Source organism: Haloferax elongans ATCC BAA-1513, assembly GCF_000336755.1.
Lineage (GTDB): Archaea > Halobacteriota > Halobacteria > Halobacteriales > Haloferacaceae > Haloferax > Haloferax elongans.
The window spans coordinates 166192-279066 of the sequence record NZ_AOLK01000011.1 but is presented as its reverse complement, the minus strand read 5'-3'; the positions used below and the strand labels follow the sequence as shown (position 1 = coordinate 279066).

General features: G+C 62.3%; 115 protein-coding genes, 2 tRNA genes and 1 pseudogene (2 of these 118 cut by a window edge). 57 read left to right on the top strand and 61 right to left on the bottom strand.

Annotated elements, in window-relative coordinates; genetic code table 11:
* Positions 1–1547, bottom strand: the 5' portion of a protein-coding gene (locus C453_RS03720) for a bacterio-opsin activator domain-containing protein (RefSeq protein ID WP_008322780.1). 439 nt of this gene lie to the left of the window's left edge; 1547 of the gene's 1986 nt are visible here — the first part of the coding sequence; its start codon is at positions 1545–1547; the stop codon falls past the left edge of the window.
* 17 nt (positions 1548–1564) lie between these two features.
* On the opposite strand from C453_RS03720, the gene C453_RS20795 reads away from it, so the two are divergent.
* Positions 1565–1687: a hypothetical protein gene (locus tag C453_RS20795; protein WP_275039765.1), complete on the top strand. Its 123-nt coding sequence runs from the start codon at positions 1565–1567 to the stop codon at positions 1685–1687.
* Here C453_RS20795 and C453_RS03715 read toward each other — a convergent pair.
* The 8 genes from C453_RS03715 to ahaH form a co-directional block, all read right to left on the bottom strand.
* Positions 1684–3087, bottom strand: a complete 1404-nt coding sequence (locus tag C453_RS03715; protein WP_008322779.1) for an ATP synthase subunit B — start codon at positions 3085–3087, stop codon at positions 1684–1686. The genes C453_RS20795 and C453_RS03715 overlap by 4 nt on opposite strands.
* Before the next feature lie 4 nt (positions 3088–3091).
* Positions 3092–4852, bottom strand: a complete 1761-nt coding sequence (locus C453_RS03710) for an ATP synthase subunit A (RefSeq protein ID WP_008322778.1) — start codon at positions 4850–4852, stop codon at positions 3092–3094.
* Between the two features lie 5 nt (positions 4853–4857).
* Entirely contained in the window at positions 4858–5178 is a 321-nt protein-coding gene (locus C453_RS03705; protein ID WP_007544470.1) for a V-type ATP synthase subunit F, read from the bottom strand.
* A complete protein-coding gene (locus tag C453_RS03700) occupies positions 5175–6221 on the bottom strand; it encodes a V-type ATP synthase subunit C (protein ID WP_008322776.1) in 1047 nt (348 codons plus the stop codon). The genes C453_RS03705 and C453_RS03700 overlap by 4 nt, the downstream gene beginning before the upstream one ends.
* Positions 6218–6802, bottom strand: a complete 585-nt coding sequence (locus C453_RS03695; RefSeq protein WP_008322775.1) for a V-type ATP synthase subunit E — start codon at positions 6800–6802, stop codon at positions 6218–6220. The genes C453_RS03700 and C453_RS03695 overlap by 4 nt, the downstream gene beginning before the upstream one ends.
* 20 nt (positions 6803–6822) lie before the next feature.
* Positions 6823–7080, bottom strand: coding sequence for a F0F1 ATP synthase subunit C (locus tag C453_RS03690; protein WP_007544464.1), 258 nt, complete (start codon positions 7078–7080; stop codon positions 6823–6825).
* 175 nt (positions 7081–7255) lie between these two features.
* Positions 7256–9466: a V-type ATP synthase subunit I gene (locus tag C453_RS03685; protein ID WP_008322774.1), complete on the bottom strand. Its 2211-nt coding sequence runs from the start codon at positions 9464–9466 to the stop codon at positions 7256–7258.
* Positions 9453–9785 carry an ATP synthase archaeal subunit H gene (ahaH, locus tag C453_RS03680; protein WP_007544461.1) on the bottom strand — a complete coding sequence of 111 codons (333 nt, stop codon included), beginning with the start codon at positions 9783–9785 and terminating at the stop codon, positions 9453–9455. Before ahaH ends, C453_RS03685 begins: the two co-directional genes overlap by 14 nt.
* 156 nt (positions 9786–9941) lie before the next feature.
* Between ahaH and C453_RS03675 the strand changes: the two genes are divergently transcribed.
* Positions 9942–10565 carry a methyltransferase domain-containing protein gene (locus C453_RS03675; protein ID WP_008322773.1) on the top strand — a complete coding sequence of 208 codons (624 nt, stop codon included), beginning with the start codon at positions 9942–9944 and terminating at the stop codon, positions 10563–10565.
* A gap of 56 nt (positions 10566–10621) precedes the next feature.
* Here C453_RS03675 and C453_RS03670 read toward each other — a convergent pair whose 3' ends face one another.
* Both C453_RS03670 and C453_RS03665 read right to left on the bottom strand, forming a co-directional pair.
* Entirely contained in the window at positions 10622–11104 is a 483-nt protein-coding gene (locus C453_RS03670) for a type IV pilin (protein ID WP_008322772.1), read from the bottom strand.
* A gap of 94 nt (positions 11105–11198) precedes the next feature.
* On the bottom strand, positions 11199–12527 hold the full coding sequence (locus tag C453_RS03665; RefSeq protein ID WP_008322771.1) for a DUF7094 domain-containing protein: 1329 nt from the start codon (positions 12525–12527) through the stop codon (positions 11199–11201).
* A 120-nt stretch (positions 12528–12647) separates the two neighbouring features.
* Between C453_RS03665 and C453_RS03660 the strand changes: the two genes are divergently transcribed.
* The 5 genes from C453_RS03660 (at position 12648) to C453_RS03640 (ending at position 16908) form a co-directional block, all read left to right on the top strand.
* A complete protein-coding gene (locus C453_RS03660; protein WP_008322770.1) occupies positions 12648–13790 on the top strand; it encodes a helix-turn-helix transcriptional regulator in 1143 nt (380 codons plus the stop codon).
* Between the two features lie 70 nt (positions 13791–13860).
* Entirely contained in the window at positions 13861–14649 is a 789-nt protein-coding gene (locus C453_RS03655) for an electron transfer flavoprotein subunit beta/FixA family protein (protein ID WP_008322769.1), read from the top strand.
* The gene (locus tag C453_RS03650; RefSeq protein ID WP_008322768.1) at positions 14646–15599 is read left to right on the top strand and encodes an electron transfer flavoprotein subunit alpha/FixB family protein; all 954 of its coding nucleotides are present in this window, start codon (positions 14646–14648) and stop codon (positions 15597–15599) included. The genes C453_RS03655 and C453_RS03650 overlap by 4 nt, the downstream gene beginning before the upstream one ends.
* 130 nt (positions 15600–15729) lie before the next feature.
* Positions 15730–15909 (top strand): DUF4177 domain-containing protein, encoded by a 180-nt coding sequence (locus C453_RS03645; protein WP_008322767.1) that lies wholly within the window; start codon positions 15730–15732, stop codon positions 15907–15909.
* A 156-nt stretch (positions 15910–16065) separates the two neighbouring features.
* On the top strand, positions 16066–16908 hold the full coding sequence (locus C453_RS03640) for a polyprenyl synthetase family protein (RefSeq protein WP_008322766.1): 843 nt from the start codon (positions 16066–16068) through the stop codon (positions 16906–16908).
* A gap of 61 nt (positions 16909–16969) precedes the next feature.
* Here C453_RS03640 and C453_RS03635 read toward each other — a convergent pair whose 3' ends face one another.
* Positions 16970–18112, bottom strand: a complete 1143-nt coding sequence (locus C453_RS03635) for a DUF373 family protein (RefSeq protein ID WP_008322765.1) — start codon at positions 18110–18112, stop codon at positions 16970–16972.
* 62 nt (positions 18113–18174) lie between these two features.
* On the bottom strand, positions 18175–20061 hold the full coding sequence (locus C453_RS03630; RefSeq protein WP_008322764.1) for a S9 family peptidase: 1887 nt from the start codon (positions 20059–20061) through the stop codon (positions 18175–18177).
* A 151-nt stretch (positions 20062–20212) separates the two neighbouring features.
* Between C453_RS03630 and C453_RS03625 the strand changes: the two genes are divergently transcribed.
* Entirely contained in the window at positions 20213–21208 is a 996-nt protein-coding gene (locus tag C453_RS03625) for a radical SAM protein (RefSeq protein ID WP_008322763.1), read from the top strand.
* A gap of 47 nt (positions 21209–21255) precedes the next feature.
* On the opposite strand, the gene C453_RS03620 is transcribed toward C453_RS03625, so the two are convergent.
* On the bottom strand, positions 21256–21918 hold the full coding sequence (locus C453_RS03620) for a hypothetical protein (RefSeq protein ID WP_008322762.1): 663 nt from the start codon (positions 21916–21918) through the stop codon (positions 21256–21258).
* Positions 21919–22040: 122 nt separating this feature from the next.
* Between C453_RS03620 and C453_RS03615 the strand changes: the two genes are divergently transcribed.
* The 3 genes from C453_RS03615 to C453_RS03605 all read left to right on the top strand — a co-directional run bounded on the left by C453_RS03615 (position 22041) and on the right by C453_RS03605 (position 23962).
* Positions 22041–22529 (top strand): TRAM domain-containing protein, encoded by a 489-nt coding sequence (locus C453_RS03615; protein WP_008322761.1) that lies wholly within the window; start codon positions 22041–22043, stop codon positions 22527–22529.
* A gap of 74 nt (positions 22530–22603) precedes the next feature.
* Positions 22604–23095: a Tfx family DNA-binding protein gene (locus C453_RS03610; protein WP_008322760.1), complete on the top strand. Its 492-nt coding sequence runs from the start codon at positions 22604–22606 to the stop codon at positions 23093–23095.
* 81 nt (positions 23096–23176) lie between these two features.
* The gene (locus C453_RS03605) at positions 23177–23962 is read left to right on the top strand and encodes an SDR family oxidoreductase (protein ID WP_008322759.1); all 786 of its coding nucleotides are present in this window, start codon (positions 23177–23179) and stop codon (positions 23960–23962) included.
* Here the strand turns inward: C453_RS03605 and C453_RS03600 are convergent.
* The 3 genes from C453_RS03600 to C453_RS03590 all read right to left on the bottom strand — a co-directional run bounded on the left by C453_RS03600 (position 23959) and on the right by C453_RS03590 (position 25749).
* Positions 23959–24363, bottom strand: coding sequence for an SHOCT domain-containing protein (locus C453_RS03600; RefSeq protein WP_008322758.1), 405 nt, complete (start codon positions 24361–24363; stop codon positions 23959–23961). The two genes, C453_RS03605 and C453_RS03600, sit on opposite strands and share 4 nt — an antisense overlap.
* A 66-nt stretch (positions 24364–24429) precedes the next feature.
* A complete protein-coding gene (locus C453_RS03595) occupies positions 24430–25434 on the bottom strand; it encodes a mannose-1-phosphate guanylyltransferase (RefSeq protein WP_008322757.1) in 1005 nt (334 codons plus the stop codon).
* Positions 25435–25464: 30 nt separating this feature from the next.
* Positions 25465–25749: a DUF7091 family protein gene (locus C453_RS03590; RefSeq protein WP_008322756.1), complete on the bottom strand. Its 285-nt coding sequence runs from the start codon at positions 25747–25749 to the stop codon at positions 25465–25467.
* 194 nt (positions 25750–25943) lie between these two features.
* Between C453_RS03590 and C453_RS03585 the strand changes: the two genes are divergently transcribed.
* The 3 genes from C453_RS03585 to C453_RS03575 all read left to right on the top strand — a co-directional run bounded on the left by C453_RS03585 (position 25944) and on the right by C453_RS03575 (position 27988).
* Positions 25944–26879 carry a hypothetical protein gene (locus tag C453_RS03585; RefSeq protein ID WP_007544433.1) on the top strand — a complete coding sequence of 312 codons (936 nt, stop codon included), beginning with the start codon at positions 25944–25946 and terminating at the stop codon, positions 26877–26879.
* Positions 26880–27467 carry an RPA family protein gene (locus C453_RS03580; RefSeq protein WP_008322755.1) on the top strand — a complete coding sequence of 196 codons (588 nt, stop codon included), beginning with the start codon at positions 26880–26882 and terminating at the stop codon, positions 27465–27467.
* Between the two features lie 98 nt (positions 27468–27565).
* Positions 27566–27988 (top strand): ribbon-helix-helix protein, CopG family, encoded by a 423-nt coding sequence (locus C453_RS03575; RefSeq protein ID WP_008322754.1) that lies wholly within the window; start codon positions 27566–27568, stop codon positions 27986–27988.
* 23 nt (positions 27989–28011) lie between these two features.
* On the opposite strand, the gene C453_RS03570 is transcribed toward C453_RS03575, so the two are convergent.
* Positions 28012–28473 (bottom strand): DUF5814 domain-containing protein, encoded by a 462-nt coding sequence (locus C453_RS03570; RefSeq protein WP_008322753.1) that lies wholly within the window; start codon positions 28471–28473, stop codon positions 28012–28014.
* A gap of 125 nt (positions 28474–28598) precedes the next feature.
* On the opposite strand from C453_RS03570, the gene C453_RS03565 reads away from it, so the two are divergent.
* From C453_RS03565 to C453_RS03555, 3 genes are all read left to right on the top strand, one after another.
* Positions 28599–28671, top strand: a tRNA-His gene (locus C453_RS03565).
* 278 nt (positions 28672–28949) lie between these two features.
* The gene (locus tag C453_RS03560) at positions 28950–29663 is read left to right on the top strand and encodes a helix-turn-helix domain-containing protein (protein WP_008322752.1); all 714 of its coding nucleotides are present in this window, start codon (positions 28950–28952) and stop codon (positions 29661–29663) included.
* Between the two features lie 84 nt (positions 29664–29747).
* Positions 29748–30494: an aspartate/glutamate racemase family protein gene (locus tag C453_RS03555; RefSeq protein ID WP_008322751.1), complete on the top strand. Its 747-nt coding sequence runs from the start codon at positions 29748–29750 to the stop codon at positions 30492–30494.
* A 63-nt stretch (positions 30495–30557) separates the two neighbouring features.
* On the opposite strand, the gene C453_RS19470 is transcribed toward C453_RS03555, so the two are convergent.
* On the bottom strand, positions 30558–30722 hold the full coding sequence (locus C453_RS19470; protein WP_008322745.1) for a DUF1059 domain-containing protein: 165 nt from the start codon (positions 30720–30722) through the stop codon (positions 30558–30560).
* A gap of 144 nt (positions 30723–30866) precedes the next feature.
* Between C453_RS19470 and C453_RS03550 the strand changes: the two genes are divergently transcribed.
* Positions 30867–31628 carry a competence/damage-inducible protein A gene (locus C453_RS03550; RefSeq protein WP_008322740.1) on the top strand — a complete coding sequence of 254 codons (762 nt, stop codon included), beginning with the start codon at positions 30867–30869 and terminating at the stop codon, positions 31626–31628.
* 37 nt (positions 31629–31665) lie between these two features.
* Here the strand turns inward: C453_RS03550 and C453_RS03545 are convergent, their stop codons facing one another.
* Entirely contained in the window at positions 31666–32838 is a 1173-nt protein-coding gene (locus C453_RS03545; RefSeq protein ID WP_049907492.1) for a M50 family metallopeptidase, read from the bottom strand.
* Positions 32839–32924: 86 nt separating this feature from the next.
* Here C453_RS03545 and C453_RS03540 point away from each other — a divergent pair, with 86 nt between their 5' ends.
* From C453_RS03540 to C453_RS03490, 10 genes are all read left to right on the top strand, one after another.
* The gene (locus C453_RS03540) at positions 32925–33305 is read left to right on the top strand and encodes a cupin domain-containing protein (protein WP_008322737.1); all 381 of its coding nucleotides are present in this window, start codon (positions 32925–32927) and stop codon (positions 33303–33305) included.
* 230 nt (positions 33306–33535) lie between these two features.
* The gene (locus C453_RS03535; RefSeq protein WP_049907491.1) at positions 33536–34588 is read left to right on the top strand and encodes a hypothetical protein; all 1053 of its coding nucleotides are present in this window, start codon (positions 33536–33538) and stop codon (positions 34586–34588) included.
* Positions 34589–34645: 57 nt separating this feature from the next.
* Entirely contained in the window at positions 34646–36700 is a 2055-nt protein-coding gene (locus C453_RS03530; RefSeq protein WP_008322735.1) for a DEAD/DEAH box helicase, read from the top strand.
* Positions 36701–36778: 78 nt separating this feature from the next.
* A complete protein-coding gene (locus C453_RS03525) occupies positions 36779–38635 on the top strand; it encodes an SLC13 family permease (RefSeq protein WP_049907490.1) in 1857 nt (618 codons plus the stop codon).
* 50 nt (positions 38636–38685) lie between these two features.
* A tRNA-Pro gene (locus C453_RS03520) sits at positions 38686–38758 on the top strand.
* 429 nt (positions 38759–39187) lie between these two features.
* On the top strand, positions 39188–39697 hold the full coding sequence (locus C453_RS03515) for a hypothetical protein (protein ID WP_152418006.1): 510 nt from the start codon (positions 39188–39190) through the stop codon (positions 39695–39697).
* Positions 39697–40392 carry a hypothetical protein gene (locus C453_RS03510; RefSeq protein WP_008322732.1) on the top strand — a complete coding sequence of 232 codons (696 nt, stop codon included), beginning with the start codon at positions 39697–39699 and terminating at the stop codon, positions 40390–40392. Before C453_RS03515 ends, C453_RS03510 begins: the two co-directional genes overlap by 1 nt.
* Before the next feature lie 633 nt (positions 40393–41025).
* Positions 41026–41217, top strand: a complete 192-nt coding sequence (locus C453_RS03500; protein ID WP_008322731.1) for a hypothetical protein — start codon at positions 41026–41028, stop codon at positions 41215–41217.
* Positions 41218–41243: 26 nt separating this feature from the next.
* A complete protein-coding gene (locus C453_RS03495; protein ID WP_008322730.1) occupies positions 41244–41810 on the top strand; it encodes a MaoC family dehydratase in 567 nt (188 codons plus the stop codon).
* 1 nt (position 41811) lies between these two features.
* On the top strand, positions 41812–43290 hold the full coding sequence (locus C453_RS03490; RefSeq protein WP_008322729.1) for an acetyl-CoA hydrolase/transferase C-terminal domain-containing protein: 1479 nt from the start codon (positions 41812–41814) through the stop codon (positions 43288–43290).
* Positions 43291–43334: 44 nt separating this feature from the next.
* Here C453_RS03490 and C453_RS03485 read toward each other — a convergent pair whose 3' ends face one another.
* Together C453_RS03485 and C453_RS03480 are read right to left on the bottom strand one after the other, a co-directional pair.
* A complete protein-coding gene (locus tag C453_RS03485; protein WP_049907487.1) occupies positions 43335–44222 on the bottom strand; it encodes a class I SAM-dependent methyltransferase in 888 nt (295 codons plus the stop codon).
* A 41-nt stretch (positions 44223–44263) separates the two neighbouring features.
* Positions 44264–45916, bottom strand: coding sequence for a spermidine synthase (locus tag C453_RS03480; protein ID WP_008322727.1), 1653 nt, complete (start codon positions 45914–45916; stop codon positions 44264–44266).
* 54 nt (positions 45917–45970) lie between these two features.
* Between C453_RS03480 and C453_RS03475 the strand changes: the two genes are divergently transcribed.
* On the top strand, positions 45971–46633 hold the full coding sequence (locus C453_RS03475) for a CRISPR-associated protein Cas4 (RefSeq protein ID WP_008322726.1): 663 nt from the start codon (positions 45971–45973) through the stop codon (positions 46631–46633).
* A gap of 40 nt (positions 46634–46673) precedes the next feature.
* Here C453_RS03475 and C453_RS03470 read toward each other — a convergent pair whose 3' ends face one another.
* The 3 genes from C453_RS03470 to C453_RS03460 all read right to left on the bottom strand — a co-directional run bounded on the left by C453_RS03470 (position 46674) and on the right by C453_RS03460 (position 48136).
* On the bottom strand, positions 46674–47282 hold the full coding sequence (locus tag C453_RS03470) for an L-threonylcarbamoyladenylate synthase (RefSeq protein WP_008322724.1): 609 nt from the start codon (positions 47280–47282) through the stop codon (positions 46674–46676).
* An 84-nt stretch (positions 47283–47366) separates the two neighbouring features.
* Positions 47367–47873, bottom strand: coding sequence for a redoxin domain-containing protein (locus C453_RS03465; RefSeq protein WP_008322723.1), 507 nt, complete (start codon positions 47871–47873; stop codon positions 47367–47369).
* The gene (locus tag C453_RS03460; protein WP_008322722.1) at positions 47873–48136 is read right to left on the bottom strand and encodes a glutathione S-transferase N-terminal domain-containing protein; all 264 of its coding nucleotides are present in this window, start codon (positions 48134–48136) and stop codon (positions 47873–47875) included. Before C453_RS03460 ends, C453_RS03465 begins: the two co-directional genes overlap by 1 nt.
* Before the next feature lie 158 nt (positions 48137–48294).
* Between C453_RS03460 and C453_RS03455 the strand changes: the two genes are divergently transcribed.
* Complete coding sequence (locus C453_RS03455) at positions 48295–49689, top strand: hemolysin family protein (RefSeq protein ID WP_008322721.1); 1395 nt, start codon at positions 48295–48297, stop codon at positions 49687–49689.
* A 19-nt stretch (positions 49690–49708) separates the two neighbouring features.
* On the opposite strand, the gene C453_RS03450 is transcribed toward C453_RS03455, so the two are convergent.
* Genes C453_RS03450 through C453_RS03440 form a run of 3 tightly spaced genes read right to left on the bottom strand, consistent with a single transcriptional unit; the run spans position 49709 to position 51393 of the window.
* The gene (locus C453_RS03450; protein ID WP_008322720.1) at positions 49709–49984 is read right to left on the bottom strand and encodes a hypothetical protein; all 276 of its coding nucleotides are present in this window, start codon (positions 49982–49984) and stop codon (positions 49709–49711) included.
* Positions 49981–51183: an inorganic phosphate transporter gene (locus C453_RS03445; protein ID WP_008322719.1), complete on the bottom strand. Its 1203-nt coding sequence runs from the start codon at positions 51181–51183 to the stop codon at positions 49981–49983. Before C453_RS03445 ends, C453_RS03450 begins: the two co-directional genes overlap by 4 nt.
* 42 nt (positions 51184–51225) lie before the next feature.
* Entirely contained in the window at positions 51226–51393 is a 168-nt protein-coding gene (locus tag C453_RS03440; protein ID WP_193788049.1) for a DUF7859 family protein, read from the bottom strand.
* Between the two features lie 96 nt (positions 51394–51489).
* Between C453_RS03440 and C453_RS03435 the strand changes: the two genes are divergently transcribed.
* The gene (locus C453_RS03435; RefSeq protein ID WP_049907524.1) at positions 51490–52473 is read left to right on the top strand and encodes an ArsR/SmtB family transcription factor; all 984 of its coding nucleotides are present in this window, start codon (positions 51490–51492) and stop codon (positions 52471–52473) included.
* A 251-nt stretch (positions 52474–52724) separates the two neighbouring features.
* Here C453_RS03435 and C453_RS03430 read toward each other — a convergent pair whose 3' ends face one another.
* The gene (locus tag C453_RS03430) at positions 52725–53243 is read right to left on the bottom strand and encodes a metallophosphoesterase (RefSeq protein WP_008322717.1); all 519 of its coding nucleotides are present in this window, start codon (positions 53241–53243) and stop codon (positions 52725–52727) included.
* Positions 53244–53347: 104 nt separating this feature from the next.
* Here C453_RS03430 and C453_RS03425 point away from each other — a divergent pair, with 104 nt between their 5' ends.
* Complete coding sequence (locus C453_RS03425) at positions 53348–54292, top strand: cation diffusion facilitator family transporter (RefSeq protein WP_008322716.1); 945 nt, start codon at positions 53348–53350, stop codon at positions 54290–54292.
* Positions 54293–54508: a hypothetical protein gene (locus C453_RS03420; protein ID WP_008322715.1), complete on the top strand. Its 216-nt coding sequence runs from the start codon at positions 54293–54295 to the stop codon at positions 54506–54508.
* A 12-nt stretch (positions 54509–54520) separates the two neighbouring features.
* Here the strand turns inward: C453_RS03420 and C453_RS03415 are convergent, their stop codons facing one another.
* Positions 54521–55546, bottom strand: coding sequence for a threonine aldolase family protein (locus tag C453_RS03415; RefSeq protein ID WP_008322714.1), 1026 nt, complete (start codon positions 55544–55546; stop codon positions 54521–54523).
* 117 nt (positions 55547–55663) lie between these two features.
* Between C453_RS03415 and C453_RS03410 the strand changes: the two genes are divergently transcribed.
* Entirely contained in the window at positions 55664–56749 is a 1086-nt protein-coding gene (locus C453_RS03410) for an aminopeptidase (RefSeq protein WP_008322713.1), read from the top strand.
* 309 nt (positions 56750–57058) lie between these two features.
* On the opposite strand, the pseudogene lrp reads toward C453_RS03410, so the two are convergent.
* Positions 57059–57526: pseudogene (gene lrp, locus C453_RS03405) on the bottom strand (HTH-type transcriptional regulator Lrp); the annotation flags it as partial.
* Positions 57527–57643: 117 nt separating this feature from the next.
* Here lrp and glnA point away from each other — a divergent pair.
* Entirely contained in the window at positions 57644–59014 is a 1371-nt protein-coding gene (glnA, locus tag C453_RS03400) for a type I glutamate--ammonia ligase (RefSeq protein ID WP_008322712.1), read from the top strand.
* Between the two features lie 139 nt (positions 59015–59153).
* Positions 59154–59828: a class I SAM-dependent methyltransferase gene (locus tag C453_RS03395; protein ID WP_008322711.1), complete on the top strand. Its 675-nt coding sequence runs from the start codon at positions 59154–59156 to the stop codon at positions 59826–59828.
* A 17-nt stretch (positions 59829–59845) separates the two neighbouring features.
* Here C453_RS03395 and C453_RS03390 read toward each other — a convergent pair whose 3' ends face one another.
* The 3 genes from C453_RS03390 to C453_RS03380 form a co-directional block, all read right to left on the bottom strand.
* Positions 59846–60790, bottom strand: coding sequence for a phosphatase PAP2 family protein (locus C453_RS03390; RefSeq protein WP_008322710.1), 945 nt, complete (start codon positions 60788–60790; stop codon positions 59846–59848).
* 3 nt (positions 60791–60793) lie between these two features.
* The gene (locus tag C453_RS03385) at positions 60794–62125 is read right to left on the bottom strand and encodes a YihY/virulence factor BrkB family protein (protein WP_008322709.1); all 1332 of its coding nucleotides are present in this window, start codon (positions 62123–62125) and stop codon (positions 60794–60796) included.
* 80 nt (positions 62126–62205) lie between these two features.
* Positions 62206–63336: a tRNA (guanine(26)-N(2))-dimethyltransferase gene (locus C453_RS03380; RefSeq protein WP_008322708.1), complete on the bottom strand. Its 1131-nt coding sequence runs from the start codon at positions 63334–63336 to the stop codon at positions 62206–62208.
* Positions 63337–63471: 135 nt separating this feature from the next.
* Here C453_RS03380 and C453_RS03375 point away from each other — a divergent pair, with 135 nt between their 5' ends.
* The 8 genes from C453_RS03375 (at position 63472) to C453_RS03345 (ending at position 68179) form a co-directional block, all read left to right on the top strand.
* Entirely contained in the window at positions 63472–63816 is a 345-nt protein-coding gene (locus C453_RS03375; protein ID WP_007544361.1) for an SWIM zinc finger family protein, read from the top strand.
* A gap of 90 nt (positions 63817–63906) precedes the next feature.
* On the top strand, positions 63907–64728 hold the full coding sequence (locus tag C453_RS03370) for an HVO_0234 family beta-propeller protein (RefSeq protein ID WP_008322706.1): 822 nt from the start codon (positions 63907–63909) through the stop codon (positions 64726–64728).
* 53 nt (positions 64729–64781) lie between these two features.
* Positions 64782–65633, top strand: coding sequence for a ribose-phosphate diphosphokinase (locus C453_RS03365; protein ID WP_008322705.1), 852 nt, complete (start codon positions 64782–64784; stop codon positions 65631–65633).
* A 54-nt stretch (positions 65634–65687) separates the two neighbouring features.
* Positions 65688–65921: a DUF7860 family protein gene (locus C453_RS03360; RefSeq protein WP_008322704.1), complete on the top strand. Its 234-nt coding sequence runs from the start codon at positions 65688–65690 to the stop codon at positions 65919–65921.
* A gap of 24 nt (positions 65922–65945) precedes the next feature.
* A complete protein-coding gene (locus C453_RS03355; RefSeq protein ID WP_008322703.1) occupies positions 65946–66569 on the top strand; it encodes a uracil-DNA glycosylase in 624 nt (207 codons plus the stop codon).
* A gap of 50 nt (positions 66570–66619) precedes the next feature.
* Complete coding sequence (locus tag C453_RS20135) at positions 66620–66793, top strand: hypothetical protein (protein ID WP_160163384.1); 174 nt, start codon at positions 66620–66622, stop codon at positions 66791–66793.
* A 127-nt stretch (positions 66794–66920) separates the two neighbouring features.
* The gene (locus C453_RS03350) at positions 66921–67337 is read left to right on the top strand and encodes an HIT family protein (protein ID WP_008322702.1); all 417 of its coding nucleotides are present in this window, start codon (positions 66921–66923) and stop codon (positions 67335–67337) included.
* 98 nt (positions 67338–67435) lie between these two features.
* Positions 67436–68179 carry a P-loop NTPase family protein gene (locus C453_RS03345; protein WP_008322701.1) on the top strand — a complete coding sequence of 248 codons (744 nt, stop codon included), beginning with the start codon at positions 67436–67438 and terminating at the stop codon, positions 68177–68179.
* Between the two features lie 44 nt (positions 68180–68223).
* Here the strand turns inward: C453_RS03345 and C453_RS03340 are convergent, their stop codons facing one another.
* Together C453_RS03340 and C453_RS03335 are read right to left on the bottom strand one after the other, a co-directional pair.
* Positions 68224–68679 carry a MaoC family dehydratase gene (locus C453_RS03340; protein ID WP_008322700.1) on the bottom strand — a complete coding sequence of 152 codons (456 nt, stop codon included), beginning with the start codon at positions 68677–68679 and terminating at the stop codon, positions 68224–68226.
* Between the two features lie 111 nt (positions 68680–68790).
* On the bottom strand, positions 68791–69312 hold the full coding sequence (locus C453_RS03335) for a DUF7858 family protein (RefSeq protein WP_007544345.1): 522 nt from the start codon (positions 69310–69312) through the stop codon (positions 68791–68793).
* A 162-nt stretch (positions 69313–69474) separates the two neighbouring features.
* Between C453_RS03335 and C453_RS03330 the strand changes: the two genes are divergently transcribed.
* On the top strand, positions 69475–70341 hold the full coding sequence (locus tag C453_RS03330; RefSeq protein ID WP_008322699.1) for a transcription initiation factor IIB: 867 nt from the start codon (positions 69475–69477) through the stop codon (positions 70339–70341).
* Positions 70342–70408: 67 nt separating this feature from the next.
* Here the strand turns inward: C453_RS03330 and C453_RS03325 are convergent, their stop codons facing one another.
* The 6 genes from C453_RS03325 to C453_RS03300 all read right to left on the bottom strand — a co-directional run bounded on the left by C453_RS03325 (position 70409) and on the right by C453_RS03300 (position 74506).
* Positions 70409–71071 carry a P-loop NTPase gene (locus C453_RS03325; protein WP_008322698.1) on the bottom strand — a complete coding sequence of 221 codons (663 nt, stop codon included), beginning with the start codon at positions 71069–71071 and terminating at the stop codon, positions 70409–70411.
* Complete coding sequence (locus tag C453_RS03320) at positions 71068–72072, bottom strand: DUF7857 domain-containing protein (protein WP_008322697.1); 1005 nt, start codon at positions 72070–72072, stop codon at positions 71068–71070. Before C453_RS03320 ends, C453_RS03325 begins: the two co-directional genes overlap by 4 nt.
* 99 nt (positions 72073–72171) lie before the next feature.
* A complete protein-coding gene (locus C453_RS03315; protein WP_008322696.1) occupies positions 72172–73023 on the bottom strand; it encodes a DUF7856 family protein in 852 nt (283 codons plus the stop codon).
* A complete protein-coding gene (locus C453_RS03310; protein WP_008322695.1) occupies positions 73020–73358 on the bottom strand; it encodes a DUF7855 family protein in 339 nt (112 codons plus the stop codon). The genes C453_RS03315 and C453_RS03310 overlap by 4 nt, the downstream gene beginning before the upstream one ends.
* Positions 73359–73430: 72 nt before the next feature.
* Entirely contained in the window at positions 73431–73733 is a 303-nt protein-coding gene (locus tag C453_RS03305; protein WP_008322694.1) for a DUF7854 family protein, read from the bottom strand.
* A gap of 62 nt (positions 73734–73795) precedes the next feature.
* A complete protein-coding gene (locus C453_RS03300; protein ID WP_152418005.1) occupies positions 73796–74506 on the bottom strand; it encodes a DUF7344 domain-containing protein in 711 nt (236 codons plus the stop codon).
* Between the two features lie 297 nt (positions 74507–74803).
* Between C453_RS03300 and C453_RS03295 the strand changes: the two genes are divergently transcribed.
* Complete coding sequence (locus C453_RS03295) at positions 74804–77983, top strand: PAS domain S-box protein (RefSeq protein ID WP_008322691.1); 3180 nt, start codon at positions 74804–74806, stop codon at positions 77981–77983.
* 50 nt (positions 77984–78033) lie between these two features.
* Here the strand turns inward: C453_RS03295 and C453_RS03290 are convergent, their stop codons facing one another.
* Together C453_RS03290 and C453_RS03285 are read right to left on the bottom strand one after the other, a co-directional pair.
* Entirely contained in the window at positions 78034–82110 is a 4077-nt protein-coding gene (locus tag C453_RS03290; RefSeq protein ID WP_008322690.1) for an LAGLIDADG family homing endonuclease, read from the bottom strand.
* A gap of 74 nt (positions 82111–82184) precedes the next feature.
* The gene (locus C453_RS03285) at positions 82185–82790 is read right to left on the bottom strand and encodes a hypothetical protein (protein WP_008322689.1); all 606 of its coding nucleotides are present in this window, start codon (positions 82788–82790) and stop codon (positions 82185–82187) included.
* Between the two features lie 143 nt (positions 82791–82933).
* Here C453_RS03285 and C453_RS03280 point away from each other — a divergent pair, with 143 nt between their 5' ends.
* From C453_RS03280 to C453_RS03270, 3 genes are read left to right on the top strand one after another with little or no spacing between them, the layout of a single operon-like run.
* The gene (locus C453_RS03280) at positions 82934–83512 is read left to right on the top strand and encodes a biotin transporter BioY (RefSeq protein ID WP_008322688.1); all 579 of its coding nucleotides are present in this window, start codon (positions 82934–82936) and stop codon (positions 83510–83512) included.
* A 3-nt stretch (positions 83513–83515) separates the two neighbouring features.
* Positions 83516–84217: an energy-coupling factor ABC transporter ATP-binding protein gene (locus C453_RS03275; protein WP_008322687.1), complete on the top strand. Its 702-nt coding sequence runs from the start codon at positions 83516–83518 to the stop codon at positions 84215–84217.
* The gene (locus C453_RS03270; protein WP_008322686.1) at positions 84211–84915 is read left to right on the top strand and encodes an energy-coupling factor transporter transmembrane component T family protein; all 705 of its coding nucleotides are present in this window, start codon (positions 84211–84213) and stop codon (positions 84913–84915) included. The genes C453_RS03275 and C453_RS03270 overlap by 7 nt, the downstream gene beginning before the upstream one ends.
* A gap of 17 nt (positions 84916–84932) precedes the next feature.
* Here C453_RS03270 and C453_RS03265 read toward each other — a convergent pair whose 3' ends face one another.
* Both C453_RS03265 and C453_RS03260 read right to left on the bottom strand, forming a co-directional pair.
* On the bottom strand, positions 84933–89684 hold the full coding sequence (locus tag C453_RS03265) for a S8 family serine peptidase (RefSeq protein WP_008322685.1): 4752 nt from the start codon (positions 89682–89684) through the stop codon (positions 84933–84935).
* On the bottom strand, positions 89681–90172 hold the full coding sequence (locus tag C453_RS03260) for a hypothetical protein (RefSeq protein ID WP_049907486.1): 492 nt from the start codon (positions 90170–90172) through the stop codon (positions 89681–89683). The genes C453_RS03265 and C453_RS03260 overlap by 4 nt, the downstream gene beginning before the upstream one ends.
* Positions 90173–90295: 123 nt before the next feature.
* On the opposite strand from C453_RS03260, the gene C453_RS03255 reads away from it, so the two are divergent.
* Positions 90296–92410 (top strand): (Fe-S)-binding protein, encoded by a 2115-nt coding sequence (locus C453_RS03255; RefSeq protein ID WP_049907485.1) that lies wholly within the window; start codon positions 90296–90298, stop codon positions 92408–92410.
* Between the two features lie 18 nt (positions 92411–92428).
* On the opposite strand, the gene C453_RS03250 is transcribed toward C453_RS03255, so the two are convergent.
* The gene (locus C453_RS03250; protein WP_008322682.1) at positions 92429–92965 is read right to left on the bottom strand and encodes a GNAT family N-acetyltransferase; all 537 of its coding nucleotides are present in this window, start codon (positions 92963–92965) and stop codon (positions 92429–92431) included.
* A 64-nt stretch (positions 92966–93029) separates the two neighbouring features.
* Positions 93030–93482, bottom strand: a complete 453-nt coding sequence (locus C453_RS03245) for a ferritin-like domain-containing protein (RefSeq protein WP_008322681.1) — start codon at positions 93480–93482, stop codon at positions 93030–93032.
* 161 nt (positions 93483–93643) lie between these two features.
* Here C453_RS03245 and C453_RS03240 point away from each other — a divergent pair, with 161 nt between their 5' ends.
* A complete protein-coding gene (locus tag C453_RS03240; protein WP_241430660.1) occupies positions 93644–94384 on the top strand; it encodes an archaellin/type IV pilin N-terminal domain-containing protein in 741 nt (246 codons plus the stop codon).
* A gap of 9 nt (positions 94385–94393) precedes the next feature.
* Here C453_RS03240 and C453_RS03235 read toward each other — a convergent pair whose 3' ends face one another.
* From C453_RS03235 to C453_RS03210, 6 genes are all read right to left on the bottom strand, one after another.
* A complete protein-coding gene (locus C453_RS03235) occupies positions 94394–94768 on the bottom strand; it encodes a VOC family protein (RefSeq protein ID WP_008322679.1) in 375 nt (124 codons plus the stop codon).
* A gap of 93 nt (positions 94769–94861) precedes the next feature.
* Positions 94862–95233, bottom strand: a complete 372-nt coding sequence (locus C453_RS03230; RefSeq protein ID WP_008322678.1) for a 4Fe-4S dicluster domain-containing protein — start codon at positions 95231–95233, stop codon at positions 94862–94864.
* A gap of 124 nt (positions 95234–95357) precedes the next feature.
* Positions 95358–96407, bottom strand: a complete 1050-nt coding sequence (locus C453_RS03225; protein WP_008322677.1) for a DUF7827 domain-containing protein — start codon at positions 96405–96407, stop codon at positions 95358–95360.
* Positions 96408–96576: 169 nt separating this feature from the next.
* The gene (locus tag C453_RS03220; RefSeq protein WP_008322676.1) at positions 96577–97665 is read right to left on the bottom strand and encodes a DUF7827 domain-containing protein; all 1089 of its coding nucleotides are present in this window, start codon (positions 97663–97665) and stop codon (positions 96577–96579) included.
* A gap of 153 nt (positions 97666–97818) precedes the next feature.
* Positions 97819–98109 (bottom strand): DUF7853 family protein, encoded by a 291-nt coding sequence (locus C453_RS03215; RefSeq protein WP_008322675.1) that lies wholly within the window; start codon positions 98107–98109, stop codon positions 97819–97821.
* 104 nt (positions 98110–98213) lie between these two features.
* Entirely contained in the window at positions 98214–99377 is a 1164-nt protein-coding gene (locus tag C453_RS03210; RefSeq protein WP_008322674.1) for an acyl-CoA dehydrogenase family protein, read from the bottom strand.
* 109 nt (positions 99378–99486) lie between these two features.
* Between C453_RS03210 and C453_RS03205 the strand changes: the two genes are divergently transcribed.
* A complete protein-coding gene (locus C453_RS03205; protein WP_008322673.1) occupies positions 99487–99849 on the top strand; it encodes an SHOCT domain-containing protein in 363 nt (120 codons plus the stop codon).
* Between the two features lie 39 nt (positions 99850–99888).
* Here the strand turns inward: C453_RS03205 and C453_RS03200 are convergent, their stop codons facing one another.
* The 5 genes from C453_RS03200 to alaS form a co-directional block, all read right to left on the bottom strand.
* The gene (locus tag C453_RS03200) at positions 99889–100593 is read right to left on the bottom strand and encodes a type 1 glutamine amidotransferase (RefSeq protein WP_008322672.1); all 705 of its coding nucleotides are present in this window, start codon (positions 100591–100593) and stop codon (positions 99889–99891) included.
* Positions 100594–100684: 91 nt separating this feature from the next.
* On the bottom strand, positions 100685–102043 hold the full coding sequence (locus C453_RS03195; protein WP_008322671.1) for an APC family permease: 1359 nt from the start codon (positions 102041–102043) through the stop codon (positions 100685–100687).
* 177 nt (positions 102044–102220) lie between these two features.
* On the bottom strand, positions 102221–102994 hold the full coding sequence (locus C453_RS03190; protein ID WP_008322670.1) for an alpha/beta fold hydrolase: 774 nt from the start codon (positions 102992–102994) through the stop codon (positions 102221–102223).
* A gap of 65 nt (positions 102995–103059) precedes the next feature.
* Positions 103060–103617 (bottom strand): DUF7504 family protein, encoded by a 558-nt coding sequence (locus C453_RS03185; protein ID WP_008322669.1) that lies wholly within the window; start codon positions 103615–103617, stop codon positions 103060–103062.
* 167 nt (positions 103618–103784) lie between these two features.
* A complete protein-coding gene (gene alaS, locus C453_RS03180; RefSeq protein ID WP_008322668.1) occupies positions 103785–106553 on the bottom strand; it encodes an alanine--tRNA ligase in 2769 nt (922 codons plus the stop codon).
* A 288-nt stretch (positions 106554–106841) separates the two neighbouring features.
* Here alaS and C453_RS03175 point away from each other — a divergent pair, with 288 nt between their 5' ends.
* A complete protein-coding gene (locus tag C453_RS03175) occupies positions 106842–109166 on the top strand; it encodes a sensor histidine kinase (protein ID WP_008322667.1) in 2325 nt (774 codons plus the stop codon).
* A 21-nt stretch (positions 109167–109187) separates the two neighbouring features.
* Here C453_RS03175 and C453_RS03170 read toward each other — a convergent pair whose 3' ends face one another.
* On the bottom strand, positions 109188–110171 hold the full coding sequence (locus C453_RS03170) for a replication factor C small subunit (protein WP_193788048.1): 984 nt from the start codon (positions 110169–110171) through the stop codon (positions 109188–109190).
* 118 nt (positions 110172–110289) lie between these two features.
* On the opposite strand from C453_RS03170, the gene samp2 reads away from it, so the two are divergent.
* The 4 genes from samp2 (at position 110290) to C453_RS03150 (ending at position 112004) form a co-directional block, all read left to right on the top strand.
* Entirely contained in the window at positions 110290–110490 is a 201-nt protein-coding gene (gene samp2 / locus C453_RS03165) for a ubiquitin-like small modifier protein SAMP2 (protein WP_008322665.1), read from the top strand.
* A 96-nt stretch (positions 110491–110586) separates the two neighbouring features.
* The gene (locus C453_RS03160; RefSeq protein ID WP_008322664.1) at positions 110587–111078 is read left to right on the top strand and encodes a redoxin domain-containing protein; all 492 of its coding nucleotides are present in this window, start codon (positions 110587–110589) and stop codon (positions 111076–111078) included.
* Between the two features lie 86 nt (positions 111079–111164).
* Positions 111165–111545 (top strand): GNAT family N-acetyltransferase, encoded by a 381-nt coding sequence (locus C453_RS03155; protein ID WP_008322663.1) that lies wholly within the window; start codon positions 111165–111167, stop codon positions 111543–111545.
* A gap of 90 nt (positions 111546–111635) precedes the next feature.
* Positions 111636–112004: a DUF7344 domain-containing protein gene (locus C453_RS03150; protein WP_008322658.1), complete on the top strand. Its 369-nt coding sequence runs from the start codon at positions 111636–111638 to the stop codon at positions 112002–112004.
* 31 nt (positions 112005–112035) lie between these two features.
* Here the strand turns inward: C453_RS03150 and C453_RS03145 are convergent, their stop codons facing one another.
* Positions 112036–112875: the 3' portion of a phosphoglucomutase/phosphomannomutase family protein gene (locus C453_RS03145; RefSeq protein WP_008322656.1), read on the bottom strand. It continues 534 nt past the right edge of the window; only the last 840 of its 1374 coding nucleotides appear in the window; its start codon lies off the right edge, out of view — the gene reads right to left on this strand; it ends in the stop codon at positions 112036–112038.

The following is a 112875-nucleotide window of genomic DNA, read 5'->3' as shown; positions in this document are numbered from 1 at the left end:
GCGCCGTCTCCTCGCGGGAGTTGTGAGACGCGTACGATACCCTCAGCACGGGATTCAGACGTTTCGTCGGTGTCAATATCCCCACCGGCGATTGGAGGCGTCGTCGAGACGAAGAGGCTCACCGTCCCGTCGTCGTGCGGAACCGACCCCTCGTATTCGAGCCGACATCCCCACGAGGTGGCGAGCGTGGCGAGCGGCTGTGTCGAGTCCGTAATTTCGAGTTCGAGTTCGAGAACCTCGTTGGACATGAGCGTCCGTCGGCTCTCGAACGCGTCGATGGCGGCCCCAACTGCTCTGCCGAGCGTTCCGAAGACAGCCTGTACGTACTCGTCGACCGACTCTGTCGCGTACACGCTCAACACACCGTACATCGTGTCACGGTGGACGAGCGGGACGGCGATAACGTTCGTAAATGGCAGCGACACGTCGGCGTGGAGTCTGCCGTCCGAAGCCGTCCCTGACTGTACCTCGCCGGTCGTGGCGGCGAGCGCGGTTGGGTCGGTGTCGTCGTCGCGGTCGATTCGAAGTTCCGAGAGTGTGGCCGTTGCCGCACCGGCCCACTCGTTCGGCACGATTTCTTTCGGAGAGAGGTCGACGTCGCCAATCCACGCGCCCTCGAACGACGGTGACGCGGCGATTTTCTCACACACCGTGGTTTCGAGTTCCGCGCGCGTCTCCGCGCGGACGAGCGCGCTCGTGACATCTTCGAGCAGCCCTTCGATGTGGTCGACGAGATTCTGGAGTCGCGCGCGTTCTTCTTCGACGCGGGCAGCGTACCGCTCTGCGGCCTGCTCGGCGCGGACGCGCTCTGTGATGTCCGTCTGGAAACCGACGTAATGGGTCACAGAGCCATCCGGCCCCGGAAGCGGCGCGATATCGACGCGATTCCAGAAGGTCGAGCCGCCTCGCCGATAATTCAGCAGTTCGACAGACGCCGACTCCTCGGCATCGATTGCGCGGCGAAGTTCGGCGACGCGCTCTTGGTTCGTCTTGTTTCCCTGCAGATATCGGCAGTTTCGACCCAGCGCCTCTTCGACAGTGTACCCCGTCATCGACTCGAACGCGTCGTTGGCGTAGACGAGCGGGTGGTCGGGGAGCGAACCGTCCGAAATCGTGATTCCGACGGGCGCTTCGTCCATCGCCCGTTCTTTCAACTCTTCGGTGATTCTGGCCGTCGCCTCGTCACGACCATCGTGCCACGACACGACGCTCGCGACGCGGGCACCCAATCGGTCGAAGAGGTTAGACTCGACGACGGGGACGACGTCTTCTGCACCGGCATCGAGTGCGTCCCCCGGCGAGAGGTCGGCGTCCGGGGAAACCAGTACGACGACCGGAACACCAGTCTCGCTGATGGCTGTCACTGTTGCTGGTGAGTCCGTGTCGATGACGACGCAATCCGCCGAATCTTCGGCGAGTCGTCGCTCGACAGCGTCGACCGAGTCGACGGCCTCGACGTCGAACGACGAGAGTTCGCGTTCGACTCGTGCTCGGATGTCGTCGCCGACGACAGAGAAGACACGCGCCTGCGGCGAAGTAATTGACATACTCCATCCACACGCTAATGGCACAAGGAACCTCGCTCTCGGGAGGCTTCGACAGTGTGCTCGCGGGTGAACGCCGACGAAAGCGCCTGCTCTCGGGAGAGACTGCGTCCGAAAGAAAGAACTCGAAGTCGCCGAGTTAGGCGTCTGCTTCGACGGACTCGGCTTCTTCGCGGTAGTAGTCCTCGATGAGCTCTTCGTCGATACGGTTGAGCTCGGACTTCGGCAGCATCGAGAGGAGGTCCCACCCGATGTCGAGCGTGTCGTCGATAGTGCGGTTCGTGTCGAAGCCCTGGTCGACGAACTCCTCTTCGAAGCGCTCTGCGAAGTCGAGGTACTTGTTGTCACGCTCGGAGAGTGCCTCGCGACCGACAATGTTCACGAGGTCGCGGAGGTCCTCACCCTCTGCGTACGCCGCGTACATCTGGTCGGACACGTCAGCGTGGTCCTCGCGGGTGAGGCCCTCACCGATACCGTCGTCCATCAGACGCGACAGGGACGGAAGCGGGTTGATCGGCGGGCGGATGCCCTGCGAGTTGAGGTCGCGGTCGATGTAGATCTGACCTTCCGTAATGTAGCCGGTCAGGTCCGGAATCGGGTGCGTGTCGTCGTCACCCGGCATCGTGAGGATGGGAATCTGCGTGACAGACCCTTCGCGACCCTCGATACGACCTGCGCGCTCGTAGAGCTGCGCAAGGTCAGTGTACATGTAACCCGGGTAACCACGGCGACCGGGGACCTCTTCGCGAGCCGCACCGATCTCACGGAGCGCCTCACAGTAGTTGGTCATGTCGGTCAGGATGACGAGGACGTGGTAGTCCTTGTCGAACGCGAGGTACTCGGCCGTGGTGAGGGCGAGACGCGGCGTGACCGTCCGCTCGACTGCGGGGTCGTCCGCGAGGTTCGTGAAGACGACGGAGCGCTCGAGTGCACCCGTGCGCTCGAAGTCCTCCATGAACTCGTTTGCCTCTTCCTGCGTGATACCCATCGCGCCGAAGACCACAGCGAATTCGGAGTCTTCGTCGCCTTCCTCTTCGAGCACGGTCGCCTGACGGGCGACCTGCAGTGCGAGGTCGTTGTGGGGGAGCCCCGACGCGGAGAAGATGGGGAGCTTCTGACCACGGACGAGGGTGTTCATGCCGTCGATGGCGGAGACGCCAGTCTGGATGAACTCCTCGGGGTACTCGCGGGAGTACGGGTTGATTGCTGCGCCGACGATGTCACGGCGCTCGTCGGGGACGATTTCCGGGCCGCCGTCGATAGGCTGGCCGGACCCGTCGAGCACGCGACCGAGAAGGTCCTCGGTCACGGGCATCTTGAGCGTCTCGCCGAGGAACTTGACGGACGCGTTTCGGTCGATACCGGTGGTTCCTTCGAACACCTGAATCGCGACGAGGCCCTCACTCGATTCGAGGACCTGTCCACGCTTGGTCTCGCCTTGCGGCGTCTCGATTTCGACGATTTCGTCGTAACCGATCGGCTCGTCAACCTCGGCGAACACCAGCGGGCCGCTGATTTCGGTGATAGTCTGGTATTCCTTCATGATCTCAGTACAGCTCGCGGAGTTGCTCGGTGATCTCTGCCTTGAGGTCCTCGATGTACGCCTCCCAGTCTTCCTGCACACCGATACGGTTCAGACGCGGAACCGCTTCGACGGCCTGGATTTCCTCGACGGGGACGCCGGCTTCGAGCGCCTTGAACGCCTCGTCGTTGAACGTGTGGATGGCGGTGAGGATACCGTAGGTCTTCTCTGGCTCACAGTACGTGTCCGTCGGGTGGAACGCGTTCTGCTGCAGGTACGCCTCGCGGAGGTAGCGAGCGACCTCGAGAGTCAGCTGCTGGTCCTCCGGCAGGGCGTCCTTACCGACGAGCTGAACGATTTCCTGAAGCTCGTTCTCTTCGTCGAGCACGTCGACCGCCCACTGTCGCTCTTCTGGCCAGTCGTCCTCGACGTTCTCGACGAACCACGGGTCGAGCTGGTCCTGGTAGAGCGAGTAGGACTCGTTCCAGTTGATTGCCGGGAAGTGACGACGCTCTGCGAGGTCGGCGTCGAGTGCCCAGAAGGTCTTCACGATACGCAGGGTGTTCTGCGTGACCGGCTCGGAGAAGTCACCGCCCGGCGGCGAAACTGCGCCGATGACGGAGACCGAACCCTCGTTGCCGTTGACGGTCGTGAAGTATCCTGCGCGCTCGTAGAACTCGGAGAGACGGGCTGCGAGGTACGCGGGGTACCCCTCTTCGCCGGGCATCTCTTCGAGACGCGAGGAAATCTCGCGCATGGCCTCTGCCCACCGCGAGGTGGAGTCGGCCATGAGTGCCACGTCGTACCCCATGTCGCGGTAGTACTCCGCGATGGTGATACCCGTGTAGATACAGGACTCGCGGGCCGCCACGGGCATGTTGGACGTGTTCGCGATGAGCGACGTCCGCGCCATGAGCGGGTTCCCGGTCTTCGGGTCGTCGAGTTCCGGGAAGTCCTCGATAACTTCGGTCATCTCGTTGCCGCGCTCACCACAGCCGACGTAGACGACGATGTCCGCGTCAGCCCACTTGGCGAGCTGGTGCTGCGTAACCGTCTTTCCGGACCCGAACGGACCCGGAATCGCTGCCGTCCCACCCTTCGCGATGGGGAACAGACCGTCGAGGATACGCTGCCCGGAGACGAGCGGTTCGCGGGGCGTCTTCTTCTCTTGCGAGGGACGCGCCTTCCGAACCGGCCACTCCTGGTGCATCGTCACTTCTTCGCCGTTGTCGAGTTCCACGACCGCCTCGGTGACGGAGAACTCGCCCGCTTCGGCGGCGACGACTTCGCCACCTTCGAAGTCCGGCGGGACCATGACCTTGTGTTCGATGGTCACGGTTTCGGGTACCGTCCCGACGACATCACCGGGGGCGACTTCGTCGCCTTCGGAGACCGTCGGTTCGAACTCCCATTTCTTCTCCAGGTCGATACCGGGTGCGTCGACACCACGGTCGAGGTACGGCGAGCCCATCTTGGACTCGAGCACGTCCAGCGGACGCTGGACACCGTCGTAGATGGCGTCCAGCATGCCGGGACCGAGGTCGACGGTCAGCGGTTCGCCCGTGTTCTCGACGGGTTCGCCGGGACCGACGCCCGAAGTCTCCTCGTACACCTGAATGGTCGTGAGGTCGCCCTCGATTTCGATAACCTCGCCCATCAGCCCTTCGTCACCGACGTACACAACGTCGTTCATACGGGCGTCAAGGTCACGGGCGGTCACGACCGGACCACTCACGCTTGCGATGATGCCGTCCTCGCGAACGGAATCTTGTGTTGCCTGACTCATGTTTGTTATTCGTCCATCAGATCGATACCGATAGCTCTCTTGATCTGGTCGCGGAGGCCGCTTGCGCCGCCGGAACCGCCGAGCGTCACGAGCGTTGGCTCGATACTCTGCTCGACCGACTTGCGTGCGTTACGCGAGAGGTAATCGAGGTCGTCTTCGTGCATCACGATGATGCCGACGTCCTCGTCCTCGAGCGTTTGCGTCACGGCCTCGTCGAGTGCTTCGTCCTTGTCTTCGTCCGGGACGTTCTCGAACTTGCGGACGCCCGCAAGCCGAAAGCCCGTCGTGAAGTCAGGACTGCCGATAACTGCGATTTCCTGGCTCATTGGATGACCAGTTCCTCCTCGATTTCGTCGGGGCCAAGCCCGGCCTCGCGGCCGCGGGCAATCGCCCGAATGTTGTCGACTTCGCGTTCCTTGGCGAGAATGTACGAGATGACCGGCGTAACAGACAGCGGGAACACGTAACCGAGCGTGTCAGCGTACTCGAGCAGCGCCGAATCGAGGGCGCGCTCGAAGCTAATGAGGCTGTCTGCTGCCTCGAGGTCCGAGATGGCACCAGAGAGGCGGTCACCGTACTGACTGTCCGAAATCTTCGAGACCAGTTCGCTCGTACTGGTCGCTAATGCCGTAATCTCCGACGCACGGAACAGTGTGCCACCTTCGATGAAATAGTCTGCAGGATCGAGGTCGGCACCACTGCGAGCGATTCGGAGTGCGTTTCGGGCGTTTCGGAAGTCGATCTCCGCTTCGAGGAACTCACGATACTGTTCTGCTTCCTCACCGACGACCAAGTTCTCCAGCAGTTGCTCGTAGAACGCACGGTCGACAGCGTTCTCTAACGGCACGAGGACACCAGCTTCCTCGTAATCTTCGAACGCGGCCTCGAGCCCATCTCCGAACATCGTCCCGGAGAGGATTTCGACCACTTCTTCGATCTCAGTCGCGTCGAGTAGTCGGTCGATGAGTCGATCGTCGAACTCACCAGCGCGGATGAGGTCGGATTTGACCTCGTCGCGGGACGAATCCGCGTAGATTCCACGCAGGACCGTCTTGACGTTCCACGCGTCGAACTTTCGAAGGTACCGGGCGATGAGGTCGTAGAGCCGACCACCGGCCCAGTCGAGGATGTCGTTGAACTGCTTCGCCATGTTGGCGTTCAGCGCGTACTCGATGAGGTCGACGCCCGAGAATCGGCTTCCCAGCGCGTTGATCTCCGTCTCGTACTCCGACTCCTCCATGAACCGGGCGATTTCGGCCGGGCCCATGCGGACCAGCTTGCGGTACTCTTCGTCCCCGAAGAGGGCGCTTCGTCTCGCTCGGACCCGAGCGATGACGTACTCCGGATTCGAGCCGCCAGCTGTGCTCATTGGTCGTCGAACAGTCGCGCACTCACTTCCTTCAGGTTGTCCTCCCAGACTGAATCGAGGACCGAGTCGAAGGTGTTGTTCACCCGAACGCGCGAATTCGTGCCTTCGACCACGACGCCACCGAGGCAGTCGCGCTCACCGGACACTTCGTAGCCGTCGTAGTCGGCAAGGATGTCTTCGAGCATGTCGGCGTCGTCGGCACGACCGTAGACGTGGACTTCGTCCTCGTCTTCGAATTCGACCGCTGCCGCATCGAGGAGCGTACGGGTCAGCTCCTCGCGACGGTCGCCTTCGAGGTCGGCGAGTTCGCTTTCGACCTGCTCACGGACACGCTGAAGCACGTCTCGGCGGGCGCTCAGCCGAGCCTGCTTGGCTTCGAGCTTCGCGCTGGAGAGCGACTGTTCTCGCTCTCGCTCGAGTTGCTGCTCGATTTCGGCCTTGCGCGATTCGAGGATTTCTTCGGCGTCTGCTTCGGCTTCAGCGACGATTTCATCCGCTCGTTCCTGGCCGTTCTGCCTGATTTCCTCTGCGCGTGCGCGGGCTTCGTCTCGGATATCCTCAACGACGTTATCCAAACTCATAATGGGAAAGGGAGGGGTGCTTAGGCCGCGAAGACAACGACCAGTGCGAGGATGACGAGGGTTTCGGGAAGAACCGTGAGGATCAGCCCGTTAACGAAGAGAGACTCGTCCTCGGCGATGGCTCCCATCGCAGCGGAACCGATGCCGCGCTCGGCGTATCCGGCTGCGAAAGCGGCGATACCGACTGAAAGGGCCGCCGCAGCGCCTTCGGTGATGGCAGGCGAGGAAGCGGTTTCATTCTGCAGTGCAGTCATGAGGGGTTCAATTGCTTCAATCATTGTATGTTCCTGAGTACCGGATTGTCGTCTCCGAACGTTCGTATGTGTTGCAAGACGTCTCATAAAGGTTCCCAAAATAATCGGCTGAAATACGGCATTCGGGCGGCTGTCGTGCGTGATTCCGGGAGAGCAGCCGCTATTGGTACGGTCAATAAAGAAGGTACCGCCTGTTCACTCAGTCTTCGGTGGTGAACTGACGGTCGTAGCCGAATGGTTCGTACTCGCGGCCACCGCCTTCGAAGAACTTGCCGAAGAACTCGACGTATTCGAGACGGACGGCCTGCAGACCTGCACTCGTGACACCGAGAGCAAGGACGACAATGTGGCCAACGACCAGGACGAGCAGTCCACCGAGGACGCCAGCAGCGCCTGAGTGGAACATCCCGCCGAAGAGGACGTTGGTCACTTCGTATCCGTGGTAAGTCAGCGTTTCACCCGGTCCGAGTGCCGCCACAGCCGCGGCGTCAGGCATCCCTCCGAGGCCGAAGTGCCAGCCGCCGTGGTCGTCGACGTACACACCGAAGACGAGCAGATTGACTGCGAACGCCATCGACGCCTTCGCGATGAGGACAGCGCCGAGACGAGTGTACGACAGGACGTTCGAAAGCGGGGCGGCGAACTCGGCGAGTTCGGCCGGCTCTGCTAACACCAAGAGGAGCGCACCGAACAGGTAGAGTCCAATCCCTCCCCAGCCGACAGTGTACGAGAAGCCCGAGAAGCCGATCGGGATGAGTCCGCCACTGGCGAACGTCGTGAACAGGAACTCCGGCGGGACACCGCCGAGTGCGTCGCTGAAGACCCAAATCCACAGCCCGTTCAGCATGAGTATCCACGAACCGGTTTCGAGGATTGCCTCTTTCACACCGTGAAGTTGCGACTTCTCGACGAAGTCGAAGATGTAACCGATGTTCAGGTGCAGGATACCGACCGCGACGCTCACGGTGAGCCACGCGAGTGCCCACTCGGAGGTAGCCGGCGAGAGACCCTTCTCAATCGGCGGGTGAGACATCTGGAGCATTCCTTCCCAGAAGTACTCCGTGATGAGGTGGAATCCGAATATCTCACCGTACAGAATGCCGAATATCGTCGTGAAGATACCGGCGACAATCGTCATTCCACCCATACTTTTGAACGCGTCCGAGTCGAAGTTCGAGTAGAGGAAGAATCCGATTGCCGTGTAGATGAGTCCGTATCCGAAGTCACCAATCATGAACCCGAAGAACGCCGGGAACGTGAGGAACAGGATAAGTGTCGGGTCGAACTCGTAGTAGTTCGGACGGTTGACTGCTTGTACCAGCAGTTCGAACGGTCTGACAACTCCGTTGTTGTTCTGGACAACAGGCGGTTCGTCGTCCGCCATGGTGACCGTCCCACCGTCAGTCGCAGCGGGCGTTCCGGTGCTCTCGGAAACGTGCTCACGTGCGTGGTCGTTACCATCGTGGGAGAACTCTGCGCGTTCGAGTTCTTCCACTTCGACGTGTTCACCGACCGTATCTTTCAGCGACTTCGCGAACTCGTTGTAGTGCTCAGTCGGAATCCAGCCTTCGGCGACGAATGCATTCTCCGTCGTCGCGAACGACAACGGTGCTTCAGTCTTCTGGACGTCGATGGCGAGTCGCTCTTCGGCGGCGAGGAGGAATTCACCTTCTTCGACCGCGATATCACGAAGCTCAGACTCGACGGTTTCGAGCTTGGATTCGATTTCGCGCTTCTGCTGTTTGAGGTCGCGGATGTAATCCTCGGGGCTTCCCGAAGCGTCCGGGATTTCGAGCGTCGCGAACTCGACACCGACGAGTGCATCCGTAATCGCCATCTCGGACGCGCCCTCGGCGGGGCGACCGAAGACAGCGAGCGTGCGGTCGCCCGAGAAGATTTCGAAGGCGCCGATGCTGTCGGCATCGACGAGTGCCCGCTCGACTTCTTCGGCCTTCCCTTGTCCAACGGCGACTTGCAGGGAGTCGTATCCCGAGAGCAAGTCGAGGTCGAGGCCGAGGTCGACGAACGGCTTCATCGCGCCGATTTCTTCGTCTACCTCTCGAAGCTTCCCTTCGAGTTCGGAGCGGCGGTCGTCGAGTTCGTTGACGCGCTCGCGAATCTGTTCGAGCGGTTCACCGAGCGCGTCGTCGGGGACGATGCGCTGGCGACCGGCGTCAGCTTCGGTGACGCCGAGAATGCTCTTGAGCGAACGAACGGTGACGAGCTTGTCGGAGGCGTCCTCCGCTCCCTCGATGGGAGACCCCGTGTCGAAACCGAACTCCTCCTGCCACGACCCGTCGTATTCGGTGACGTGGAGCAGTCGAAGGTCGTGGACAGTCTCGATGACCTCGGACATGATGCCCTTGGAACCGGTCACCGAGACCTTGCTCATCTGCTCAGGTCTGAGCATTCACCGCCTCCTCGAATTTGCCGACGGCGTACTCGACCGCCTCGTCGATGCGGTCTTCCGCGTCGGCGACCAGTTCGTCCCGCGCCGATTCGCCTTCTTCGAGGATGCGTTCACGCTCCTTCTCGATATCTTTGCGCCCCTCCGCCAAGCGCTCTGATTCGAGTTCGTCGGCCTCCTGCTCGGCCTCGGAGCGGATCTCGTCTGCCTCGTGGCGCGCCTCCGCGACGAGATCTTCGCGTTCCGCCTCGGCCTCTTCGATGATGTCGTCGGCCTCCTGCTCGGCCGATTTTATTTTCTCGAGAACCTCTTGTCTCGGCATACTCGTATCACAGGAAAGTTGCACAAGCGCTGTATAAGGTGTTTGCGGAACAGTGCTGAGAAACGACCGGAAGATCGACACTGTCCGGGCGTCGAAAGCACGGAGCTGCGCGGTGAATCCGCACCGTTATCATCGGTGAGTCCTAATCCCGGCGCGATGGGAGTCCTCGAAAACAAAGCCCGGGCCCGCCTGTTCTACAAGTACCTCTCGAAGGTGTACGACCAGGTGAACCCGTTCATCTGGAACGAGGAGATGCGCGACGAGGCACTCGAACTACTCGACATCCAACAGGGAGACCGCGTCCTCGACGTCGGGTGTGGGACCGGCTTCGGTACCGAAGGCCTGCTCCGCTATACCGACGACGTGCACGGACTCGACCAGAGTATCCACCAGATGCAGAAGGCGTGGAAAAAGTTCGGAAAGAACGACCAGGTGCGATTCTACCGCGGCGACGCCGAACGATTGCCGTTTGCCGACAACTCTTTCGACGTCATCTGGTCGTCCGGGTCTATCGAGTACTGGCCGAATCCCGTGACCGCACTCGAAGAGTTCCGGCGCGTCGTCAAGCCGGGGAACAAAGTCCTCGTCGTCGGCCCCGACGACCCGAAAAACAGCCTCTTCCAGAAACTCGCTGACGCAATCATGCTCTTCTACGACGAAGAGGAAGCCGACCGGATGTTCGAAGCGGCAGGGTTCGTCGACATCGAGCACCACATTCTCCAGCGACAGCCCGGCAGTCCCCGCGCTATCGTCACCATCGCGCGCGCTCCCGAAGAATAAGTCTCCGTCTCGAACCGCTTTCACCGACTTTCGCTCCGTCCGCCATCTCGGCACACTTAGCTCGCTGTCGCTCGAACGACTGCAACGAGAGTGTCTTCTTCGTAGACTCGAACGACGACCCGAGCACCAGCGGTCACTGTCGGGGCATTCGTCCCTGCGAGTTCGAACCCCGCTATCTCCCCAACGGTCCACGTCCCATCCGATGCCGTGTTAAACGGCCCAGTCGGCCCCGGTTTGAACCCCGTCGCAGAGAAGAACGGCACCGGTGGTTGGTGACGTAACTCCTCACCATTTATCGAAATCCGGAGCCGAAGCGACGAAACCTGTAACGGTGCTCCCGCGTCGTGCGTCAGTTCGAACGCGTTCCCGGTGACCGACAGCGAAAGCATCGTCGGTTGATTCGGAGCGGGCGTCGATTCCGCCACGTCGAACGCGGCAGCACCGACAACGCCCGCGATGACGACGACGATACCAACCATGAGGACGCCACCAATCAAAACGGTCGACCCTCGGGAGTCGGCAGCAAGTTGTCGAGACATCGAGACGGAGTGGCCGCGTCACCCGATAAGAAGGTTCGGCCGGTGAAAATTCGGTCAGTGAAAATCTGGCCAGTAAAACCCCGAATTGTCGTGATTACGCGGGAGTTTGTTCTGGAGTCGCCGCGTTATCTGCCGGCAGCCTTTGTGTCGGCGTCAGAGTCGTCTCGTTCGTCTGTGTCTCGTTCGTCGCCAGTTGAGGAACCGGCGTCGGGGAGACGGTGAGGACGACTGCAGCATTGCCTCTGATGACAGTAATGGTGAACCGACTCGCCGGTGAGACAGTCCAGATTGCTCCGTCCGAACCGGTCCGCCCGAGAAGCGTGCTCTCGCGGCTCGCTTCCAGTCCAAGCGTTACGTTGGCGTCGACCGAGTCACCAGTCTCAGTCTCGTTCAGTTGGATTCGAAGCGGGCCGCCTGGGTACGTTCGATTGGCAGACAGTCTGAGCCCGTCTTTGACCTCGGTTGCGACCGTCCCGTTCGAGACCGTATCGAGCGGTCGGATTTGGGCTTCTTTGAACACTTCTGCGCTCCCGCTGTCGACGTAGGCGAAGAGCTGTCCGCGACCGTGATTGACGCGAACGAGATAGCTGTTTCCAGCACCGACCACGTCGGCACCGTTCTGTGTCGCCCGACTGTTCCAGACGAGCGGATAGTTCTCGGCGACTTTGTCGAGTGCCTGTGTCGGCGTAACTCCGCTCTGGTCCCGGTCACGCAGGTCACTCCGGTAAGCCTCCCGAATGTAGGTATTGTCCGAGATGACGCTGAGAACGAGTCCATCTGCACTCGTCCGAACGAAGAAACGCATCGATGGCTCGTTCCCCGTGAGAACCGCCGCAGCGTGTTTTCGCACGGGACCAGTGAACGTATCCAGTTCCCGTTCGAGTGCGGCGAGTCGCCCGGGGTCGACAGAGAAGTCAGGCGTCTGTGCCGCGGCTTCACGAAGTTCGACACGACGCTCGTTGAGTTCGCGTGCCTCGGCGTCGATGCGAGCGAGTTCGACGAGCAGCTCTCGAGCAGCGATATCCTCGCTGTTGTACGCCTCGATAGCGTTTTGTTGCGCACTCTGGAGCGCGATAGCTCGCTGCTCGATTTGGTTTATTTCGCCGAGAATCAGCTGCTGTCGCACACCCTCGTCGCTGGCCGACTCGATGCGCTCCAGAGAAGACAGCGTCTGAATCTGACTTCCCGCTCTGAGTCCGGCGAAGTCAATCGAGGGGCCGAGGTCAACGTGTTGAGCGTCGACTGTCGACCGAACGACCGACGAGTCTGGGATGTCGAGGACGCGAACCGTCCCGTTCGACGAGGTCTGAACCTGTGTCGTACCGTTGGACGTGTCCGCGAGGTCCCCTGTACCTGGACCGGCCGCACCGATAACTGGTGAGGCCACCAAGACAAGAGCGAGGACGAGCGGGAGGGCCTTCATCGCCGTGACGGTACACGACGGCGGTACTAAAATGACCCTCTTACGAGCCGACGTTACTACGGAATGACACGGTCACGTCGATGGAAAGCGTTTTCATCGCCGGACGAAACGGTTTCAGGTATGCGGAGCGCCGCCGTCATCGTTGCCCTCCTCGCCCTCGTCGCTGGTGTTGCGACACCAATCGCAGCAGCCCAGTCGCTCGCTCCAGCACCACACGAGAGTGGTACAGCGGCGGCGCTCGGAGACCGGGCAGTGCTTGCCCAACAGTCGGGAGTAGAGCAGACGCCGACGACAGAGATTATCATCGAGCTACGCGACGACCGTGCCGCCGAGTGGCACATCGAGATGCGGTATACGCTCGAAACGGACAACGATACGGCGGCGTTCGAGCAGTTCGCAGGCGACTTCGAACGCGGAGAGACAGACGTCGGATTCGACGAAGCACTCTTCGAGAGAATCAGCACGGACGTATCGGACCACACGGGACGCCAGATGTCGATTGAGAATACGACGAGACGCGGGTTCGTCGAGAACGAGACGGGTGTGTTGGTCCTTTCGTTCACGTGGACGAACTTCCTCGAGCAGACAGACGACGGCCTCCGCCTCGGCGACTCCTTCTCGACGGGGCGAGACCAACTGTGGCTCACCTCGATTCGCTCGAATCAGAACCTCACGATACGGACACCGCCGCGATACGCGGTTAACAGTACGAACATCCCACTGGAGAACAACTCCGTCGTCGTCGAAGGTCCGCGAACCTTCGAGTCGGTCGACGAGTTGCGCGTGAGCTATCGTCCGACGGCTGGCCCAGGTCCCGACCAGTTGCCGTGGAACCTCATCATTGGCGGCCTCGTGGCAGTCGCACTCGTCGGTATCGCGGTCGTCGCATTCACCCGCCGTCGTCCGACTGCCGGTGATGGTGGTGCCGCTTCGCCCGACGAAGAGCCACCCCAGAATGGAACTGTCGAGCCTGCACACGAACCGTCGCCAGTCCCGGAACAGCCGGCCGACGAGGACGAAGTAAGCGATGAAGACGACGAGATTGACCTCGAACTCCTGTCGGACGAAGAGCGCGTCGAACTGCTTCTCGAACAGAACGGNGGCCGGATGAAGCAAGCCAACATCGTCAAAGAGACTGGGTGGTCCGACGCCAAAGTCTCACAACTCTTATCGGCGATGGCGGACAACGGTCGCGTCGAGAAGCTTCGACTCGGACGGGAGAACCTCATTTCCCTCCCGGACGAGGACGACCTCGAAGAATAATCGGAAGACGGCGACGACCTCGGCCACGGGGCGAAAACGTTTACTCGCCCCCTTTCAATAGTGAACGTTGATGAAAGTTCTCGTAACCGTCAAGGAGGTTGCCGAGGTCGAAGAGGACTTCGAACTCGACGGTCTTCACGTCGCGGAACAGTTCCTCGAGTACGACCTCAACGAGTGGGACGAGTACGCGGTCGAAGAGGCGGTCCAACTCGCCGAGGAAGACGACGACGTCGAAGTCGTCAGTGTGACTATCGGTCCGGAGCGGTCCGAAGAGACCATCCGGATGGCCCTCGCGAAAGGCGTCGACCGCGCCATCCGCGTGTGGGACGACGCGCTCGAAGACGTCGACCTGCTGGACGTGGGCGCGAAGACACGCCTGCTGTCGGCCGTCGTCGAAGCGGAAGAGCCTGACTTCGTCCTCACGGGCGTGCAGGCAAACGACGACAGTTTCGGTGCGACGGGTGTCTCGCTGGCGTCCGCAATCGACTTCGAGTGGGCCGCGGTCGTCAACGACCTCGAACTCGAAGGCGATGTCGCGAACGTCCGCCGCGAACTCGAAGGCGGTGTCGAGGAACTCACGGAAGTCGACCTGCCGGCGGTTCTCAGCATCCAGACCGGTATCAACGAACCCCGATACGCCAGTCTGCGCGGGATTCGCCAGGCCCAGTCGAAGGAAATCAAGCCGATGTCGCTTTCGGACCTCGGTCTCGACGCGTCCGCCGTCGAGTCCGACCTCGAACTGACCGACATGTACGAACCAGAGACGGAGTCCGATGCCGTCTACTTCGAGGGTGACGCCGGGGAGCAGGCTGCCGAACTTGCGACCGTCCTCCGCGAGAAGGGGGTGGGTGCCCAATGAGCGACGTTCTCGCAATCACCGAGCACCGCCGCGGCGAACTCCGTGACGTGTCGTTCGAACTCGTCACCGCCGGCAGCGACCTCGCCTCGCAGTCGGGCGGCGACCTGCATCTCGCAGTCATCGGCGGCGACGTGGACGCCTTCGCCGAAGAACTCGCACTCGACGGCGTCGACACCATCCACACCGTCGCCGAAGGCGACGAGTTCAACCACGACGTCTACGTGCAGGCCGTCACGGCGCTGTACGAGGAACTCGACCCGACGTACGTCCTGATGGGCAACACCGTCAACGGCCTCGACTACGCGCCCGCCGTCGCCGAGCAACTCGACCTCCCGCTCGTCACCGACGCAGTCGGACTGGAGAACGAGGGTGCTCTCACCGTCACCCGAGAGATGTACGCCTCGAAGGTCGAATCGACCGTCGAAGTCGACGCCGGCACGGCTGCCGTCACCATCCGCCCCGGTGAGTGGGACGTCACGGAAGCCGCCGGCGAACCCGCCGTCGAAGCCTTCGACGTCGAAATCGACGACTCTCGCGTGCGCTCGCGCGTAACTGGATTCGAAGAAGTCGGCTCCGGTGACGTCGACATCGCGGACGCAGACGTGCTCGTCTCTGTCGGCCGCGGTATCGAGGAAGAAGAGAACATCGAACTCGTACAGGAACTCGCCGACGCGCTCGATGCGACCCTGTCGTCTTCGCGCCCCATCGTCGACAACGGCTGGCTCCCGAAGGACCGGCAGGTCGGCCAGTCCGGAAAGGTCGTCACGCCGAAGGTGTACCTCGCAATCGGTATCTCCGGCGCGGTCCAGCACGTCGCTGGCATGAAGGGCGCTGAGAACATCATCGCCATCAACACCGACCCTGACGCACCCATCTTCGACATCGCCGACTACGGTATCGTCGGCGACCTGTTCGATGTGGTGCCAGAACTCATCGAACAGTTCGAATAACTCACCTCGCTTTTTGGTCCAGATTTTTGCGGCCGTGAGCCACCGAAACGAGTGAGACAGTGACCAGTTTGTGAGAACCGTCGGGGTGAGTTACGGTGTTGTCAACATATATACAACCAGGGGATCACCGATGACACGATACGAATACCGAACCATCGAACTCACTGGAAAGACGCCCGGTCTGAAGAAAGAGAACCCGGAGCAGCAACTGAACGAACTGGGGAGAGACGGGTTCAAACTCGTCGAGCGAATCGAACAACAGTTCGGGGGGACGCAGCGACTCGTCTTGATGCGTGAGGTGGCCGAGTAATCCAGTTCTGTACGACTCCGGGCAGTGCCTCCGCTCGCCAACCGAGACGAGTCTCGTCGCTATTCAGGGGTCAGAAACCACCACGCACTCGCTCCCAGTCTCTCGGTTTCTCGGAAATCCGGTACGTACTTCCCTACCCAACCCTACGAACCGACAATGGAATACCTGGAGCGCCGGGTCACGATGGTAAACGACCGCCTTGAAGAGGTCGTCTCGGCGGTCGAGCCGTCGGAACTCGCCGACCAACTGGACCACGTCGCTCTGGCGGGGGGCAAGCGCGTTCGCCCCGCCGTCACCATCCTCGCATGCGAGGCCATCGGTGGTGCCCCCGAAGATGCCGTCGACTTCGCCGTCGGCATCGAACTCGTCCACAACGCCTCGCTCGTCATCGACGATATCATCGACCGCTCGGACATCCGCCGCGGGACGCCGAGTGCGTGGGCCGAGTACGGATACGGACCGGCTATCACCGCCTCTGACGGCTTGCTCGGAGAAGCCTTCGCTCTTCTTTCGTCGAGCGACCGAGCTATGCAAATCGTCGCCGAGTCGATGGTCGAACTCGGAGAGGGCGAAGCGACCGAAATCGTCGCTATTCCGTCGAACGAAGCCGAGTACATGGAACTCGCCCGCCGGAAGACGGGGGCGCTCTTCCGCGCCGCCGCCGAGTTAGGTGCTGTCGCCGCCCACGCCGACGCACACGTCGTGGAGGCCTTCGGCGACTACGCGGAACAGGTCGGCGTCGCCTTCCAGATTCGAGATGACGTGCTCGACGCGACCGCCGACGCGGAAGAACTGGGCAAACCGACCGGACAGGACGCCGAGATGGGCCGCCCCTCGCTCGTCCAAGTGACAGACCTGACGCCCGAAGAAGCGAACAACCGGGCACGGAATCGAGCCGACGCAGCACTGCAATCACTCGAATCGTCCGGCGTCGGCGACTCGGAGTCGCTCGATTACCTCCGCGACCTTGCGGAGTTCGTCGTGGTTCGCGAACGGTAGTCGAGACTCGTTTTTGACAGCGACAGATCGGTTGTGACAAAAGCAGACGCCAGTCGGCGACTCAGTCGTGGGTGACAGACGCGGGTTGGTCGCCCTCGGGGGCCGTCGGATAGCGGGATTCCGCCACTGCGAAAGTGAGCGTACTCAGCACACCGAGGAGCGTGCCGACCGTGAGTGCGACGGCGAGGCCGGGAAGTTCGAACGTCTGCACGCCAGCGATTCCATCTGGGATGAAGAACCCCGAAAGTGCGTAGAGGACGATAGCGATAGCACTCACGTAGAACGGCGCGTTGAGATAGCGCCACTTGAACCGGTCATGGAGGTACTCGTCTGTCACCTGACCGAGACTGCTCGTGATACCAGCGGCGGCGAACCACTCGACAGCACCGTGGACGAGCGCTGCGAGGACGAGTCCCGGCGCGGGGTCGCCACTGATGCCGTCCGTGACGGTTTGGAGCAGTTCGATGCCCCGAACGCCGCCGACGACGAGAAGCGCGGCGGCAGCGACGTAGGTGATGATAGTCACCCGTCCGGCGTAGAGGACGTTACGGGCGCGGTCGGCCGCGTCGTCGACGGCGGACTCCAGTCCGAGTCCTCGGAAGAGCGTGTACAGTCCGAGCAGCGCAGAGATGAGACCGAGGACGACAGCACCCGGAACGTCGAAGAAACTCGCGATGGTGACGAAGGGGTAGATGAGAAGCAGGATGCCGAGCGGGACGAGGATAGTCCCACGGGTCTCGGGGTCGGCGAGGACCTGCTTCATCGTGTAGTACATCGACTCGAGGTTCTGAGCCTGTCTGACGACCACGCGGCGAACCCCGTCGATAGGGACGCGAGACCGGATGACTGGTAGGACGGACTCGTCCTGTGCGCCGTCAGAGATGACGATGGCGTGGATGGGTTCGCCAGTCGAGAGGCTCGCGAGGACAGTGTCTATCTCCTCGCCGATGGCGCGGTTGGCCTTCACGTCGCTTCCCTCTAATCCGGTGACTGCGGCGACTTCGACCTCCTCGTCTTCCTCTTCGAGGAGTTCGTCGTGGACGCGAATGCCCTGAAACAGGACGTTCACGTCCGAGTCCTCGGGGTCGGCGGTAGCGAGCGCGACCGCCGCATCCTCGACGTTCTGTCGGCCGACGACGGGCGTATCGAGACCCGTCTTGCGGCCGAGGTCGTCGTCGAGGTCGACACAGAGGACCAAGAGCATTGGTGGCACCTATGCCGTGGGGATATATCTGTTTTCGGGGGACCGTCCGACGACGGCGGGCGTCAGTCGTCGGCCGCGGCCGTCGTCGTCTCGATGCGGCGGTCGAGGAAGTCCGCGAGCAGTTCGAACATCCGAATCTTCTGGTCGATGTCCGACGAGGCGTGGCCTTCCGCACCGAGTTCCTCGTATTCGTAGTCGACGCCCTCCTCGTAGCCGTGGTCGTCGAGCGCGTCGCGGAACAAGCGCGCTTGCGAGACGGGAACCCGCCGGTCGTTGACGCCGTGGACCATGAACATCGGCGCATCGACGTTCTCGACGTGCGTTATCGGAGAGCGCTCGGTGTACAGGCCGGGATTCTCGTCGGGGGAACCGATGTTGACGTCCATCAGTTCGGTTTGGAAGTGCGGCATCGTGGTCTCGTACATCTCCCGGAGGTCGGTGAGGCCAATCCACGCGATGCTCGCGGCGTACAGGTCGGGGTACTGTACCGCCTGCCAGTACGCCGAGTAGCCACCGTACGACCCACCGAAGACGACGACGCGGTCCTCGTCTATCCAGTCGTGGGTTTCGAGGACGTGTTCGACCGCCGTGGCGACGTCGCCCTGTTCCGCGCCGCCCCAATCGTCGTAGAGTTCCTCGACGAACTCGCGGCCGCGGCCGGTCGACCCGCGGTAGTTGACCTGTAGAACGGAAAATCCACACTGGACGAGGAACTGCGTGTAGAGGTCGAACGACTTGCTATCCTGCGACCGGGGGCCACCGTGTGGGTTCACGATTAGCGGCGATGGGCGCTCTCCAGAGTCGTAGAACAGCGCGCCAATCTCCAGTTCGTCGTATGGGTCGTGTTCGACGGCCTTCGCGGGCGTCTCCGGCACGCCGTCAGACTCGAATCGGAAGTACTCGGCGTCGGCGAAGTCGTCGGTCGAGAAGTCGCCGTGGTCGGCTTCCAGAAGCGTCTCGGTGGCGTTGGTTTCGAGGTCGTACGCCAGCAGTTCTTTCCGAGTCGTCGGCGTTGTGTGCGTCACCAGCACGCGATTGTCCGAGAGGCAGTGGTCGCTCGTTCGTCCGAAGGCGGAGACGCCCTCTGGGAGGTCGAACTCGGTGGCTGTTCCCGATTCGATGTCGTAGACTACCGGGACCGTCGCGGCGCGACGCATTCGGGTTGCGAGAAGTTTCGTCCCATCGTCGACGAACGCGATGGGGGCCTCTTCGTAGTCACCGGCTCCGAACCACGTCACCTCGTCAGTTGCGAGGTCGTAGACGCCGCAGCGATTCAGGTCAGGCGTGTTATCCGAGACGAGCAGCCGGTCACCTTCCGGTCCCCAATCGACTGGCATCGCCTCGGCACCAGTCTCACCGATGTCGAGGTTCCGCGAGTTCGATCCGTCGATGTCGGCGACGTACACGTCGAAGTTGGTGTCGTCGTCGGATTCGTTCGTTCCGTAGGCGACCCGGTCGCAGTCGGGCGAGAGCGTCGCACCCCACACTGCTCGGTCGTAGTTAGTCAGTTTCGTCGTCTCGTCGGTCGAGAGGTCGTGTCGATAGAGGTTCATCTGTCCGTCTCGGGACGACCCGACGAGGAGCGTCTCGCCGTCGGAACCCACGTCGGAGAGCGTGACTTGCCCGTCCATCTCGACGACGGGCTCTGCGGTTCCCGAACGGTCGATAGCGTAGATGTCGTTTTGTTCGTCACCGTCGTCGTCGAGGTGGAAGAACACGCGGTCGCCGTCGGCACCCCACACGACGGGCCAGCGGGCGTTTCGTGGGACTTCACCGTCGCTCCACTGTTCGATAGTGCCGGTCTCGACGTCGAGGACGTGTAGTTCGTTGCGCCCGGTTACGTCGTAGTAGAAGGCGACTTCGTCACCGGTCGGAGACGCAGTGGGATGGATGGCCGTCGGGAGACTCGCCAACCGCTCCAAGACTGATTTGTCAGTATTTTCTGTCATTACCTCAACCCATTTCCGGAGATTACTTAATCTAATCCATGTGTGGTGCGAGTCGACACATCACTCGAAAAGTGGGGTGAATCGACACAATCCACGCGAACCGCGTTTCGCACGGTTTTTGCCCGTGGGACGAATATCGTGTGTTCAACGAATGATCTCGAAGGGCTGCGAGCAGTGCGCCATGGGAGGAAAGATGGTGCTGTTCGTCTACGGGTACTGCGACCAGCGTGATTGTTTCTATTGCCCGCTCGGCGAGAATCGCAAGAACGTCACGGACGTGTACGCCAACGAGCGGAAGGTCGAAGCTGATTCAGACGTCATCGAGGAGGCAAAGCGCATGGACGCGCTCGGGTCGTCTATCACCGGCGGCGAACCACAGGAAGCACTCGACAAGACCTGTCACTACATCTCGCTTCTGAAAGACGAGTTCGGCGAAGACCATCACATCCACCTCTATACGGGCATCCCCGGCGGCCGGGAGAACATGCGCCGCCTCGCCGAGGCCGGACTCGACGAGATTCGCTTCCACCCGCCGCTCGAACTCTGGGGCGACATGCACGGCACCGAGTGGGAGGACATCCTCTACATCGCCCGCGAAGAAGGCCTCACTCCCGCCTTCGAGATTCCGGGCATCCGCGCGGAACAGGAGTTCCTCGACTTCCTCGACGAAGGAGCAGCGGAGTTCTGCAACGTCAACGAGTTCGAGATGTCCGACGGGAACTACCGCCGGATGCAACAGGAAGGCTACGAACTCCAAGAGGGCCACATGTCCGCAGTCGACGGCTCGAAGCAGGCCATCCTCGACGAGATGGGCGACCACGAGCGCGTCTACTTCTGTACCTCAGTGTTCAAAGACGCCGCCCAGCACAGAAACCGGCTCAAGCGGATGGCGAAGAACCTCCGTCGCCCCTTCGACGAAGTGACCGAAGACGGCACCCTCGTCTACGGGAAGACCTACACCCCGGCCGAGAAGTTCGCCGAACTCGGCGTCCCCGAGGAGTTCTACACGGTCAAGACGAACCACGTCGAGGTCGCGTGGTGGCTGCTCGAAGAGATGATAGAAGACGGCGACGTCGACGACGGTGAAATCGTCGAGCAGTACCCGACCTTCGACGGGACTGTGGTCGAGCGGACGCCGTTGGCCTGAATTTTCGGTCGGAGCTCTTTCTCACAGTTCGCCCACGGTACGGACTGTCACCGCTCTCGCGTGAGCGCGACGAACAGACTCGGCGTGAGTGCGAACGCCGCACCCGACGCGAGCGCCGAGACGAGGGGCAGTCGAGAGACGACAGCGACACCGACGATACCGATGCCGAGGAGTCCGCCAGCCACGATGGCGAGGCGCTGGTGTTGCCGCGGCAGTCGATACCCGCGAGTGTCCGCGTAGAGTGCGCCGGAAAGCGTGACGAGAAAGCCGATAGCAGCCGCGAGCGACCCTGTGATAGGAGCGGAGACGACGAACAGCGCACCCACAACACTCGCCACGGCGAGCGTCTGAGTCGGAGACAAGGGATTGACGCCCGCACCGTATCGAACCGCGTACGCGACAGGCGGAAGTGCAACGAGCGTCGCGGCGAAGAGCCCAGACACGAAGTCAGACAGGGGGCGTTCGAAGACCGCGGCAGCGAGCGTCACACCAGCCAAGACGACCCCGATCGCGAGGACATATCTCGACGGAATCGCCTCGCTTGGGTCTTCGGACCGAACGATGCCAAAGGCAGCAAACGGATAGCAGACGACGACGCCAGTAAGGAGCGGGCGGAACAACTCGCCGGTGAGAACGGCACCGGAGACGGTCGCCGAAAGTCCGAGAAAGATACCGATGAGGAGGGCGAACTCGGGGACGCGCTCGGTCATGTCGCGGGGTTGGTGCGAAGGGCTGAAAGGCTTTCGGGGGCGGAATAACGCCGACTGAGAGGGTTTCAGCAGCCCCAGGAGTACCCGCAAGCGTTTAGAGTGACCCAAGTGTACCTCCCCACATGTCGGACTGTCCACTGGCGGACGACTGCCCCAGTTTCTCCGAGCGAATCAACGGAATGGGGTGTCAATACTACGGCGACCGCGGCGGCGCAGAGTGGTGTGACCACTACGAGCGGCCCATCTACGAACTGAAGCAGCAACCAGTCAGACCCGGTGAGGAAGTTGTCGTTACCGTCGAGGACATCCACGAGAGTGGTGCTGGCGTCGGTCGAACCGAAGACGGATTCATCGTCTTCGTGGACGGACTCCTCCCCGACGCTCGGGCTATCGTCCGAATCGACCAGGTCAAAGGAAGCCACGCTCGCGCGAAGAAAATCGTCGAGCGACTGCCGTTCGACCCCGACGAGGGCGAGGACGCGGCAGATTCGACGGGCGCGGCTGACGACGCCAACTCGGACGAGGCCGAATCGGACGACGAAGGCAAGACGCGCACGATGCCGAAACGACCGGAAGCACTCGGCAGTCGAGACAACTTCTGGGGCGAGTAACACCACCCCGGAAGCGACTGCAGTGGACAGACAGCCTGCTGTATCTTTTTCACCCCTCCGTCCAACCCCGACGTATGAGCGACGGACGCGACGACGAGACAGTCCCGGATGTCGACGAACTCCTCGACCGGGCGGGGTTCGACCCCGAAGCGAGCGTCCTCACCCGCCGACAGGCCGAGGTGCTGGCACTTCGTGAGCAGGGCGTTCGGCAATCGACTATCGCCGACTTCCTCGGCACCTCTCGGGCGAACGTCTCCAGCATCGAGTCCAGCGCCCGGAGAAACGTCGAGAAAGCCCGCGAGACGGTCACGTTCGTCGACGCGCTCACCGCGCCGGTCCGCATCGAAGTCGCGGCCGGGAGCGACCTCTACGACGTGCCGAAGCGTGTCTACGACGCCTGCGACGACGCAGGCGTGAAAGTAAACCACACCGCGCCGGACCTGATGAAAATCGTCTCCGACGCCGCAGGCGACGCCGTCGAGGGGCGAGAAGTCAAAGAGACGCTCTTTGTCGGTGTCACCAGCGACGGACGAGTTCGCGTCAGAAAGCACGCCGAGACGGTCTAACGGAGACGGCTCACTGGCGCGCGCTCTCACCATTCTGCTCCAACACGCACGTTTTTGCGGCGGCCGTTCGTCCCCTCGTCTATGAATCTCGGAATCGCAGGAGACACAGTCATCGTGACGGCGAGTTCCGCGGGTCTCGGCCGAGGGAGTGCCGAAGCGCTGGCCGACGAGGGTGCAAACGTTGTCATCTGCGGCCGCGACCCCGAGCGCCTCGAATCAGCCGAGCGCGAGCTAGCTGGTCTCGATGGGTCGGTCGTCGGCGTCGAGACAGACATCACGAACAAAGAAGACATCGACGCGCTCGTCGAGGCGGCCGTCGAGGAGTTCGGCGGCGTCGACCACGTCGTCACATCGGCTGGTGGCGTCCCTCCGGGTGGGTTCGCCGACACGACGGAAAAAGAGTGGTACGGCGCGTTTGACATGCTCGTCATGAGCGCCGTCTGGACGGTCAAGGCGGCCCGACCGAACCTCGAAGCCAGCGACGCCGGAACAATCACCTGCATCACCTCTACGACGGTCAAAGAAGTCGCCGACGACCTCATCCTCTCGAACGCGGTTCGCCGCAGCGTCATCGGCCTCGTGAAGTCGCTGTCGCGGGAACTCGCGCCGAGCGTTCGCGTGAACGCCGTCCTCCCGGCCGCACACGAGACGAGTCGTATCGAAGAGTTAGTCGAGGCTGGCGTCGAGCGCGGCGACCACGACACCTACGAAGCGGGCCTGCAATCGTGGGCTGACGACATTCCGCTGGGGAGAATCGGCGGCCCGCGCGAACTCGGTGACGTGGTCGCGTTCCTCGCCAGCGACCGGGCGAGTTTCGTCACGGGCGCGTGCGTGCCGGTCGATGGCGGGCGTCTCGCGAGCGACTAAGCGCGTTCTTTCTCACGTGATCGGTCTTCGATATCTTCGAGCGTCTCCGTTTCGAGCAGTACCTCCAGTTTCCGGTCGAACTGCTCGTCTGTGAGTTCACCGCGGGCGTACCGGTCACGAAGTGTCTGCAACGCATCGCGGTCCGAATCGGTCTGCGCCGCGGTCGAGCGAGCGGACTGCTCGGACCGCGAGCCCTCCGGTTCAGACAGGTCTGCCTCGGTCTCCTCGTCAGACCCAAAGAGCATGTCTGTGATTGGCACGACAACGACGTAGCCGAGAAGGAGCGCACCGAGCCACCAGCTTTGGTCGGTGAACAGTGCGGTGAGCCACACCCCGGTGACGAGTACCGAGACGATTTCAGTGGCGTTCTGCCGGAGGCGAGTGAGCGGTGAGGTAGACATACGGAGGGTGACAGAACCTGTGATTGTAATACCACGTGCTATCTCTGACGGTGAAAGACGCGGCTGTTAGAACTTGCCGTCGTCCCGCAACTGCGAGACGACGTCTCGAACTCGTTGTGCCTGCGCTTTCGGGACGACAAGCACTCTGTCGTCCCATGCAACCACCGCGAGGTCGGAGACGCCGACCAGCGAGACGTTCGCCCCGTCTGTGGCGACGACGTTGTCGGCGGCGTCGACGACTATCGGGTCGTCTCCGAGTGCGACGTTTCCATCTTCGTCGGCGTCGAGCACGCGGGCGAGTGCGTCCCACGCACCTACGTCGTCCCACTCGAAGTCCACTGGGACGACCGCGGCGTCTTCGGCGCGCTCCATCACCGCGTAGTCGATACTGAGTGGGTCGACAGCGTCGAATCCGGCTTCGACCGTTCCGGCATCGAGGGCATCGACGAGGGAGTCGAGCGGCGAGCCGCGGGCGGCCGCGAGGAGCGCGTCGGGCGTCCACGCGAACATTCCGGCGTTCCAGAGGTAGCCCTGTTCGACGTACCGTTCTGCGGTGTCGGCGTCAGGTTTCTCGTGGAACGTCGCGAGGTCGGCGTAGTCGCCGTGGAATGTACCGGGTTCGATGTAGCCGTAGCCGGTGTCGGGGCGGGTGGGTTCGACGCCAAAGGAAACGAGGGAGTCGGTTTCGGCGGCGACGCGAGCGCCGCGAGCCATCGCCTCGGAGAAGCCGTCGCCGACGTGGTGGTCGCTCGGAAGAACGACCACGACGGGGTTGTCGTACAACTCGGCAATTCGGTGGGTCGCGTAGACGAGCGCCGGGCCGGTGTCCTTCGCGGCGGGTTCGACGACCACCTCTGCGTCGGGTGCGTGGTCGGTGATGTCGTCGGCGAACTCCGGGCGCGTGGAGACGACGACGTGGTCGGCGAAGTCGGCGCGGGAGACGGTCGCTGAGAGAAGCGACTGGTCACCGCCGAGGGGAAGGAACTGCTTGGGACGGTCGCTTCGACTGGCGGGATAGAGTCGGGTGCCGGTTCCACCGGCGAGGACGAGTGCGACGAGCGGACGGTCCATATCGGCAGGTCGAGACCAAGGGTGAAAATCCTACCACGTCTCGACGATGCCTTCGCGAACGTCTTCGACACAGCCCTGACAGTCCGGGTGGTCGGGGTCGAAGCAGGCGGGTCTCCCCTTCGCGTCGATGGCCACGGCGCGGCGTTCTGCGTGTCGCCGACAGACGATTTTGGCACGCCCCTCGGCGTCTTTCGGGAGAGAATCGACAGCGTCTGACGACGAGCGGCCGTCGTTGTAGGCGCGTTTGACCTCCTCGTAGCGCTTACCAGCGGTTCGAGCAGCGCTTCGGATGATGCTTTCGAGGCGGTCGTCCATGGAACACGGTGCGTGCCCCGGGCGTATCAATTCCTCGCTCGTCTGCGTTCGACGCCGGAAACTCAAATCGGACGCATTACCGACCCTATGGATGGCAGTATTCACTTTCACCTCACTTTGCAACTTTTTATATGAATACGCATCCAACCTGCGTATGCCTCCCAATGGAAACCAAGGTGGAGGCGAGGTAAACCATGACTGATCTGCGAACCCATGCGGCAGAGATAGCTGAACAGTTTTCGGACCATCTAGACGTGTCCGTCGACGATGTCGAAGAGCGACTCGAGAGTCTCGTAAACGAGTACCGCGTCCCCGTCGACGAAGCACGGCGGAGTGTCGTCAACAGTTACCTCGACGAGGCCGACATCGACCGCGACGAACTCGGCGGCGGTGCCGGCGGCAACGAGGAGACGCTCCTCAACGACATCGACGAGGACGAACAGTGGGTCGACGTGCGCGCGAAGGTCGTCGAACTCTGGGAACCCCGGAGCGAGGCCATTGCACAGGTCGGCTTGCTCGGCGACGACTCCGGGCGGATGAAGTTCGTCTCCTTCACCACGTCGGAACTCCCCGAACTCGAAGAAGGCAAATCGTACGCCCTCGGCAACGTCGTCACCGACGAGTACCAGGGCAACTTCTCCGTGAAGCTCAACCGAACGACGAGCATCACGGAACTCGACGAGGACATCGAAGTCGGCGACGACTCGACGAGCGTCGAGGGGGCGCTGGTGGACATCCAGTCCGGCAGCGGTCTCATCAAGCGTTGTCCCGAAGAGGGCTGTACGCGCGTCCTTCAGAACGGTCGCTGTTCCGAACACGGCAACGTCGAAGGCGAATTCGACCTTCGCATCAAGGCCGTGCTCGACGACGGAAACGAGGTCCACGAGGTCATCTTCAACCGCGAGATGACCGAGGAACTGACGGGTATCGAGCTGGATGAAGCGAAGCAGATGGCCATGGACGCCCTCGACACCACCATCGTCGAAGAGGAGATGCGAGACGACCTCGTCGGCGTCTACTACCGGGTCACGGGGCCGACCCTCGGCCGATACGTTCTCGCGAACGAGGTCGAACGGCTCTCTGAACCCGCGGACGTCGAAGAACTGCTGATTAAAGCGAGGTCGATGTAGATGAGTTCCAACGAGATTCCAACCCGAGAAGTTGCCCGGCGCGTCTTCGCACAGGAGTTCAACGACGCCGGTTACACGTTCAAAGAGTCCGACGACGAGCGCGCACCCGTCTATCTCCTCCTCCCGACGGGCGAGCGTGCTAACCGCGTCTTCCTCGTCGGCACCCTTACCGAGAAAGACGACGTGGGCGAGGACAACGAGTACTGGCGGGGTCGCATCGTCGACCCGACGGGGACGTTCTTCGTCTACGCCGGGCAGTACCAGCCCGAGGCCGCAAGCGCACTGCGCGACCTCGAACCCCCGGCCTACGTCGCCGTCGTCGGCAAGCCGCGAACCTACGAGACGGACGATGGCTCCATCAACGTCTCCGTCCGACCGGAGTCCATCACAGAAGTCGACGCCGCGACGCGCGACCGCTGGGTCTCCGAGACGGCGACGCGAACGCTCGAACGTATCGAGGCGTTCGACGACGAGGGCAACGAGTACGCCCTGATGGCAGGCGAGAACTACGACCTGTCCGTCGACGAGTACAAGCAGGCCTCGATTGCCGCGCTCGAAAGCCTCGAAGGCTCCGACGAACTGGAATAACGCCCACGCGACCACCACATCATTTTCGGCGGGAATCGGCGTTCGTCCCGCTCGTCTGACGAAATCTTAAGTGGCCAGACTACAGACCGACGAGTATCATGGGCAACAAGAACAAGACCATCTCGTTTCGCGTCAACGAAGACGCGTTCGAGACCCTTCGGGAGATAGCCGAAGAACGGGACATCTCCCTGTCCGCCGTTTTCCGCGACTACGTGGACACGTTAGTTGCCCACGACGGTCAGGTGGAAGTCGTCCCGGAACACGAACTCGACCGGCTGCGCGAGGGTGGCGAGACACACGAGTCGTTCCCGCCGACCGTCGAAGTGCCGAAGAGTTTCATCCGCGAGCACGAGCGCCTCGAACTAGAGGCCGAACACCTCCGCGAGCAGCTCGAAGAGCACAAAGGCTACGTGAACTACCTTCGAGAGCAACTGGAAAACGACACCGGCGAAGTCGAGGAAGTCATCCAACTCGAAGACCTCGACGCGTCGGGTGACGAACCGCCGTTCAAACTCGGTTGAGAATCGGTTCGGAAAGCGGCGACTTAGCGCGGGCCGACCAAGTCTTTCTTTGCCTGCCGCGCTTCGTCAAGCATCTCTCTGTCTCCTTCCACGTCGGCGAGCGCTTCGACCGATTCGAGCGTCCGCACCGAGTTGTCGAGGAACGAGAGCACGTCGCCGGGATAGGCGTACACCATGTACTCGTCGCTCATCACGTCCACGATAGCGTCGGGGCCGAGCCCCTGTGCGCGCAGTTCGAGCAGGTAGTTGATGAACTTGCGTTCGGGGTAGCCGGTGTAGATGTCGTCGGAGTTCTCGCAGTCGAGGAAGTCCTGCGCGAAGTCCAACAGGCGGTCACGGGTCGCGTCGTCGACTTTCGAGAGCCCCTCGCCCGAATAGAGGATTTCGAGCGTCGCACCGCTAAAGACGCGCTTCGGGATGTTCGTATCCAGTTGCGAGACGATTTGGCGGTGGTTCTTGAGATAGATTTTGTCCGTGATAGCCACGCGTAGGCGTCCCTTTGGCTGTGACGAGCAAAAGATTCCCGGTGGAGAGTGTGCGGGTCTGAGTCGTACTGCCCCCGAGTCGTAACGTATTTTAGTCGTAGCGGATTACAGATGGTTGCAGCGTGTCCGGGTTGGGGTAGTGGACTATCCTTCAGCCTTGTGGAGGCTGAGACGCGGGTTCAATTCTCGCACCTGGACCTTCTTCACATTCTCACCGTTCGAGCGTGTGCTCGCGTCAGTGAGCACCGCGAGTACTAATCGAGAATGTGCGAAGTCTGACGGAGAGAATTGAACTCGGGAGCGACGCGAACGAAGTGAGTAGAGCGACCATAGTTCACGCGAGCGAAGCGAGCGTGAATACGTGAGGTGAATCCTCACGGTGTTCAATTCTCAGATAAAACCACCTCCCACATTCTTCGACCCCCACAGCCGCCAATCTAACCAATTTTTCACGACAGACGAACATGGTCCCACCAATGAGCGCATCGAACGGTGAACGGGAACTCCTCAATCTCACTCTCGAGGTCTGGCATCCCGACTGTTGGGGAATTATCTCCACAGACGAAGCGGGGAGTGGCCTCATCGGTCATGGTGCGGCGGTCGACGACACCTCGGCGTACGAGCGGTGTACGATTTACGGCGACTCGCGCGAGCACGTGACGCAGGCAATCGAAGTCGCACACGACGTCTCGTTTATCAACCACATCGAGTCGATTGGGTCCGCCGCGAGCGAAGACGCGCTCGCGTCACCAATCGGCCACGCCGCACAGGACGTGTTCATCGAATACGACGTGGACGAGGGAATCGGCTCGGCGTTCCTGACGCGGGGCGTGCTCGTCGATAGCTCCTATCGAATCGAAGACGGCGTCGAGACGTGGAACCTGCTCGCGCACACGTCGCGGTCGTCGCTCGGGCGACTGCTCGACGAAATCCGGGAGGAGCGCGACGCGGAAATCTCGGTCACGAAAATCGCTCCGGCGTCCGAACCAGTGCGCCCGCCGTCGGTTGGAGAGCCGACGTTGCTCACCCCGCGACAACGCGAAGCGGTAAACATCGCAAAGCGGTACGGCTACTACAACTGGCCGCGGGAGGCGTCGGCACAGGAGTTGGCCGACGAACTCGGCGTCTCGAAGGCGACGTTTCTCGAACACCTCCGTAAGGCGGAGGCGAAACTCATCGGAAATCAGTAGGCGAGCGGAGATTTTTCAGGTGGTTCTGGGCGACCCTTCTATGGAAGGGTCTCGCTGATAGGGTGGCGTGCACTCTCGAAGTGTATGCCAGAGAGTACGAATACGAGCGCCAGCGACGAACCGCGAACGATTGGTATCCTCGGCGGCATGAGCGGCAAATCGACCGTCGAGTACTACCGCCGCATCGACGACGCGGTCAACGAACGCTACGGCGGCCATCACGCCGGCGACATCCTGATTCGGAGCGTCAACTTCGCCGACATCGAGGGGTTCATCGCCAGCGAGCAGTGGGACGAAGCAGGGTCGTACCTCGCCGATGCCGCGCGGGACCTCGAAGCGGGCGGTGCCGATTTCGTCATCATGGCCACCAACACCATGCACAAGGTCGCCCCGGACATCACCGACGCGCTCTCGATTCCGTTCGTTCACATCGTGGACGCTGCCGCCGACGCGATTCTGGACGCCGGAATCGACACCGTCGGCGTGCTCGGAACGTCGGTGACGATGGAAGACGCGTTCTACCGAGAACGCTTCGCACAGCACGACATCGACATTGTCGTGCCCGACGAGGCCGACCGCGAGGACGTAGACCGAATCGTCTTCGAGGAGTTGACCAAAGGCAAGATTCGAGACGAGTCTCGCGACCGCTATCTCGAAGTCGTCGACGACCTCGTCGAGCAGGGTGCGGAGGGCGTCGTCCTCGGGTGTACGGAAATCGAGCAACTCATCGACCAAGCAGACCGCCCCGAGACACCGTTTTTCGACACGACCGCGCTCCACGTCGAACGGGCCGTCAAAGAGAGTCTCGACGTCAGTGTGGAAGCGCAGTGACGGCTCTCGGATCGGCGACGTGCTGGACCTAAGCGGCGCGTTGTACTCGCAAAAATGAGGCAGTCAGATGTCGACTGCCAGTCCGCGGATGTCGCTCGCGGACAGTTCGGTGCCGTGTGTGTTCATCGCATGTTCCTTGACGAACTCTACGAGTTCATCTTCGTTCTCTGATTGGACTTGGAAGTCGCAATCGTAGCCCGCCTCTCGGCAGACGATTCGCTTTGTCATCTCTGTGTCACCACCACAATGGCGTGTTACACTATGGCACGTCAGAGAATAATCGTTGTGTGTCCGTGCGCTGCAGTTGCAAGGGGCGGGAGAACCCCCGTTCGAAACGAGTACGTCTTTCTCTTCGCGCGGCAACCGTCACCTATGCACGTCGCCATCCTCACCGTCGGCAACGAACTCCTCGCGGGCGACATCGAGAACACGAACGCGACGTGGCTCGCTCGACGGCTGACCGAAGAAGGGGCGACAGTAGCGCGCATCCAGACGATTCCAGACGACCACGACGTCATCGCTGGCGTGGTCTCGGAGTGGAGCGCGTCTTTCGACGCGGTCGTCGTGACCGGTGGCCTCGGCGGCACGCCCGACGACATCACCATGGAGGCCGTCGCCGCCGGACTCGGTCGTGAGTTCGTACTCATCGACGACGCGGCCGAGCAGGTCGAAGCAACTATCGACGCGATTCTCGAACGCCGGTCAGACATCGATTTCGACCTCGACGTGGCGTGGTACGCCTCGATGCCCGAGGGAGCCGAAGTACTCCCGAACGACGAGGGGCTCGCACCCGGATGTCGGGCGGGGAACGTCTACGTGCTGCCGGGAATCCCCACCGAGATGAAGCCGATATTCGAGACGATTGCAGACCGGTTCGCTGGCGAGAGAGCCTCACGAGAGGTCTACGCCGACGCACCTGAGGGTGCCGTCGCCCGCGAACTCGGTGCCGTGGCGACCAACTTCGGCGTGGAAGTCGGGAGCTATCCCAACCGGGGCGGCCCGACGCGAATCAAACTCAGCGGTGCTGACCCGGTCGTCCTCGACGACGCGATGGCGTGGCTCCGGGAGAATGCGACGGTGAACCTCTACGAGAGTGAGCGTGCGGTCAAAGACGCGCGGAAGGAAAGTGAGTGAGTGAGTGGGTGACTGGGGCGAATTATTGAGTGAGCGCTTAGCGGAGCTGTGCTAAGCTAGCCTCGTTGAGCGGCGTCGCGTCGAGCGACCCGCGACTGCGGATGATGTTGAAGGCAGTCACGAGGTCAGACCGGGAGACGAGGCCGACGAGGTCTCCCTGCTCATCGACGACCGGGAGGCGACCAACGCCGCGTTCCTGCATGAGGGCGATAGCGTCCATCGCGTCCGCATCGGGGTCGATGGTGGCGAGTTCGTCGCTCATGATGTCGTCGACGCGGTAGGCGTCGCGTTCGACTTCTCTGATGCTGCGGGCGTCGTCGAGAGTGACCATACCGACGAGGTTGCCGTTTCGGAGGACGGGATAGCCCGTGTGGCGTTCGACGAACATGCGTTCGAGGAGTTCCGCGACTGACGTCTGTTCTTCGACCACGTCGAGGTCCTCGCTTCCGGTCATGATGTCGCGGACGACGACATCCTGGAACGTCGCCTTGAGGACGGTCTGTTGGGCCTCACCCGACGCGCCCATGTAGATGAAGAAGGCGAGCGCGACGAGAAAGAGGTTGAAGAACAGCCCGAAGATTCCGAGGAGGAAGGCGAACACCTTCCCGACTTCGGCGGCCATCTGGGTCGCCTTCGCGTGGGGGCGCGTCCGGGCGAGAAGGGCGCGAAGGACGCGTCCACCGTCCATCGGGAACCCGGGGAGCATGTTGAAGATGGCCAGTGAGACGTTCATCAGCGCGAGGTATCCGAAGACGAACAGCGCCGGACCCTGCGACTCGGGAAGGGCAAGAAAGCCGACGTACGAAACGACGCCGATAGCGACGGAGACGAGCGGGCCAGCAACGGCGATAGCGAACTCCTGTTTCCAGTCTTCGGGAATCTCCTTGAAGCGAGCGACACCACCGAAGAGCCACAGCGTAATCGACTCGATTTCGTAGCCGTAGCGCATGGCGACGAGCGAGTGGCCGAACTCGTGGAGTAGGACACCGGCGAACAGCCCGATAGCGGCAGCAGAGCCGAGTATCCACTGCATCGACCCAGTCGTGAGCACCTCGCCGTCGATGGCGGTCCCGAAGAGGTCGTTGATGACAACCGTGAGGTTCGCCACGTCAGACCCGATGAGCCACGCGAAAAGCGGGAGGACCAAGAGGAAGGTGAGGTCGAGCCGAATCGGGATACCGAAGGCGCTACCAATGCGGATTCCTCGCATACCCGTACTTACCATGGGAAGGTCTTAAGTCGTCAGGCTGGAGGCACGGGGGAAGGCTTACGCGGCCCGGCGATACACGGAGAGATATGAGCGATTCCCGACCCGAACCAGTGGTCAAGCGAGGCGACGACATCGAGTACGAGGCTGTCGGTGCCGCAGAAGGGATGCACAAGGGCGTCCTCATCTCCGGCGACGACGACGCACCGCACTTCGCAATCCGGCGGTTCGTCCTCGAACCCGGTGCGTCGGTGCCGAACCACACCAACGAGGTCGAACACGAACAGTACGTCCTCTCTGGGTCCTACACCGTCGGCATCGGCGACGAGGAGTACGACGTCGAAGCAGGTGACTCGCTTCTCATCCCAGCAGGCGTCCCCCACTGGTATCGAAACGGCTCCGAGGAAGAAGGGTCGTTCATCTGTGCGGTTCCGAACGGCGACGACGCCATCGAACTCGTCGACACGTAAGCGCCCACCCGTCTAGTCTCTCGTTTTGTCGAACTTCGTATGTGACCGTCTACTGCAGATGCTATGCCGTCACTAACAGTCAGAGTAGCGTGTTAGTCACCCATGATAAGTTGTCAGGAATTTTGTAACAAAGGGTCGGCACCACAGAATGGCACCAAGAAGCACAGTCAGTGTGCTTCGGGCGCTGGGGAACCCCTGTGGGGGGACACGCGGCGTCAAAGAACCAAATCATGCAACGAAGAACATATCTCAAGACGCTTGCAGGAGTGGGTGTCGTTGGCGCAGTCGGTGTGGGTGCCCTGTCAGGAAACGCCGCGGCGATGAACGTCAATATCGGCGCTGGTGACGTCAACGTGGGGACGAACGACGAAGGTGAAGTCGATGCAGTCACCATCGATCCCAAGTTCAGAGTCGAATGGCGAAACTTCGACCAGACGGTCGCCAAGATATTCTACCTCGTCGAGGCCGCGCTCGAAGACGAGGACGGTCGAACGCCGTACGAAGGCGGCTATCTCGGAGACGGCTTCTCGCCAGTGTTCCGTGCGACGCCCTGGATAAACGCCAGCGCCCCAACGGGAGTCTCCGAGAGTGCACCGGGAACAACCGGACACTACGAACTCACCGTCCCTCTCTCGCAGGCCCTCTCAAACGATTCGCGTGTCTCGAACGCCGATACGTCTCGTCCCGTGCCGCGGCCGTTAGCCGTGTTCAACAAGGCGGGTCGCCCGGATTACGAGAGTGTCGCAGACGGCGATTACCCCGCGGGGTCGCAAGCGAGCTATCTCGACGGAACCAGTATGGGTCCCGCGAGTGACGCCGAGTCGATGCTGGTAGACGGGGAAGGTCTCCCACTCGTCAACAACTTCCCCGGTGCCAACGCGGGTTACTACGGCGCTGCTGGCGACGTCTCACAGTTCCGAGACACGACCGAAGACGAACAGAAAAAAGAGACGAGAGTCTTCCTGCGATACACGTTCGAACTGCAGCGACCGAACGGCGACCCATCGACCGGCGCATTCAGTGGGTTCGGAATCCCCGCGGAGGACTTCGACAGCGGCAACAGTCGAATCGTCTACCCGAGCGGTGAACTAGGGAACTACGACTTCGAAGGCAACGGCTACACCGCCTCCGGCCTCTCGTATGCAACCCTCCGTAACTTCGCCGACCAGCACGTCGGAATCACCGTCGCTACGACCGACTTCACCGTCAAAGTCGGCAACGAAACGTCAGAAGTCGGTGTCACCGGAACGAGCGGAACTGGTGCCGAAGCGCCGAGTCCATAGTCCCTCCTCCCTTTTCGAAGCGAACTGCTCAAATAACGCGAGAACGCACCAAAGGGTGTGTCTCAACAGGTCACCCGCGTCGATACGCTCTTTCTCCACCAGACAGGTGACGACTATCTCGTCGTCGTCCGTCGGGACGGAAAGCGGGTGCTCCGCGGAAAACTCGAACTGAAGCAGACGAACGCGGGGCCCCGACCGCTTCGCTTCCTCGTGGTCCAGAAGGGTGCCGAAGAGCCGCGCGACCCGAGTCAGTTTGTCGAACTCGCTCGCTCGGCCTCTCGTATCCGCATCTCGCAGCAGACTCCCAGTGCGGGCCGTGAGGAACTCAAGGCGATGCTCGAGGGGTACCAACTCGAAGCGCTCGTCGTTCGGACCTGTCGTCGCTGTGCGATAAACGGGCGCTACTCGCCTATCACCGACGACACGGCCATCAAGGCCGAACACGAGGATATCTGCCGCGACTGCGCAGTGCAGGAACTCGAACAGGAACTCTCGTACAGTGGCGGCCTCACCCGTGCTGCGCAGGACCGACTCGAAGAACTCCTCTACGAGACCCAAGACCTGACGCGCATCACGAACCTCCTACAGGGCGAACTCGACCCCGACCTGACGAAGTTCGACACCATCAGCGCGACCACCGAGGACGTCGACCTCGTCGACACGGCCGACCTCGACGTCCATCCCAACCTGAAGTCGATGCTGACAGACCGGTTCGAAACGCTGCTTCCGGTCCAGAGTCTCTCCGTCTCGAACGGCGTGCTCGACGGCGACGACCAACTCGTCGTGAGTGCGACTGCGACCGGGAAGACCCTCATCGGCGAACTCGCCGGTATCGACCGGATGCTGAAGGGAAGCGGAAAGATGCTCTTTCTCGTCCCGCTGGTCGCCCTTGCGAACCAGAAACACGAGGACTTCAAGGAGCGCTACGGCCACCTCGGGAAAGTCACCATCCGCGTCGGTGCGAGCCGAATCAACGACGACGGCAACCGGTTCGACCCGAACGCCGACGTCATCGTCGGCACCTACGAGGGTATCGACCACGCGCTCCGAACGGGCAAGGACCTCGGCGACATCGGCACTGTCGTCATCGACGAGGTCCACACGCTCAAGGAAGAAGAACGAGGCCACCGCCTCGACGGGATGATTTCGCGGCTCAAGCACTATTGTGAGTCGCGGGCGAGTCGGAGTGACGACTACGGGGGCGCGCAGTGGATTTACCTCTCTGCGACCGTCGGCAACCCGAACTGGTTGGCCCAGACCCTCCGGGCGAAACTCATCGAGTACGAAGACCGCCCGGTCCCCATCGAACGCCACGTCACCTTCGCCGACGGGCAGGAAAAGACCAGAATCGAAAACCGCCTCGTGAAACGGGCGTTCGACACCAAGTCGTCGAAAGGCTACCGCGGCCAGACGATTATCTTCACCAACTCGCGGCGTCGCTGTCACGAGATTTCGCGGAAGATGGAGTACAACGCCGCGCCGTATCACGCGGGGTTGGACTACAAGCGCCGCAAGCGTGTGGAGCGACAGTTCGCCGACCAAGACCTCGCGGCCGTCGTGACGACCGCGGCACTCGCTGCGGGTGTCGACTTCCCGGCGTCGCAGGTTATCTTCGACACGCTCGCGATGGGTATCGAGTGGCTCTCCGTCCAAGAGTTCAGCCAGATGCTCGGTCGGGCAGGGCGCCCTGACTACCACGACAAAGGGACCGTCTACCTCCTCGTCGAACCCGATACGAGCTATCACAACACGATGGAGATGACCGAAGACGAGGTCGCGTTCAAGCTCCTGAAAGGCGAGATGGAAGAGGTTCGAACCGTCTACGACGAATCTGCCGCCGTCGAGGAGACGCTGGCGAACATCGTCGTCGCAGGCAAGAAAGCGAAGGCACTCAACGACCGGATGCTCGGCGAGGTGCCGACGACGCACGCCGTCGGAAAGCTCATCGAGTGGGAGTTCATCGACGGACTCGAACCGACGCCGCTCGGTCGGGCGATTACCAGACAGTTCCTCTCGCCCAGTGACGCGTTCCGCATCCTCGACGGTATCCGAAATGGCCTCTCGCCGTACGGCATCGTCGCCGACCTCGAACTGGCCGACGAGGGTCGGTAACCCCGGACATCGGTAGTCAACCACGGGAAACGTTCCGAATCCCGCACCCTTTTCGGCTGTCAGTACCTCGATACCCGCGTGGTAGCGATAACTCCGGGTATCGTGGTCATCTTCGCCATCATCCTCCTCGCGTTGCTGTTCTTCGCGACGGAGCCGGTTCCGGTGGACGTGACTGCCATCGGCGTGATGGTGACGCTGATGTTGGTCCAGCCAGTCTCGGAGCTATTCGTCTCCCTCGGACTGCTTGGCGCGCCAATCGTCTTTTTCGAGTCGTATCCGGGTGACGCGCTGTCTGGGTTCGCCAACACGGCGACGCTGACCGTTCTTGCGATGTTTATCCTGAGCGAAGGCGTCCAGCGAACGGGCATCATCCAACTGCTCGGTGCGAAAATCGCGTCGTTCACCGGGGACGACGAGTTGAAGCAACTCGGTGCGACGGTCGGTGTCGTCAGCCCAATCTCGGGGTTCATCAACAACACTGCCGCCGTCGCCATCTTGCTCCCGATGGTGACGGACCTCGCAGAGCGCGGGAATACGTCGCCGTCGAAGCTCCTCTTGCCGCTTTCGTACGCCTCGATGTTCGGCGGAATGTTGACCCTCATCGGAACGTCGACCAACATCCTCGCCAGCGACGTGTACTCGCGCATCACCGGTGAGGCGGCCATCTCGATGTTCCAGTTCACCCACCTCGGAGTCGTCGTCATGGTCGTCGGCACCATCTATCTCCTGACTGTCGGGCGGCGACTCACACCCGCCAGAATCGAGCCTCGAAGGGACCTGACCGAGGAGTTCGAGATGGCGGAGTACCTGACCGAAGTCGTCGTCAGGGAGGACTCGCCGGTCGTCGGACAGCAGGTACAGACTGCGCTCGTCGAGACGGACTTCGACGTCGACCTCCTGCAGTTGATTCGCGGTGACAGCGTCTTCCTCGAACCGCTCGGCCCGAAGGAGATACAGGTCGGCGACGTGTTCACCGTCAGGACCGACCGCGACACCCTCGTCGAACTCCTCGACGTAGAGGGACTCGACCTCGTCCCCGTGACGGTCACGGAAGACGAACTCGAACTCGCAGACGAAGGGCAGAACCTCGTCGAAATCGTCGTCGCGCCGGGGTCGTCACTCGTCGGCGAGACGCTCACCTCTGCGAGCTTCAGACAGCGATACAACGCGACCGTCCTCGCGCTCCGACGTGGGGGCGAACTCATCCGCCGTCGGATGGACAACCTCCCACTTCGCGTCGGCGACACACTCCTCATTCAGGGAACCGCCAGCAGCATCGAGCGCCTCGACAACAACCGAAACTTCATCGTCGCACAGGAAATCGAGCGCCACGACTACCGCGAGTCGAAGATTCCCGTCGCTGTCGGCATCGTCGCGGGCGTCGTCGCCCTCGCGGCACTCGATTTCGTCCCGATTGTCGTCTCGGCACTCATGGGCGCACTCGCGATGGTCGCGACGAAGTGTCTCCGGCCGCCCGAACTGTACGACGCCGTCCAGTGGGACGTCATCTTCCTCCTCGCAGGTGTCATCCCGTTGGGCATCGCCATGGAGACCTCGGGCGCGGCCGCCCTCCTCGCCGAGCTGGTCGTGATGTCGGGGACGGTCCTCCCGCTTCTCGGCGTCCTCGGCGTGTTCTACTTCGTGACGGCGCTGCTGACGAACATCATCTCGAACAACGCGAGTGTCGTGCTCATGATTCCGGTGGCCATCGAGGCGGCGACGACGTTGGGCGCGCGACCCTTCTCGTTCGTCCTCGCCGTGATGTTCGCTGCCTCGACCGCGTTCATGACGCCGGTCGGCTATCAGACGAATCTGTTCGTGTACGGCCCGGGCGGGTACAAATTCACGGACTATATTCGCGTTGGCGGCCCGCTACAGCTGGTTCTCGGCATTGTGACGACCCTCGGAGTGGCGTATTTCTTCCCCCTCACCTGAAAATCGAGGAACGAAACCCTTTACTCCAAGACGAGGAGAGACGTATATGCGGGACCGTGGGTTAGCCTGGTATACTTCGGGCCTTGGGTGCCCGTGACCCCGGTTCAAATCCGGGCGGTCCCATACCCATTAAGGGGAATTCGGCTAATTTTGCCGGTTTTAACAGCCAACAGCGGTGGTTGGCGTGATGCTCCTGTTCACCGAGGCGAAGCCTCGGGAATGCGGGCATTGTGGTCGCCACGTCACCCACGATTTCTTGGTGTACCAGCGAGTTGAGAAAGTTCAGCAGAGTATATTCGTCAGTAACAAATACCATCTTCAAAACACAAACTATAATCAGTCTTCTGAAGAGAATTGCTCTTCTAACCCATTCCTAAAAACTCACTGTTGTGAAAACTAGAATTTTGTATACGCAATCACCATTAAGATCAAATTTCCTAATACATTAGTCGATTGTAATTCGCTACATATACAATATTGATTCAACCCATATAATAGTAGTTACCAATTATAGTTAGAAAGTTTTAATTTATTTCTGGTTGACAAGATAGTATGGGTAAACGCCCTCCAACCCAGAAGAGAAGAACTGTGTTGAAAACCATTGGTGCAGGTATGCTTGGAACCACGGTAGTACCAACTGTCGCGGCTAAAAACAGTGGATCAAAGTATACTGGTGTTGCCTACGACCCAGTGACCCACGAAATACTGGGTGATGCTTCTGCACAGATGAATGGTTTACACAGTGATCTCACAGGGAACCTCCGAGTTGGGAATAAGAAATTCAACATGAATAAATTAAATACGTCAGAGATGACCACAAAGTCACGGAATAAATTTAGTAAAACAAAGCATAAATTCAAGAAAGATAAAAAGAACCTGAGCAAAAAGAATGCAAACGATATCCCCGCTAAATATGTTAGCCTTACTGCGGTTGATGATGGCGGTATCGGCGGGTACTTCGAGAAAAATAGGCGTAAAGTTGCGTTCACACTTCGCCCAAAGGGACACGATAGCGACTGGAAAAGCGTTCTTCAACAGACGAAGCTTCAGGGTGATCGATAATGGGGTACAAACCTGTCGATCAGAAACCTGTTGAATCAGATGACAAAGACGGAAATAACATCACAGGCTGGAAGTACCACGGGTTCGCAACGGTGGATGAAAGTGGGCCTGTTGACGATGATCCTGAGAAGTTAGTCGAACATGAATCCAACACTTGGCATCTACAGGGATACTTCAGTGAACAACCGGAGATAAAAGACCCAGACAAGGGGTGTGGGATCTATGGTGGTGGGTCTTGGTATATTCAAGGGACCGAAGCTAATTTCAGAGTTGGTTATCCTGAAGCCCAGGACCAAACTGTATTATGTACAGATGCACAAAAACCAGGTGAGGACGAAAAAGATGATGACATCAAATTCTCAATTTCTGTTGGGTTAGGACCAATCAGTGCGGGACCTTCAATCGCATATTACTCAAGTGTAGAGTATGATCCGCAACCTTACGAATATACAGACTGGAAGTTTGATTACGGAGTTGATGGAGAAGAGCTTCCTACCGGTCAAAAAGACACAGTAGGTGTTCAGTGGGACTTCGAAGCAGCGGATATAGAGAAAGATGTCAGAGAGATGGATGTCAATTTGAGTCAAAGCTATAGCTTTGAAGTGATTCACCACTGTGCAGGTCCAGAGGTCATATACAGTGACACACCAGACATAGATATCGAACGGACAATTGAAATTATGAAAGATAATTGACTATGTGATAAAACGTTATTCACACCCCTAGTTATTATTTATATCTTGTTTGTCGAATATTCTTTAGTGATTCTGTGCTTGGAGGACGTGAGATACAAAAGACGTATACTCATGGCAATTCATTGAACAATTGTGCCCTCCAGACGTCAATTCATCGCCGCAACTGTCGGAACCGTTCCGCTTGCTGGCTGTTCGCTACCCCCCAATGAGAGCGGGAATATTCAGGTTGGGAACCTCACAGAACAGAAAATTTGGGTCGAAATTACGATACGACGTGACGGCGGACTATTTTCGGGTCCCAAGCAAGTATACCGTGAGAGAGTCCAAAAACCGCCAGCGCACGGCTATCGCTCGACACACACTGACGTTGCTCGCCCCGGAACGTACGACGTACAGGTCGAAGCGGAGCAGATGGAAGACGAGGAACACACCCAACGCAGTTCGAAAGACCAGGAGCGTGCCCAGCGCAGTACGCAATGGGAAGTAACCGGGGAGAAAGGTCAATCTCTCATCGTCCACATTCTAAATGGATTCGAGATAGAATTTTTCAGACAGTAATCGCCATCCGTCACCGCGGTCTCCCAAATAACAGCAATAAGACTTTTGCGACGAGCGGGAATCACCTCAACCAAGGTGAATATTCAACCACTCGATGTCCTCGGCAGTATCATGTTTCTCGTCGGCGTCCTCCTTTTGACCGGAATGCTCACGCCCGCTGTCGTCGCGAGCCAACGACTGGAAACGGGAGTGATGCTGATGGTACTCGGAACCGCCGCCGTCGCGGGACCGCGTGCCTACCGGGACGCCCTCGACAGAACAGAGTAACGTTCGGAGCGCGAAACTGAGTGTCAATGACCGAACGCTCGACCGACACATCCGAACGCCGACTCGTCAGCGGCTGGCACGGACGTTTCTTCGAAGACTTCCGCGTCGGCGACGTGTACAAACACCCGTTCGGCCGAACCGTCACCGAGACCGACGACGTGTGGCTGACGAACGTGACGATGAACCTCAATCCAATGCACTTCAACGAGGCCTACGCGAGCCAGACGGAGTTCGGTGAACGCCTCGTCAACGGGACGGTCGTTATCGCGCTCGCGGTCGGCATGAGCGTCATCGACGTGACCATGAACGCGACGGCGAATCTCGGCTACGACAAGGTCAAACACCACGCACCGGTCTATCACGGCGATACGATATTCGCCGAATCGGAGGTGCTCGAAACCCGTCCGAGCGAGTCGCGAAACCACGTCGGCCTCGTCACGACGGAGCTTCGCGCGTACAACCAAGACGGCGACCCCGTGTTGTCGCTCGAACGAACCGCGATGGTGTTGAAACGCGAGTCCGCCCAACCGAGCGCAGCCACGCCACCCGGCTGGCTGGAAGGAATCGGTACCCAACCGGAGGACGTGAACTGAGATGACCGACGAAAACCACAGCCAGCCGAGCGAGAATCGAATCCACGGGTCAGTCACCGTCCAAGATGCCGAGACGCTCGCGGCATCGATTCCGGCGGATGCAACCCTCGCGACGAGCGGGTTCGGGAGCGTCGGCTACCCGAAGGCCGTGCCGCTCGCACTCGCCGAGAGCGACCGCGACCTCTCGTTGACCATCGTCAGCGGCGGCAGCGTCGGCGAAGAGATAGACACGCGGCTCGTCGAAGCGGGAGCTATCGAGCGCCGGTATCCCTATCAGGTCACACCGGAGGCCCGTGCGGCGATTAACGAGGGCCAAATCGCGTTTCACGACAGCCACATCTCCCGCCTCAGTGACGAAATCGAACTCGGGCAGCACGTCGATGTCGACATCGCGGTCGTCGAGGCAGTCGCCATAGGCGACGACTGGTTCGTTCCCTCGCTATCTATCGGTCCAACCCCCGCATACGTCGCCGCCGCAGACCGCCTCATCGTCGAAATCAACGACTCGCTCCCGCGAGAGCTCGAAGCGATACACGACGTCTACCGGCCGGGGCGACCGCCCAATCGCGAGCCGATTCCGCTGACTCACCCCGGCGAGCGAATCGGGACGTCGCGAATCCAGTTCCCGAGCGAGAAGCTCGTCGGCGTCACGAGAACCGAGCGCCGAGACACTTCCTACACGTTCCGCGAACCGACCGCGGCCGACCGCGCTATCGCTGCGAACCTCCTGGAGTTTCTGGCCGACGAGATTCACGACAACCCGGTCTTTGCGGAGTCGGTTCAACTCCAGTTCGGCGTCGGAAGTCTCGGAAACGCGCTTATGGGCGCGCTCGGCGACTTCGACTTCGGCGACCGCGAGGTCAACTACTACGGCGAGGTGATACAGGACGGCCTCTTGGACCTGCTCGACGACGGACTGCTCGACGTGGCGAGTGCGACCTCTCTCGCGCTGTCCCAAGACGGCCAAGACCGGCTCTGCGAAGACATCGACCGCTACGCAGAGAACGTCGTGCTCCGGCCGTCGGACATCTCCAACAACCCGGCGGTCGTCAACCGCTTCGGTGTCGTCGGCGTCAACAGCGCCCTCGAAGTCGACCTCTATGGACACGTTAATTCGACGCACCTCGGTGGGACGCACCTGATGAACGGCATCGGCGGGAGCGGAGACTTCAACCGCAACGCGCTCATTCCGATTGTGGCGCTGTCGTCGACCGCAAAGGAGGGCGCCATCTCGCGCATCGTGCCGATGGTTCCGCACGTCGACCACACCGAACAGGATATCTCGGTCGTGATTACGGAACAGGGCGTCGCCGACTTGCGCGGACTCTCACCACGAGAGCGAGCCGAAGAGATGGTCGAACACTGCGCGCACCCCGAGTATCGAAGCGACCTCCGCCGGTATCTGAAGCGGGCAGAACGAGGCGGCGGCCACATCCCACACGACCTGTCGCGAGCCTTCGACTGGCAGTCTGAGGGGTGAAGCAGGCCATCGGAGAAGTAGTGCGGAGACGAATGCAGCGCGATTTACGCCTCGAATCCACCCGCGCCGTCGTCCCCCAAGATACCGGCACAGAGGTCCGAACGACCGCCTTCAGACACCCATCGCGTCGCTCGCGCGGTGTTCGTGAGCGCGGCGTCGGCGAACTCGTTCCACGTCGCTTCGGCGGCCGACCCAGCGGGGCAACAGGTAACGATAAGCGACCCCGGGCGCATCCGTGTCGCCGCTATCGCCAACTCGTCTCGGAGGATGACATTCGGAACGTCGCTGAAGAACAGGTCCGTGCTGTCGTCGAGGACAGACGGCAGTTCGGTTGTCGAGTCACCCAAGCGTAACTCCCAGCGCTCCCGGAGTCGCTGGGGGACGAGCCACCCGATTTCTGGGTCGTCGAGGTCTGCGGGCAACACCGAGGTATCTCCGAGGTCGATAGAAACGAGGGACCCGCGGGCGTTTTGGTCGAGGGCACTCAATAGATACGCTGCACTCAGCCCCCCACGAACGCCGGTTTCGACCACCATCTCAGGTTCCGTGAGTCGAACGAGAGCGGAGAGAACGTCGCGCCAGTTGTGGTAGAACATGTCCGGACCGGTCGCAGTTCGCCGGAACGACGCCGTCAACTCCGCACGGAACTGTTCGTCGCCCGCGAGTGCGAGCCACGCGTCGGTGACGTCACGACGCGTCGCTTCGATTCCGAGGTCCGAGACGAACGATTCGAGTTCGTTCGGGGACGGCGGGGATTCATACCGGTGTCTCGGCAGCAATTCCGTCGTTCCGGCGGACGAGAGATGCCGATACACTGCCATCGGACTGGTGAGTGCCTTTCGCGTTGCACCCGCCACGCCGTGTTGCTTGATTGGCTGGAGGAGTCGATTAGGGAGTATCGACGCGAATACCGACTGCCGGTATTGGCTCATTCTCTTGACAAACGCACAGAAGCGTGTTAGCTAATGCCTCGCTAACGGCGGGTGGCGGCAGCAATCACCTTCGCATCGACTTCGTTTCGGTCACTTCCGCTGCCGTCGTTCTCGGGCGGGTCACTCCCACTGCTGTTGGTTTCGGTCCGCTCGCTCTCGTTCGACTGCTGGATGACGTATCGCTGGCCGACCATCGGGTCCATGAGGCTATCGACCGGAGCGCGGTCGTCGCGGAGAATCGGCACGTCGTCGGTCGGTTCGCTGTTCCGGTAGGTCGAGACTTCGGACGCAAGATAGACGCCCACGTCGCGCTGGCGGTTCCGCTGCTGCAACTCGTTTCGGGTGACGAGCGTCGAGTTCTTCGTCGCCACCACCTCGATGTTCTGGACGACGACGCTCCCCGCGGTGGGGAAACTGTACACCTGCGGGTAGACCTGGTTAATCGTCTTATACTCGGCGCGGTAGAACTTCGAGGCGGGGCCGCTCGGCGCGGAGATGATGTTGGCAAAGAGGATGCCGTCCTCGTCGAGTCGTTCCGAGGTGAGTCGCATGAACTCCACCGTAGTCAACTCGAACGGGACCCTATCTTTCCGATAGGCGTCGAGGACGATGAGGTCGTACGTCTGGTTCGTCTCTTGGAGGTACTGCCGCCCACCCATCGTGTAGACGTTCAGCCGGTCCGATTCCTCGACGTCGAAGTACTCCTTTGCGACCGAGACGACTTCGGGGTCGATTTCGACCACGTCGACGGTCATGTTAGGATATTTCTCCAGAAACACCCGCGGGCCGGTGAACCCGCCGCCGCCGACGAACAACACTCGGTCGATGTCGTCCGAGAGGAGGAACGGGACGTGGAAGTACGAGGTGTAATCGAAGACGTGCCGCGTCGGGTCGTCGAGGTCCATCGCGCTGTGGGGTTGCCCGTCGAGATAGAGCGTTCGCGTCCCACCGGCGTCGACGACGCGGAGTTCCTGATAGGCGGTCTGGGTGTGGTAGACGGTGGTCCCGCGGTCGTCGAGGCCGATACTCCCAGTCGTCGCCGCGAGGACGAGAAGGACGACGATGCCGACACTCCAGACAGTCTCCCGCGAGCCGATGCTCGGCCGCGCGAGGTATAGCGCCGTGCCGACTGAGATAACGCCGAAGACCAGTCCAATATCGACGACGCTCAGCGACGGGATGAGGAGGTACGTGGTCGCGAACGCACCGATGATGCTGCCGACGGTTCCCACGGCGTAGACGTGGCCTGAGGCCGCGCCAACGTCCGACTGTCCCGACAGTTCCGCCGCGTACGGACTGACGTAGCCGAGGAGGTACGTCGGCGGGCCGAACAGCAGTGTGACCGCCGGAAGCGAGGCGAACCGGTTAGGAAGCGGGAGCGTCGCGGTCGTCTGCAAGAAGAAGTCTCCGAGGAGGATGAGACCCGCGATGTACGCCGCCGTGGCGATGAACACCCAGACGAGTGCGGTGGTGGATGCGTTGGACGCACGCTGGCCGCCCCGGTGGTAGCCGAGGCTCAGCGCGGCGAGGAAGACGCCGATGATGCTCCCCCACGTGTAGATGCTGCTTCCGAACTCGGGTGCGACCATCCGCCCGGCGAGAATCTCCAGTCCCATGCTGGTGACGCCGGAGACGAACACGGCCAGTTCGGGGCGCGTCATTCGAACCCACGAGCGGACGGACGTCGATGCCATGTCGATTGTCTAGGGCGGCGAACACATAAATACGAAAGCGCGGCCAGACGCGCCATGTCGTCGCTGGTCGCCGCGTCGGACCTCGCCCACGCCGCCTACTGCCCGCGGCAACTGTACTACGCCCGCCGCGAAGAGACGCGAGAACCGCCATCGTCGGTCGACGCGATTCGAGCACTCGCCTTCGAGTATCCAACGCTCGCCGACGCGAGTGACGACGAACTCACGACGCGCCCACTCGCGACATCCCCAGATGACTACCGCGCGAACCTCCGAGAACTACGGAGGCGAGAGGAGTGGGAGGCACTGACGGAACCGGTCGCCCGCGACGTCCTCCTCACGGGAAAGGACTGTCGCGGCATCGCGCACAAACTCGTCGGCGACCCACCGATTCCGTCGTTCGTGTCGCCCGGTTCGCCACCAGAACAGGGCGTCTGGGAACCGCAGCGCGTGAGAGCCGTCGCGCTCGCGAAGGCGCTGGCGTGGGAGCGCGAGGCCGAGGTGCCGCGAGCCATCGTGGAGTACCCGGCAGTCGGTGTCGTCAGGACGGTCGAACTGACCACGAGAAACAAAGCAGCCTACCGGCGCGCGCTTCGCGTCGCTCGCGAACTCGACTTCGTCCCGCCGCGACTCCAAGATTCGGCGAAGTGCGACGGGTGTTCCTATCGGACCGAATGCGGGGTGAAAACGCGGTCGTTGAAGTCGTTGCTCGGGTTCTAAAGAAGACAGTGAGTGCTACCCGGTCCTGAAGTCGCAGCCGTTACGACTCGTCTTCGAGCCACGCTTCGATGTCGTCGGCCATCGCGCCGCGGCGGTGGATGATTCCCTGTCCGGGGTCGACGACCGTACTCTCCGTACCGGGTGTCGTGCCGCCGTCGAGGACGAACGCGACGGCGTCGTGAATCTCGTCGGGGAGTTGCGACGGATTCGTGATGCTCCCCGCGCCGGAGAGATTCGCACTCGTGGCCGTCACGGGTGTTTCAGCTGCGCGGAAGAGTTCGAGCGCGAGTTCGTGGTCAGGGACGCGGACGCCGACCCGCTCGCGGCTGGAGACGAGGACGTCCGGCAGGCTATCGCGGCGTTCGACGACGACAGTCACCGGACCGGGAAGGAACCGACGCATGAACGCTTCCTCGCGGTCGGTTACTTCGACGTAGTCGAGCGCCGAATCGACGTCCGGGAAGCCGGCCGAAAGCGGTTTGTCGCGGTCGCGGCCTTTGATGTCGAAGACACGTTCGACGGCCTCGGGTGAGGTGGCGTCGGCACCCATTCCGTAGACTGTTTCTGTCGGGTAGACGACCGCGTCGCCGTCGCGGATGGCGGCGGCCGCTCGGTGAACGTCGTCGTTGGTCGGCGCGTCGTCACTCATAGCTGAATCGAAGCGGGAGGTGAGAAAAAGGGTGACGAAAGCCGGTATTCGTGGCGTGTGGGCGTCTCGGAAAGATGGCGTCTGCTACGGGTCCGAGACAGCGGCAGCGACCTCGTCGTAGTCCGGGAAGTCCGGCCACTCTTCGGCGACCCACCGGTACTGAATCTCGCGCGACTCGTCGAGGAGGAAGACCGCAGGCCGGTGTTCGGTGATGCCAGCCATGTCGTCGAGGTCGTTTTCGATGCCGTATTCGGTGGCGATGCCTGCGGCGGGGTCCGAGAAGAACTTGGCGTCGACCCCGCGTTCCGCGAGGAACGTCTTGTGCTCGTAGGGCGACGAGATGGAGACGCCGACCGCCTGGATGTCGTCTGGGACGCCGCGGTCGCGAAGGTTGTTCCAGATGTACGTCGCGGGGAACGCGCCGTCCATCGTGTGGAAGACGAGGAGAACAGGACCGTCGTCGGTCAGGTCCGACAGCGAGGCGTCTTCCCAGTATTCGTCCTCGACGAGCGGGCGGGTGAAGTCCGGCGCGGTGTCGCCGACGGCGGGCGCGTCGTGGTCGGGGAGTTCGACGATTTCGAAATCGACCATTATGCGGCCCCCTCGTAGGTGTTTTCGAGGTACTCGACGATGTTCGCCGACTCAGACATCGTGACGCCGGTGTTCTCGTCGACGATGGCAGGGACGGTTCGCTTGCCGGAGATGCGCTTGACGACGTCGCGGTCGGAGTGCATCGGTTCGACGAAGCGCGAGTGGTAGTCCAGCCCTTTTTCTTCGAGGACGCGGACGACGCGCTCGCAGAACGGACACGCCTGCAACCGATACAGTGTAATCGCCGGCTGGTCGTCGGACATGGGGGGTCGTTAGGAACTTTCCATCCTAAGCGCTTCGCTCCCGGGTATCTGGGCCGCAATGCCGTCTCTGGGTTGGAAAATGTCGTTCCCCGACGCCGACTGCCGATGCGTCCGAGGGCAACTCTTAATTTCGGTCCCATGCAAGACTTTGTAGTTACATGGGTTTGCCGCTGCTACCAATATTTCCAGCCACGATACTCGCGGCCGCACAGGTCTCGAACCTCCCGGTTGGTGACGACGTAATCACTGCCCTCGGAGTGGCTGCAATTATCGTGCTTATCGCACTCTCGGCGTTCTTCTCTTCCTCCGAGATTGCGATGTTCTCGCTGGCGAAACACCGTGTCGACTCGATGGTCGAAGAGGGAGTCCCCGGTGCAAAACGGGTGAAAGCACTGAAAGACGACCCGCACCGCCTCCTCGTGACCATCCTGGTCGGTAACAACATCGCCAACATCGCGATGTCGTCCATCTCGACCGGGCTCTTGGTGTTTGTCGGCTTCCAACAGGGCGAAGCCGTCGCCATCGCGACGTTCGGTATCACGGCAATCGTCCTGCTGTTCGGCGAGAGCGCGCCGAAGTCCTACGCCGTCGAAAACACCGAGTCGTGGTCGCTCCGCATCGCGCGCCCCCTGAAGTACGCCGAGTTGCTGCTGTTGCCACTCGTCGTCTTCTTCGACTACCTAACCCGGGTCATCAACAAGGTCACCGGTGGCCAGACGGCCATCGAGACGACGTACGTCACGCGCGACGAGATTCAGAACCTCATCGAGACGGGCGAGCGCGAGGGCGTCATCGAGGAAGAAGAGCGCGAGATGCTCGACCGCATCTTCCGCTTTAACTCCACAATTGCCAAGGAGGTCATGACCCCGCGGCTGGACATGACCGCCGTCTCCAAGGACGCGACCATCGACGAGGCCATCGAAACCTGCGTCCAGGCCGACCACGAGCGCGTGCCCGTCTACGACGGCAACCTCGACAACGTCATCGGCATCGTCAACATCCGCAACCTCGTCCGTGAGAAGTACTACGGCGAACGCGGCATCAGCCTCGCCGACATCGTCTCGCCGACGCTCCACGTCCCCGAATCGAAGAACGTCGACGAACTGATGGCCGAGATGCAGGACACCCGAATGCAGATGGTCATCGTCATCGACGAGTTCGGGACCACAGAGGGTCTCATCACGCTCGAAGACATGGTCGAAGAAATCGTCGGCGACATCCTCGAAGGCGACGAGGAAGAGCCATTCGAGGAGGTCGACGAAGATACCTTCCTCGTCCGCGGAGAGGTCAACATCGACGAGGTCAACGAGATTCTGGGTATCGAACTCCCGGAGGGCGAGGAGTTCGAGACGCTCGCCGGCTTCATCTTCAACCGCGCGGGCCGTCTCGTCGAAGAGGGCGAAGAAATCACCTACGACGACATCGTCATCCGCATCGAGCAGGTGGACAACACGCGCATCATGAAAGCGCGCATCCAGACCAACGTCGGCGGCACAGACGGTACCGAGGACATCGACGACGAAGAAGAGGCAGAAGTCGAGACCGACGCCTGAGCCGCCTTCGGCTCTGTTTTCACCCGAGGAGCGTGAACGAGACGAGTATCAGCGCGAGCGACGCCACCGCGAGCACGACCAACTCTTGGTTCGTCTCAGTTCCCGTGGTGAGCCGCCGTGACCGTCTCCAGAAGAGAACCGAGAGAGCGAACGCTCCGAGGCCGACGCTTCCGAACGTAACCCCACGAATCGAGAGGCCAGTGACGACCCCCATCGCGACGTGGTAGACGCCGAAGACGGCCCACAGAGCGGCAACGAGTGTCGCGAGTGCGGTACGGAGGGCGCGAACAGTCACACGGAGAGTACGCTCGACACGAGCGTAAACCCGCCGTAACTGAGGGTAAATGCGAGGAGTAGCGACCCAATCCACGCGAGGACAGTGTAGAGCATCTTCCGCCCGGAGACGCCAGCACCGCTCGCGGCGTATCCAGAGCCGATGATGGCGCTGACGATGATTTCGTTGAACGAGACGGGGACGCCGAGAGCGACCGCCGTCTGTGCGATGGCGAACGAGGGAATCATCGCGGCGATAGAACGGCGCGGCCCGAGCGAGGAGTAGTCCTGCGCGAGCGCCTTAATCATCCGCGGCGCGCCTGTCCACGACCCGGCGAGCAGACCGAGACCGCCGCCGACGAGGAGCGCCGGGAGCGGAACGGTCACAACGTCGAGAAGCGGGACGAGCGGCCCGATAGCGAGGCCGACCTGCGACCCGCCAGCAGAGAACGCGACGAGCCCACCGAGGACGAGCAGGAATCGCTGCTGTCCCGACGCGATGTCGACTGTGACCCAGCGTCCGACGACCGCGGCAGCGATGAGCCCGACCCCGAGCATGGACGCGACGAACCAGAGCGTCTCGGTTCCGACGCCTGCACTGACGACCAACGAGCGAGCCGCAAGTCGCGCAATCGAGGCTGATTCGCCGGGGCCAGCGAACGCCGCGAACTCCATGTTCGCGACGAGAACGCCGACAACCCCCGCGAGAGCAGGGACTGCCCAGACCTCGGAGATTCGTTCGGCGCGCAGGCCGCGGGCGGTGGCGTATGCCGCACTCCCGCCGACGAACGGCGTAAGCACCCACAGAGCGGCGATTTGTTGGTACTTGGGCCACGCTGGAGTGCCGCCCATCGCGAGGCCGACGCCGACGACAGCCCCGGTTACGGTGAACGCCGTGGCGATTGGGTAGCCCGCAAAGACGCCGAGCGCGACGAGCACAGCAGCCGTGAGAAGTGCCACGACCGCGGCGGGTGCCGTCAGCGTGACGCCGCCGATGAGTTCGTTTCCGACGGCGTTGGTGACGTTTGCACCTTGGAGAACCGCACCGCCGAACCCGAGCAGGCCGACGATAAAGCCCGCGCGCATCACGGAGATTGCGTTCGCGCCGACAGCCGGGGCAAACGGCGTCGACCCCGACGACCCCGCGCCGATAGCCCACGCCATGAAGAGACTCGCGAGTGCTGCGACGACGAACGTCCCGACTGCGCCGGTAGCTACCACGGACGAACACCTCGGTTACGCATGGGGAGTCGTAAGGACATCCTATCGCTTCCGGGCGTCGTCGTATCCCTCGCGCAGGCCCAAGAGGGTCCGTCGAACGAGGAGATACGCGAAGAAGACGAAAAGCAGCATCAAGACGAGCAGCCCCGTGAAGACGGGGTCACCCGCCAGAAAGTCGACGATGCCGTCAACGACCAGAAGACCAGTCATGTGGCACGTCTCCGAGTCCCCGAAGTATAGCAATTTCGGCGTGTCGTCCTGCAAGAACATCAACACTCATACGTGGCAGGTGAGTACGGCGAACAGATGGCCGACCTCATTCCCTCCCTTTCCGGTGGCTCGGACGACGACCGGGAAGAACGCGACCCACGGGTCATCGGCCTCGACAGCGAGGAGGCAGACGACTTTCTCGGCGCTATCTCCTCGTCTACCGCCCGGTCGATGCTCTCTGCACTCCACGAGTCGCCCGCGACATCCTCCGAACTCGCGACGGAAGTCGATACGTCCCTCCAGAACGTCCAGTACCACCTCGGAAATCTCTCGGACGCGGGCCTCATCGAAGTCACCGGCACGCGCTACTCCGAGAAAGGCCGCGAAATGAACGTCTATGCCCCCTCGGACCGCGCCCTCGTCGTCGTCGCCGGGCGCGACGAGGAGACGAAAGGACTCAAGAGCGCGCTCTCGCGTCTCATCGGCGGCGTCGGCGTCCTCGGTATCGGCGCGGCCGTTGTCAACCGCCTCGCGAGGACAGGCCCAATTACGCCGTTCGCGATGGGAAGTAGCGCAAGCGGCGGAGACGGTGGTGGTGACGGTGCTGTCAGCACGGGCAACGCTTCGACGACCGCAAAATACGACGGCGCAAACGCCACCACGGCGAGTGGACAGTCAGATACGATAGAAACAGAGTCGGCGACGACGTCCGACGGCGGCGATGTCGGAATCTCGGAGGCGACGACGACTGAGGAGGCAACTTGGACAGCGGGTGACGAGGGGACACAAACCGTGACCGAGGAAGCGACTGAGACAGTCGTCGAGACCGCGACCAACGCTCCGACCGAGACAGCGACGTCGACGCCGATGCCGACCGCGGAACCGGCGGCGACCGAGACGGCCGCAACCGAGACGGCGACGACGACAACCCAGTACGTCACGGACACGGCGGTCGAAATCACGACTGCGTCGTCGGGCATCGCGGATGCGATTGGGTCGCTCTCGCCGGGCGCGCTGTTCTTCCTCGGAGGGCTGACAGTCCTCGTCGCGTGGGTTACGCTTGGCCTGCTACGTAGCTAAAACACCTCTTTTAGCCTACGGAGTGTATTTGGTCTCACCACACTATTGGTTGGGTAGAGGCTGCGTTCGGTCCCCGACGACGGGTGATTCCACCCTCCCCAGTTCCGTGCCCCTGCCCCCCGTCGTCCTCCTAACGCGGCCTCGAACAGCCCCCCAACCAAGCACTGCCCCCCGCTGATTCTTTCGGCCCCCTCCGAACCTCCCTGCTGACCCCCTCCTGTCGCCCCTCGATGGAGAGGGAAACTACACACTCAGTCCCGCGGGAGAATTCTGAACGTCTCGAATACGTCGCCGTCAGTCGCGACCAACCGACCGCGAAGTCCGCCATCAGGCAGTTCTTCCAACTCCGCGAACGCCTCGCGGTTGCCCCGCGGTTGGGCGTGACTCCCCGGGTTGAGAAGCGCAACTTCGCCGCCAGTTTCGACTGTCGGTCGGTGGCTGTGGCCGAAGATAACGGCGTCAGCACCGCGTTCGCGTCCGAAAAGTGAGAGCGCGGTGCCACCGCCGCGCCGGGTGTGCGTCATCGCAAACTCGACGCCGCCGTACGTGAAGTTTCGAGCGTCAGGAATTCGGTCGCGAATCTCCGCATCGTCGTTGTTGCCGTAGACGCCGAGGAACCGATTCGACTCGTCGATGAAGTCGTCGAGGACGGACTCGCGCATGAAGTCCCCGGCGTGGACGACGAGGTCGGCGTCGTGGACCGCATCGAGGACAGAACCAGAGAGTCGATGACTGTCTGTGCTGTGGGTGTCAGAGAGGACGACGAGCATGTGGCGACCTATGCAACGGGGGCATTGAAACCTACCGACCGCGGCGTGGAGTCGGTCATGTCGACGACGGAAACACTATCCGGGCGGGCAGAGTGGCCCACGATATGGCAGGCAGCACGTCAGTCGTCATCGCAGCCCTGTTTGCGAACGGGGCCATCGCCATTCTCAAATTCCTCGGCTTTCTCGCGACCGGGAGTCCCTCCATGCTCTCGGAGACGTACCACTCCATCTCGGACACGGGGAATCAGGTGTTTCTCCTCATCGGAATCCGATACAGTGGGCGCAAGGCGACCCAATCACACCCGTTCGGCTTCGGCAAAGCGCAGTTCTTCTACTCGTTTCTCGTCTCGGTGATGCTCTTCGGCATCGCCGGGTGGGAGTCTGCAAAACACGGCTACAACGCCCTGATGCACCCCGGCCACGGTGGCGGTGGTGAGGCAGTTCTCCTCTTCGGGATGGAGTTTCGTCCAGTCTGGGTCAACGCCGCCATCCTCGTCGGTGCCATCGTCTTCGAGACGTACGCCTTCGTGAAGGCGAACGCCGAACTCCGCCGCCAGATAAACGAGTACGAGTGGGACGGACTGGTGCAAGCGTTCCGCGAGACCAGCGACGTGACGACGCTGACTGCGTTCACCGAGGACGCCGTCGCCCTCGGTGGCGCGGTGCTCGCCCTCATCGGCATTGGACTGACCGAATACACAGGCAACGAGATGTACGACGCTGCCACCGCGCTCCTCATCGGGATTATGCTCATGGGCTTCGCAATCGCGCTCGCGTGGGAGAACAAGCGTCTCCTCATCGGTGAGAGCGTGCCGACGCGAGAAGAACAGCGGCTTCGCAAACTCGTTCGAGACCACCCGATGGTCTCCCACGTCGATAAGTTCAGGGCGTCCTACGTCGGGGCTGAGAAGCTACTCGTCACGCTCGACGTGAGCTTCAATTCGAGTCTCAGCACAGAGGAGCTAGACGACTACATCACCGAAATCGAAGAGACGCTCAAGTCCGAAGACGACCGCGTCCACTTCGTCTACATCGAACCCGAGCTATAGATGGACCTCGCACTACTCGTTCCACCGCTCATGTTCATCGCCGCCGGCGGCTACATGTACAGACAGCCGATGTCGGTTCGGAACGTAGTTCCGCCGAAGGAGTGGAAAGAGTCGCCAGAGAAAGCCGAGCAACTCCAGCGCGTATTAGCGAAGGCGGTGGGTGCCGCACTCGCCCTCGGCGGCGTCCTGTGGCTCGTCGTCGGACTGGCGTTCTAGCGGGAAGACAGCCTACTTCGATTGCACTGCCTTCGCAACTCGCTCGACTGCTTCTTTGACCTCCACGCGCGACACGTTCAGGTTCGTCGTAAAACGCGTGTGGAACTCGCCGAACGTCCCGCCAAGGACACTCACGTCATCACACAGCCCGACGAATTCCTCGGCAGTCAATCCTGCACCTTCGGAGTCGACGACGACGATGTTCGTGTCCGGCGTCGGAGCCGACAGCCCGGGGATGTCGTCGAGTCCGTCGGCGAGGATGCGGGCGTTCTCGTGGTCGTCGGCGAGGCGCTCGACGTTGTCGAGGGCGACGAGTCCGGGCGCGGCGATGATGCCAGCCTGCCGCATGCCGCCGCCGAACTGCTTGCGAACGCGAACAGCCTGCTCTACGAACGCCTCGGAACCGGCGAGAATCGACCCGACGGGTGCGCCGAGTCCCTTCGACAGACAGAACATCACGGTATCGACCTGCTCGACCATCGCCGCCGGGTCCTCGTCGAGCGCGACACAGGCGTTGAACAGGCGAGCACCGTCGAGGTGGACCGGAATGTCGAGGTCGTGAGCTGTCTCGGCCGCCGCGTCGATATCGGCTTTCGGGATTGCGACGCCGCCGCGAGCGTTGTGCGTGTTTTCGAGACAGAGCAGCCCCGTCCCAGCGACGTGGAGGGATTCTTCGCGTGCGTGCTCGCGTACTTGCTCGGGCGTCGGGGCGGCCCGCTCGCCTGCATCGAAGGCGCGGATTTGCAGATTCGACAGTTCGGCGAAGCCGCCAACCTCCCATTTGTAGACGTGGGCTTCGGTATCGACGAGCGCCTCGTGTCCGGGGTCGGTGTGGACGCGGGCAGCAATCTGGTTGCCCATCGTGCCGGAGGGGACAAACAGCGCGGCCTCCTTGCCAACCAGTTCGGCGGCGCGCACTTCGAGTTCGTTCACCGTCGGGTCGTCGCCATAGACGTCGTCGCCGACCTCGGCGTCTTTCGCGGCCGCGCGCATCTCCTCGGAGGGGAGTGTAACCGTATCGCTGCGAAGGTCTATCATCGCACGAAGAGACCGCCCCGAGTGAGAAATAAACGGGGGTCACTCGCCGCGGCGTCACTGCACCGGCAATAGTTGCGCTTCGAAATGTGTTTGGTGTGCGAAGACTCACATCGCGGTATGGACCCACGCATCCGCGAACATGCTCAGACTATCGTCGACCACTCGACTCGTGTCGAGGAGGGCGACAACGTCGTCGTCTCTGCACCCCCAGTCGCCGAGGACCTCGTGACCGCCATCTGTGAACTCCTCGGCGAGCGCGGAGCGTACGTCGTCACCACCGACAGCAACTCCCGATTCGACCGCGCGTTCCTCCGGGCCTCGGACAGCGAGGAGTTCGAGACGCCGTCGCACCAACTCGCGCTCTTCGAGGAGGCGGACGTGCTCATCAACATCCGTGCCGAAGAGAACGCGACCGAGATGAGCGACGTAGACCCCGAGGTCAACGCCGCGTGGCGACGGGCCTACCAGCCGATTCAGAAAGAAGCGCTCTCGAAGCGTTGGTGTCTCACCCAGTACCCCGCGAAAGGCAGCGCCCAACTCGCCGGTATGAGCACCGAGGAGTACGAGAACTTCGTCTACGACGCCGTCAGTCTCGACTGGGAGAAACAGGAGGAACTGCAGGCGCAGATGGTCGAGATTATGGACGACGCCGAGGAGGTCCGCATCGTCTCGGGCGACGAGACGGACGTGACCATGAGCGTCGCGGGCAACACCACCATCAACGACAAGGGCGAACACAACCTCCCCGGCGGCGAGGTGTTCACCGCGCCCGTGAAGGACTCGGTCAACGGCGAGGTCTACTTCGACCTGCCCCTGTACCGGCAGGGCCGCGAGGTCTCGGGCGTCCGCGTCACGTTCGAAGACGGCGAGGTCGTCGAGTACTCCGCAGAGCGAAACGAGGAGGTTCTCGACGGCGTGTTCGACACCGACGAGGGCGCGCGCTACCTCGGTGAACTCGGCATCGGCATGAACCGCAGCATCGACCGCTTTAGCTACAACATGCTGTTCGACGAGAAGATGGGCGACACCGTCCACATGGCCGTTGGGTCGGCCTACCCCGAGACGGTCGGCGACGACAACGAAGTCAACGAGAGCGCCGAACACGTCGATATGATTGTCGACATGTCCGAAGAATCGCGCATCGAAGTCGATGGGGAAGTCGTCCAGCGCAACGGGACCTTCGTGTTCGAGGACGGCTTCTGAGCAGAGGAACCGCCCAGCGGTCTTTTTCCCTCCAGGTTTTTGCGACCGGAACGGAGTGACGGTCGCAAAAAGGTGGAACTTCATCTCCACGTGTTCGCTCCCGCAAGTCACCGCAGTCTGTTGGTCTCCAGTCGAAACACTACCCTTTCAGAGAACTAACAGCTATCGTGTGCGCCATCCGTCAGACGGGTGTCTCACAGGCTCTCTCGTCCGGTATTCTCCAGTCGAAACACTGCCCTTCCGTCTGTAGAGACTTGGGAGTGCTCGGTAGGGTCGGAATAATCGTAAAACCGAGTGGTGTCCGAGTCTCTACTCTTCGATGTCGAGTTCGAACTGCTCGTTTTCGGTGACGGCGTTGAGGACGACCGAGGTGTTGGACTCGCGGATGTCGGCGTCGGTGAGCAGCTTCTTGATTTGCGTGTTCATGCCGTCGGTGTCGCGGAACTTCCCGATAGCGATGATGTCGTAGTCGCCGGTGACCTCGTAGACCGAAATCATCTGCTTTTCGGACTGCAGACGCTCTGTGATGTCGGGGAGGGCCGACCCCTCGACTTTCAGTTGGATGACGGCGGTGACGTCGTAGCCGAGTGCGTCGTAGTTCACGCGCGGTGTGTACCCCTCGATGACACCCTCGTCTTCGAGGTCGCGAAGGTGATTCGAGACGGTCGTGACCGACACGTCGAGTTCTTCGGCGAGGCTTCGCAGACTCGCGCGACCGTCACCGAGTAGTGCGTTGATGAGTTTGGCGTCGAGGTTTTCGTACGTCATTACATTGAGAAACCGTCCGGGGGCATTAGAATTTTACGAATATCCAATTCTACAGCGAACACCGGGGAATTGCATTAAGCGGAAAGGTCTTTATACTCCGGGTATTCCAATCGTGTGTCCAGGAAAATGACGGAAGACAATGCAGTCACTGACGGTGGCCTGAGTGCCGAAGCACAGGCAGTCGTCGACGAAATCGAAGAGAAGAACGTCGACTTCCTCCGCCTCCAATTCACCGACATTCTCGGCACGGTGAAGAACGTCTCGATTCCGGCGTCCCAGGCGGAGAAAGCGTTCACGGAAGGCATCTACTTCGACGGGTCGTCCATCGACGGCTTCGTCCGTATTCAGGAGTCGGACATGCGCCTCGAACCCGACCCGTCCACGTTCGCCATCCTCCCGTGGCGGAAGAAAGACAACAGTGCGGCCGCCCGCCTCATCTGTGACGTGTTCAACACGTCCACAGGCGAACCGTTCAGCGGCGACCCGCGTGGCGTCCTCAAACGCGCTATCGCCCGCGCCGAAGAGATGGGCTACGACATCAACGCGGCACCCGAACCGGAGTTCTTCCTCTTCGAAGAAGACGACGAGGGCCGTGCGACGACGAAGACCAACGACGCCGGTGGCTACTTCGACCTCGCGCCGAAGGACCTCGCCTCGGACGTGCGCCGTGACATCATCTACGGCCTCGAAAGCATGGGCTTCGACATCGAAGCCTCGCACCACGAAGTCGCCGAAGGCCAGCACGAGATTAACTTCACGTACGACGACGCTCTCTCGACGGCTGACAACGTCGCAACCTTCCGTTCTGTCGTTCGCGCCATCGCGGCCGAACACGACCTCCACGCGACCTTCATGCCCAAGCCCATCGCCCGCATCAACGGCTCGGGGATGCACACGCACATCTCGCTGTTCAAGGATGGCGAGAACGCGTTCCACGACGGTGCTGACGAGTTCGACCTGAGCGAGACCGCCAAGCAGTTCACCGCCGGTATCCTCGAGCACGCGCCCGCCGTGACGGCCGTCGCCAACCCGACAGTGAACTCCTACAAGCGCCTCGTCCCCGGCTACGAAGCGCCGGTCTACATCGCGTGGTCCGACCGCAACCGCTCGGCGCTCATCCGCAAGCCGGCCGCCCGCACGCCGGCCGCCTCGCGTATCGAGGCTCGCTTCCCCGACCCATCCTGTAACCCGTACCTCGCTCTCGCGGCGCTCATCCACGCCGGTCTCGACGGCATCGAGCGCGGCCTCGACTGCCCCGACCCGGTCCGCGAGAACATCTACGAGTTCGACGAGCAGAAGCGCGAAGAGTACGGCATCGAGACGCTCCCGAAGGACCTCGGCGCGGCCGTCGACGCCCTCGAAGAGGACGAAGTCATCCAGAGCGCACTCGGCGACCACGTCACCGAGAAGTTCATCGAAGCGAAGCGCGAGGAGTTCCAGGACTACCTCGTCTCCGTCTCCGAGTGGGAACTCGACCGCTACCTCGAGAAGTTCTAAGCGCGACGAACTCCAAGCAGTCTCTTATCTTTCGGACCCCGTCACCGAGAGCGGCAGAGCTGGGAAGGTAACCGATTGATTTGTTCTCAGAACAGCACAAGACACTTACAACATCGAGAGCCACCAGTGGTCAGTGAGAGTGAACAAAGACGACGTTCGTCGGGGATACGACGACTTGGCTCCAGTGTACGCCGAACAGCGCACTGGTGACGGAAATGGAACAGACATTCTCGCGGAGTTTCTCGACTCGCTCTCTGCGTCACCTCGCGTACTCGACGCGGGCTGTGGGCAGGGGACACCGATTCTGTCTCGGTTGGCGTCCGAAGCGGACCCGGTTGGACTCGACTTCTCTCGCGGGCAGTTGTCGCGGGCCGCCGAGAACGTCGCCAACGCACCGCTTCTGCAGGGGGATATGACGACACTCCCGTTCGAATCGAACACCTTCGATGCCGTCGTCGCCTACTGGTCGCTGATTCATATTCCGATGGACGACCACCAGACGGTCATCGACGAGTTCGCCCGGGTCCTTCGGCCCGGTGGCCGCGTTCTCCTGTGTGAAGGGTCGAACGAGTGGGCTGGCGAGAATCCCGACTGGCTCGAAAGCGGTGTTCGAATGGAGTGGAACATCGCTGGCGCGGACGAGACGCGCGCGCAACTACAGAACGCGGGGTTCCGCGTCACCGACACGTGGGGCGCGCCAGAGACGTTGAACCCGGACGAAAGAGACGGAGAAGACGTTGACGCCGAAGAAGCAGACGCCGACGGCGAAGACAGCGACCCGTGGACGTTCTTCGCCGCACGACTGGAGTCCTAAACCGACTCCCTGTTTGACTATCGTTCGACAGAGCGCCCAGCCGCCGCATTGTTGCTCAGTCGGCGCTGTATCCACGGCGCGACGAGGATGAACGCGACGACAGTCCCGGTCGCGAGAATCGCGATTGGAACCACCTGAAGCGCGTCGGCAGCGACCCAGAGCCCGCCCGCGACGAGGAGCGACACGAGCGCAGCCGGAAGCGACAGCGTCGGCAGTGACTCGTGGTCAGAAAGCCGAGACCAGCCGACGAGGCCGCCGAGTGACCCACCGAGGGCAGCAGACGCGTTTGCCGCGTGGTGCGACGCCCCGGTCGCGACGACCACTGCGAGAGCCACGACACTGAGCCCGACCGCGAGTGCGAACAGTCGCGTCGGGTCAAGGTGGCCGGGAACGTCGTCGGCAGCAGCGACGGTGAAGACGGTTTTCAACACGACGAGTCCGAGGAGCACGCCGACGACGACGTCGATACCGTAGTGAACCCCGATGACAACTCGTGAGAGTGCGACTGTTGCGACGATGGCCGCAGCGGCGAGGACGCGTCGCCGTCGGTCCCACGCGTCGAGCAGAAGCGCGGCGGCCCCGTAGACGACCGTGGTCCCGAGTGCGTGCCCGCTTGGGAACCCGAAGCCGTCGTCAGTCGTAAACGAGACGTACAGGTCCGCAAGCGGGGCGGGCCAGTTCGGTGCCGAAGCGATGTCTGCCGTCGGCGGGCGAGGGAGCGCGAAGCCGACTTTGAGCGCCGTCACCAGCGACAGGGAGATAAACGCGAGGGCGACGAACGAGGCTGCGACTCGTCGCGGGCGCTCCGAAATGCGAGGGCGAGCAAGCCAGTACAACGACGTGAACACGAGGAAGAAGAACCACTGGTCGCCGAGCTGGGTGAGAAGCCCGAACAGAAAGACGACGATATCCGGGGCCTCCGCGAGTACCATCTCACCGACGCCGCGTGTCTGCAAGAACATCGGTTAGCTTCGGCGCTCGCGAACCGCGTCGACCGCGCGCCCGGGGACGCCGAGCGCGCTCAGTCCGATGCCGAAGATGACAAAGAGGACGTACAGCCCCAGCGTCGACAGGAAGATGATGAGCATGGCGACGACCGCAATGAGGTCCGACTGGAGGTAGTAGAACGCGCCGAGCGTGAGAACCACGCCGTAGAGAAGCACGAGATACGGCCCCCATCCGCGGGCTTTGCCGCGGCGGACTCGCCGCCGGACGTACCGCTTGAGCTCTGCTTCGAGCTTCGGCTTTTCGACCGTCCGGTCTTGTACGTCGGCCTCGAACGTGTCGAGGTCAGCGCGGAGTTCCTCGACGCGCGCTTCCAACTCCTCGATGTCGGGGGCACCCTGCGGGGAGACGGACGTACTGGCACGGCTCTCGTCGCCAGCGTCGTCACCCGCCTGCGGGCTATCGGTGTCTCCTCGGTCGTCGCTCATATCCGTACGACCGCCATGTCGAACTCCCATATGTTGTAGCTGCCGGTCCCGGTCGCCGGGTTCCCCCGGCGGGTCGGTCGGTTCCGCATCGTCCACACCGGCGAGCACGGCGTTGACGACCGCTCCTGTCAGGAGAATAATACCTGAAAGGTAGAACCACGTCACGAGCAGCAGAATCGACCCGAGCGCACCAGCCACCGACGAACCAGCGACAGTCGCGTAGAAACCGAAGACGACGCCGAGAATCGTCCAGCCGACTGCTGCGAAGACGGTCCCCGGGACTGCCTGCCGCGGCGCGAAGTCCATGTCGGGAAAGACGTAGTACAGCGGAAAGAACGCCACACAGAGCGTGAGAAGCAGAATCACTGGCGAAAGCAGTTGCAGGGACGGAATCGGCAACAGCGCGAGTAGGGCAGTCACGGCGGCGACGCCGAGTGTTCCGAGACCAACACTGACGAGCGAGAGGAGACCGTCCGTGAGTTGGTCGAGAATCCCGCCGGGTTCGGACCCGTAGATACGAGAGAAGGCGATGTCGAGGCCACGGAAGAGCTTCAACGCACCCCAAAGGGTGAGGCCGAAACTCACCAGTCCGATACTTCCCTGCCCGGTTCGGTCCGAAAGCGCCTCTTCGACGAGGCTCTGTCCGGTGGGAACGAGATACTCGCTGACGAGTTCTTGCAGTTGCGTCTGCAGCGCCTCACCACCGACGGTCGTCGCGACGACGATGCCCAAGACGAGAAGGGGAACGAGCGAGACGAGCGTGTAGTACGAGATGCTCGCCGCGAGGAATGTTAGCTCCTTCTCTTGAACCATCTCGACGATAGCCCGAGCGATGGGAACGATGGACCGAATCTTCGTACTCACGTATCACCAAGACGACACGCAGCGAAAAGAAACTACCCCGCAGTATCGAGGTGGCTCTCGCCCACCGAGAGAACAGCGACTCAGGCTTCGGGGTCGAGTTCGGCGGTCGCGTCACGAATCTCCGCGACCGTCGCGTCGGTCTTGAACGCGGTGCCGTGGTAGTGGGCGGGCGTCGCGTCGAACCCGGCGTCTCGGAGAGTCGCGAGGAACTCCTCCATCTTCGAAGCAGAGCGGCCCCAGAGTTTGCAGAGGCGGTGCTGGTCGAAGTGCGTCGGCGTGTCGAGTTCGGTGGCGAGCGTGTCGAGCATGCCGCGAGCGCGCTTGGCGCTGCCGAAGTCGTCTGTTACCTCGTCGCGGACGGACTCGACGAAGTCGGCCTCGGAGACGGGACCGAGCCAAATCGGACCGGCCTCGAGGATGCGCGTCGACCCACAGTTGGTGCACTCCTCGGGCGGGTGGGCGACGAGGGAGTGTTCGTGTTCGCGGTGGAGGCAGTCCTCGCAGTGGTAGACGAACCCGGTCGAGTCGAGGAGTTCGTCGGCTTTCGTCGCTCGCTCGTCGAGTTCGAGGTAGGTTCGCGCGTAGTGGCGCGTCGCGTGCGAGAGAATCGGAACGGCGGCCTTGTCGTAGCGGGCGGCGGTTCGAACCATCGAACCGACGAGGACGCGAAGTCCCATCTCGGGGTGGTAGTCGGTGTTCTGCGGGACGCAACCGTACTTTCGGATGCCGCTTTTCTGGTGGGCACCGCAGAGGGGGGCGGTGTCGGTCGCCGTGACGCAGACGAGGTCACGAGTGTTGGCGAACGCGGGGTCGGCGAAGGGGATGGGCGTGCCGAACGGGTCGAGGTCGACCACGTCGAACACCTCGTCGTACATGAGGGCGTTGGCGTTGCGGTGGACCGCCTCGCCGTCGAAGTCGTTGTGGTCGAGGTTCGACTGAGCGAGTTCGACCGCGTCGGCGTCGAGGTCGGCGCAGGTCACGTCGTACCCCTCGGCGGCGGCGCGGACGCCTCGAATCCCGGAGGCGGCCATCGCGTCGAGGTAGGTCTCCGCACGGGGTTCGCGCTCACGGAAGGCCCGCAACACGGCCACGGTGACATCCCGGTTCAACTCCTGTGTCGGGTTGTAGAAGACATCGTCTCCGGCCCCCTCAGACGCCCCATCCCGGGCTCCGGGTACCTCGACTTCGACGCCTCCCTCGCTGACGTACATATGCTGCGTTCGCCACCGTGGGGGGAAACCGATTGCGATGCTCTACGCCGTACCGCAGTCCACTGCGATGTGAATCGGTGCCGCCGCTCCGCTGGCACCGAATGCGTTTTGACTGCCACCCGCCAACACGACGACGTGGACACGGTCGAGGACTGGCGAGCGGCGCTCGCGGACGCGGGCAGTCTCTCGCCCCCAATCGTGCAGGCCATTGCGGACGCCCATGGCGACCGCGGGATTCAGGCCATCGAGGCCGTCTCAGAGCGACGCGTGAAGCGCTACCGCGACTTCGACGTGGTCGTCGGCTTCGACGACGAGTACGTGGTCGAAGGCCGCGGGTGTACCTGCAAGGACTCGATTTACAACCTCGACCCCGACGAGGGCGAGCGCTGCTGGCACGTCATCGCCGTCGACATCGCCGACGCCCTCGACGAAGTCGATTACCACGACATGTGGTACTCCGAAGTCCGAGAGTTTCTGTAGCCCGGCCGCACCGAGAGCGACTCACCGTCACCGTCCCCCGAGAACGACCACAATCCTTTCTGAACGTCGCATCGAACCTCCCCCCAACGGATGGCTGATTTCGACCTCTCGATAGACGAAAAGCGCGTGTACGCGGACAAGTCGGGGAAGAAGACCGCCTACGTCGCCGCGAGCGTCGGCGTCGTGAGCGTAGACGTCTCGGACGACCTCGTCGGTGGGTTCCGCATCGACCACAAGTGCGACCCGCGGGACATCGCCGGGTCGCCGGGCGAAGTCGCAATCGCGACCGCCGAGGACGTGCTCTTACTTCAGGACGACGACTACCACGAACTCGATTTCGGTCCGGCTACGAGCGTCGGCTTCCACCAGAACCGCGTCGTCGCCGCCGACGAGGGCGGTCGCATCGCCCGATTCGACGACGAGGGCTGGACCGACATCGGAACCGCCGAGGGAGTGCGGACTATCGACGGAAGCCTCGTCGCCGCCGCCGACGGTGTCTACCGAATCACCGATGGCGAACTGACTCACGTCGGTCTGCCGGACGTGGCCGACATCTCCGACCCGGCAGGTCGTCTCGGCGGGTCGGAGGGGACGGCCTACGCCGCAGCAGAATCGGGGCTCTACAGGCTCGGAAACGGCTGGATGTCGGAGTTCGAGGACTCGGCGAGCGTCGTCGCGGCGATGCCCGACGGGCGCGCCCACGCAGTCGGCTCAGAGGGTGTCGTGTCGCTCGAAGACGGAGTGTGGGTTGCCGACCCGATTCCGCTGGACGAGACGGTGATTGCGGTCGCACACGACGCGCGGACGACCTACGCAGTGACTGATGCGGGGTCGCTCTGTCTGCGAACGACCGAGTCCGACTGGCGGACGCAGGTCCTCGGACTGGACACCGTGGGCATCGCAGTGCGCTGACACGCCTACGCGCAACGAAAAGCGGTTTTACCCACCACGAGAGACGGACGAGTATGCTCGTACCCGGCGCATCTTCACAGGCCCTCGCGGCCGCCCTCGCCGACGAACTCGGCGAGTCGCTCGCGGCCGTCGAGTACGACCGATTCCCGGACGGCGAGACGCTCGCGGCGGTCCCCGGCTTCGACGCCGACACCGCGACAATCGTCGCCAGTACCGTCAGCAACGACGCCTACATCGAACTGCTCCAGCTTCAGGACGCCGTCCGCGAGGCCGGTGCCACGGAGGTTACGACGGTCATCCCGTACATGGGCTATGCCCGACAGGACAAGGCGTTCGAAGTCGGCCACCCCATCTCCGCCCGCGCCGTCGCCCGCGCCGTGAGTACGACCACGGACCGCGTCGTCCTCGTCAATCCCCACGAAGACGCCGTCGCCGACTTCTTCGACGTTCCCGTGGACATCGTCGACGCCGCCGGGCAACTCGCCGACCCGCTTCCGAGCCTCGACGACCCGCTTTTCCTCTCGCCCGACGCGGGTGCAATCGAGATTGCAGAGACCGTCCGCGACGCCTACGGTCACGGCGAGACCGACTACTTCGAGAAGGTGCGCCACTCCGGAACCGACGTCGAAATCACGCCGAGCGACGCCGATTTCGAGGGTCGCGACGTGGTCATCACCGACGACATCATCGCCACCGGGTCGACCATGAGCGAAGCCGTGTCCGTCCTCGCCGACGGCGGAGCAAGTCGCGTCTTCTGTGCGACGGTCCACCCGCTTCTCGCCCGCAACGCCCGCACGAAACTCTGCCGCGCCGGTATCGAGCGCGTCGTCGGCACCGACACCATCGAACGCGACGTGAGTTCGGTCTCTGTCGCGCCCGTCGTCGCCGACGCGCTCCGACGCTAACGTATCACACACTCTCTCGCAACGGTTTTCTTTGCTCCCCTATCTCGGTTTGCTATGGGACGCTACGGAAAACTCGATTATCCCCGCTTGGCGAAAACTGGCTTCGGACTTGGGCTCGCGCTCTTCCTGTTCGGCGCGATTGGTGCGAAAGTCGCGCTCGCACTGAGCGGGAACGGCCACATTCCCGGTTGGGAGCGTACGCTCTTTTTCGACGCAGAGTGGCTCGGCATCGCGCTGGCTCTGTTTTCGCCCATCATCTTCGGTATCGTTCTCCCTCTCACCGAGTAGATGGTCGAGATGGTGAGGGCATAGATGGCCGACCCGGAATTTCCAGCCCCGGAGAACAAACTCGTCGTCGAGAGCGACTGCACCCGCTGTCCGGCGCTCGTCGAGTGCCGCAACCGAATTTCGTGGGGCGTCGGCCCGAGTGACGCGACTGTGGTCGTCGTCGGTGAGGCCCCCGGCGCGGGCAACCCCGACGCAGACCGCTGGCAAGGCGGCAACTGGACTGGAATGTCCTACACTGCCCAGCACTCCGGTCGCCGAATCCGCGAGACGATGGCCACCGTCGGCTACGACGAGGATGTCTTCTACACGAACGCCGTGAAGTGCTTCCCCTCGGACGGTGAGGGGTCGAATCGCGCACCCAGCGCCGCGGAGAAAGACAACTGTCTGGACCACCTCGTCACCGAACTCGAAACCATCGACCCCGACGTGGTGATTCCGACTGGTCGCCACGCCACAGAGAGCGTCTTCTCCTTGGACGACCGGACGCTCGGCGGCTTTCTCGAAACCGTCCTCGAACCGGTCGAAAGCGTGCGATTCGGCTATACTATCGTTCCGCTTCTCCATCCCGCCTACCGCGACGTGTGGCTCTCCCGAGTCGGCTACGAGTTAGCCGAGTACTTCGACGAGTTAGCTCGCTTGCTGCCCTGAGTCGAAGCCCAAAGCTCATCACGACCTCGTGTCAACACGTCAGAAAGACGATGCTCGGCGAAATCATCGCGGACCTGCTTATCGAACTCGTCGCTCGTCCGTTTGTAAAGGGCGTCAAGTTCGTCACTGGCGCACTCAAGCGCGGCGTCTCGAAGGCCACAGCGCAGTTCCGGCGGGGTGCCGCCGACGCGAAGTCCGAGGAGGCGGAGCGAGTGAGTGAGTGAACGAGCAAGTGAGGCGACAACGACCGACTCCGTTCCCAGCGACGGCACTGACGAATCAGCCACCGCCGCGACACTCACAGAGTAATCGGTGGGAACTTTCTTTTCCACACCATCCAACACCTCACCCATGTCCGACTGCATCTTCTGCGCTATCGCCGCGAAGGACGTCCACGGCCGAATCGTCCACGAAACCGAGCACTCGCTGGCGTTCCTCGACGTGAACCCTCTCGCGCCGGGCCACACGCTTGTCGTGCCGAAGGACCACTACGCCCGCCTCGACGACCTGCCCGAGGAGATTTCGGCGGACCTCTGGCGGACCGTGGACGAACTCGTCCCGCGTGTCGAAGACGGAGTGGACGCCGATGCGACGAACGTCGGCGTCAACAACGGCCCGGCCGCCGGACAGGAAGTCGAACACGTCCACGTCCACATCGTCCCACGATTCGAAGGCGACGGCGGCAGCCCCATCCACGCCGTCGGCGGAACCCGACCCGACCTCTCCGACGAGGAGATGGACGACATCGAAGCGGCCATCTCGAACTGACAGCCGTCTCACTGTTTTTCGCTACCATCAGCACCTACCACCCGTATATTCACCCACCCGACCGAAGGTATTAATCCGAAAACCGGGCCAGTCGCGGTATGACCGTTCCAACCACCGCGGCGCTCGTCGGCGCAACCGGCGGCGCTGGTGCGACGCGCCTGACATTCGAACTCGCCACGGCACTGGCTGCCGACGGCCGCGACGTGGCCATCCTCGATGCGGCATTCGCCACACAGGGACTCTCGGATTACGTCGCGGGTGACCTCTCACCCGACGCGGCGGCGCTTTTGACCGATGCCGCAGACGAGCCACTCGGTGCCGGACTCGTCGATATTGAGACCGACACCGACGGCCGAGTCGCTGCCTGTCCCGCCGACGCGCCGTTCGAGCGATTCGCGCGGGCGATGACCACCGGCGCGGCACAGGCGTTCGAGGGACGTATCGAAGACGCTGCCAACGATTTCGACCACGTGCTCGTGGACGCGCCGCTGCTCGCATCGAACCCGACTGTCGCCGCGGCGACGACGTGCGACCGCGTCGCGCTCGTGGCACCGGCGACCGGCCGCGGCGCGGACGCAATCGGTCGGTTGACGGCACGCGCAGCAGACGTCGGTGCCGACGTGGACGCCGTGATTTCGACGTTCGGCGCGCTCGACGACGCCGACGCAGTCGTGCCCGAAACCGAATCGGGGCGCGTCGCCGACGCGCCAGCGTGGCGAGACGACGCGGACCTCGCCGCGAGTGTCGCGGGCGTGGCGTCGGTCCTGTTCGACGTCGACGTCTCTGAGGCGCTCGACTCCGGTGGCGTGTTGTCGTCAGTCGGCGAGTTCGTGAGAAACTGAGGCGGCAAATCAGCCGTCGAAGGACACACACAGCGGGAAAAACACTAGTCAGCGTCCGCTATCGGCATCGTATAACAGAGTGCCGTCCCGTCGAGGACGCGAGTCCCGTCGTCGCGGGTGACCGTCGTCAGGAGTTCGGTGATTGGCTTGTCGTCCCGGACCGCAGTCACTTCGATGCGACCGACTATCGTGTCGCCAGGGCGGACCGGCGCGGTGAAATCCCAGTTGACGTTGAGAAACACCGACCCCGGACCGGGGAGGTCCTCGGCGACGAGGGCGTTGAGAATCGAACTCGTGACGCCGCCCTGGACGACGATTTCGCCGAATTTCGTCTTCTCAGCAACCGTCTCGTCGTAGTGCAGCGGATTGTAGTCACCGCTCAGTTCCGAGAAGAGCTCGATGTCCTCCGGTGTAATCGTCCGCGACCGCTCGACAGACTGTCCGACTTGTGGGGTACCACCGGGCCAGACCGTCGAGTTAGCCTTCGTTGTGTCGTCCATAAAGGAGGTTAGAAACCTGAGAAGATAGCTGTGCTGGGCAGGAAACGACCGCGAGAGCGACGGCTCAGCGTGCGAAAACGGGAGGTGGTGGGGGGAGGCGTTTGTGTCCCGCTAGAACTGCAAGTCGGTGACCGAACTCATGGTTTCGGCCAGTGAGTCGCGCTTCGCCACGGAGGCATCTCCGTGGTCGGTAAGCGCGCCCTCGACGGCTTCGACGAGGGGGTCGATGGGGTCGTGTGTCTCGAGATACGTCGCCAAGGCGAACTCCGACTCGTCCGCACGAGTAAGTGCGAGCGCGTCGGCGCGCGACAGTTGTCCGTCAAGCCAGTCGCGGACGATTCGTCGCGCTTCGGGCGCGAGGGGGTTTACACCCGCTTCGCCACAGCGATGTAGGACCTTCGCCGCAGTCACCGGAGCGACGCCGGCAGCACGCGCACTGTCTCCGACAGTCGTGCCCGACCCGTATGCCTCGACAACCCTCTCCGCTTCCGCGGGCGCGCAGGGGAGCGCGTCCGCGTGCGTCTCGAATCGCGTACGGAGTGAAACATCGGTATCGTCCACAGTCGGAACGTGGCGCGAGCGCTGTTCGGTCGTCGTTGTCTCCAGTGTCGCAGCTATGTCCGACAACCCCATCGCTCCATGTTCTCGCGTTTCAGAACAAAAGCGTTACCACTTGGTATCAGAATAGATAGCCAAGCGTACCGGTAACCGGTACGTTACATCCCGCTTAATCACCGATTGAGGGGCGTTTTGTCCCGTGTTTAAATACTCCTTCGAGCCCGATTTTCAATTGTGATGAGTGAAGCACGTTCCACCCAGGGTTGCCCCGAATGCGATGGACACCTCGGCGTCGAATCCGGCGAGACAGTCTGCAACGACTGCGGACTGGTCGTCTCGGAGTACCGCATCGACCACGGCCCCGAATGGCGCTCGTTCGCCGACGACGACCGAAACCCCGCTCGCACGGGCGCACCGCTTACTCGGTCCCGCCACGACCGCGGCCTCTCGACCGAAATCGGTCGCTCGACGCGTATCAAGGGACGCAAGCGCCGCCAGTTTGCCCGCCTGCGCCGTCAGCACAACCGCGCCCGCATCTCGTCGAAGCGCGAGCGGAATCAGGTGTACGCCTTCACCGAGATTCGTCGTCTCACGAGCGCGCTGTCGCTTCCGAACCACATCCGCGAGCAGGCGTGTGCGCTCTTCGAGTCCGCACAGAACGAAGACCTCCTGCGCGGACGGTCGCTGGAAGGCTTCGCGGCCGCCTGCGTCTACGCCGCCTGTCGCGTCGCGGGCATCGCACGCAGCGTCGAGGAAGTCTGCGACGTCGCGAAGGCGACCGAAGCAGAACACCACGCCGCCTACCGAGCACTCAACCGCGACCTCGGCCTCCCGGTCGCACCGACTGACCCGACCGAGTACATCCCGCGCTTCGCGACGAAACTCGACCTCGACCGCGACGTGGAACGCCGCGCCCGCGAATACGTCGCGGACGCACACGAGGACGGTCTCGTCGCCGGTAAGAATCCCTGCGGCGTCGCTGCGGCGTGTCTCTACACCGCCGCCCGCGACGTTGGCGCGGACTGCACGCAAGCCGACGCCGCGGACGTTGCGGACGTAACGCCCGTTACCCTTCGGAAGACGTACGTCGAACTCCGTGACTGAACGCTTCGAAGCACGCCGCGAGTAGCCACATCGCTCGATACACGCGACTGGAAAACAGCACTTCTCCTCAGCGCCGACAGGTCGACACCGCAGCAGCGAGTTCTCGAATCCGAGTACTGACGAGACTGTTCGGCGCGTCGAGCACCGCCGGGTCGAACTCCTCGATTGCTGCTGCGAGCCGCGGGTCGGCGGGAATCGCCGTCGTCGGAGCGCCGAGTACGTCGGCGAAAGCATCCACCGGCGGGTCGTCGACGACGCGGTTGACAGCGACCGCAGCGAGTCCGCAGTCGAGTTCGCGGGCGAGTTCGCGCGTCCGAACCGCGTCGGCCAGCGCGTAGCGTTTCGGCGACGCGACGAGGAGGCACGCGTCGGCGACCGCGAGCGGCACGCCTGCGTCGGCGCGCATCCCGGCCGGACAATCGACTACGACATCGCCGTAAGCGGCCTCGACCGCGCGAAGCGTGTCTGCGAGACGGCGAACGTCGGCGGCGCGGGCACCGGCGAGCGTCCGCCCGCAGGGGAGTATCGACACCGACGCCCCATTCCGAACGGCTTCAGTCGGGTCGGCGCGACCCGCCAGCACGTCGTGGAGGTCTGGACCGGGTGCGTACGGCAGGTTCGCCATGCCGAGGTCGGCGTCGACGACGACAGCATCCAGTTCCGCGGCCAACTCGAACGACAGCGTGGACTTGCCGACTCCTCCTTTCCCCGAGACGACGGCGAGAATCACGCCAACCTCCGCAGTGCGTCCGTATCTGGGTCGGCGTCCGCCGCGCGGTCTGCGAGCGCAGTTGCGCGGGCAGCGAGTCGGCGAAGTTCGTCACGGTCTGCAGCGAGAGACGAGAGGGCTGACGCCTCGGCTTCGCTCGACGCCAGTGCAGTCGCCGCCGCTTCGACGGACGCGCCGTCGAGACGCTCGGCGAGTTCGATGCGGCGCTCGACGGCCGTGAGGTACGACCCAACGTCATCGGCGGACGAGTAGGTGGCCTCAACGTCATCGGCGGACGAGTAGGTGGCCTCAACGTCATCGGCGGACGAGTAGGTGGCCTCAACGTCATCGGCAGGCGAGTGGGTCGCCGCAACATCGTCGACAGGCAGGTCAGTCCGCGGCTCCGACACCTCCGTAGATGGTGTCTCCCGTTCGACTGCGGCCGCAACCTCCTCGTCGGTCGGGGATTCGACTGGACCTGCAGCACGCTCAACGTCGTCAGTTGTAGCGACCGACGCAGTTTCGGGAGCGGGTTCAGATTCAGGTTCTAGTTCCAACTCGGCCACAGGTCCAGCGTCAGACTCCGATTCGAATGCGGATTCCCCAGCGACTTCAGTCGGGGTTGGCTGTGGCGTGGGAACGACGTCAGCAGGCGGACGACACGGCCCGAGTTCGCGAATCGCGTCTTCGGGTGAGGTCTGCTGTGGAATCGTTTCCGGGTCGTCGCGGCCGAGAACGTCGACCGAAACTGCGTCTTCGGGCGTGAGCGAACTGCCGTTGTCTTCACTGCCGTCTACCGCGCAGGCGTAGCCAACTGCCAGCGTCGAGTCGGCGGGGACGACACCCTCGAATCCGGTCTCGTCCCATCCGTCTTCGGGAACGCCCGACCGACGCGGCGGCAACACCGGTCCATCGAGGCGGTTCCGCAGTCTGACCCGCTGGTCGACGGGTGTGGTGTTGTCGAATCGAACCGTGACGAGCGCCACGGCGTCGGCGACAGACACGTCGACGTCGAAATCCATGGCGAGGATGGCCGCCTTTTCGTATATAAATCGATGCCCGCAACGGTCACTGGCACGCCACTGTCCGCAGCGACCGCCCACCTTGACGCGGTTGCATACTCAGACTCGAATAACCAGTGTCTCGAGCACGCGTGCGGCAGTCGAGGCGTCGGTGAAAAAGCGCGTCGTCAGGACGACCGGCGCACAGAAGTCGGCGAGTTTGACTGCGGCGAGCGTGGGCACGACATGTTCTGCTCGGGAGTCGGCCACGTCAGCACCGCGTTTGCGGAGTTCTCGAACCGTGCTCTCGAACTCGGGTTCGAGCGTGTCGGCGAGGTACTGTCTGGCCTCACGGCGGCGATTGTCCAGCGCGTCCTGCAGGCGGAGGCGTTCTTCGCGAGTGTCTCGTGAGCGCCGCGCGTCGCGTTCGAGGGTCGAAAGCCGCTGTTCGGCCGCGATGCGCTCTGTCGATACTTCGGAGAGTTTCGTCGTCGTCTCGACGAGTTCGGCTTTGACCGCTGCGGCCGCATCCTCGTCACCGGCGTCGCGGTGAGCGTTCAACTGCCCGCGGAGCGTCGCAACCTGTTCTCGGAGCCGGTCTTCGTCTGCTCCAGCCGTCGCAAGACGACGACGGGCCGCCCGAAGCGCTTCGAGCGACTCGTCGGTGTCCGTGTCCGGTTCGATATCGGCAAGCCGCGTCTCGATTCGGTCGAGTTCGTCGTCGACAGGCGTCGTCAGTCCACGAGAGCGCCCAACAGCGGCGAGGGCGTGCGAGCGTGAAAAACTCGGGACCGGAACCACGGCGAGACGGTCGTGTCCCGGTCCCGGGTCGGGACAGTCGATGTGGAGTCCGCGCTGGTCGGCTGTCGAACACCGAATCGCATCGACCACGCTGTCGGCGTCGACGTCGAACGCAGAGAGGTCGATTCCCCGACCCCGAATCGTCGTCCCGTCCGGCAGTCCAGCCTTCATAACTCCCGGTCACGCATCTCGTCGGGAGACGGGTGGTCGGTTCCCGACGCGAATTTTCGGTAGGGCGTCGACGGCGACTCGCGGTTCTCGTAGGCGTTAGCAGCCTCGCGAACTGGCTCGGAAACGGCTTCGAATTCGTTGAACGGTTCCGTCTGTTCGAGTTGCACGTCCGCGCCGTGTTTTGCTTGCAGCCGCAACGCGAGAAACGCACCCAACTCCGTCTCCTCGAAGAGCGCGGCACGCCCGAACCGACGAACGACAGTCTCGTCGTGGGTTCGACAGATGTTGCGGAGCGTCGTCCGTGCCGCCTTCGAGTATGTCACGACCAACAGCACGCGCGATGGGTCACGGAGTCGGGAGAAAAATCGTTCGACACCGGTCGAAGCGGCGTAGCGTTGAGCGGGCGTTCAGACGCGTTCGACAGAGAAATCGATGCTGTCGGACGACTCCGCGGCTTCGGAGAGGAGGTCACGGACTCGCGTGGCTGCTTCGGACTCGGTCGCCGCGAGGACGACGATGCCCTCCGCTCGCTCGTCGCCGACGGCTTTCCACGCATCGAGGGCGGCGTCACCGGTGTCTGTCTCGAACTCCGTCGCGAACGTTCGGAGGACGGTCACGACACGTCGTTCCGTGCTTGCGAGGTCTGCCTCACCCGACTCGAAGTCGCGAATGGCGTCCTCGATGTTCCGGATGGCGGAGATTCGGTCCATTAGGTCGTCTGTCCCATCGCTTCACTATCCACTAAGTTCGTCGGTTCAACCCACGGCCCACCTCACGTGTTCGCGTGCATCCGTGGCGGAAGCGTGTCGACGAACGCCGAGAGTTCGAACCACTTGTCACCCGTGTAGGTCACTGCACCACTGTCGGTATCGTATGCGACAAGCCCAACGTTCGCGAGCAGTGGGAGGTGGGCGTGGTGCAGTTCGAGTTTTATCTCCTGTTTCGTTTCGGTACCACGCTCGGGGGCGTACTCATCGGTCTGCTCGGATGTGTCGGCGAGCGTGGACGCAAGCGTGCTGACTGTCTGGGGTGACGTCGCCCGGTCGAGCAGCGTAAGGACCTCACCACGGCGTCGGTCTCGGTAGACAGTCGCGACTGCCTTCCACACGTCTTGGTCCACCGCACCAAGCAAGTGTGGCGTGAGTGGTCCCTCGTAGATATCCGGGTGGAGACAGAGTTCGACGACGTCGTCGTCTCGGTCGACCGAAGCGAGTTCTGCGGCTTCGAGCTTCGGGAGGTGCGTCTGGCGGACTGAGATGACCATCGCTTGCTGGTGGACCGCGTCTTCACGTGGGAGCGTCTCCGCGGAAGTCGCGTCGAGGAAGGACGCAATCTCCGCGAACTCGACCGTTCTCTGTCGCAAGAGGGCGCGCATGAGCATCCGACGTACCGGTGTGTCCAGTGCTCGAATCGTCGGCGGCGAGCACGAACACACGTCGAGCGCCAGTGGATGGCAGTCTGTAGGATGGGAACCAGAACTCATCTATACTGATTTATTATGTTGAAACGGCGAAAGCCGACCTCCAAAACAGTTAGGCACAGGCGGTCGACCGATAGCACCGCCAACGTGTATTTTCAGGAATGTATTGATGTACGTCCGGGATACTTCGTAGAAAAGTAGTTATTTCGACGAACTATTCTACAGTCAGATGCGGTGTAATAGCCCTTCAGAAACCCTCCCAGTCTATTTGAGCAGATGTCACGATACCGTAGGTTCGTGTCAAATTTGCTCTGGTTCCCTCAACGGAAGGGCTATACAATGTGATTGTCAACCACAGTCATGGTTGGTGGAGGGAGTGGAGAGTGGGTAAGCGAGACGATTGCTGTCTTCGAGGGGACAGAAGAGGTCGGCGAGCCGCTGACCACACGGGAGGTCACAGAGCGCTTAGATTGTACCCGCCGAGCTGCGTACGACCGGTTGCACAGTCTCGTCGAGCGCGGGGTGCTCAATACCAAGAAAGTGGGCGCACGAGGTCGCATCTGGTGGCAGGTGACGTCTCCTACATCTGCTGAGACGTTCGAAACAATGCGTGCTGAAGCGTCAGTTCCCCCCCTCAGAACGGGACTACAGTTCGAATCGCTCGTCGATGCAGTCTCTGAGTATGCGATTTTCGTCCTTGACGACGCAGGTCGCGTCGTCACGTGGAATCAAGGTGTCGAGCGAATCAAAGGCTACGAAGCCGACGAAATCATCGGTACTCACTTCTCAGTGTTCTACCCACCCGCAGACCGAGAGGCAGGGGTCCCGCAGCGCAACTTGACCGACGCAGCACGGGAGAGTTCAATCCAAGACGAAGGGTGGCGGGTTCGAAAAGACGAGTCTCAATTTAGAGCGCAGGTCACACTCACTGCAATCACCGACGACACAGGTGCCGTCTGGGGATACGTGAAAGTCATTCGCGACATGACGAGACAGTACAGACACAAACAGCGTCTAACGAAGCAACGCGACGGGCTCGAACAGGAGCTCGACGACGTATTCGAACGGGTCGACGACGGATTTCTCGCCGTTGACGACGAGTACCGACTCGTCTACGTCAACGAACGCGCAGAGGACCTACTCGAAACACCAGCAGGTAAACACCTCGGTGAGCCCGTTTGGAGTACCGTCGAAGCGCTCGACGAGACGACTGTTCAAGAGTGTCTCGAACGGGTGTTCGAAGCGCAGGAACCGGCAACGTGTGAGAGTTACGTCGACGGTCTCGACACGTGGCTCGAAACGAGCATTCATCCATCTGAAGCGGGGGTCTCAGTGTATTTCCGGGACGTCACGGCGCGCCGAGAACACGAACGCGAACTCCAAGCCCGAGTCCGGCAACAAGAGGTCGTCACCGAGCTCGGGTGGTTCGCACTCGAAAACAGCGATGTAGACGACCTGATGGACCACGCAGCGACACTCGTCTCAGAGACCCTCGATACCGACTACACCAAAGTGCTCGAACTCGACGCCAACGGCGACGAGCTACTCCTTCGACAGGGGTTCGGATGGGACGACGGCATCGTCGGCAATGCGACGGTCTCGGCGGTCGACGACGACTCCCAGGCTGCACACACACTCCGAACAGAAGAACCAATCGTCGTCGAAGACCTCGGCAGCGAGCGTCGGTTTACCGGCCCCGAGTTGCTGACCTCTCACGGAGTCGCAAGCGGTATCAGCACCATCATCGGGTCCGCCGACGGACCGTGGGGTATTCTCGGAACGCACGACACCGAACGCAAGACCTTCACCGAACACGACATCAACTTCGTCCAGTCGGTCGCGCACATCCTCACTGCTGCTATCGACCGGCACGAGTACGAACGAGCGCTCGAACAGTACGAGACCATCATCGAGACGATAGACGACGGCGTGTACGTGCTCGACGAGACGTACCACTTCGCGATGGTCAATCAGTCCTATCGGGAGATGATGGGATACGACGCAGATGCGTTACTGGGCTCTCACTGTTCGGTCGTCGTGGGCGACGAAATTTCGTCGGAGGCTGCCGCCCGGTCGAAGTCGATGAGCGACGGCGAGCGACCCGCCACACTGGAAGCGAAAATCGAGCGTGCTGATGGGAGCCACTTCTTCGCCGAGAGTCGATTCACTCGGTTCCCGTCCGACGACGACCAAGAGCGTGCAGGCGACGTGACCGCCGGGAAGACGGTGGGCGTCGTCCGCGACACGACCGAACGCCGACAGCGCGAGCGCGACCTCGAACGCCAACGTGCGCAACTCGCCGCGCTCAACGACCTCAACGGCGTCATCAGAGACATCACCGAGGCGGTTATCGACCAATCGACGCGCGAGGAGATCGAATCGGCCGTTTGTAAGCGCCTGACTGACTCAGAAGCCTATCAGTTTGCCTGGGTCGGAGAACTCAGTCGGTCGCTCGACACGGTACGTATCAAGACAGCCGCTGGCTACGAGTGCCTGGAGGGTAGTACACTCCCGCTCGACCAAGAGTCGGACACCGGATACGAGAACCTCGTCGAAACAGCCCTTCGGACGCAATCGACACAGTACAGACATCGAGACGAAACAGACCGAACGACCGAACAGCCAGAACGCGACGACACGACGTTCCAAGACGAAGGCGCAGACGCAGAAGACCACAACTCTGACCATCCACTGCAGGCCTTCCTCGCCGAGATGAACGACGAGTCGTCGGTCGTGATACCCATCGTCCACGCGGCGACAGTCCTCGGCGTGCTCGTGGTCTCGACAGACCGTCCAGATTCCTTCCAGGGCGGTGAACGAGCGACAATCGACCATCTCGGTGAGCTCATCGGGCACGCTATCGCCAGCATCGAGCGGAAACGCGCGTTGATGAGCGACGAAGTTATCGAACTCCAGGTCCAGACAGAAGACCTCTCGGCGACGCTCGGGATTCCGCCGAACATGGAGGGGACGGTTACGATAGAGAAGACGGTCGCGCTCAACGACGACCGATACGTCGCCTACGGGGTTGCCACTGACGACGCCGTCGCGACACTCGAGACGATTTGCGAAGCCTCTCCCGACTGGGAGCAATTGACGATACACCAGTCAGACGACGGGGACAATACGTTCGAACTCCACCTCTCGGGACCTCCGGTCACTTCCGCAGTCGCAGCACAGGGCGGAGCTGTCGTCGATACGCGCATCGTCGAAGGAGTAATCCACCTCAAGATTCACCTCCCGCCGGGTGCTAACGTTCGCAAGATCATCGACGTTGTCGAGTCTACGCACCCCGACGTGGAAATGGTGATGCGGCGGCAGGTAAAGCGGGACGAGCCGAGCATCGAGCGCCCAATTCTCACGACCTTAACCGACCGGCAGCGGTCCACGCTCGAAGCGTGTTACCACGCCGGGTTCTTCGAGTGGCCGCGTGCGAGTTCGGGCGAAGAGGTCGCGGAATCGCTCGGCATCAGTTCGCCGACGTTCCACCAACACCTCCGGGCGGCACAAAAGAAGGTCGTCGAAGCACTGCTCACGTAAGGGGGTGAGCCGAGGAGTGGTCGGTACGTCGGCCGAGCCACACCACCACACTATGTCGCCCGGTAGACGTCGCCGCGCGGTTCGTAGATGTCGCCTTTCATCTTGAGCTTCTCCAGTTGGTCGCCGACGGTCTTTTCGTCCATGTTCAACTCGGCGTTGGCGCGCTCGACGACCTCTTCGTGTGGCGCACCTTCTTCGTACTCTTCCTGCATGTTTCGGATGAGTTCGAGGAGGTTCTTGATGCGGTCGCGCTGAGTCTTCGAGCGCCCCGTCTCGACGATGTCGGCGTCGAATTCGCCCGTTTCGGGGTCCATCCCGATGTCGCGCAGACACGACTCGACGATGCCGGTGACGCGTTCTGCGTCCTCGGCTGTCACCTTGTCCGAGAGCCGAACCCGGGCCGAGGCTTCCGAGAGACGGACGAGCGCTTCGAGTTTCCGGGCCGTGACGGGCACCGGTGCATCCTCGTCGGCCCCGCGGGCGCGGAAGTCCACGTAGAAGTCGCGGATGATGTTCTTCGCTTCCTCGGTCAGCGTCGGGTAGCAGGTCCGCTTGGAGTAGGCGATGTACTTCCGCAGGAGTTCGGCGTCGATGTCCGGCGCGACTTCGTCCGTGACGGAGTTGACCTGTTCTTCGGTGAACTCGGAGTTCGCGACGTTCGTCCGCTGGGTGTTCAACTCACCAGCGTAGTTCGTCTTGATGATGTGTTCTGCGAGTTCGGCGTCAGTGTCAGGGTCAGGGTCGTCTGTGACCGTGAAGATGAGGTCGAACCGTGAGATGAGCGCCGGTTCGAGGTCGATTTGCTCGCCGATTGGTTCGTACTGGTCGAAGCGACCGTACTTGGGGTTCGCCGCGCCGAGAAGCGAACACCGCGACTTGAGCGTCGCGTTGATACCCGCCTTGGAGACCGAAATCTGCTGTTGTTCGAGGCCCTCGTGCATTGCAGAGCGGTCCTCAGAGTTGTGGACGACCATTCCGTTCGCGACGAAGTTGTGAGTTCCCTCGACCGTGAGGTCGTATACACGCGTCTCGGCGTCAGGACTCACATCAGAACGTTCAACGCTTTCGACCGAAGCTAGTGAAGTCGTCAGTGGTTCGTCTGGTGACTGTTCGGATTGGAGTGTTTTTATCCCTCCATCAGAAGCAATGTGAGAGTCACTATCTGGGACGTAAACTTGGTCACCTGCTACGAGGTCCTCGGCAGGGCGTTCGACTCGTTCTCCTTCCTCGAATACGAAGAACGGATGGTCCGGGGTTGACGTGAGCTGTTCACCAGACTCAAGAGTCACCTGAACGAGTTCGTCCGGCGCATCGTACTCGTGGATAGCTGTGACCGGCCGAGTCACCAACGTCCCATCCTCGGCCATCGTCCACGCTTCGGCGTCCACGTTTCGAATCGTTCGACCGTTTGGTAATTCCTCAATAGAGCTCGCACGTGCCGCGTCGTGTGCAAGGTCTCTGATGCGTCGGATTCCACCGTCGGCGAGGTGAACAAGCGAATTACCAGTTACACATCGCATTTTATCCAGCTCGTCGACTGCCGCAATCCCCTTGTCGGCGAGGACGAGCGCACCCGCTTCGAGCGTCCACTGCTGGCCGTCGCCGAAATCGTCGCGGACGGCGGCGGCGGTCAAACCAGCGGACGAGGAACCCTTACCCGAGGTGTAGACGGAGCGTGGCGCAATATGTCGGATGTACGATAGCATCTGAGAGTTATGGGACACGAGCCCGTTGGAAACGTAGCTGTGGGTCCCTTCGACTTCGAGGTCGTAGACCCACTCTTCTGTGGATTCGACGCGCTCGATAGAGTCGATTCGCTCCCATCCGATGTCGCCATCGACGAGCGAGCGGAGTTCTGAAACACGGTCCGTGACCGATGCACCACCGTCTGCAAGCGCATGCGAATCGACGCCGTCGGTCGTTCGAATCGCGTCTTCGAACGAGGATACGACGCGCGAGAGGCTCTCACGGCTCGGGTTGCGGTCGCCGCGTTCGTAGTGCTGATACGTCGACCTCGGCAGTCCACAATCGGTCTGCGTCAGTCCGAGGGCCTCACGAAGGTCACGAAGCTCGCCGCCAGCCGGTACGACATCGGTGTTGGTGTTGCTCTCGACGGCAGCGTATTCCTCACACGCGGCCGATTTTCGCTCGGTGACGAACCCAACCTTCGCGACGTATTTCGCGAAGTCATCACCGCTGATGCGGAGCCGGAAGCTCCCGTTGTGGCGCGCCCGGAGTTGTGAACTGATACCCGACGCAAGAAGGAGTGTCCGGACGTCTTCGAGGAGTTCGCGACTCATCGAGGCGACCGTTATCTCTCGCTGCGTTGCCGAGACGTGACCTTCGCCTTCGACAAATGCACGGACGAACGCCCGTCCGGTTTCCGAACTCGCAGACATCACTGCTTCAGGGATACGTTGACTGTCAGACCCTGCGAGAAGTGAAGGTGAGAGGTTTGCAAGGAAACTGACGAACTCTCCCGAGCCACAGATAATCTCACGAGCGGATTTCCCATCGTGGGGCGACCGCTCGAAATAATTCAGTCCCAATCGGTCGAAGGCGTCGGCTACGTCGTCCAACACCTCGCGGTCGTTGTTCGTCACAGAGACGAATCCAGTAGCATCGTCACGCTGTTCGACGTATCCCTCTGCAACGATGTAGCCAACGAGTCGGGCAAGCCACGGTGTCCACTCGTCCGGCAGGTCGAGACGAACCGCGTTGTACGACTTCGACCGTCGGAAGTCAATGTCGATGTCGTCGGTACCAGTCGTTGGGAGTGAGCGCGGTGCTGCGACGAATTCGCCCTCGGCCAATTCGTCGGCACGAACAGCAGTAGTCATCCCTCCATCGCGGATGAAGAGCGGATGAGAGGGGGTCGCTGTGAGTTCCCGGCCAGTGTTTGTTCGGATACGTAGCAAGTGGTCTGGCGCTTCACGCTTCCAAACTTTCGTCGCTTGCCGAGCGGTCAACGACCCGTCGGGGGCGAGAGATGGGACCTCGAAGTTCGCGCTGTCCCACACGCCGTCATCGATTGGTTTCGGGTCGTCGAGATTTGACTCCACCAACTCTCGAATCGGTACGTCACGACCATCGGCAAGCGTTACCCGCGTGTTGCCGGTGACACACTTCCCCGTACCAGGGTCCCCTATCAACAACATGTGCAGGTCGCCGCGAATGCGCGACCCGTCGGGGAGGTGTTTGGTGACGCCGGAGAACAGTTGGAGAATCATGGCGAGTTTCTCCTGTTCGTAGCCGTAGATGGCCGGTGCCACGGAGTCGACCATCTTCTCGTAGATGTTGGGTTCGTTCGAGAGTTCGACGATTTCGGCCACGTCGTCGTCGGTAATCTCCATATCCTCGAACTCCTCGTCCTCGATAGAGAGCGCGATGCCCTCCATGTAGTAGTCGAAGACGGGCGTCTTCTCGTTGCCCGAGGTCTGTTGTTCGATGTGGAGGATGCCGACGACGGTGACGTGGTCGCCAGCAGTGACTTTTCCGGTTACGTCGTCGGCGAGGTTGATGTCGATACTCTGTGGCGTCTCGCCCCCGCGCAGGCCCTCGGGGGATTCTTGGACGCGTAGTTTCTGGGAGTCGACGAAGTTCGACTGGTCGAACTCGATTCGGAACGGCCCTTGTCGTTCACAGCCCTGACACTCGTGGGGTTCCTGAAAACCGCCGTCGCCCTGCGGGATGTAACTCATCGTCCCACAGCGCTGGCATTCGAAGGCCGCCTCGGTAATCTTCGGGCGTACGTCGGTCGCCTTGCGGACGATTCCCTGGACGGAAATGAGTGTCCCGATGTGGTCGTCGTTGACCCGGATGTTGCGGATGTCGATGTTGTCGGGGAGGTTCCGCATCCGGACGTGTGCCTGTCCGAGTTTGACGTCCGCAGGCAGGTCGAACAGTCGCAGGGCTTCCTCGGCGTACTCCTGATACTGCCCGGGTTTCGTGACGTAGTCGTCGGCGAGTTCCGGGTCGAAGTTGTACAGGTCGTCGTAGTCGATGTACAGAGAGCGCTTTTCTTTCGGGTATTGCTGTGCCAGGTCACCGATTTCCTCCCGATAGTAGTTGCGGTAGAACTGGATGAACCGCTCTGTGAGTTCTCGATTTTGAGGGGCCTGCGACATCGAAGATGGGTATGTTCCCAATCGGTTAAGAACCTTCGTCGTCGGGCGAGAAAGAGACGTTCGGCAGGTTACGTTTAGAAGGAGACGTCCGTCTCGATGTCCTCTGTGGCCTCTTTGAGACCGTCACGGCGAGCGTCGTCGACCAGTCGTCCCGAGAGGTCGTCGTCGGTGAGCAGTTCGGCGAAGTCGTCACGGAAGCGGTGGTTCGCACGCGTCGAACGGATGTCCGCCTCGGCGACGGGGCGGAACTCACGAACGAGCGAGATGTCGACGTCGAGCGCCTCGGCAATCGATTCGTCGTCTGCATCCTCGACTAGGAGTTTGTCGAGGCGGTCCATCTCGAAGGGGGCGTCGCGGTCAGCGTCGCGGACGAGATGCAGGTCGAAGCGGGCGGCCCGAACCGCATCGGGCGAGATGTCGAGTTCGAGCGCGAGGTCCTCGTCGGTGTCGCCGTCGAAGTAGCCCACCACCAGCGTGACGAGCGCGTCGTCGCCGAGGTCGGTCTCGAACTCGTAGCGGTCGCGCATCGTCGCAACGAGGTCAGAGACGCGCTCTCGGACCGCTTCGGGGTCGTCGACGTTCGCCAGCGACCCGCGGGATTCGGACTGCCGCTCTGTCACGGTGTCCGACCCGGTCGTCTCGACGAAGATATCGCGGAGTTCGGCAGTCTTGTCGTCCATATCGAGAGTATGGCACCGCGAGCGCCTTTAATCGTACTGACGAGAGCGAGTACGCACCGTCATAGAATCGAGTTCTTGTGTATTTGACACTCTTAGGCACGTAAACCGATATCTTAAACACAGTTTACGAGACAGCCAGAGACATGGCAACTGAACACGAGTCGGTCGAACTCGTCGGCGACGAAATCGTCGCCAACGTCGCCCGTGCAGCCCTGTTCGCGGCGCTCATGGGTGCCGGTGCGTACGTCTCGTTCCCCAACCCAATCTCACCGATTCCGGTGACGATGCAGATGCTCGTCGTCTTCCTCGCGGGCATCTTCCTCGGTCCCGTGTGGGGCGGCACCTCGATTATCCTGTACCTCGCCGCCGGTGCAATCGGTGCGCCGGTCTTCGCAGGCGGGTCCGCTGGGTTTGGTGCGCTCGTCGGGCCGACTGGCGGGTTCCTCTGGTCGTTCCCCGTCGCCGCGTTCATCACCGGCGTCATCGTCCACGGCGGGTTCGCACTCCGTGACTACCGCGTCGGTACCGTCCGCCTCGTCGGCGCGATGGTCGCTGCAACGGCAGTCGTCTACGCGTTCGGAACGGTCGGCTACACCGTCGTCCAAGGCGTCGGCCTCGTCACGTCCTTCTGGACCGTCGCCGCGGCGTTCATCCCCGCCGAGGCGTTCAAGATTGCCGCCGCAATCGGTATCGTCCGGTCGGACGCAATCGCGGCGAACTAACCGATGATACGGGTCGCGGACCTCGTCCACCGCTACGGCGACACCGCCGCAGTCGATGGGCTCGACCTCACTATCGACAACGGCGAATGCGTCATTCTCGCGGGGGCGAACGGGTCCGGCAAGACGACGCTCGTTCGCCACTTCAACGGCCTGCTCGAACCTGACGAGGGCACGGTTCACGTCAACGATTCCGACGTGTCCGAAAACCTCGTCGCCGCGCGTACCGCCGTCTCGATGGTGTTTCAGCGTCCCGAAGACCAACTGGTCGCCGCGACAATCGGCGCTGACGTCGCCTTCGGGCCGGAGAACCTCGGTCTCGACCGCGACGAAATCGACCGCCGCGTCCACGACGCACTCGCCGCCGTCAACCTCGACGGACGCGAGAAAGAACGCGTGGACGCGCTTTCGGGTGGCGAAATCGAGCGCCTCGCAATCGCGGGTGCGCTGGCGATGCAGCCAGACCACCTCGTCCTCGACGAACCGTTCACCGGCCTCGACGAACCAGCCCGCCAGTCGGTTCTCTCGCGTCTCCGCGACCTGCGCGCGTCGGGAACCAGCCTCATCGTCGTCACCCACGACCTGCGCGACGTGAGCGAACTGGCCGACCGAGTGGTCGTCCTCTCGGACGGGCAGGTCGCGCTCGACGGCGCTCCCGAGGCGGTTGCAGACGACCTCCCAGACCTCGACGTTCGCCCGCCGTGTTGACCTACGAACCGGGCGACTCGCTCGCCCACAGACTCGACCCGCGAACGAAGCTCGCCGTGCAGATTTCCTTCGCGGCGGCCGGTCTCGCACACACGACACCGACCGGACTCACCGTCCTCGGCGTCGTCGCCGCCGCGTGTCTCTCCGCCGCCGATACGTCCCCACTCTCGGCTCTCCACGCGATTCGCTATGCGATTCCCTTCCTCCTTCTCGGCCCCGTCATCGAGGCAGCCCAGTTCGGCGCGCCGTGGTTCGACCCCGGCGCGGCCGTCACGCCGACACTCGCCAGTATTCGCGTGCTCTTGGTGTTCTTCGTCGCCGCGGCGTACGTGAGAACGACCGCCGTCCGCGAGTCGCGCGCGGCGATACAGCACCTCGTCCCCGGACGGGTCGGCGTCGCCTTCGGTATCGGCGTCGCGCTCGTCTTCCGGTTCCTGCCGGTCGTTCGCCGCGACCTCCTTCGCGTCCGCGAGGCGAACAAGGCCCGACTCGGCGACCAGCGACGAATCGACGAGCGCCTCGCCACCGTCGCTGCCGGTGGTCTCCGGCGGTCGTTCGCCCGAGCAGACGCGCTCGCACTCGCGCTCCGGGCTCGTTGTTTCGCGTGGAATCCCACGCTCCCGGAGATTCGCCTGACGCGGCTGGACGCGCCCGCACTCGTGTTAGCACTCGGCCTCGGCGTCAGCGTCTTCCTGTAGCTCGCTCGGACAGTTTTCTACCCGCGTCGCCGGGCGAGAACGACTACAGCCGCGAGCGCTGCGAGTGCTGCCACGAGTCCGAAGCCCGGTGCATCGCTCTCTGTCGCGTCGTCGCCAGCATCGGTGCCGGTCGTCGTCAGCTCCGCAGCCTCCTCAGTGGGTGCGGGAGACTGCGTCGCCGACGCGTTCGACAGTTGCGTCTGTGACGCCGATTCGTTTGCGCTCGGCCGCTCGTTTTCGGGGCTTGGCGCTGTCGTCGCAGTCGTCGTGTTCGTCGCAGTCGAGGTGGCGGTCGTCGTATTCGTCACAGTCGAGACGGCAGTCGTCTGATTCGCTGGCGTGGTCGTCGCGGTTGGTGACGTTGCTGGTGCGAGGCCACCACCGCCGGTCGAGCCTGTGGTTCCGCCTGTCGTGCCACCGGTCGTGCTACTGCCGGCCGACCCCCCCGTCGAGCTACTTCCGGCCGAACCACCTGTCGAACTCCCCGACGGCCCACCAGTAGACTCGGTCTCGAACGACCACGACTTCGTCTGTTGGTTCCCCGCGCGGTCGACGACCGTTATCTCGGCGGTGTGGCTTCCGGCACCGAGGTCGGTCGTGTACGAGACACCGTCGGCGTCGACGCTGGCCGAATCGGTCACGTCGGTTCCATCGACCAGAAGCGAGGCGCGGGCGGGGTCGATGCCAGCGTAGCCGTCGTCGTAGGCGACCGAGAGCGTCACCGAGCCCGAATCGACGGTCCCGGTCGGCGCGTAGTCGGTCACGTTCGGCGCGTCGGATTCTGTGCTGGCGTGGACCGCGAGCACCGAACTGTTCGAAACGGGCACTCGATAGGACCGGTTCCCGCCGGTCGTCTCGACCAGCGTCGCGTTCGCATCGACCCACGAACTGCCGTCGAACCGCGAAACCGTGACTGTCGACGGTAACGCGTAGGCCGACGAAATCGTCTCGTCGGAGACGTTCACGACGACGCTCGCGTTCGACACCTCGGCCGCCGTCTGGTTCGTGTCGAGTTGTGGATACCCCAGCACCACGTCACCGGGTGCGGCGGGAACTGAAGCAGGTGCCGTCGGCGCAGTCCCGTAGCGTACCGAGACGCCAGTGTCGGATGTGTTCACGCGCACGCGACGAAGCATAGAACCGTCGAGGTCCGCAGCGAAAGAGCCGGACCCAGCCGCCGAAAGCGTTGCAGTCGCCCCGACATCGTAGTCGAGTGTCGTCTGGTTTTCGTTGCCTGCGGCGTCGCGTGCGACGACCGAGAGGGACGTGGCACCGAGGTCTGATTCGGCCGTGACGATGCCGCTCGCGTCCGTCTGAGTGGTGGAGAGTGAAGTGCCCTCGGCCTCGACGCTGGCGACGCCGCTGGTCGCGTCAGTGACCGAGACGTCCACTGCGAGCGACCCGCCCGGTTCGACCGCTGTCGTCCGGTTCGCCGAGACACCGCCGAGAGCGGGGGCGACCGTGTCGACGATGACAGTTCGCTCGACAGCAGGCGCGACGTTACTCGCGTTGTCGATGACGCGGAATTCGAGCGTGTGAGAGCCGTCTGCGAGCCCCGAAACCGACGTATTCCACGGTGCTGTCTCTGCGAGAGTGGTCCACGAGCCACCGTCGAGTCGCCACTCGACGTGGTCGACACCGCTAGTCGCGTCGGTGGCCGTCCCGTTCAGTGAGAGAGCCGTCTGGTTTGTCGTCTGGTTCGCAGGTGAATCTACGCCGAGCGTCGCGTTCGTCGCGTCCAGAACGACGGTTCCGGCGACAGACTCGTTGGTGTTGCCCGCAGCGTCGGTCGCCTGAATGCGAATCTCGTGTGCGCCGTCACCCGCGGCGGTCGTCTCGTCTACGTCCGCGGAGGCGACGTAGGTCCCCGTCCCGTTCGGTGCGAGCGACACAGTTCCAGCACCGAACGCCGAGAGGTCGGCCGTCACCGATGCGACGCCAGACGCCGAATCGGTCACGTCGGCGGCGACACGCACCGACCCAGTTCGACCAACGAGAGACGCGTTCGTTCCGAGCGATTTGCCAGTCGCGTTCGTGACGATGGGTGCGTGCTGGTCGACTCCCGACCCCGACAGCGAGAGGTTCGTCGGCGACGACGAGCCGTTGTATTCGATAGCCAGCGTGGCGTTGTGGGACCCGATAGCTGGCGGCGTGTACGAGACGGTGAGCGAGTCAGTGGTGCTGGCTTCGAGCGTCGCCGGGAGGCCCTCAGTCACCGCGAACGCCGAGGCATTCGGTCCGATGACTGTGACCGACTCAACTGCCGCGTCTCTCCCGCCGAGGTTCTGTACCGACACGGTCGTCGACGACGAGTTCTGGACGTCGACACTGCCGAAGGACACGTCGGTCGGCGTGGCAGCGAGGAATGGGTCGGAGAGTTCAAACACCGCCAACGGGCCGAACGAAGACGCATTTGCCGTGACGGTGTTCGCGTCAGTATCGACCGACCCCGCGAGAGGAGTCCACTCGGTGCCAGTGTGTCTGTGGAGGCGAAGCGAACTCTCGTTCGTGGTTCCGTCGGGATACGCCACGGTGAGATTCGCCGTCGCAGCATTTGACTCGGCGCGCGTGAACAGGGGTGCGCCGACTCGCGTCGTCGAGGTGGGGACTGCAGGATAGCTCGCGTTTCGTTCGAGCGAGACAGCCCGGGCGTCCACCGAGACGTTGTCCCCAGCGAGCGACAGTGAGGCGGTGTAGTTCGCCTGCGGTGCCGCTTCGACCGTCCAGTTTTCGCTCGCGTCGGTGGAGACGGAATCGAGCGTCGCGTTCGCTCCCGAAGCGAGCGAGACTGCCGTCCCGACTGACGAGACGCTGAGGTTCGAGACGGTGACGTTGGTCCCCGAGACGGAGAGTGCCGTTCCCGACCCATCACCGGAGACGCTGTGGTCGTCGCCCTCGACGACAACGTCGTCGGACGTGACTTCGAGGCAGGTGCCGCCAGCGGCCGAGAGCGGTCGGTCGAGGACGTATCGCCCGGGCGTGTCGATTACCCGGCACGTCTGTATCGTCCTGACGGAGAGTCGTTCGACTGCACCGGTGGCGTTGACCAACCCGTATCCCGTCTGGTCGTTCGGTTCCGACCCGGAGAGCGTCGTCGCCGACCCGAGGAGCGCCGATTCGAGTTCGTCGGACGACAGCGGTTCGCCGGTGGCGTCGACGACGAGTGCGGCGACCCCGCCAACGTGCGGGGCGGCAGCGGAGGTCCCGGCGAAGTACGAGTCGGCGGAGGTGGTCACTCTGTCCGGTGCGACGAGGTCGGGTTTCAGGCGGCCATCGACGGTCGGGCCGCGAGACGAGTACGGTTCGAGCGCGAGCGAGTCGTAGTCGACCGCGCCCACAGCGACCGTCGCGTCGGCGGCCGCCGGGACCGTCAAACTGCGTGCGGACGTGACGTACTCGGGAGACTCGTCGCCGAGGAAGAACAGGTCGAAGTCCGCGGTCCCGGGCGCGTCTGCCCGGTGAACCGCGACGTAGATGGTTCCCGACCCAGAGCCCCTGATGACCTCAGTCGGAGGGTACGACCCGCTCTGTGTGTTCGTCGACCCGGCAATTGGATTGCCGTTCTGGAACGCCGTCTCGTTCTCGTAGACGTACACGTCGTAGTCGGCAGTGCGTGCGTCCCAGTCGTCCCAATTCATACGGAGGTCGAGGTCGCCGTTCAGGTCGAGTGCGAGGAGTTCGTCGCTCCCGTCGAAGTTCAAAAAGTCGTCGCCGTCGGGGTCGGACCACGTGACGTTGTGGTGGGCCTGTCCGTAGTTCCCCGCGGAGTTGACCCAGAGCGTCCCGTTCGCCCGGAGGGACGCAACCTCCTGACTGAGCGGGCCGGTCCCGTCGAGTGATTCGACGCCGAACCAACTCATCGACATGACGACGACATCAACGTCGCCGCGGGATTCGACGCGGTCTATCGCCGCCAGCAGTTCGGTGTACGTTCCGACGCTGTAGGTGGTGAGCGAGACGTTCGGTGCGGTGTCAACGACGAGTTCGGAGACGGCAGTGCCGTGTAATCCCGAGGAGTTCGCCATCGTCCCGTCGCCGCTGGAGAAATTGTGGTGTTCGACGACGTTGCCCGCGATTTCGGCATTCGTCACGTCGAACGAGGTGTCGATGACGGCGACGGTGACGTTCTCACCGGTGTATCCCCGTTGGTGGAGCGCAGCGGCGTTTATCTCGTCGAGTCCTTCGCTCGTGATTGCCGTCGCCGTCGGCCGACGCGGCGTTCTGACGAGACCGATTGCGGGCGACGCTGCCAACCCACGGATGGCCGACCGCGGGAGCGTCACCTGCAAGTGCGTCCCACGTTGGATGGCTATCTCACCGCCAGCGTTGCCGACTGCGGCCGCGGCGGCGTCTGCCGACCCCGGCCTGGCTTCGACGACGACCGTCACGCGGTCGGGGGCAGTTTCGAGCCCATCCGCGACGAACGCGGACGATTGTGAGTCGTCAAGCAGCCCGGCTTCGACCTTCGGATGTCCTGTATCCTTGGCTGGTGGCGACGCAGGAGTGTTCGTCTGCGGCGTGTCGTTGGTCGAGGCAGTGGACTGTGTCGTGTTATTGGCCGAATCAGTGCCCTGCGTCGTGTTATTGGCCGAATCCGCGTCCTGTGTCGTACTGGTCGGCGTCGGTGTCGGCGTCGGCTCCGGCGTCGAATCTGACACCGTCGGTATCGAGTCGGGTCCGACAGCGGCACCGGATACTGGCATCGAGACAGCCGAAACGGGTGCGACGAGCAGTAAGACGGCGACGACGAGTGCAGCCAAACGGTTCATTCAGCACCCCCATCGACAGCGGGCGATTGCGGCGGCCGAACCAGCGTGACGTTCTCGTGTGTCGCGAGCGGGGTGAGGTCGCCGACTGCGACCCATCCAGAAACGAGGCGGTCGCGCTTTCGTTCGGCCTCAAAATCGACTGACTCGGGGAGTGTGCGGTCGGGTTCGAGTTCGACCACGACCGTCACGGTTCCATCGCGGTAGTCCAGTCCGTGCTGGTCGGCATACGCGTCTCTGTCGTTGGCATCGACGAGACCGGCCAGCGTGCTGTCGAGGCCCGACGGTGGTTTCGACGGCGATGGGGGCTTGGGCGTCGGCGAGGACCGAGTTGTGGGCGTCTCCGTGTCGGCCGGTGGCGAGGGAGTGCGAGTCGCGGTCGGCGACGCGCCCGCGTCGTCCTGCTCGGGGGGCGTCCCGGCGCACCCCGAAAGAGAGAGCAGTCCGGCGACGCCGAGACACACTCGACGCCGGGAAAACGGGCCGTACATCTATTGAGAACGTTCACTCGCTGAATCGACTTCAACCCTCGGACACGTGGAACGCTGTGAAACTCGCCGACGCGAGTTCGATAAGGTGGCAAGATTTAACATCTCGTTCTTCAGTGATTGATTATGGTATTTGCGGCACAAGCGGAGGTCACCCGGGAGACCTTCTGGACGATTAGCCCGGTGGGTGAGGCCCTCTTCTACGGACTCGCCGTTATCGCCTCCCTCGTGTTCCTGTACGGGGTGTACGAACGTGTCGTGCGGTACGCTCGCGGTGGGCCAGACCCGTTCGATAGGCTGTCCGACCTTCCGGGACGGACGGCTCAAGCGACGAAGGAGGTGTTCACGAACGAGAAGCAGTTCGACCGCGACTTCTACGCGGGCGTGATGCACTCGTTCATCCTCTGGGGCTTTCTGACGCTGCTCATCGGGACTGGAATCATCGCTATCGACATCGACATCTGGCGGCGCGTGACGGGGAGTTCCTTCTTCGTCGGTGACTTCTACCTCTCGTACTCCTTCGTCATGGACCTCATGGGGCTCTTGTTCGTCGTCGGCGTCGGGATGGCAATCTGGCGGCGCTACGGTGTCCGCCACCCGCGTCTCTGGGGCAAGCACACGAGCTTCGAAGACGACGCGTTCGTCTGGACGCTCTTCCTGCTCGGCGTCGGGGGCTACGTCATCGAAGCGATTCGCATCGTCGGCACCGAGTTCCCCGACTTCGAGACGGTGAGCTTCGTCGGCTACTTCCTCGCGCTCGTCTTCCAGACCGCGGGGATGAACGCCGAGATGGCCCAGACGCTCTACTGGTTCGGCTGGTGGTCTCACGCGCTGCTCGCGCTGGCGTTCGTCGCGGCGGTTCCCTACGCTAAGCCGCTGCACATGCTCACCTCGTTCGCGAACGTCGTCACCGCCGACGAGAAAGCCGGCCTGCGCCTCCCGAAGGTCCCGGCCGACACGCCGCCGGACGAAATCGGCTACGTCTCCGAAGACGACTTCTCGTGGAAGGCGCTGCTCGACTACGACGCGTGTACGAAGTGTGGCCGCTGTTCCGACGCCTGTCCGGCGAAGGCCTCCGGCCGCAACCTCGACCCGCGTGACGTGATTCTTGACCTGAAAACCTACCGCGACTCGCTCGATGCGGGCGGTGAGTCGGTCGATATCGTCGCCGACGGCGGTACCTCGGTTATCGATGCCGAGTCGATGGAGTCCTGTATGGCCTGTATGGCCTGCATGGACGCCTGTCCGGTCGATATCGAGCACCTCACGCACTTCACCGAGATGAACCGTCGCCTCACCGAGACGGGCCAGCAGCAAGAACCCGTCCAAGAGGCGATGATGAACATCTTCCAGAACGGCAACGCCTTCGGCGACCCACAGCGCAAGCGTCCCGACTGGACCGACGACCTCGACTTCGAGGTGCCGGACGCTCGCGAGGAGTCCGTCGAGTTCCTCTGGTACGTCGGCGACTACCCGTCCTACGACGAGCGCAACCGCGCTGTCGCGCGCTCGCTGGCCCGTATCTTGGAAGAGTCGGGCGTCTCCTACGGCATCCTCTACGAGGACGAACAGCACGACGGCAACGACGTGCGTCGCGTCGGCGAAGAGGGCCTCTACGAGATGCTCGTCGAGGACAACATCGACGCGATGGACGACTGCGACTTCGAGAAAATCGTCTGTACGGACCCGCACTCGTACAACACGTTCAAAAACGAGTACCCCGAGATGGACGAGTCGTTCGACTACCCCGTCTACCACTACACGCAACTCGTGGAGACGCTGGTGAACGACGGCCGCCTCGGCCTCTCCGGGACCGAACTGTCCGCACAGACGGTTACCTACCACGACCCGTGCCACCTCGGCCGGTACAACGGCGAGTACGAGGCACCACGCGAGGTCATCCGTGCGACCGGTGTCGAACTCGCCGAGATGCCCCGCAACCGCGACGACTCGTTCTGTTGCGGTGGCGGTGGCGGTGGCCTTTGGTTAGACCACGAAGAAGAGTCGAAGCCGTCGGAAGAACGCCTTCGCGAAGCCCTCGAAGACACCGAGTCCACTGGGGCAGTCGAGCGGTTCGTCGTCGCCTGTCCGATGTGTGCGACGATGTACGAAGACGGCCGTAAGACCGGTGGCTACGAAGAAGACCTCGACGTCATCGACATCTCGGAACTCATCGTCGAAGCACTCGACGAGAAAGCCGGTGTGACGGGCACGGGGACGACGCCCGCGTCCGCCGACTGAACCGCCTCGCGCCGCAGCTCAGGTCGCGTTTTTCCAGTCCGTTTCGAGCAGTCCGTAGACGACTCTATCGACGTACTCGCCGCGGACGTAGTAGTGGTCGGACTGACGCCCCTCCTGCGTGAATCCGAGCGATTCGAGGAGTCCGCGCGACGGGTCGTTCGTCGCCAACGCACCCGCGACGAGTTTGTGGAGTCGTCGTTCGTCGAACGCGTAGTCGACGAGGAGTTCGGCCGCTTCGGTTCCGTAGCCCTGTCCCTGCGCGTCGGGTTCGAACCACGCCGCGAGTCGCGCCCGTCCGGACTCGTGTTGCACGTCGAACAGCGAGACGAATCCGACCGGGTCGCCATCGACGGTGGCGACGAGGTTCACGCCGCCGTCCTCGGACATGTAGCCCTCGAACTCCGATTCGAGTTGCTCGCGGTTCTGTGGGTGAACGCGCGGCAACCAGCGTCTGATTTCGGGGTCGTTGCGGTGTGTCTGGAGGAAGTCGAGGTCCTCACGCTCGACGGGGCGGAGCGTCACGTCGTCGCCAGCGAGAAAAACGGGACCGGGCATACTCACCGCCTCGAAAAGTGACGGTAAGTGTCTTCTGTTTGATGCGTCGGCCGAGGGGGGTTCGTTATTCGCGCTCGTATTCTTTCTTGAACCCGCGGAACTCGGTTCGGTGGGCTTCCTCGTCGGCCAGGAGCGTCACCGCGAGGTCCTCAGTGACCGGGTCGTTCGCTTCCTCGGCCGCCTCGATAAGAGAGCGGTAGGTCTCGATGGCATCCTCCTCGGCCGTGAGGACGCCGTTGATGACCGAGAGCACATCTGTACTGTCTTCCGGGGGCTGTAATTCGTGCTGGCGGGCTTCGAACGCAGCAGAACCCGGCGGCTTCTCGTCGAGTTGTTTCAGTCGATTGCCGATTTGCTCGGCGTGGGTGAGTTCCTCCTGAATGTCGGTCTTGAGCGACTCTTTGATTTCTTCTGCCCGAACGCCATCGAGGACGATGGAGTTCGTCATATAGTTCATCACTGTCTCGATCTCGTCTTGGTAAGCGCGCTTCAGGAGCGCAGTCACGTCCTCAGACATGGCAATCTCATATTGCCACGCTGGCAACATATACCTGTTCGAGGGGGCGAATTCGTTCGGTTCCTGAACCCAAATATGTCGTTAGAATAACCATATATGTATTGACAACTTTTTCTCAAAAGTATTTTCACATAGTCTATTTATCAGTCAGTGTACAAGCCGTGAGTAGAAATTCGAGGGGCGTCTCCCAAGTGGTTGCGACGATTCTGTTGGTCGCCATCGTACTCATCCTCGCGACGACCGCATCCGGATACTTCTTCCAGTCCGCGGACGGGTACGTAGAACCACAGGACGCCCGCGCCTTCGGTGAGACGTCTGTCGTACTCGGTCCCGAGCACCGGTCGTGGAACGGCTGGAACTCCGCAGGTGGGGAGACGAGAGGTGACATCGACCGTATCACAGTTGTATACAGCCACGGTCCCGTCTTCGAGGGCGACGACATCGGCTCGGTGCTCGTCCGATGGCGCGGCGACGACGGGTCGGGTGGCCACCTTCGGTTCGTCAATCCGAACCGATTCGACGAGGATACCGAACAGCAGTATCACGACGCCGAGGTCGGCGCGTTCTGCACCGGCGACTTCGGAGCCGGAGAGAAACTCGTCGTTCGGATGGTTCACAACCGCTGGCAGACGGCTGGCGAGACGGGGCGCGACGATGTCGGCGTCCGGTACGTCGAATCGAGCTGGAACGACATCGACACCGGCGACGGCCCGTTCTTCAGAACCGACGGCCGATATCCCGTCGCGTACGAAGGCGACAGGCCGATGGAACCCGGCGACACCGTCGAGATTCGATTCTACGGCCCGGAAGACGAGTTGCTCATCGCGGAGACTGAAGCGACCGCGACAGTCGCAGGCGGAAGTCCGACCGAAGTCGATGGAGACGACGTCGACTGCGAGTAGGAGCGGTGTTCAGTCCTCGAATTCGACCAGTTCGACGACGTAGCCGTCGGGGTCCTCGACGAACGCCGCGCGGGCGTCGACCGCCGGAATATCGACCGGCGGTTTCACCACGTCCGGCGATTCGGCCGCGAGGAGGTCCTCGAAGACGCGGTCCACATCGTCGACTTCGATAGCGATGTGGTCGATACCCGCGGGTTCGATACGCTCGGTCGAGGTGCGGTCGTACTTCAGTTGGAGTTCCATGTCGGTGTCGTCGCTGCCGAGGTAGACGTTTCGAACGCCGTCGAGTTCGAACTCGTTGGTCTGTTCGAGACCGAGTTCGGCGTAGAAGTCGAGCGTCGAGTCGAGGTCCGAGACGGTGAGTGCAGTGTGAATGAGACCCATAGAGACGGCAGGCGGGCGAGCGAGATAACGTCTGGTTTCGCCGTCACGTCTGCCGACCGAGGCACAATCGAGGAGTGCGGCGACCCGATACCCTCAGTTCCGGCCTTCGCGTCCGGGGTCGACGTCGATAGCGTCGACGGGGCAGATATCGACACAGAGCATGCAGTCGATACACTGGTCTTCGTTCGTCGGTTCGACCTTCGTCTCGCTGACAGGGTGGTCGGGCGTGTCGACCCACGTGAACACGTCGACAGGACAGTTTTCGAGACACGCGCCGTCGGCGAGACAGATGTCGTAATCGACGGCGACGTGGGTGCCGTGGATGCCGAGTTTCTCCGGCGGTTCGACGGGACCCCAGACGGCCACGCCGTCACCGAACGCGTCGTTCTCTGACGAACGAAGTTCGTCCAGCTTCTCCTCGCTGACTTGCTCGCGGTTCTGGTCGAAGTTCGGGTCGATAGCCATTGACGGGGCGTTGTCTTGGCGTGGTACTAAAGCGTCCGCATCGGAGCCGAAAAACTCCCCGACAGAGCGGGGACAGAGAGGTTGGTTGATGAACGAGAGAGGGTCGCGTGAGCGACCGCAGGAGTTAGCGACGGGTCGCGACGAACGCTGCTGCGACGAGTGCCACGACGGCGAGCGCCGCACCGAATCCGGGAATACCAGTATCAGTAGATTCACCGGACGTGGTCGTCGCCGACTCGTTCGATTCGGTGGTCGTGTTTTCGGTCGGTGTCGTCTCGACTGAGGTCGTCGGTTTCGGCGTTTCAGTCTCCGGTTCACCGATCACCATCAGTTCGGCGTAATGACTCTGCGGAGAGGAGAGGTTCAGGGAGTAGGGATGTTCCGTCTCGACTTCAGTCACCGACTCGTTCCACGTGATGTTCTTGATTTGGTCGCCGTTCGAGACCGAGATGTACTCGCTCGGTGGCTGGTCAGTCGCGGTCAAATCGAGAGTCACGTTCGTCTTGTAGTCGCGGTTCCCGTCGACAAGTTCGAAGGTCGTGTTGTAGGCAGTCTCCCTAGACGACATCTCGACCGTCATCGTTCGACTGGTGTCGAACACGAGCGGAATCGTCACGAGACCGTCCTCGTTAGGTGGCGCGACGTAGCCACTTCTGACTTCTTCAGGGGGTTTGGGCTTAGGCGTCGCCTCAATCGGGTCGGTCGCCGACTCGTTCGTCTCGACGAGGAGCGTCGCCGTGTCGGTCGCGTTGTCTATCGGCCCGGCTTTCATCGGGTATGTGCCGGGGTCGAGCAAGTCCGCGAGGAGGTCGGACTCCTGAGTGACGTTCGAGATAGAGTCGTCGCCGACCGCAGAGATGTACGACGAAGCCGCAGTCTGGCCAGCAGTGCTCGTGTTGAGCGCGACGGTGACGCTGCCGTCACCGTCTTCGTCGACTGCAGTCACGTGGACGAGGAATCCGTTTGGCTCGTTCCCGATGTGGAGGTTCACCGTGTCGTTGGCGTCATCCAACGTGTTCAGCGTGATTTCGATTACTGTTCCTCGGTCACCCGTGAACTCGTCATCGGCGAACTCGGAGTTACCCGACGCGGCCGATACGGGCGTCGCCGCGGACGCCAGAAGCGCCACCACGACGAGCGTCGTTAGCAATTCGATTCGTTTGGAGGGAAACATCGGTACTCTCTTTCTCGATTGCGACCAAATAAGTTACTAAATTGTCATCTATGGAAGGGCCGAAGTCGAGGCGAGCGAGCAGACGAAATCGCCTGACCGTTCTCGGGTCAGCAGACGAGAAGCACACGCGGCGCAAAAAGATAGAACGCGGGTCGAAGAGCGTCAGGACTTACTGACGGGTTGCGACGAACGCTGCTGCGACGAGCGCAACGACGGCGAGTGCCGCACCGAATCCGGGGATACCAGTATCAGTGGATTCACCGGACGTGGTCGTCGCCGACTCGTTCGATTCGGTGGTCGTCGTCTGTTCGGTCGTCTGCTCGGCCGTCGTCTGTTCGGCCGTCGTTTCCGTCGTGGTAGTCGTCTGCGTCGTCTCGTTCAGGTTCTCCTTGACAGAGAGCGTCCCGATGGTCGCGGCGTCTTCGGCACCGACAGGCATGAGTTCGAGGTCGTAGTCGATGCCTGCCTGAAGCGTCGTCGTCGACTCGTTCGTCGAGACGACTTCGAATTCGTCACCGTCGGAGGCGGTGATGTACTCCTGTGGCGAGTCGGCGTCGGACGCAGCATCGACCGACACGGCAGCGTCACCGTCGCCGTCCGCGTCGGTGAGTTTGAGCATCGTGTCGTAGCCGGTTTCGTCAGCTGCAATCAGAACGTTCGCAGTGTCGTTCGAACCGAACTGGACCGGGATTTCGCCGACGCCGTCAGAGGCAGCGTCAGCGACGATGACGGTCTTCTCGAAGTCGAGTTCCGAAGATTCGTCTTCGGACGGCGTCGGTTCGACCGGGTCAGTCGCCGATTCGTTCTCTTTGACCGTGAGCGTCGCCGTATCCGACGAGTTGTTCATCGAACCGACTTTCAGCGAGTAGCTGCCGGCGTCGAGGAGGTCGGTGATGTTGTCGGTCGCCTGGGTGGCGTTCACGGAGTCGTTGTCGACCGCAGAGAGGTACGACGAGGCTTCGACCTGTCCCGCAGTGCTCGTGTTGAGCGCGAGCGTGACGTTGCCGTCGCCGTTCTCGTCGGTCGCAGTCGCGTGGACGAGGAATCCAGCGTCTTCACTCCCGATGTGGACGTCCACCGAGTCGTTGGCGTCGGCCGACGCGTTCACCGTAATTTCGATTACATCGCCCTGTTCGCCTTCGTACGCATCATCTGAGAACTCGTACTGAGCGGCAGCACTCACTGGTGTCGCGACGGACGCGAGGACCACCATGAGGAGGGCCGCAATCGTCAGTCTGTGTGCGTTGGAGGAACGCATCACCTGTCGGTAGCGTGACGATTACTGAAGTAGTTGTTGGAATGTCAATTTGAGCGCGCGTGCTAACGGGCGGAAGGTCGGCTGAAACAGAACAAATTGGCACACATATCAGTAAGCGGTATAGTTCAAAGAATGGTGGAGGGCAACCGTTCGTTACGCCTGCGCGGACTCGATGTGGTCGAGTACGTGCGTGACGTGGTGACGGTCTCTGTCGGGCGCGTCGTCTCGGTAGGCGCGGAGCGCCTCCACGAGGTAGTCGAGTTCGTCGCTGTCGAAGTCTTCGTCTCCCGCTTCGATGCGTGCAAGCAGGTCAACCGGGAGCGTCGGCTCTTCGTCGGCTTCGAGCGCCCGCTCGATGGCTGCGAGCAATGCGGCGTGGACGACCCACGACTCCTCACGCGAGAGGTCGAGCGCCGTCGGACGGTCCTGGGCCGAGGTGGTCATTGGGGCTCTATCGTACCGTATGAGTCGGAGAATAAAAAGGTATGTGTGGTGTTGGCACAGTACACGCACAGGACCGAAAGCGACCCTGTCGCTCGGAACGCGTGTTATTCGAACGCCGGAATGCCGGTCAACTCAGACCCGATGACGAGCGTGTGAATGTCGTCGGTACCCTCGTAGGTGTACACCGTCTCGATGTTCGACATGTGACGCATCGGCGAGTAGTCGGTCGTGATGCCGTTTCCGCCGAGCATCTCGCGGGCCGTTCGCGTCACGTCGCGGGCGACCCGGACGTTGTGGCGTTTCGCCATCGACACCTGTTGGTGCTCTAAGTCACCGCGCTCTTTGAGTTCGGCGAGGCGGTGGGCTTGCAGTTGGGCGTTCGTAATCTGGGTCGCCATCTCGGCGAGTTTGCCCTGCTGGAGTTGGAAACGCGCGATGGGACCGCCGAACTGCTCGCGGTCCTTCGAGTACTGGAGCGCCTCCTCGAACGAGTCGCGGGCCGCGCCGACGACGCCCCACGCGATGCCGTAGCGGGCCTGCGTGAGACACGACAGCGGTCCTTTCATGCCCTCGACGCCGGGGAGCACGTTCTCCTCGGGGACGCGAACGTCGTCGAGGCCGATTTCGCCCGTCACGGAGGCGCGCATCGAGAGTTTGTCGTCGATTTTGTTCGTCGTCACGCCGTCGCGGTCGGTCTCGACGAGGAAGCCGCGAACTGGCGAGTCCTCGGCGGAGACGTCACGCGCCCAGACGACCGCCACGTCGGCGATGGGGGAGTTCGTAATCCACGTCTTCGACCCGTTGAGAACGTAGCCGTCGGCGTCCTGCTCGGCTTTCGTCTCCATGCCCGCCGGATTCGACCCGTGCTGGGGTTCCGTCAGGCCGAAACAGCCGACTGCCTCACCGCTGCCGAGTGCCGGGAGCCACTCTTCTTTCTGCGCTTCAGAGCCGTAGGCGTGGATGGGGTAGATGACGAGCGAGCCCTGCACGCTCGCCATCGAGCGAAGGCCGGAGTCGCCCGCTTCGAGTTCCTGCATCAGGAGGCCGTAGGCGCGGTCGCCGAGACCCGGAAGTCCGTAGCCGTCGAGGTTGGGCGCGTAGAAGCCGAGTTCGCCCATCTTGGGGATGAGGTCCATCGGGAACGTCCCGTTTTCGAAGTGCTCGCCGATGTCCGGTTTCACCTGCTCTTCGACGAATCGACGTGCCTCGTCGCGGACCAGTTTCTCTTCCGACGACAGGTCCTCCTCCATTCCGAGATAATCCAGCATGATAGACCGTGTGATTGGGTCGGTGAAAAGCGATTCGCTCACACACGACAGGAACGCCGTCTCCGAATTACCGACAGAAATTTATCATTTTTCGATATACTTCGGAGGCATGCGTTGGGTCACGATACCGTCAGCTCGGACGACGACTCTCTACGCGCTCTTTGTCCTCATCCTGCTGGGTGTAATGGAGGTGACCTGGGGACGGGGAGTAACCCTCGGAATCATCGCAGTAATCGTCGCCGTGGGCCTCGGTGTGTTTACTGAGCGAGTCGAACGGCCGTCAGAAGTGGAACGGGACGGCTCGCCCCAAAACAGTCGAGACCCCATCGACACGCTCCAACAGCGCTACGCCGCTGGCGAACTCACCGACGAGGAGTTCGAACGCCGACTCGACCGACTGTTGGAAAGCGACGAGAAAAGAAACCGAGACGATACAGAAACGAGCCGAGACCGAATCAGCGAATTCGAATAACGTAGTCGGCCGGTCCGACGCAGGCTACCGGTTCTCCGCTTAAGCCGCCGATTCGACCGTCTCCGACTGGACGCGGTCGACGTAGGCGACGAAGTTGTCGAACAGGCGCTTTGCCTCACAGGCGGCGTCGTAGTTTTCGGGTGTGATGTCGTCGATGACGGCCTGAATCCGCTCGTCGGGAAGGAAGTCCTTTTCGCGTGCGATTGTCTCGGCGGTCGTCGTGTCGTACTCGGGGTGGAACTGCACACCCAGCGCGTGGTCTCGGCGGAAGGCGTGGACACCGTACTCGTTTTCGGCGAGAAGGTCTGCACCGGGTGGGAGTTCGGTCACGACGTCGCCGTGGGACGTGAAGACCGTAAAGCGGTCGTCGATACCCGCAAACAGGTCGTCGTCTGCCGTGCGAGTGATTTCGCTGTATCCCAACTCGAACTCGTCCATATCCTCGACGGTCCCTCCGAGCGCGGCGGCGAGCACCTGATGCCCGAAGCAGACGCCGAGAATCGGGAGGTTGCGGTCGTCGGCGTCCGCGACCCACGAGACGAGGTTCGCAATCCACTCGTCGTCCCAGTAGACAGAGGAAGACGAGCCGGTGACGACCACGCCATCGAAATCGAAGTGCGAGGGGAGGTGGTCGTCGGTCGCGTCGAACTCGACGAGGTCGGCGTCGAGTTCGCGTCTGAAGTTCCGCGAAGTGTTGTCGTCGCCGTGCGACGCGTCGAGGAAGGCGAGTCTCGGTCGATTCATTGGCAGAATACAGACGATAGGGATGGAAATGCGTTGCGTCTAAGCCGGGTTCTGCCGGAGTTCGTGACGGCCGAATGGTAGAGACACGTCCCTACGGGAACTCCTCAGACCGCCTCGGTGTGATTCCGTCGGGATTGAGCGCGTATCGAACGCCGTAGTATCCACTGACGATGACGAGCGTGCCAGCAGACCAGACGACTGCCGTGGAACTCAGCCCGAGCATGGCGATTCCGAGGACGGCAAAGGAGACGACCGCAAGCGCGCTTCCGCCGGGTGCCCGGAAGTCAGGCGAAACGTCAGTTCGGTAGTATCGAAGCCCGAGGAACGACAGGATGTTGATGGCGTACGGGATGCCGGTCCCGACGACCGCGCCGACGACCAGCAGTTGGTAGAAATAGCTGGGGACGCTGGCGAGGACGGCAGCGACACAGCCGATACCGAGGATGCCGACCCACGGAACCCGGAAGCGAGTACTTGTCGTGCTGAACATCGACGGGAGCGTGCCATTTTCGCCAAGCGCGTAGAGCACGCGTCCCGCGCTCAGAATCCCGACGAGCATCGTCGTGAAGATGGCGCTAATGGCACTGAGTGCGAGAAGCGAGCGGAGCCATGCGACCCCCATCAGTTCGGTCGCGACGCGGAGCGGGGCAGTTATTGCCACGTTACCCGCCGTGAACTGCGAGAGTGGGACAACGCCGTGAACGAGCGCGACGAGGGCCGTATAGAGGAGCGTGGTCACGACCAACGAGACGACGATTGCTCGCGGCACCGTGCGAGACGGGTTTTCTATCTCTTCGACCACGGAGGGGATGACCGTCCACGCCCCGTAGGACGTGAGTGCGACCTGCACGGCCGCGAAGAACTTCATCGGCCCGCTCACGGCGAGTGGTTCGTAGTGCCCGAGTTGGACGTGGGACGCGCCGACGCCGAGGAACAAGAGCAAAATCGTGAGGACGACGCCAGTCAAGAGCAAATTCGTTCGGCTGGTGACGCCGACACCGAGGAGGTTGCTCAGCGTCGCCAACCCGATTGCCCCGAGCGCGACGACGCCGGGATTTCCGGCGGCCGCCGGGAGTATCACCGCGAGGTAGTCGGGTATCGAGAGCGCCGAAATCGTAATCGCGAGAATCCAGCCAATCGTGTACCCGATTCCTTCGAGGTAGCTCGCAAAGGCACGGACCTGCGGGTGCGGCCCCAACGTCTCGAACGGGAACACTGCGACCGACCCTGCCTTCGGGAACGCGAGTGTGAGTTCAGCGTAGCAGAGACCGAGCGCGAGCATCAGTATCCCGGCGAGGAACCACGCGCCAATCGACGCGGAACCGACGAGCTGTCCCGTGGTTCCGGGGAAGATGAAAATCGCTGCCCCGGCCATTCCGCCGAGACTCAAGACGATACAGTCGAGCAACCCGAGACTGTCTTCGAAGTCCGAGCCTGACGCTCCCGTCATCGGCCTCGCACCCACTGTCCACTATCGTCGTCGACTCCGAACATGTCGTTTAGTTTCGCCGACCGCCATTTCATATTAATTATGGTTCTCAATTTTGATACAATGTTGGCGAGTCGCTGGCGACAGCGACATCTCACGAGTAGTCGGTCGCAACCGCATAGAAAGAAGCAGCGCGTCTCAGTCGTCGAGTGAGTCGAGGAAGCTGACGAGGGTGTCGTTGACGACTCGGGACTGCTCGACGATGGCGAGATGACGGGCACCGGCAACCGCTTCGAACTCTCCTTTGGGGAGTTCCTCGGCCAATTCTCGGCCGTCTTCGACCGGCCATACCGGGTCGTCGCTCCCGTGGACGACCAGCGTCGGCACCGTCACCTCGTACAGCGGGCCAGCGTCGTAGTTGGCGAGCGCGGCAGTCTGTGCCGCCCACGCGTCGGGCGCGGCGTCTTCCATCCCGCGCCAGTCGACGATTTGGTCCACGACATCGGGCTGTTCAGTGCGGAACTCCTCGGAGAGCGCGGGGATGAGCGACGCGCGGAGGGCGTCAGGGTCGTCCGGTGCGCCGTACAGCGGGGCCGGGTCGATGTCTGCGCCGGACGACGCGGTGTTACACAGCGTGAGACTCCGAACTCGTGACGTCGTGCGGGCGGTTTCGAGCGCGACGAGTCCACCGAGGCCGAGGCCGACGAGGTGGGCTTTCCTGACGCCGGCGTCTCTGAGGACTTCGACCACGTCGTCGACCAGCGTCTCGACCGAATACGGGCCAGCGGGAGCGTCGGAGCGTCCCGAGCCACGGAGGTCCATCACTAGACTCTCGTACGGGCCCGCGACGGCGGCGTGTTGCCAGCCCCACTGCCACGCGCCATAGCCCGCGTCGCCGACGAATGCGACAGTTTCACCCTCGCCATCAGAGTCGTAGAAGAGTTCGACACCGTCGGATACTGCGGTAGGCATACTCGTCGCTCCACCTGCGAGCGACTTAGTGTATCGGTCTCACGTCCGGCCTAGAGTGGAAGCGTCTATCGCGGGCGAATTTGCCATTCGTCCCCGTCGGTTCGTTCGGCAGTCGCGTCGAACAACGATGCGATACTCCGCACCGTCTGTTGGTCCTGCGTCAGCGGGTCGAGGAAGGCGATACCGTATCCGCCGATATTGGCGATTCGCGTCGTCAGCGCGTGAAGAAACTGGTACAACGGCTGTAACTGCGTGTACTGAAACAAGACCGTAAGCGAGTCGAGGACGACACACGGAGTCGCCGCCGTCTCTTCGCCCCACGTGTCGAGCAGTTTCGTCGCCTCGACGCCGATACCGGTCAGGTCGGCGGGTGACCGGACCTGCTGTATCATCTCCGCGTCGAACGAATCGACAGACCTCGCGTCCGTCGTGACGACAGCGAGTGCCGACGGTTCGAATCCGAGACGACGACCCCATTCGGTGGGTGTTTCGGTCCCCCGCGGTGAGAAATCCAAGGCGATAAGCCGAACGTTGGACCCGTTTACGAGCCCGCCTGTGGGTGCCGACACACCACCGTCGAGGACGAGTACCGTCTGCAACTCTTCGCTACCCAATCGGTCCATCACTATTGTCACCCCTTCGACTAGTGTACGTTCTCATAGACTTGAAACTACGTACTCGTGGGGGGTATCTGAACGATTATTCCCGACTACGTACCAGAATGTAGCTGATGGAACCACATTGTTGGTATTTCTATACCAAAACGTGAGAAACGAAAGCGGCCTGTGGTCTACGCGTTCAACACTGTCCGGAGGATGTCTGGAGCCTCGTCGAGCACGTCGTCGAGGGCGTCGACGTCGGGACCGCCGCCCTGCGCGAAGTCGGCCGGGCCGCCGCCGCCGCCGCCGACTTTACCGGCGAGTTCACCGACGACCTGTCCGGCGTTGATGCCGACATCGTCGGGGACGCCGACGACGAACTGGGCGCTGCCACCGGCCGCAGAGCCGAGCACGGCGACTTTGCCTTCTTCGACGAGCGCGTTCGCGGTTGCGCGGAGTTCGTCAGCGTCACTGTCGAGTCGCTGAATCACGGCGGGCGTCCCGTCGATGTCGATGTCGTCGGCACCCGCGGCGGCGCGCGCCTCGGCGAGTTCCGTCTTCAAGCGGTCGATGGTCTTGCCGCGCTCTTTCCACTCGGTGAAGAAGCGCTCGGCTGTCTCGGGGATGTCCTCGGCGTTCACGTCGAGCACCTCGGCGGCCTCGTAGAGGGAATCTTCGGTGCGCTGGCTCGCCTCGATGGCGGCGTCACCAGCCGCGAAGACGACGCGCTCGACGCCGTCCTGCACGGGTTCCGTGTTCAGCACTTTGATAGCGCCGATGTCGCCGGTGCGCTTGACGTGGGTCCCACCGCAGGCCTGCACGTCGTCGCCGACGTGGATGAGGCGAATCTTCTCTCCCGGCGGGATACCACCCTGATAGAGGTCGAAGCCGTGTTTCTTCTCGGCGTCGCGGCGGTCCGGCCACTCCTGTTTGACCGGGATGTTCCGCATCACGAGTTCGTTGGCGACGCGCTCGATTTGCTTGACCTCCTCGCGCGTGATGCGCTCGTAGTGCGTCACGTCGAGGCGCGAGCGGTCGACGCCCTTCGAGGCACCGGCCTGCCGGATGTGGTCGCCGAGGACCGTCCGAATCGCGTGGCCGATGACGTGAGTCGCGGTGTGGTGTCGCATCAGGCGACGGCGACGCTCGACGTCGAGTTGGCCGCGGATGAACTCGCCCTTTCCGGGGTCGCCGTCGGTACGGTGGAGCACCACGTCGCCTTCGATTTGCACGTCAGACACTTCGACCGTCGTGTCGTCGGTCGAGAGCGTCCCGTGGTCGGCGGGTTGGCCACCGCCTTCGGGGTAGAACATCGTCTGGTCGAGGACCACGTCGTAGCCCTCCTCGCGCTCGAACACGTCGAGGACGACAGCCTCGAACTCCGTGCGCTCTTGGTCGTCGTAGTAGAGTTTGTCCGTCTCGGGCAGGTCGCCGAGGCGCTCGTCGCGGTCGCTCGCTGCGGTCCCCGCATCGACTTGCTCGTGGCGGTCGGCGACGAGCGAGTAGAAGTCGTCGGGGATGTCGACGGTCGCACCGCGCTCTTCGGCGATTTCCTGTACCATGTCGGGCTGGATGCCGTGGGAATCGTACAGTTCGATGAGGTTGTCGACCGGAATCGGCTCGTCTTTGTCGGCGTAGTCGTCGGCGAGTTGCTGGACCTTCCGCGACCCGCGTTCGAGCGTCTTTCTGTACTTGCGCTCTTCGCTGCGGACGATATCGCGGATGGTGTCGCGGTTCTGGTAGTCCAGGCGCTCGGCCTGCATGTCCACGAGTTCGTCCAGCGGCGCGTCGACGCCGAGGTTGTCCACGAGGCGCTTGGTGCGACGGAGGACCATGCGCGCGAGGTAGCCCGTTCCGACGTTCGAGGGGACGATGCCGTCGCCGAACATGTACGCGAGCGTGCGGCAGTGGTCAGCGATGGCGTAGATGTCTTCGAGCGGGCGGAGCAGCGAGGTGAGTTCTTCACTGTCGACGCCGAGTTCGTCGGCGACTTCCGCGCGGGCGGTCGCGAGGTCGTCGATTTCGTCGATGTCGAGGTGTCCAGAGAGCTTCGCCGCGCGGTGGATGAGTTCCTCTTCGTCGTCGGTGTGCTCGATGCCGACGTTGTCTTTGAGGAAGTCGATCATGTCGGGGTAGACGGCCTCGTAGACCGTCGGCGTCCCCTGCGACACCCACGTCCACCGTTCGAGTCCGTAGCCGGTGTCGACGATGTAGGTGTCCATCGGCGAGTAGGAGTTGCCGTCCTTGAGTTCGTACTCGCCGTCGGGGTCCTGCTTCATCGACATGAAGACGAGCGTGGCGAGTTCGGCACCGCGGTAGAGCACCTCGAAGGCAGGACCGGCGTTGCCGCCGCCGACCCACGGGTCTTCGATGTACGTGATTTCGGAGATGTCGGCACCGAGCGACTCGAAGAATTCGTCGCAGAGGCGGACCGTCTCGTCTTTCCAGTAGACTTCGCCCTCGTAGGCGTACTCGTCGCCAGCCTCCTCGCGGGCGTTGAACGCGTGGTGCGCCATCATCTCGAAGGCCATCGTGTGGCGGCCGGTCTTCCCCACGTTGTCGATGTCCTGCATGCGGATACAGGGCTGTGAGATAGTCAGGGGGTTCGCCGGCGGCGGCGTCTCACCCGAGGTGACGAGTGGCTGGAAGTCGTAGATAGATGCCTGCGTCAGAAGGACGTCGTCGCGCCAGCGGTTCGCTGCGACTGGGTAGGGGTTGATGCGCTCGTGGTCGTGGTCCTCGAAAAACGAGAGGAACTTTTCGCGCATTTCCTCCAGCGTGTACTCCTCGTCGAATCCGGGGTTGTCGATGAAGGTGTAATCGTCCGCTGGCGGTTCGCCACAGGTCTCTCGGTCAGGGTCACGGGTCCAGAAGTAGACACCCGTCACGGGGCACTGCTTCCGGTAGAAGCCCTCCTCCTCGAAATAGTCGAGGCGGTACTCCTCTTCGAGTTCGCTCATTGCCAAAGTCTGGTCTACCGTTGGGTAAAACAGTTCCGGGAAATAGACGCAGACGCCCGATTCCGGCCAAATTCGCCCATACGTGGCGTGTCGGTGGGTTCCTCACAGTCCAACTGCGGGGTATCCAACACCCGACAGACGAACGCCCAGCGCGGCTAAGTGACCGAAATACTCATCATCTGACTAACCAGTACGTGCGCGTGGAAATCAGTGTACTCGGTGTGTTGAAACATGCCGCAACGACTATATATTTCCTATCCGTCATATCGATGCAATACCGTGCCCGCGATGGAACCGACGATTCTCGTGGAAGAAGACGTCGACTGCGACCTCGAACTCGGTGGCGGGGTCACGGTCGCATCGTCGAGTGACACGTCAGAATCGTCTGAGCCGGTGTGCGCTATCGTCTCGGACCCCGACGAGTCGGTCGCGCGGGACGTCCCGACGATTCTGTACACAGACATCCCACCGGAAGACATCTCGAATCCCGGGCGCTTTGCGGCGTACGTCCGCTGTGGAGACGGCGAGAGCTTACAGACCCAGATTCGATGGGTTCTCTCGCAGTCCCAGCAATCCCGGACGAACGCCCCCGAACAGTCTCAGTCGGGCACACCCGGACAGTCCCAATCGAACGCCCCCGAATCGAACAAGCCGCAACCGAATGGGGAGTGGGACCGCATCAGACAACTGTACGAGGGAACGACGACACTCATTGCCGCCGATTCGGTCGAAGAGTTGTACCAGCGAGCACTCGGTCTCGCCGGTCACATCCTCGACTTCGACAATAGCTCGTTTCTGGTCCACGAGGGCGACGGCATGTACCTCCGCGCGAGTGACCGCTACGATGTAGAAGAGGCAGGACCGATTCCGGCCGACAAAGGCATCCTCGGACAGACGTATCAGGCCCGCGAGTCGTTCCTTATCGACGACGTTCGAACACACCCCGAGGCGGCACCGGCCGACCCCGCATATCGCTCGGTCGTGAGCGTCCCGATGGGTGACATCGGCGTGTTTCAGGCCATCTCGAACGAGGTCGGAGCGTACGACGAGACAGACCGACGATTGGCCGAACTGCTCGCAAGATACGTCTCAGAGACTCGCGCACGCATCATCTCCGAAGCCGAGATGGCCGAGCGTCGCGAACAAATCGAGCGCCTCCACCACGGCGCGACCGAGTTGGCGACGGCGACGACGCTCGAAGACCTGTTCGAACGAACCGTCGAAATCAGCGACGACATTCTCGAATTCGACATCAGCTACGTCGGTCGCGTCGAAGACGACTCCATCATTCCGACGGCAATCTCGTCTGGCATGCCAGCAGACGGTGCAGAACGCGTCTCACTGGAGGACGGCGGGTTGGCAGCACTCGCGTACACCACCGGTGAGACACACATCGCAGACGACGTTCGAGACCACCCCGAAGCTCGCCCCGCAAAACGGATGTACCGAGCAGTATTGAGCGTTCCAATCGGCGACTTCGGCGTGTTTCAGGCAGCATCCTTCGAGGCAGATGCGTTCGGCGACGCCGATGTCGAGTTGACTGAACTGCTCATGGCCCACGTCACCGTCGCCGCCGAGCACATCGACGCGGAGACGCACCTCCGTGAGGAGCGCGACCGGTCGAGCGCGCTCTTCGACCACGTCTCTGACGCCGCAGTCGCCTACGACGTGGAGAACGAGACGGTCTCGGTTCGATGTGTGAATCACGCGTTTCAGGAGACGTTCGGCTACGATGCCGCCGACGTCGTCGGCACCGACCTTCTCGGCCGGGTGATACCGTGTGAAGACGAAGACGAGCGAAACGAGTGCGAACACGGCGACTGCATCCCCGAACTCCTCGTCGCGGCGGGCGAAAGTTATCGCGGCGAGGTTCGCCGCCGTACCGAAGACGGCATCCGCGAGTTCATCCTGAACGTCGTTCCGCTGTCACCCGGCGAAGAACGTGGGTCCGGCTACGCCATCTACACCGACATCACCGAGCGAAAGAAGCGCGAAAGCGAGCTCGAACGGCAGAACGAACGACTCGAAGAGTTCGCGAATATCGTCAGCCACGACCTTCGAAACCCGCTTTCGGTCGCTCGCGGAAATCTCGAACTCGCCAAGGAGACAGGCGAGGAAGACCGATTCGACACCGCACTGGGTGCACTCGACCAGATGGAGGAACTCATCGACGACCTGCTGTCACTCGCGCGACGTGGCCAACTCGTCGACGAGACAGCACCGGTCGAGGTGGCGAGTGCAGCGCGCGCAGCGTGGTCGAGAACTGAGACACACGACGCCCAGTTGACCGTCTCCGAGGGCGTCAAAGTCGAGGCAGACAAAGACCGACTGGTGGAGTTACTCAGCAACTTGTTCCGAAACGCCGTCGAACACGGTCGAGAAGACATCTCGGTCACTGTGGGCGGCCTCGACGGCGGCTTTTTCGTCGAAGACGACGGCCCCGGAATCGAGCCGGAGCGCCGCGACGAGGTGTTCGAACCCGGCGAGACGACCGGCGGCGATGGTATCGGCTACGGACTCGCTATCGTCTCGTCTATCGCCGAAGCCCACGGCTGGTCGGTCATCGTCACCTCGGGACGGGCGGGCGGTGCCCGGTTCGAGTTTAGGGCGTGAGAAATTGCGCCCGGACTGCGATTAGTTCTCCGAGAGCGCGAGCGACGCGAGCAGCGCTTCGAGTTGCACCTGTTCGTTCGCGCCTTCCGAGATGCGGTAGTCGGCCTCGCCGATACGCTCCATGAGGCGGACGGCGGCGCGCTCGTCGAGGTCGAAATCCCAGACCGAGCGGTGGAGTTGGTCGATAATGTCGCCGCCAGCCATCCCGGTGTCGACGATGAGCGTCTCCAACTGCTTTCGTGCGGCCGTGAACTCGCCGTCGATGGCGTCTCGGACCATCGTTTCGATATCCTCCGGGCGCGCGGTCGACGTAATCATGTAGACTGCCTCTTCGTCGACGACTTCGCCCGTCGTCGCGGCGGCCTGCAGGGAGTTGATGGCGCGGCGCATGTCGCCACCGGCGGCGTAGACGAGCGCGTCGAGACCGTCTTCGGTGAGTTCGATGCCCTCGGCCTTGGCGATGTCGCGAGTCTGGTCGGCGATGGCGTCGTCGCCGAGCGGCGAGAATCGGAAGACCGCACACCGCGACTGGATGGGGTCGATAATCTTCGAGGAGTAGTTACACGAGAGAATAAAGCGCGTGTTGTCGGAGAACTGCTCCATCGTCCGGCGGAGGGCGGACTGCGCGTCGTTCGTCAGCGAGTCGGCCTCGTCGAGGAAGATGATGCGGTAGTCGTGGCCGCCGAAAGACGACCGCGCGAAGTTCTTGATTCGGTCACGAACTACGTCGATACCGCGCTGGTCGGAAGCGTTGAGTTCGAGGAAGTTGCCCCGCCAGTCGTCGCCGTAGATGGCGCGGGCGATAGCCGTCGCGGACGTGGTCTTGCCGACGCCCGCCGGGCCAGCAAACAGCAGGTGCGGCAGGTCGTCGCGTTCGATGTAACTGCGCAGGCGCTCGACGATTTCCTCTTGTCCGTAGACGTCGTCGAGGGTCTGCGGTCGGTACTTCTCGATCCAGATTTCACGACCCGCCGGGGCGTCGCCCGACTCCACGGCCTCGCTCATACCCATCCCACAGGTCGCCCCGAACATAAACCGTCCGAGACAGTGCCGCGGGCGTGTCGCCACCGGTCAATCGCCCCGAGCCGACGGACTGAAATCCGCCGCCATCCCACGAGCGAGCATGAACGTGACCGTGGAAGTCGTCGGCGAGGAGACCCACGAGGTCGCCGTCAGCGAGGACGGAACCTACGCGGACCTCGTGAAGGCGGTCGACCTCAGCCCCCACGAGGTGTCGGTCCTCGTCGATGGCCGCCCCGTCCCCGAGGACCAACCGGTCGAAGTAGACCGGGTCAAAGTGCTTCGGCTCATCAAAGGCGGGTGATTCAGCGGGTCACCGGCCACACGCGGGTTTCGGAGTCTGGCAGACCGGGCGCACTCCCGGGCGACGATTATTGCGAACGTTCACGAATCCCTGACTGTGTCAGCCAGCACCCACACCCTCGACTTCGAACTGCCGAACGTCGCCGCCGGACCGGACGTGCTCTCACCGGCCACCGTCGACGCCGACTTCCTCCTGTTGTTGCTCCAGCGCGACTACTACTGCAAGGTCTGTCGCCGACAGGTCCAGTCGATGAAGCGCCGGTACGACGAGTTCGAATCGCGCGACGCCGAAGTCGTCTCCGTCCTTCCCGACCCGCCGGAACGCGCCGAAAAGTGGCAGCGGAGCTACGACCTGCCGTTCCCGCTTCTGGCCGACCCCGGTGCCGACGTCGGCGACGAGTTCGACCAACCGACGCGGTTCGGCGCGCTCGGGAAGCTTCACGATATGGTCGGGCGGATGCCCGAGGCAGTGCTCGTCGACCTGCGCGGCGACGACCCCGACGTGACCTACACCCACCGCGGGTCGAGTCCCTCTGACCGCCCCGAAATCGACGACCTGCTGAAGCGCATCGACCGCCTCGCGTCGTAATCGTCCACGGGTCCAGCCACTCCACTCCGTTCCCCCCCCACACTGCTCCCACCGGACCTTTCTTCTCTCGCATCACACACCGAGTGATGAGCGACATCGTCGTCCGCGAGGGCACGCCCGACGAGTTGGTCGCGGTCGTGCGCATCCTCGACGCTGGCCTCCTCGAAGCGACTGCCGAAGAAGTCCGGGGCAAACTCGACGCAGGCGACTGTCTCGTCGCCGACGACTCAGGTCGCGTCGTCGGCGCGCTCGTGCTCGAGGGAGACTACGTCGATTCCGTCGCCGTCTCACCCAGCAGGCGCGGACGCGGTATCGGAACGACGCTCGTCCGCGACGCGCTGGCCCGGCGCGGCCGTCTCGTCGCCGACTTCGACGAGCGGGTTCGGCCGTTCTACGAATCGCTTGGGTTCGACATCGACGAGGGAGACGACCAACTTCGTGGCGTCTGTGTCGCCTCCTCAGGATGAGGGTCTGGGCGACTTTGGACATAATATATGGTTTGTGTTATCAACCGACACAGACATACGCGCGGGTCGAGTAACTGTTGTAGGCGACCTATGGCGAAACGAGACCGAACGGAGAGGCTCCTTGCCGACTGGGACCTCGTATTCGACGCACTCTCCGATTCATCGCGCCGGTACGTTCTCCAGTACCTCTACGAGCGGCCGGACCCAGTCTCGACGCGGGAACTCGCGCTCGCACTCGCGTGCCGCACGACTGACCGGGCACCGGACAACATAGACGTGCAAATCGTCGAGCAAGCGGAGGTCGGCTTCGTCCACGTCCACTTGCCGAAACTCGAAGCGGCGGACCTCGTCGAGTGGTCCGGCGACCAAGTGACGTTGACCGACCACGCGGAGACGCTTCCACTGTTCACGCCGTCGTATCGCGGCGTCGTCAGACCGGAAGAGACCGGCGAAGAGTAATCGAAGCCGTCGGCGGGGTCGAATCGGTGAGTTAGACGAGCGGTGCGACCAGTTCGCGGCCCGCGTCGAGGAGTTCGCTGATGGCCTCTTGGCTGTCCGCTTCCGCGTAGACGCGCATCTTCGGTTCCGTACCGGACGGACGAACCAGCAGCCACGACCCGTCTTCTAAGAGGAGTTTGAAGCCATCGAGCGTGACGACCTTGGCGATGTCGCGGCCAGCGACAGTTTCGGGGAGTTCGTCTTCGAGGTCGTCGATGACGCGGGCTTTCTCCGAGTCCGGGCAGTCGATGCTAATCTTGTCGGCGACGATGTCGCCGTACTCAGCCGCGATGCGGTCGAGTCGGGCGTCGAAGTCCTCCTCGGCCGCGGCGCTGGCGGCGAGTAGACCCATCAGGACGCCGTCTTTCTCGCGGACGTGCCCGCGAATGGAGAAGCCGCCGGACTCCTCGCCGCCGATGAGGGCGTCGTGTTCGCCCATCGCGTCGGCGACCCACTTGAACCCGACTGCGGTCTCGAAGACCTCCTCGCCGTGTGCTTCGGCGATTCGGTCGATGAGGAACGTCGTCGAGACGGTTCGAATGGCCGGACCCGAATCAGATTCGAGGAGATAGTCGTAGACGGCGGCGAAAAAGAGGTTCTCGTCAAGGACGCCGCGGTCCGGCGTTGCGATGGCGATGCGGTCGGCGTCGCCGTCGTTCGCCACGCCGAGGTCGGCGTCGTGTTCGTCCATGGCTTCGGCGAGTCCGTCGAGGTACTCAGCCGAGGGTTCCGGCGAGATACCGCCGAAGGAGGGGTCGCGCTCACAGCGGAGGCGAATGACCTCTGCACCGGCAGATTCGATGAGCGCGTCGGTCACACCGCGACCGCTGCC

Coding starts and splice junctions, on each gene's coding strand:
- C453_RS20795 (WP_275039765.1), top strand. CDS start 1,565: ATGGCACAAGGAACCTCGCTCTCGGGAGGCTTCGACAGTGTGCTCGCG.
- C453_RS03715 (WP_008322779.1), bottom strand. CDS start 3,087: ATGAAGGAATACCAGACTATCACCGAAATCAGCGGCCCGCTGGTGTTC.
- C453_RS03710 (WP_008322778.1), bottom strand. CDS start 4,852: ATGAGTCAGGCAACACAAGATTCCGTTCGCGAGGACGGCATCATCGCA.
- C453_RS03705 (WP_007544470.1), bottom strand. CDS start 5,178: ATGAGCCAGGAAATCGCAGTTATCGGCAGTCCTGACTTCACGACGGGC.
- C453_RS03700 (WP_008322776.1), bottom strand. CDS start 6,221: ATGAGCACAGCTGGCGGCTCGAATCCGGAGTACGTCATCGCTCGGGTC.
- C453_RS03695 (WP_008322775.1), bottom strand. CDS start 6,802: ATGAGTTTGGATAACGTCGTTGAGGATATCCGAGACGAAGCCCGCGCA.
- C453_RS03690 (WP_007544464.1), bottom strand. CDS start 7,080: ATGATTGAAGCAATTGAACCCCTCATGACTGCACTGCAGAATGAAACC.
- C453_RS03685 (WP_008322774.1), bottom strand. CDS start 9,466: ATGCTCAGACCTGAGCAGATGAGCAAGGTCTCGGTGACCGGTTCCAAG.
- ahaH (WP_007544461.1), bottom strand. CDS start 9,785: ATGCCGAGACAAGAGGTTCTCGAGAAAATAAAATCGGCCGAGCAGGAG.
- C453_RS03675 (WP_008322773.1), top strand. CDS start 9,942: ATGGGAGTCCTCGAAAACAAAGCCCGGGCCCGCCTGTTCTACAAGTAC.
- C453_RS03670 (WP_008322772.1), bottom strand. CDS start 11,104: ATGTCTCGACAACTTGCTGCCGACTCCCGAGGGTCGACCGTTTTGATT.
- C453_RS03665 (WP_008322771.1), bottom strand. CDS start 12,527: ATGAAGGCCCTCCCGCTCGTCCTCGCTCTTGTCTTGGTGGCCTCACCA.
- C453_RS03655 (WP_008322769.1), top strand. CDS start 13,861: ATGAAAGTTCTCGTAACCGTCAAGGAGGTTGCCGAGGTCGAAGAGGAC.
- C453_RS03650 (WP_008322768.1), top strand. CDS start 14,646: ATGAGCGACGTTCTCGCAATCACCGAGCACCGCCGCGGCGAACTCCGT.
- C453_RS03645 (WP_008322767.1), top strand. CDS start 15,730: ATGACACGATACGAATACCGAACCATCGAACTCACTGGAAAGACGCCC.
- C453_RS03640 (WP_008322766.1), top strand. CDS start 16,066: ATGGAATACCTGGAGCGCCGGGTCACGATGGTAAACGACCGCCTTGAA.
- C453_RS03635 (WP_008322765.1), bottom strand. CDS start 18,112: ATGCTCTTGGTCCTCTGTGTCGACCTCGACGACGACCTCGGCCGCAAG.
- C453_RS03630 (WP_008322764.1), bottom strand. CDS start 20,061: ATGACAGAAAATACTGACAAATCAGTCTTGGAGCGGTTGGCGAGTCTC.
- C453_RS03625 (WP_008322763.1), top strand. CDS start 20,213: ATGATCTCGAAGGGCTGCGAGCAGTGCGCCATGGGAGGAAAGATGGTG.
- C453_RS03620 (WP_008322762.1), bottom strand. CDS start 21,918: ATGACCGAGCGCGTCCCCGAGTTCGCCCTCCTCATCGGTATCTTTCTC.
- C453_RS03615 (WP_008322761.1), top strand. CDS start 22,041: ATGTCGGACTGTCCACTGGCGGACGACTGCCCCAGTTTCTCCGAGCGA.
- C453_RS03610 (WP_008322760.1), top strand. CDS start 22,604: ATGAGCGACGGACGCGACGACGAGACAGTCCCGGATGTCGACGAACTC.
- C453_RS03605 (WP_008322759.1), top strand. CDS start 23,177: ATGAATCTCGGAATCGCAGGAGACACAGTCATCGTGACGGCGAGTTCC.
- C453_RS03600 (WP_008322758.1), bottom strand. CDS start 24,363: ATGTCTACCTCACCGCTCACTCGCCTCCGGCAGAACGCCACTGAAATC.
- C453_RS03595 (WP_008322757.1), bottom strand. CDS start 25,434: ATGGACCGTCCGCTCGTCGCACTCGTCCTCGCCGGTGGAACCGGCACC.
- C453_RS03590 (WP_008322756.1), bottom strand. CDS start 25,749: ATGGACGACCGCCTCGAAAGCATCATCCGAAGCGCTGCTCGAACCGCT.
- C453_RS03585 (WP_007544433.1), top strand. CDS start 25,944: ATGACTGATCTGCGAACCCATGCGGCAGAGATAGCTGAACAGTTTTCG.
- C453_RS03580 (WP_008322755.1), top strand. CDS start 26,880: ATGAGTTCCAACGAGATTCCAACCCGAGAAGTTGCCCGGCGCGTCTTC.
- C453_RS03575 (WP_008322754.1), top strand. CDS start 27,566: ATGGGCAACAAGAACAAGACCATCTCGTTTCGCGTCAACGAAGACGCG.
- C453_RS03560 (WP_008322752.1), top strand. CDS start 28,950: ATGAGCGCATCGAACGGTGAACGGGAACTCCTCAATCTCACTCTCGAG.
- C453_RS03555 (WP_008322751.1), top strand. CDS start 29,748: ATGCCAGAGAGTACGAATACGAGCGCCAGCGACGAACCGCGAACGATT.
- C453_RS19470 (WP_008322745.1), bottom strand. CDS start 30,722: ATGACAAAGCGAATCGTCTGCCGAGAGGCGGGCTACGATTGCGACTTC.
- C453_RS03550 (WP_008322740.1), top strand. CDS start 30,867: ATGCACGTCGCCATCCTCACCGTCGGCAACGAACTCCTCGCGGGCGAC.
- C453_RS03545 (WP_049907492.1), bottom strand. CDS start 32,838: ATGCGAGGAATCCGCATTGGTAGCGCCTTCGGTATCCCGATTCGGCTC.
- C453_RS03540 (WP_008322737.1), top strand. CDS start 32,925: ATGAGCGATTCCCGACCCGAACCAGTGGTCAAGCGAGGCGACGACATC.
- C453_RS03535 (WP_049907491.1), top strand. CDS start 33,536: ATGCAACGAAGAACATATCTCAAGACGCTTGCAGGAGTGGGTGTCGTT.
- C453_RS03515 (WP_152418006.1), top strand. CDS start 39,188: ATGGGTAAACGCCCTCCAACCCAGAAGAGAAGAACTGTGTTGAAAACC.
- C453_RS03510 (WP_008322732.1), top strand. CDS start 39,697: ATGGGGTACAAACCTGTCGATCAGAAACCTGTTGAATCAGATGACAAA.
- C453_RS03495 (WP_008322730.1), top strand. CDS start 41,244: ATGACCGAACGCTCGACCGACACATCCGAACGCCGACTCGTCAGCGGC.
- C453_RS03490 (WP_008322729.1), top strand. CDS start 41,812: ATGACCGACGAAAACCACAGCCAGCCGAGCGAGAATCGAATCCACGGG.
- C453_RS03485 (WP_049907487.1), bottom strand. CDS start 44,222: ATGAGCCAATACCGGCAGTCGGTATTCGCGTCGATACTCCCTAATCGA.
- C453_RS03480 (WP_008322727.1), bottom strand. CDS start 45,916: ATGGCATCGACGTCCGTCCGCTCGTGGGTTCGAATGACGCGCCCCGAA.
- C453_RS03475 (WP_008322726.1), top strand. CDS start 45,971: ATGTCGTCGCTGGTCGCCGCGTCGGACCTCGCCCACGCCGCCTACTGC.
- C453_RS03470 (WP_008322724.1), bottom strand. CDS start 47,282: ATGAGTGACGACGCGCCGACCAACGACGACGTTCACCGAGCGGCCGCC.
- C453_RS03465 (WP_008322723.1), bottom strand. CDS start 47,873: ATGGTCGATTTCGAAATCGTCGAACTCCCCGACCACGACGCGCCCGCC.
- C453_RS03460 (WP_008322722.1), bottom strand. CDS start 48,136: ATGTCCGACGACCAGCCGGCGATTACACTGTATCGGTTGCAGGCGTGT.
- C453_RS03455 (WP_008322721.1), top strand. CDS start 48,295: ATGGGTTTGCCGCTGCTACCAATATTTCCAGCCACGATACTCGCGGCC.
- C453_RS03440 (WP_193788049.1), bottom strand. CDS start 51,393: ATGACTGGTCTTCTGGTCGTTGACGGCATCGTCGACTTTCTGGCGGGT.
- C453_RS03435 (WP_049907524.1), top strand. CDS start 51,490: ATGGCCGACCTCATTCCCTCCCTTTCCGGTGGCTCGGACGACGACCGG.
- C453_RS03430 (WP_008322717.1), bottom strand. CDS start 53,243: ATGCTCGTCGTCCTCTCTGACACCCACAGCACAGACAGTCATCGACTC.
- C453_RS03425 (WP_008322716.1), top strand. CDS start 53,348: ATGGCAGGCAGCACGTCAGTCGTCATCGCAGCCCTGTTTGCGAACGGG.
- C453_RS03420 (WP_008322715.1), top strand. CDS start 54,293: ATGGACCTCGCACTACTCGTTCCACCGCTCATGTTCATCGCCGCCGGC.
- C453_RS03415 (WP_008322714.1), bottom strand. CDS start 55,546: ATGATAGACCTTCGCAGCGATACGGTTACACTCCCCTCCGAGGAGATG.
- C453_RS03410 (WP_008322713.1), top strand. CDS start 55,664: ATGGACCCACGCATCCGCGAACATGCTCAGACTATCGTCGACCACTCG.
- glnA (WP_008322712.1), top strand. CDS start 57,644: ATGACGGAAGACAATGCAGTCACTGACGGTGGCCTGAGTGCCGAAGCA.
- C453_RS03390 (WP_008322710.1), bottom strand. CDS start 60,790: ATGTTCTTGCAGACACGCGGCGTCGGTGAGATGGTACTCGCGGAGGCC.
- C453_RS03380 (WP_008322708.1), bottom strand. CDS start 63,336: ATGTACGTCAGCGAGGGAGGCGTCGAAGTCGAGGTACCCGGAGCCCGG.
- C453_RS03370 (WP_008322706.1), top strand. CDS start 63,907: ATGGCTGATTTCGACCTCTCGATAGACGAAAAGCGCGTGTACGCGGAC.
- C453_RS03365 (WP_008322705.1), top strand. CDS start 64,782: ATGCTCGTACCCGGCGCATCTTCACAGGCCCTCGCGGCCGCCCTCGCC.
- C453_RS03360 (WP_008322704.1), top strand. CDS start 65,688: ATGGGACGCTACGGAAAACTCGATTATCCCCGCTTGGCGAAAACTGGC.
- C453_RS03355 (WP_008322703.1), top strand. CDS start 65,946: ATGGCCGACCCGGAATTTCCAGCCCCGGAGAACAAACTCGTCGTCGAG.
- C453_RS20135 (WP_160163384.1), top strand. CDS start 66,620: ATGCTCGGCGAAATCATCGCGGACCTGCTTATCGAACTCGTCGCTCGT.
- C453_RS03350 (WP_008322702.1), top strand. CDS start 66,921: ATGTCCGACTGCATCTTCTGCGCTATCGCCGCGAAGGACGTCCACGGC.
- C453_RS03345 (WP_008322701.1), top strand. CDS start 67,436: ATGACCGTTCCAACCACCGCGGCGCTCGTCGGCGCAACCGGCGGCGCT.
- C453_RS03340 (WP_008322700.1), bottom strand. CDS start 68,679: ATGGACGACACAACGAAGGCTAACTCGACGGTCTGGCCCGGTGGTACC.
- C453_RS03335 (WP_007544345.1), bottom strand. CDS start 69,312: ATGGGGTTGTCGGACATAGCTGCGACACTGGAGACAACGACGACCGAA.
- C453_RS03330 (WP_008322699.1), top strand. CDS start 69,475: ATGAGTGAAGCACGTTCCACCCAGGGTTGCCCCGAATGCGATGGACAC.
- C453_RS03320 (WP_008322697.1), bottom strand. CDS start 72,072: ATGGATTTCGACGTCGACGTGTCTGTCGCCGACGCCGTGGCGCTCGTC.
- C453_RS03315 (WP_008322696.1), bottom strand. CDS start 73,023: ATGAAGGCTGGACTGCCGGACGGGACGACGATTCGGGGTCGGGGAATC.
- C453_RS03305 (WP_008322694.1), bottom strand. CDS start 73,733: ATGGACCGAATCTCCGCCATCCGGAACATCGAGGACGCCATTCGCGAC.
- C453_RS03300 (WP_152418005.1), bottom strand. CDS start 74,506: ATGAGTTCTGGTTCCCATCCTACAGACTGCCATCCACTGGCGCTCGAC.
- C453_RS03295 (WP_008322691.1), top strand. CDS start 74,804: ATGGTTGGTGGAGGGAGTGGAGAGTGGGTAAGCGAGACGATTGCTGTC.
- C453_RS03290 (WP_008322690.1), bottom strand. CDS start 82,110: ATGTCGCAGGCCCCTCAAAATCGAGAACTCACAGAGCGGTTCATCCAG.
- C453_RS03285 (WP_008322689.1), bottom strand. CDS start 82,790: ATGGACGACAAGACTGCCGAACTCCGCGATATCTTCGTCGAGACGACC.
- C453_RS03280 (WP_008322688.1), top strand. CDS start 82,934: ATGGCAACTGAACACGAGTCGGTCGAACTCGTCGGCGACGAAATCGTC.
- C453_RS03275 (WP_008322687.1), top strand. CDS start 83,516: ATGATACGGGTCGCGGACCTCGTCCACCGCTACGGCGACACCGCCGCA.
- C453_RS03265 (WP_008322685.1), bottom strand. CDS start 89,684: ATGAACCGTTTGGCTGCACTCGTCGTCGCCGTCTTACTGCTCGTCGCA.
- C453_RS03260 (WP_049907486.1), bottom strand. CDS start 90,172: ATGTACGGCCCGTTTTCCCGGCGTCGAGTGTGTCTCGGCGTCGCCGGA.
- C453_RS03255 (WP_049907485.1), top strand. CDS start 90,296: ATGGTATTTGCGGCACAAGCGGAGGTCACCCGGGAGACCTTCTGGACG.
- C453_RS03250 (WP_008322682.1), bottom strand. CDS start 92,965: ATGCCCGGTCCCGTTTTTCTCGCTGGCGACGACGTGACGCTCCGCCCC.
- C453_RS03245 (WP_008322681.1), bottom strand. CDS start 93,482: ATGTCTGAGGACGTGACTGCGCTCCTGAAGCGCGCTTACCAAGACGAG.
- C453_RS03235 (WP_008322679.1), bottom strand. CDS start 94,768: ATGGGTCTCATTCACACTGCACTCACCGTCTCGGACCTCGACTCGACG.
- C453_RS03230 (WP_008322678.1), bottom strand. CDS start 95,233: ATGGCTATCGACCCGAACTTCGACCAGAACCGCGAGCAAGTCAGCGAG.
- C453_RS03225 (WP_008322677.1), bottom strand. CDS start 96,407: ATGTTTCCCTCCAAACGAATCGAATTGCTAACGACGCTCGTCGTGGTG.
- C453_RS03220 (WP_008322676.1), bottom strand. CDS start 97,665: ATGCGTTCCTCCAACGCACACAGACTGACGATTGCGGCCCTCCTCATG.
- C453_RS03215 (WP_008322675.1), bottom strand. CDS start 98,109: ATGACCACCTCGGCCCAGGACCGTCCGACGGCGCTCGACCTCTCGCGT.
- C453_RS03210 (WP_008322674.1), bottom strand. CDS start 99,377: ATGCTGGATTATCTCGGAATGGAGGAGGACCTGTCGTCGGAAGAGAAA.
- C453_RS03205 (WP_008322673.1), top strand. CDS start 99,487: ATGCGTTGGGTCACGATACCGTCAGCTCGGACGACGACTCTCTACGCG.
- C453_RS03200 (WP_008322672.1), bottom strand. CDS start 100,593: ATGAATCGACCGAGACTCGCCTTCCTCGACGCGTCGCACGGCGACGAC.
- C453_RS03195 (WP_008322671.1), bottom strand. CDS start 102,043: ATGACGGGAGCGTCAGGCTCGGACTTCGAAGACAGTCTCGGGTTGCTC.
- C453_RS03190 (WP_008322670.1), bottom strand. CDS start 102,994: ATGCCTACCGCAGTATCCGACGGTGTCGAACTCTTCTACGACTCTGAT.
- C453_RS03185 (WP_008322669.1), bottom strand. CDS start 103,617: ATGGACCGATTGGGTAGCGAAGAGTTGCAGACGGTACTCGTCCTCGAC.
- alaS (WP_008322668.1), bottom strand. CDS start 106,553: ATGAGCGAACTCGAAGAGGAGTACCGCCTCGACTATTTCGAGGAGGAG.
- C453_RS03175 (WP_008322667.1), top strand. CDS start 106,842: ATGGAACCGACGATTCTCGTGGAAGAAGACGTCGACTGCGACCTCGAA.
- C453_RS03170 (WP_193788048.1), bottom strand. CDS start 110,171: ATGAGCGAGGCCGTGGAGTCGGGCGACGCCCCGGCGGGTCGTGAAATC.
- samp2 (WP_008322665.1), top strand. CDS start 110,290: ATGAACGTGACCGTGGAAGTCGTCGGCGAGGAGACCCACGAGGTCGCC.
- C453_RS03155 (WP_008322663.1), top strand. CDS start 111,165: ATGAGCGACATCGTCGTCCGCGAGGGCACGCCCGACGAGTTGGTCGCG.
- C453_RS03150 (WP_008322658.1), top strand. CDS start 111,636: ATGGCGAAACGAGACCGAACGGAGAGGCTCCTTGCCGACTGGGACCTC.